Below are 113,264 nucleotides of genomic sequence, written 5' to 3'. Positions count from 1 at the left end.
TTCCCATGCGCCGGTACCCGACGCCGGATAGATGATCACCGGCTGCGTGGTCTTGAAGATCTTCTTGATGCCGGCCAGCACCTCGAGGCCGAGCGCGCCGAATTCGGGGCCACGGTGGTCGATGGTCGGATAGCTCATCGCCCTCAGGATCCGGTCGGGCACCGGGCTCGGCCCCGGAATCTGCAGGAAATGGCGGCCGGACGGGTGGAAGTCGAGTTGCAGCATGGTCGTTCTGTCTCCTTGGTTGCATTTTGAATTTTGCATGCAAAATACTTTAGCAGAGCCGTCGTGGCAAAACCAAGCGCTGATTTCGCCGAAAATGCCGGTGTTTACCCGGAATTGGCGGGGAGATATTCGGGTCGGGCGAGTTGCAGTAGAATCGCGGGAAGCAAGAAGGAAGGATTTTGCATGCAAGATTTGAATGATCTGGAGCAGGGCGGCGGCGCGCCGGTACTGCCGAAACTGGAGCGGCAGCGGCTGCACGACACGGTCGTCGAGCACCTGCGCAAATTCATCGTCGAAGGTGTGCTCACGCCGGGCATGCGGCTGAACGAGCGCGAGCTGTGCGAGACGCTCGGCATCTCGCGCACGCCGCTGCGCGAGGCGTTCAAGGTGCTGGCGGCCGAGGGGCTGCTGGTGCTGTCGCCGAATCGCGGCGCGAGCGTGTACCGGATGAGCGAATCGGAGATCCGCGAGACCTTCGAGCTGATGTCGGGGCTGGAGGCGTTTTCAGGTGAACTGGCGTGCGAGCGCATCACGCCCGCGGAGCTCGCGGAGATCAAGGCGCTGCATTACTCGATGCTCGCGTGCCGGATGCAGAACGACCTGCCCGGCTACTACAGCCGCAACCAGGAAATCCACGACCGCATCAACGAGGCCGCGCGCAATTCGGCGCTGCGCGCCACGTACCAGTCGATCAACCGCCGGATCATGTCGATGCGGTTCCGCTCGAACCAGCACGTCGAGAAGTGGGATCGCGCGGTGCACGATCACGAGGAGATGATCAAGGCGCTGGAGGCGCGCGACGGCAAGGCGCTCGCGGCGATCCTGCGGCGGCATCTTCTGGAAAAGCGCGACGCGGTGTTGCTGCTGCACGCGGAAGTGGACGCGTAGTCACACGCCGCGTGCGCACCGTCATGGCGCGTTGATGGCGCATGTTCAGAACGCCGTGCGCAGGCCGAGCCCGGCCGAATCGCCATTGCCATTGCCGTAGCCGCTTGCGCGGTCGCGCATGTAGGCCACGTAGACGTCGGTCCGTTTCGACAGCCGGTAGTCGTAGCCGAGCGCCCAGGTCGTTCGTGAAGGGCGATCGCGGCCGTGGCTTTTCGCGGCCATCACCGATGCGAGCACCGTGCCGAAGCCGAGCGGCACCGCCGCACCCACTTGCCCGCTATGCGGGCCGAGCCTGCCGCCGTCGATCGCGTCGTGCACGTACTGGTAGAACGCGGTGAACTTCACGAACTTCAGGTCGTAGCCGACGCCGGCCAGCACGGTGTCCTGCTGCGTGAAGCCGGCGATGGATGCGTTCAGGTCGCCGGGCATCCGGTCGAATTTCGCCTGCTGGAACGCGAGCGTCGCGCTGAACGCGCGGTGCCCGTCATAGGTGACGCTGCCACCCCACTGGTTCGCGCCGGCGTGGCCCGGCTCGTTGCCGGTCGCATAGATCAGGCTCGCCTGCAGCGCGTGCTCGCCGGGTGTCGAATACAACACCGAATTGCTCCAGCTGTTGTCGCCGATGAGGCCTTGCCCCGCTACGCCCTTGTACATCTGGTTCAGCGCCGGCGAAAAGCCGAACGACGTCGAGAACGGGTTGAAGCGCACGGCGGAGATGTAATACGGCGTCGTGTTGCGTCCTGCGCGCAGCACGCCGTACGGCGTCGCGACGCCGACATATGCGTTGCGTCCGAAGAACGTATCGCCGCTGAAGCGGCCGGCGCCGCCGTTCGACGGGCGCATGAATGCTTCGAGCGCGAACTGCAGCGCGTAGCCGCCGCCGAGATCCTCGCGGCCGCCGATGCCCCAGAAGCTCGTCGTGAAGCCGCCCGAATTCATCGCGTACGCGCGCGGCTTGCCGAGACTCTTTTGCGTGCCGACGTAGACGTCGGCCAGCCCGTACAGCGACACGGAGGACTGGGCCGCTGCGTCGTCGGCAATCGTGCAGGCGATCAGCGATGCGCCGACGGCCGACAGCAGCCGGCGGTTGACCGCCGGTGTGAACCGGTGGCGTCGCCTGTTTTTTCTTCGGTTCGAATGAGTAGGCATGCTGATCAAATGGTCTGAAGGAAGCGAATGGAAAGCGGCCGCGCACAAATGCTTCGCGGCGTTTGCCGAACGACTGACGGCAGGCGCCACGCCTGACCGTCAGCCATCGCGAACGTCAGAACGCGTGGCGGATACCCGCGCGGCCCACCGCCTGCTTCTGGTTGCCCGACGGATTGAAACCCGCGATCTGCGCGACCGGTGCGTCACCGGCCGCCTTCTGGAATGCTCCCATCACGTAGACGCTCGTGCGCTTGGACAGCGCGTATTCGACGCTCAGGTTGAACTGGTGATACTTCGGCTCCGCGTTCGTCGCGTGGTCGCGGCCCGTCGTGTACGTATAGCCGGCGCCCACCGTCACGGCCGGCGTCGGCGTGACCAGTGTCGACAGCTCGTAGTTCTGGAACGTCGCGTCGTGCCCCGCGCTGCCCTGCTGGAAGTTCGTGTTCGTGAAGTCGGCCAGCACCTTGAGCCACTGCACGACCTGGTACGACGCGCCCACGCCGAACACCTTCTGCGCGCGCGCCGCATCGAGGTAGTTGCCGTAGATCGCGTTCGTGAAGCCCGGATAGTTCTGGTAGCCCTGCGTCGACACGCCCGGGTTGTTGATTCGCAGATAGCCGATGCCGAAGCCGACCGGGCCCGCCGCGTAGCTCGCACCGACGCTGAACGTCGCGTTGTCCGAGAAGCGGCCCGGTTGCCCGCCGAATGCATAGAGGCCGCCGAACGTGATGCCCGCGATCGTCGGGCTGCGGTACTTCACCGCGTTCGAGATCGGGAAGCCGTTGTCGGTGTTGTCCATGTCGTTCGGGTGCGCGAAGTAATAGCCGCCGATGTTGCCGTTCAGCGTGAACGGCTCGACGTAGTCGACGATCGAATCCCACTGGCGGCCGAGCGTGAGCGTGCCGAGCTTCGTATCGTTCAGGCCGACGTACGCGTTGCGCGAGAACGCGAGCCCGCTGCCGAGGCGGCCGGAGTTGAGGTCGAAGCCGCTTTCGAGGCGGAAGATCGCGCTCAGGCCGCCGCCGAGATCCTCGGTGCCGCGCACGCCCCAGCGGCTGCCGGCCGTTACGCCTGACGCGAGCTGCACGAGGTGCTTGCCCTGCACGTTCGACACGTAGTCGACGCCGTCTTCGACGATGCCGTACAGCGTGACGCTGCTTTGCGCGTGGGCGGTGGCGGCCGCGGCGAGCGGCAGCGCGAACAGGAGTTTTTTCATGATGGTGTTCCGGTGCGGGGTGGTTGAAAGGCGGCGAGCGGTGGTGCGATGCGGTTGCGTGAAAACGTCCGGACGTGCGTGTCCGCCGTCGCGATCGAACGACGATCGCGGCGGCGGGTGCGGCGGCGGGTGCGGCAGCTAACGGGTGTAACGAAGGAAGGGCGGTGCGCCGCTCAGTCGCGATACGCACGCAGCAGCGTATCGGCGGCGCGGAAGTCGGGCGTGAGCGGGCGGTCGCGCTGGAGGAACGCGACCTTCGCGCGCAGTGCGCGGTACAGCGGCTGCGTGGCCGGCGCGAGCGTGAACGACGGCTGCTTGCGCTGACGCAGGTCGATCGCCTGCGCCGCCTCGATCAGTTCGAGGCCGAGCAGCGTGTAGCTCGCGTCGATCTGCTTCTGCACGCGCTGCACGACATCGGGCGCGTTCGTCGCGACGTCCTCGATGCCGCCGGCGACCGGCAGGTAGTCGAGCGACACGGGCATCGCGAGCGACTTCACCGTCATCGCGAGCGCGGTCGGCGGCTTCTCCATCGCGCCGAACGCGTGCACGGTGTCCTCGGTGCCGAGGAAGCGCGAGAGGCCGGTGAGGTGCGGGTCGTTCAGCTTGACGATGCGCTGCGCGGAGGCCAGCGCGTTGTGGCCGAGCGCGAGCCCGAGCTGTTCGAACGCGAGCACCCACGGCAACGGCTCGAAGTTCGCGCTCGGCAGCACCGCGCCACCGCCGTCGACATAGCCGGCCGCATCCTGCGCGCGGTTCGACTTCGGCGTGACGCCGACCGCGACGCCCGGGTTGTCGTCGCTCGAATTCAGCTGCACCTGCAGCAGCGCGCGCGCTTCGTCGTAGGTGCGATCCTCTTCGCCGAGCAGGTAGACGCCGGAACGGAAGCTGAGCGGATCCTGCAGCGGCCGGTCCGGATCGCGATTCCACAGGCTGCTGCCCGCGAGCAGCGTGCGCAGTGCAGCGCCCGCGCGCAGCGTCGCCGGGAACGGCCGCAGCGCGAGCGTGTCCTCGCGGAACGGCGACACGTTGCCGTTCAGCCCCTGCAGGCTCAGCGCGAACACGACCTTCGACACCTGCGCGAGACGCGCCATGTCGGTGAGCGCCAGCGCGCCCATGCCGGCCGAGTACGCGTTGGAACTGAGGATCGCGAGCGCGTCCTTGCCGTACGGGCGGATCGCCGTGATGCCGGCCGACTTCAGCGCATCGGCGGCCGCGACCTTGCGGCCCTGGTAGTACACGTCGCCTTCGCCGAGCATCGCGAGGCCGACGTGGCTGAGGATCGTGATGTCGGCTTCGCCGATCGAGCCATCCGCCGGCATCGCGGGCGTGACGCCGCGATTGAGGAACTGCGCGTACGCATCGACGATCGCGGGCTGCACGCCGGCGCCGCCGTCGAGCATCGCGTTCAGGCGCGCGGCCATCGCGGCGCGGGCCACGCGCACGCTCATGTCGGGACCGACGCTGCCCGAGTGCGCGTGGATCAGCCCGATGTTGAAGCGCGTCGACGCATCGATGACCTCCTGGCTCAGCTTGCCGTGCGCATCGACCATCTCGCGGTCTTTATTGAGGCCGACGCCGACCGTCAGCCCGTAGATCTGCTGGCCCGCCGCGGCGGCCTTCAGCAGCACGTCGTGCGCGGCGACGACCCGCTGGCGGGCGGCCGGCGCGATCGACACGGCTTCGCCGTCGGCGATGCGTGCGATCGATTCGGGCGTGACGGACCGGCCGTCGAGCGTGACGTCCGCGAAGGCCGGGACGGCGGCGAAAAGCGCGAGCGCGATCGCGCTCCGCATGAGGAAGCGTTGCATGAAGCGTTTCTCCGATTTCAGGCGTGACGTGACGTGGAAGACAGCGCGGCGATCGACGCGAGCGCGATGACGCTCGCGACCATCACATACCAGGCGGGCGCGAACGGATTGCCGGACCGTTGCGTGAGCCACGCGAGGATCGCGGGTGCGAAGCCGCCGAAGATCGTCGTGGCGATGTTGTAGGACAGCGACATGCCGGTCGCGCGCACCTTGGTCGGGAACAGCTCCGACAGCGCGGCGGGCGCGACGCCCGTGAAGATCGCGACCATCACGCAGAACGTGCTCTGCACGATGATCAGCGCGGCGAGCGTGTGCACGTCGGCGAGCCAGTGCAGCAGCGGATACACCGATACGAGCATCAGCACGGCGCCGGCCGTCAGCACCTTGCGCCGGCCGAAGCGGTCGGACCAGCTCCCGGCGCACACGCAGGTGACGGCCATCAGGCAGTTGCCGACCAGCGACGCGACGAACGCGTCGCGCCCGTCGAAATGCAGCGCGCGCTGCACGTGCGTCGGCATGTAGATCACCAGCGCATACACGCACACCGCCCACAACACCGAGAACCCGGTGCCGACCACGAGCGCGCGCGGATAGTCGCGCACGACCTGCAGCAGCGGCGCCTTGCGTTCGGCCGGTGCATGCGCGGCACGCGCCATCTCCGCGCGAAAATGCGGGGTTTCGTCGAGCGTCTTGCGCAGCCACAGGCCGACCGGCGCGATCGCGAGGCCGAGGATGAACGGGATCCGCCAGCCCCAGTCGCCGATCTGTTCGCGCGACAGCGTGAGCGTCACGCCGGTCGCGACCAGCGCGCCGAGGATGTTCGACGCGGCCATGCTCGCCTGCAGCCACGACGCGTAGCGGCCCTTCTTGTCCGCCGGCGCATGCTCGATCAGGAACGCCGCCGCGCCGCCCACTTCGCCGCCGGCCGAGAAGCCCTGCAGCAGGCGGCCGCACAGGATCAGCAGCGGCGCGCCGACGCCGATCGCCGTGTACGGCGGCGCGAACGCGATGATGCCGGTGCCGGCCGCCATTACGAGGATGGTCAGCGTCAGCGCGGCCTTGCGCCCCGCGCGATCGCCGTACACGCCGATCGCGAGCGCGCCGAGCGGCCGCGCGATGAAGCCGATCCCGAACGCCATGAACGCCTCGACCAGCTCGGTGCCCGTGTCGCCGCGATGGAAGAAGTTCTGCGCGATATACACGGCAAAGAACGCGTAGACGGAAAAGTCGTACCACTCCAGCGCGTTGCCGATCGACGCCGCGGCGATCGCGCGCCCGGCACTCGAGGTAGGGGGCGACACGGCGTCGGCCGTGTCGAGGGGAACCGCGGTTTGCTTCACTTCGATCTCCTGTCCTGTCGTCGTGCGAGCCGGCCGTTACAGCCGGATATGCGGAATCTGCTTGCGCTGCGCTTCGTCGAGCGCTTCTTCGTAACCGGCGTCCGCGTAGCGGATCACGCCGAGCGCGGTGTCGTTGGTCATCGACAGCGTCAGCCGCTCGTTTGCGGCTGCGCTGCCGTCGGCGACGACGGTGACGCCCGCGCTCGTCATGTAGCCGCTGTAGCCGCCGCCGCCCGAATGAATCGCGACGAGATCGGCCATCGACGAACAGCTCATCATCGCGTTCAGCAGCGGCCAGTCGGCCACCGCGTCGGAGCCGTCGCGCAGGTTCTCGGTCATGATGTTCGGGTGTGCCATCGCGCCGGCGTCGAGGTGGTCGCGCGTGAACGCGACCGGCCCGGCCAGCACGCCGTCGCGCACCATCGCGTTGACCGCCAGCGCGAGCCGCGTGCGCTCGCCGTGGCCGAGCCACGCGATGCGTGCCGGCAGCCCTTCGAACGGCACGCATTCGCGTGCCTTGCGGATCCAGTTCGTGACGATCCGGTTGTCCGGGAAGTGTTCGAGCAGGTAGTCGTCGATGACGCGGATGTCGTTCGGGTCGTTCGACAGCGCGATCCAGCGGAACGGGCCGATCGCGCGGCAGAACAGCGGGCGCAGGAACGCTTCGGTGAACACCGGGATCTCGAACGCGCGTGCAACGCCGCCGTCTTTCGCATGCGTGCGGATCAGGTTGCCGTTGTCGAACACGATCGCGCCGCGATCCTTGAAGCCGAGCATTGCTTCGACGTGCCGCACGATCGACGCGCGGCTCGCGTCCATCAGCTTCGTGCGGTCGCTGTCGCGCAGCGCACGCACTTCGTCGAGCGTGTAGCCCGACGGCACGTAGCCGTACACGAGATCGTGCGCGGCCGTCTGGTCGGTGACGATGTCGGGGACGACGCCGCGCGCGAGGATCGCCGGGAACACGTCGGCCGCGTTGCCGAGCAGGCCGACCGAGATCGGTTCGCGCCGGGCCTGCGCGTCGCGGATCAGCGCGAGCGCCTCGTCGAGATCGCGCGCCTGCCGCTCGAGGAAGCCGATCTGCAGCCGCTTGTCGATGCGTGTCTGATCGATCTCGACGACGAGCGTCGCCGCGTTCGCCATCCGGCCCGCGAGCGGCTGCGCGCCGCCCATCCCGCCGAGGCCGGCCGTCAGGATGAAGCGCCCGCGCAGGTCGTTGTCGAAATGGCGCTCGGCGATCCGCGAGAAGATCTCGTAGGTGCCCTGGATCACGCCCTGCGAGCCGATGTACTGCCAGTCGCCGGCCGTGAGGCCGCCCCAGCAGATCAGGTTGCGCCGTTCCAGTTCGTAGAAGTGCTCGGCTTTCGCCCACTGGCCGATCAGGTTGCAGTTCGCCATCACGACGAGCGGCGCGCTCGCATGCGTGCGCAGCAGCGCGACGGGCTTGCCGGACTGCACGACGAGCGTCTCGTTCTCGTCCATCGTCTTCAGCGCGTGCACGATCGCGTCGTGCGACGGCCAGTCGCGCGCCGCGCGGCCGAGCGCCGCGTAGACGATCAGCTGGTCGGGATCCTCGCCGACGGCGAGCACGTTCTCGAGCAGGCGCAGCAGCGCTTCCTGGCGCCAGCCCTTGCAGCGCAGCGTGGTGCCCGAGGTCACTTCGAAGGTGCGGTTCGTCATCGTGCCCTCCGGTCAGCGCGCGAGTGCATAGTCAGCGATCGAGATGCCAAGCGCGGCTTCGACCGGCGGATACACCGCGGGATCGAACACCGACGACGACAGCGGAATGTGCGCCTTCGCCACCCGCAGCACGTGGATCTCCATCCCTTCCTTCAACTGGCCCGCGCTGACGGGGCGGCCTTCGGCATCGAGCGTCGTGATCACGTCGGGGTAGGTCGCGATCCGGTCGCCGTGCGCATCGTCCACCGCCATGTGTTCGTTCATCACATGAATGACCGCGCGCTGTGCGCCGCTGCCGAGGTAGACGAGGCCGACGTCGAATGCTTCGCGTGTGTATTCGAGCGTATTGCGCTCGACCTTGCCGCTCGCGATGATCTCGCCGTGCGTGGCCGCGCAGATCGCGTCGATCACCGCGCTGCCGCCGCGCCGCTCGGCGTCGATGATCGCTTCGCCGAGCGCGAGCGCGCGGCTGATGCCGCCGAGCGCCGCATGCTGGCGCACGTACGATGCGCGAATCGGATTGCGGCAGCTCGCGATGAAGCCGCCGGCCATGTCGGCCGCCTTGCGCAGCACCGGCGACACTTTCGCGGTCGCGCCGCGCACGACCACTTCCATGTACGCATGGTGTTCGCGGTTGCCGCCGGCCGCCGCCTGGATCATCGGCGCCGTGCTCGACGCGAGGCCGAGCGAGCCCATGTCGCCGGTCGGATGCGCGCGAATGTCGCCCACCGCGTCGACCACCTTGGTGCCGAGCAGCGCGGACGGCAGCCACGCGTTCAGCGTGCTCGACATCCCGTTCTGCCCGATGATGAGCCCCGCGAGCGGCGCGCCGAGCGCGTCCTGCACGAGCTGTGCGGCCTTCACGTAATCGGCGCCGAGCATCTGCCAGTCGGTGAGGCCGCCCGGTGCGCCGATCGCGGCGGCCGTGGCGATCCACGCGTCGTCCGGCAACTCGTCGATGCTCACCAGTTCGGGGCGGCCGATCGTGACCGCGAGCGTGCCGAGTTCACGGCCGTGGTCGGCCCAGCCGCCGCCGCCGCATGCGAAAACCGAACCGCCCTTGACGGCGGCTTCGACGTCCTTCGAAGACAGAATGCGTCCCATGTGTCGTTTGTCCTGAGAGGGAAAAAGGGCTGTACGCGCCGGCCGGAAAGCCTTGTGTGGCGGTACTGTCCAAACGATTCTAGGGACGCCGAATATTGAGCGTTATTGCTATTTTATGGAGACTTCATAACGCGATGTTAAGCGTAGGGTAATCCCGGTGACGCTTGAGCAGCGGATGGCGAGCGGGGTGATCCGTCGCCGTCTGTACGACGATGAAACGCAGGCTGGACAACGGTTTCAGCCTGTTCGGGCAACGAAATTCACGCGGAGGCGGAGAGCGCGTGCAGCGTGTCGATGAACTCGTGCGCGAGGCGCGACAGCGGTGCGAGCACGGGGTGCAGCACGCTGACCGGCGCGGCGATGGTCGGCACGATCGGCTTCACGACGATCTGCGGCCACACCGGGCCCGCGACCGTCAGCTCGTCGATCAGCGCGATGCCGGTGCCGGCCTGCGCGAGCGCGCACGCGACGTGCGCCTGCTGCACCTCGATCTTGACCTGCGGCACGAGCCCTTCGTCGCTGAACAGCCGCCGCACCAGTTGCCCGAGCGGGATGTCGCTGCCATAGCCGATCAGCGGCTGGTCCGCGAGATCGCGCACGGCCAGCGTCTTGCGGCGCGCGAACGGGTGCGATGCGGGCACGGCCGCGACCATCCGGTTTTCATAGAGGCGCTGGCTTTCGACGTTCGGGTGCGTGTCCTGCAGGAACGCGATGCCGAGCTCGACCTGCTGCGTGAGCACCGCCTGCAGCAGCACGCTCGGGATCATCGTGTGCAGGATGATCCGCACGTCGGGAAAGCGTTCGTAGAACGCGGCGATCGCGCGCGGCAGCAGCGATTGCCCGAGATTGGGGCTGCACGCGATGCGCAGGTGGCCCATCCGGTTCTCGATCAGGTCTTCCGCGATTTCGTTGACGCGCTGCACGCCCTGGTACACCGCATTCACTTCGACGAACAGCCGCTGCGCTTCCGGCGTCGGGTAGAGCCGCCCCTTGATGCGCTCGAACAGCGCGAGGCCGAGCCGCTGCTCGGCATACGAAATGAGCCGCGAGACGGCCGGCTGCGATACGTGCAGCAGCTTCGCGGCGCCGCTGATCGAGCCGGTCAGCATGATGGCGCGAAACACCTCGATCTGGCGCAAGTTCAGACGCACAGCCTTAACTCCATGTTATGTGGGGGTGATAAATCGGCATGAGACATTCTGGCAGAGCGCTGCCTAAACTGCTCGTGATCAAAAAAGCAGGAGGCGCAGATGAGCGAATTCGAACAGGTGGTGCGCGGCCGGTTGGTCGATGCGCGCGAGGTGGTCGACGACGGCTGGCTCGCGATCAGGAACGGGCGGATTGCCGCGCGGGGCACGGGCGCGCCGCCGGCGGCGCGCGACACGATCGATGCGCGCGGGCAGTGGGTGCTGCCGGGCGTCGTCGACGGGCAGGTGCATGCGGCCAGCCAGGCGAACCAGGAGGGGCTCGGTCACGCGTCGCGTGCGGCTGCTGCCGGGGGCGTGACGGTGATGGTCGACATGCCGTACGACGATCCGGAGCCGGTCGCGTCGCGTGCGCAGCTCGATCGCAAGATCGCGGAAGCCGAGCGCGATTGCCACGTCGACGTCGCGCTGTACGGCACGCTCAACGCGAAGCACGGCCTCGAAGCGGCGGCCGGTCTGATCGACGGCGGCGTGTGCGCGTTCAAGTTCTCGACGTTCGAGGCGACGCCCGGCCGGTTCCCGCGCGTCGAGGAGGACGTGCTGTACGACGCGTTCCGGCTGATCGCGCCGTCGGGCCTCGCGTGCGGCGTGCACAACCAGATGCAGGACATGACGCGCAAGAACATCGCGCGGATGATCGAGGCCGGCGACACGGGCTGGGACGCCTTCCTGCGCGCGCATCCGCCGCTGATCGAAAACCTCGCGACTGCGCTGATCTACGAGATCGGCGCGGAGACGGGCGCCCGCGCGCACGCGGTGCACGTGTCGACGTCGCGGGGCTTCGAGTTGTGCAACATGTTCCGGCAGGCCGGCCATCGCGCAAGCATCGAAACCTGCGTGCAGTACCTGATGCTCGACCACGAAACGCACACGAAGCGCTTCGGCGCGAAAACCAAGCACTACCCGCCGATTCGGCCGCGCGCGGAGCAGGAACTGCTGTGGACGCACATCGCGCGCGGCGAATGCACGTTCGTGTCGTCGGATCACGTGAGCTGGGGGCTCGAACGCAAGGGCGACCCGAACGTGTTCCGCAACGCGTCGGGTGGCCCGGGGCTCGAAACGCTGCTGCCAGCGTTCTGGACCGGCTGCGAACAGCATGGCATCGCGCCGACGCGGGTGGCCGAACTGCTCGCGACGAACCCGGCGCGGCATTTCCTGCTCGACGACCGCAAAGGGTCGCTCGATATCGGCGCCGATGCGGATTTCGTGATCCTCACGCCGGAGCGTTACGCATTCGATCCGTCGCGCAGCCTGTCGGCCGTGCAGTGGAGCGCGTTCGAAGGGATGGAATTCACGGTGCGGATTGCCGCTACCTACTGCCGCGGTGCGCTCGTGTACGACGGCGAGCGCATCGTCAATCCGGCAGGCTCGGGCCGCTTCCTGAAGCCGCACGGCAGCCGGTCGATCGCCACCGAACAGGAGCACGCATGAATCCGACGCCTTTCCCGCCGCTGAACGCCGAACGCCTGAATGCGCGCGTCGAGCAACTGGCGCGCTTTACGCGGCCCGACGTCCCGTGGACGCGCCGCGCGTTCTCGCCGCTCTTCACCGAAGCGCGCGCATGGCTCGCCGCGCAGTTCGCCGAAGCCGGGCTCGCCGTATCGATGGACGCGGGCGGCAACCTGATCGGCCGCCGCGAAGGCAGCGGCCGTTGCACGAAACCGCTCGTCACGGGGTCGCATTGCGACACGGTGGTCGGCGGCGGCCGCTTCGACGGGATCATCGGCGTGCTCGCGGGCATCGAGGTCGCGCATACGCTGAACGAGCAGGGGATCGTGCTCGACCATCCGTTCGAGGTGATCGACTTCCTGTCCGAAGAACCGAGCGACTACGGCATCTCGTGCGTCGGCAGCCGTGCGCTGTCGGGCGTGCTCGACGCCGGCATGCTGCGTGCGACGAATGCCGAAGGCGAAACGCTCGCCGAAGCGCTGCGCCGCATCGGCGGCAATCCGGATGCGCTGCGCGAACCGCTGCGCGCGCCGGGCAGCACGGCCGCGTTCGTCGAACTGCATATCGAACAGGGCCCGGTACTCGAGACGCGCGGCCTGCCGATCGGCGTCGTGACCAACATCGTCGGCATCCGGCGTGTGCTGATCACCGTGACCGGGCAGCCCGACCATGCGGGCACGACGCCGATGGACATCCGTCGCGACGCGCTCGTCGGCGCCGCGCACCTGATCGAGGCCGCGCATGCGCGTGCGTCGGCGCTGTCGGGCAATCCGCACTACGTCGTCGCGACGATCGGACGGATCGCGATGACGCCGAACGTGCCGAACGCGGTGCCGGGGCAGGTCGAGCTGATGCTCGAAGTGCGCAGCGACAGCGACGCGGTGCTCGACGCTTTCCCCGAGGCGCTGCTGGCCGGCGCGGCCGCGCGGCTCGATGCGTTGCGGTTGAGCGCGCGCGCGGAGCACGTGAGCCGCGCACGGCCGACCGATTGCCAGCCGCTCGTGATGGACGCGGTCGAACAGGCGGCCACGCAGCTCGGCTATCCGAGCATGCGGCTGCCGAGCGGCGCGGGGCACGATGCCGTGTACGTCGCGCCGACCGGGCCGATCGGGATGATCTTCATACCGTGCCTGGGCGGCCGCAGCCATTGCCCGGAAGAATGGATCGAGCCGCAGCAGCTGCTCGACGGCACGCGCGTGCTGTATCAAACGCTCGTCGGGCTCGATCGTTCGCTCGCGGGCGCGGCGTAACGTAATGGCAGGCGCCCGGCGACGCAATTACGCCGGCCGCTGCCCTTCACGCGGCCCGTGCCCGGTCCACCGCTTGAACGCGCGCCGGAAGTTGTGTGCGTCGCTGAACCCGACTTCGTGCGCGACGTCCTCGATCGACAGCCGCGGGTTGCTCAGCAGCGTGAACGCGCGCTTGCGGCGGATCGTGTCGATCACCGTCTGATACGACACGCCTTGATCGGCCAGCCGTCGCCGCAGCGTGCGCTCGCTCATGCACAGCTGCGCGGCGATCTCGGCGAGCGATGGCGCATGGCGCAGGTCTCGCCGCATGATCCGTTCGATCGACTCAAGAAACTCGGTGCCTTCGGGTTCAGGCGGCAGCGCGTCCTGCAGGAATTCGAGCGCCTGCCGATGCGCGAGCGGATCGTGGGTCGCGATCGGGCGGTTGCCGAGCGCGGCGTCGCATGAGAACAGGTTCTGCTCCTGTTCGAACCGCACCGGGCACGGAAACACGCGCGCGTATTGCTCCGCGTAGGGCGGCGGCGGGTAGCTGAGATCGACGACCTTCGGCTGGAACGCGGGGCCGACGAGCGAGCGCCCGATCTTCATGAAGCTGCCGAACGCTTCCTCGACGAGGAACGCCTCGATGTCGGGTTCGAGGAAGACGTTGGTCGCGCGGATCGACAGCGTGCGTGCATCCGACGTCACGTCGAAGCGCAACAGCGGCCCCGTATGGCGCTGCAGTTCCATCCCGACCGAGATCGCGTCCTTCAGCGTCGGGCTCGTCAGCATCGCATAGCCGACCAGCCCGATCGACGCGATCGTCTCGCTCGTGCCGAGTTCGAGGCCGAGCGCCCGCCCCGGCGCCATCTCGAGCGCGCGGCGGATCATCGTGCTCGCCTGGCGCAACGAAATCCGGCACGACGGATTCGACAGGTCCGCGACGTCGAAGCCGAGCCCGAGGCACAGCCGCGCGGGGTCGATGCCCAGCTCCTTGCTTGTCTCCGCGAGGCACCGCAACAGATGGACCGGCAGATTCGCCGTCGTATAACGGTCGGTATCGTCCATGGATGCTCCGTATTTTTTTCCATGGATTGTACTCGTCCCGCCCGGCCGGAAACCCGGTGCCGCCCCGGCCACGATTGCCCACATCCTGCGCGGCCCCGCTTCAGAAGTAGTGGCGCAGGCCGACCGTCGCGCCGAGCTGCGTGGTGCTCGTGCTCGGCGCCTGCCCGTTGATGCCGACCAGCTGCGCGCCGATCAGGCCGCCGCGATAGATCGCGTAGTCGACTTCCGCGTAGAGCATGCTGCGCTTCGACAGGCTGTAGCCGGCGATCACCTGGAACTGGCGCGCGCGGCCGTCGAAGTCGGGCGTGTAGCCCGACTGCGTGGTCCACCATGCGTTGACGGCGGCCGTGAACGCCGGCGTGAACCTGTAGGTCAGCCCCGCGAGCGCCATCTTGCGGCGCCGGAACCCGCCGGGCACCGACGGATCGACCACCTGCGCGGGCGAGATGATGCCGAGCGCGGCGAGATCGGTCGAACTGAACGGGCCGTTCGTGAACGACGTGAAGTCGTTGTCGCGCGCGTTCTCGATATAGCCGGCGTTGACGGTCGCGTTGCCGAGCGTCACCGAGCCGCCGCCGCCATAGATGTCGAATTTCGCGTGCGTGACGTCGTCCCAGCTGCGCATGAACGACGCGCCGACCGTGAACGGCCCCTTGTCCGGCGCATACGCGACCGCCGCGCCGGCCTGGCTGCCGAGCGCGCCGCCGCCCGCATGGCCGCCGGGCGCGTACTGTGCGAGCAGGTACAGGCTGCCGATTTGCGCGCAGTACTGGATCATGTTGCTGGTGCGCGAGCCGGCGAGCATCGTCTGCTCCGGCTTGAACAGGTTGAAGTACGGATCCTGCGGGCCGGCCCACAGGTTCGAGCCGTAGGTCAGCGACACCATTTCGAACGGCACGTTGTACTGGCGGCCGAGCGCGAGCTGGCCGAGCGACGTCGACGTCAGCCCCACGTACGCGACCTGGAAGAAGTTCGGCGAGCCGGCCGGCACGATCGCGCCGCTGTTCGGGCCGAAGTGGCTTTCGACGTTGAACTGCGCGGACAGCCCGCCGCCGAGATCCTCCTGCCCCTTGAGGCCCCAGTAGCTTTCCGTCAGGCCGCCGCCGTCAGCCATCGAGATCTTGCGGCCGGTCGACACCGGCGAGCCGTCGGCGCCGTAGGACACGCCGTGCGTTTCGTAGCGGATGCCCGCATCGATCACGCCGTACAGCGTCACGTTGCTTTGCGCGTGCGCGCCGGTCACTGCCAGGGCCATCATCGCGCAGCACGCGGCGCGAACGGTATCGTGACGATTCATTCTTATGGACTCCGCATCGACATGGGGGGCGGCTCGTACCGCCGGAAACGAATGTAGAAAGCCAAATTTGCGCGGGCCAAGGCCGCGGCGGCCATTCTCGCGGTGCGTCGCGGCCACGGCATGGCGCACTGCGGTCAGGGCGACGCGCTGGCCACCGCACCGGGCGCCGCGCGGCGCAGCGCGAGCCGCACGAACGGGGCGGCGGCCAGCACGGCCACGCACAGCACGTGGGCGACGCGCATGCCGCCGAAACGGCCGAGCAGTGCGCCCGACAGCGCGGTGCCGATGCCGGCCGCGAAGAACGTGACGACCAGCGTGCGCGCGACCAGCGAGCCGTCCGGGTCGACGTCGGACAGCATGCCGGTGAGGAACGGCACGATCACGAAGAACGCGCTGTTCAGCACGAACTGGCTCAGGAAGTACGCGCTGCCGCTGCGCGCGCTGAAGAACCATTCGATCGACGCGATCATCGCGAGCTGCGCGGCCCAGATCAGCGCGAGGCGGTGCGGGTGGCTGGCCGGATGCGACGGAATCGCCGCGCCGACGAAGCCGAGCAGCGACGACACCGACAGCAGTACGCCGATCGTCGTGGGCGACAGCCCGGCACGCTCGCCGACGAAGCCGGCGATCGCCCATTGCGACGCCTGCACGCCGTAGACGAGCGCGGTCACGACCCAGATCGCGATCACCGGCCGCCACGGCAGCGTGCCGGCACGCACGTGGGTTTGCGCGGGCGCGCTCGCGAACGCGTCGATGCCGCGGATCGCGGGCGCCAGCACGGCGACGACGGCCGCCAGCAGCGCGAACACCCAGCGGCCGAGCCAGGCGGCCGGCAATGCGGAGATCAGCACGAGGATGCCGCCGTTGATGATGCCCGCGAGCAGGTTGATTTGCCCCCACAGGCGGTCGGTCGATGCGCGCTGCGACACGCCGGACGCGACGACGACGAACAGCATCCCTTCGAACAGCCCCGTCATCCCGCGCGCGACCGCCGCGGACACGATCCCGGGCGCGACCGCGCTGAGCGCCTGGCCGGCGATCGTGCCGACCAGGCCGGCCAGCGTGAACGGCCGCGCGGCGCGTGCGATCCGGTGCGACAGCAGTGCGCAACTGATCGCGATGCCGAGGATCTCGGCGCTGACGAGCGCGGTCGCGGTGCCTTCGTCGAGTCGAAAGCGTGTCATCACGGCCGCGACGAGGAACGGCGACAGGATCAGGCCGTTGGTGGCCGCCGCGAACGCGAGCGCGAGGCGGACGACGGCACCGGTCGACGGATCGGGGCGCGACTGTGCGGCGGCATGCAGGGTGGCTGTGCTCATGAGGCCTCCTGGTTGGATCGCGGCCGATCTTGTGCGATGCCGGCCGTTTCGTGCATCGGGTGTGTCCCTCGTCGGGCTGGCGCGGCGCGGGCGGCTGCGCTTGCGCCTGCGTGTTGCGGCAGGCCGAACAGCGTGCGCAGGTACGGCGTCAGGAAGCGGCCATGCGGGTCCATCCGTTCACGCAACGCGAGGAAATCGTCCCAGTGCGGGTAGCACGCCGCCAGTTCGGCGGCCTTCATCGCATGCACCTTGCCCCAGTGCGGCCGCCCGCCGTGATTGCGGCAGATCGCCTGCACGCCCGAGAAGTACGCGTCGAACGGCATCCCGCGATACTGGTGCACCGAGATGCGCACGCTGTCGCGCCCGTAGTCGGGGCTCAGCCAGATGTCGTCGCCGCGCACCCAGCGGTATTCGATCGGGAACATCAGCGGGAAGCTGCGGCGCGCGATGAATGCGCGGATTTCGCGCAGCGCGTCGGCGCCGCGTTCGGCCGGCACCGACCATTCCATTTCGTTGAAGCGCACGCGGCGCACCGTCGACAGCATCGCGTAGCTCGCATCGACGTGCCGGCCGGCCGACACCGTCGATGCGCACAGCCGGCTCAGCGCCGGGCACAGCGACGGCATGTGCTTGCCGAGCCCGCACAGCGCGCCGAACACCGTGTTCTCGAGGAACGACTCGGATGCACGGCTCGCCCAGTGCACCGAGTCGGCCGGCTCGTCGGTCATGTCCCACGCCTTGGTCAGCACGGCGTCCGTATGCGGGAACCAGTAGAACTCGAACGAGCGATGCTTCGCGATCAGCGCGTCTGCTTGCGCGAGGCAGTCGTCGAGCTGCATGCCGCCGCGCTCGAGGCGCAGCTTGAACGCGGGCACGAGGCGCAGGCCGATCTCGGTCAGCACGCCGAGTGCGCCGAGCCCGATCCGGCCGCCCGCGAACAAATCGGGATGCGTGTCGGCGCTCGCGCGGATCTCGCTGCCGTCCGCGCACATGAAGGTCAGGCTGTCGATCTGCGTCGACAGGTTGCCGAGCGTGATGCCGGTGCCGTGCGTGCCGGTGCTGGTCGCACCGGCGATCGACTGCACGTTGATGTCGCCGAGGTTCTCCATCGCGAGGCCGTGCGCGGCGAGTGCCGGGCCGAGCGCCCACAGCCGCGTGCCGGCATGCACGCGCGCGACGCGCCGGTCGCGGTCGACATCGATCACGCCCTGCATCGCGTCGAGCGACAGGATCACGTCGTCGGTCTGCACGAGCGGCGAGAACGAGTGACCGGCGCCGGCCGCGCGCACGGTGGCGCCGGCTGCCGCCGCGTCGCGCAGCACGGCCGCGAGCCCGGCGTGCGACGCAGGCGTCGACACGATTGCATCAGGACTGCAGACATATCCCGACCAGTTGCGCCACATGGCATTGTCTCCGTGGTTGTCGTTTGAATGAGTTGAATGGGGTGACCGGTTTGAACGACGGGCGGCGCGGCCCGCTAGAAAAAGCTCTTGCCTTCGCCGCGATAGGTGGGCGCTTCGCCGACCACGCGGCCGCCGCGGATCAGCAGCAGCGTGTTGAAGCGTTCGCACAGCTCGCCGGCCTTCGCGTGGCGGAACAGGATCGGGTCGCCGATCGCCGGTGCGATGCCGTGAGGCACGCGCAGGGGCGTCTGTACCTCGCCTGCGCCTTCGTTGTCGATCAGCGTGCAGCCGGCCGGCAGCCACGGCCGGGGCAGACGGCTCTTGCCGGCCGGGCCCGACGCGATATAGCCGCCGCCCGAGCAGGTCACGATGCCCGGCTGCGGAATCCGCACGACCGGCAGTGCGAAGCCGGCGGCCGGCTGCGCATGAAACGCCGCGTAGTGATCGAACAGCGCGGGCGCGTAGAGGCCGGAGCCGGCCGCGAGCTCGGTGACCGACGTATCGCCGAGCGTGCTTTCGATACTGCCGGTGCCGCCTCCGTTCACGAAGCGCAACCGATGGCCCGCCGCCGCGAGCGCCTGCACGGCCGCCTGGCGGCGCGCGTTGATCTCGCGCGCCGAGCGGCGCTTCAGGTGACGCACCAGCGCGTTGCGCGCGCCGTTGCCCGGCTCCGTGTCCGCCACGCCGGCGATCTGTCCTTCGTAGCCCATCAACCCGTCGAGCCGCACGTGCTGCCGCTCGTCGATGCGGCTCGCGAGCGCGAGTACGCCGGCTACGTCGCGCACCGGCGAGCGGTACATGCCGAAGTACAGGCCCGGATACGCGGACGACATGTCGAGATCGATCGCGAGCGGGATCGTCACCCGTTCCTCGTGTGCGACGCGGTCGATCGCGTCGACCTGCGCGGCGTCGTCGACCATCAGCGTGATCGAGCGACCCCGCCTGAGTTGCGCGGCCATCGCGCGCAGGTCGTCGGGCTCGACGGTCGGATACGCGACGACGATGTCGTCGAACCCGCCGTCCGCGAGCCACGCGGCTTCCGCGGCCGAGTAGCACAGCAGCCCCTGCATGAACGGGCCGGCGGCAAGCACTGCGCCGATCAGTTCGCGCGAGCGCACCGACTTCGTCGCGAGCCGGATCGGCAGGCCGCGTGCGCGGCGCTTCAGGTCGGCGAGGTTCGCGTCGAGGCAGTCGAGGTCGACGAAGGCGGCGGGTAGCCGGCGGCCGGCGAGCGCGTCGCGATAGGTCGGATAGTCGTGGACGGCGGCGGGTGCGCGAAGGGGAAGGTCTGCACGGCTCATGGAACGGGCTCGGCTGGGTGGGGTGTGCGTCGCGCCGACCGTTCGGCGCGTGTCGGAAACCAGCATAGGGCTGGCCAAAATGACGACCAAGCGCTCAGCGGGTCGTTCGACGGGTCTTATCCGGCCATCCGTATCGGCCACGTCCATGCGTGACCATCGCGCGCCGTGCGGCTGGATCGCCGCTTGCTTGGTGTTGAGGCGCATACGGCGCGTATCGGCCCGAACCACCGCCGGACGGGCGTGACGTGCGACATAGTGCGCTTGCCGATCCGACAACGAAATGCGTTTCAAACGTTGTGCCGGACGTGGCCGACGCGAGCAGGTTTAGTGCCTGCGTTCTAGCGCCGCTTTTGACTGCATGCCGGATTCGACCTAGAACCTACTCGCGGATGCACCGGCGAAGAACGGCATGACGTGACGAGGAGGCGACGTGAAGAAGAACAGGGCACTCTGGCGGCGCACGGGCGCGATCGCGGCGATCGGCGTGGCCGTCGTTGCAGTCTGGCGATATGAAGCGACGACACCGGCGCAAGCCGCGTCATCCGGTACGCCGGCCGCGACGGCGAGCGCACAGCCAGGCGCGGCCGATACGTTCGGCACCGGCGCCGCGACACCCGGCCCCGAGGAGCGGCGGCTAGACGTCGACGCGCTGCGTCGCAGCCTTGCGGGGCGCCCCGATGCGGACGCCGAAGTGAAGCGTATCGTCGCGTTCGCGCGCTTTCGCGACGAGGTTGCCGCGTATGGGGATCGCCGCAACAGCATGCCGCAAGACGAGCGCGCCGCACTTGCGCGCCGGATTCTCGACGAACTTCCCGACCATGTCGCGCGCAACGAGATCGTTCCCGTGCAGGCCGAAGCGCTGAGCGCGGCACTGCTGACCGATACCGAAGCCGACCCCGCGACGCGCAGCGCGGCGATACGGTCGATGCGCGCGCAATGGGACACCTATGCGCAGCAGACGGTCGGCCCGTCGCCGGCTCAGGACCCGCGCTATCTCTCGTACGAACAGCAGAGCCGCGACGTCGTCCGGCAGGTTCAGGCGAGCATTCCCGATCCCGACCAGCAACAAGCCGTCATCGCGCAACGCCTGCAGGCGCTGCGCGTCCAGCTGTTCGACGGCGCTTCACCGTCCGGCGTGCACTGAGCGCCGAATCCGCGACGCCGGGGCGGTGCCCGGCGGCCGCGTCATGTCCATCGACAAGGAGGGGAGATGTCCACAGCACGAAGCCTGCTGCGCGCGGCCGTTGCCGCGCTGCTCGGTTGCGCGGCACTGAACGGCCACGCGGCCGATACGACGATGCCGGATCCGTCGATTCCATATTATTCGTGGTACGAAGTGACGTTGCCGGAGAGCACCGGTGCATCGTGCGGCAACGGCACGCCGATGCGCTTCTACATCAATCGCGCGCAGTCGGACAACCTGCTGTACATGGTGGAGCCGGGCGGCGCGTGCTGGGACTACGGCACCTGCACGCAGACGTCGACCGGCGCTGAGGCCGGCCTCGGCGGCTTCAACCCGGACGGCATCCCGCACAACTACATGAACGGCACCGCGAACGAGGCGCTGCTGTCATCGTTCCTGTCGCCGCTGCTCACGCGGATGGATCTCGCGCACATTCTCGTCGGCGAACCGAAGGTCGAGACGCAGCAGTGGACACAGGTTTTCGTGCCCTATTGCACCGGAGATATCCACATGGGCAGCGCGGTGCGCAACTACACGTCGCCGAGCGGCGACTGGCGGCTGCAGCACTACAGCGGGCTGAAGAACATCCAGGCCGTCGCGCAGTGGCTGACGTCGCACGGCTTCGGCAAGCCGAACCGGCTGCTCGTGTACGGGATGAGCGCGGGCGGCTACGGCACGCTCGCGAACTACGCGACGCTGCGCAACACGCTGCAGCCGCAGGCGCATAGTTCGCTGCTCGACGATGCGGGCACGGTGTTCAACACGCCGTTCGATGCGGATGCGGCCATGCATCCGTCGGTCGGCCTGTACGACCGGGTGCGCACCGAGTGGGGGATGACCGGCCCCGACGGGATGATCACCGTGAACAGCCGGCTGACCAGCCATTTCGATCCCGGCAACATGGGGAGCGCGTACGCGGCGCTGTCGGCGACATTCCCGCACGACCGCTTCGGCTTCTCGAGCTATCAGCGCGACAAGATCATCGCCGCGTATCACTATCGCGCGTTCGTGCCGGCCGTGATCGCGGCGCCCGACGACGCGACGAAGGATGCGCTGTCGCTCGCGATGTTCGACCAGGAACTGGACGGGCTGAAGCAGACGCTGAACCCGCTGCCGAACTTCGGCTACTTCATGCCGTGGGCGCGCAACGACTTCATCGCCAACCATCAGGTGACGGCGGTCAGCTTCACCGGGTCGGGAATCCACGAGAACGGCATCGACGCGGATATCGGCACGTTCGTCGACAACCTGCTGAACCAGCAGGACCCGGCCGATACGCCGGTGATGAAGGCGTTCCGCACGCAGCAGTGGTCGGATTTCACGTTCTCGACGTTTCTTGCGTGGATCGACAGCATCTTCAACCTGACCGGCGAAGCGGGGCCGATCTCGGGGCACCGGGCGTGACGGGGGCGGTTCGCGTGAGCGGGTGACCGCGACGCAGCGCGGCGGCCGGGTGGCGTGGCCGCTCGCCTGCGTCGATGCGGGGCCGTGCGTCGCGTGATTGCGTCCGGTGTTACGGCTTCACCACCGCAACCGCCGGCGCACCCGAATCCGTGCCGGGCGCACCGTTCGACCCATAGGCCGCTTCGGCGTTCTTGCGTTCGGCGAGCCGCTTGGCCGCCAGGCGCTCCTGCGCGGCGACGATGTCGCCCGGATAGTTGTCGCCGTCGCCGGCGATCGGCTCGTAGCCGACCGACTCGAGGTCGAGCAGCTCCTGGCGCACCTGCGCACGCGTGAGCGTCGAGTGCGACGACTGCGCGTACGACGCGGCCGGTGCGGCGAGGAGAGCGGTGGCGGTAGCGGCGACAGTGGCGATGGTGACGATGATGGATTTCACGGTTTCCTCAGACGGTTTCGTTGCGGTTCGGCGCGATTGCGGCTGGCTGAACCAACGAGACAAGTTTAGGAACCCGGATCGGCCGGATAAATGACGATTCCTGTCCAGCTGTGTTCCTGAATCCGTGACAGTGGGTGACGCACGGAGTTCGGAGTGGCCGGTTTCTGCTTGTATTTTTCGCCCGGAATGCCGATCGATGAGGGGCGCACAGTCATTCCATCGGGCTGGCTGCGCATTCGATGTTCGGCGGGCAGGCGCGGGCCCGCCCGGCACGGCTAGTCGTCGAAACGCGGGAAAGCCTGTTGGCGCTTCATGTCCTTCAGCCATTCCTTGACGTTCGCCGGATCGTCGAACTCGCGCAGCGTCAGGTTCAGGTCATGGATGCTGCGCTGCGTGCCCGCGATGTCGCGCGTGAGCATGCGCATGATGGTATCGGGCGCGACCTTGACCGACGGCGCGATCCCGTAAGTGCGCCGGAATCCGGTCTCGACGTCCTGGATCTCCTGATCCAGCTCGCGCAGCTGATCTTCCAGGATGCCGTTGTAGCGCGCGAGCCGATCCTCGCCGAGCCCGTTGATTGCGTGCCGGTCGATCTGTTCGATCTCCAGCTGCAGCTCCAGCAGTTGCAGGAGCTTGCCGTTCGCATAAGCGTGGTTGACCCGCTGCATCAGCACGGTCTTGCGTGCCTGTTCCTGGGGATCGGTCTCGCGATCGGGGTGCAGCGCGCTCGCCAGCTTCCGATAGACCTCGCGGATCGAGCGGCTCGATTCGGCCTGCTCGGCTTCGCGCTTCGCCAGCGCGGCCGATTGCCGGGGTGCTTTCTTGCGCTTGGCGCGCTGTGCCTCGCGGGCCGCGTGCTCGGCCATGTCGCGCTCGAACTGTTCGTCCAGTTCGGCCTGCATGCGCGCCATGAGTTCTTCGGGCGACAGCGCGTCGAGATCGTCTTCCGCGGCCACGTCGGGCGTCGATTCCGGTTCCGGCGCCGGCTTGGTCTGCCGGGGCTCGGCCGCCGCGTCGCTGCCATGATCGGCCGCGCTGTGCCGGTCGTGGATGGCCTTCAACTGCGCATCGTCGCTGAAGTCGAGCAAGTCGCGCGCCATGTTGGCGATCATCCCGGAAAGGGTGCGCTGCTCGGCCTTGCTTAGTCCCTTTTGCAGGTACGCGTCGTCGAGCTGATTGAGCAAGCGGATCCGCAGCGCGGTCGACGTCTGTTCGAGCGGCAACAGCTCGTCGACGAATTTCTTCTGGAAGACCGGCATCACGGCTTCCCACTCGCCGAGACGCTCGCGCCGCTTCTCGATCTGCTGGACGAGCGCATTGAATGCTTTCTGGGCTTTCGACAGGCTGGCTGTCTCGTGGCCGGGCGCGATGGCGACCGCTGTTCCGCGACGTGCGGTCATGATGAATCTCCTTCGGCTGCGGCAGGACGCGCAGCAGCGCGGTATTTTAACCGGCCCGACGTTTCTCCCGTGCCCGATATGGCGCGGCTACTCCTGAAACAACTGCCCCTGCCCGGAGATCACGCGTTCGAAATCGTCGCGCAGGAAAGGCAGGATCGCGTCCGCGACGGGCTGCAGCTGGCGGCTCAGGTAGAACGCGTAGTCGATCGGCGAGCGCATGGTTTCGAGCGGCTCGGGGCCGGCTGTCGTCATCACGTAGCTGATCCAGCCGCCGCGCTGATACTGCAGCGGCCGGCCCTGCGCGTGGTTGAACTCGTCGGCGATCCGTGCCGCGCGCACGTGCGGCGGCACGTTGCGCTCGTACTCGCGCAGCGGCCGGCGCACGCGCTTGCGGTAGACGAGCTGGTCGTCGAATTCGCCGGCCAGCGTGCGCCGCACGGTGTCGCGGATGAAATCCTGGTACGGCTCGCGGCTGAACACGCGCCGGTACAACTCGCGCTGGAACTGCTGCGCGAGCGGCGTCCAGTCGGTGCGCACCGTTTCGAGCCCCTTGAACACGAGATCCTCGCCGCCGTCGGCCGCCGCCGCGAGACCTGCGTAACGCTTCTTGCTGCCTTCTTCCGCACCGCGCACGGTCGGCATCAGGAAGCGGCGGTAGTGCCGCTCGTACTGCAGCTCCAGCGCGCTCTCGAGCCCGAAGTGGTCGCGCAGGTGCGCCTGCCACCAGCGGTTCACGTGCTCGACGAGCGCGCGGCCCTTGGCGCCGGCTTCGTCGTCGTCGTGCGCGCGGCCGAGCCACACGAACGTCGAATCGGTATCGCCGTAGATCACTTCGTAACCCTGCGCTTCGATCAGCTCGCGCGTGCGGTGCATGATTTCGTGCCCGCGCATCGTGATCGACGACGCGAGGCGCGGGTCGAAGAAGCGGCAGCCCGTCGAGCCGAGCACGCCGTAGAACGAATTCATGATGATCTTCAGCGCCTGCGACAGCGGCGCGTTGCGCTGCCGCTTCGCATCGTCGCGGCCTTCCCAGACGCGGCGCACGATATCGGGCAGGCAATGATCGGTACGCGAGAAGCGGGCGCCGAGAAAGCCGGGCACCGATGCGTCGTCGCCGGGATTCGCGAGCCCTTCGATCAGCCCGACCGGATCGATCAGGAACGTGCGGATGATCGACGGATAGAGGCTCTTGTAGTCGAACACGAGTACCGAGTCGTACAGCCCGGGGCGCGAATCCATCACGAAGCCGCCGGGGCTGTTCTGCCCCGTCACGTCGCCGAGGTTCGGCGCGACATAGCCGAGCCGGTGCATGCGCGGCAGGTACAGGTGCGTGAAGGCCGCGACCGACCCGCCGGTGCGATCGGCCGCGAGGCCCGTCACGCTCGCGCGTTCGAGCGCGAAGGACAGCAGGTCGGCCTTGTCGAAGATGCGTGTGACGAGCTCGCAGTCCTTCAGGTTGTAGCGCGCGAGCGCCGGTTTGTCGTGATCGAAGCGGCGCTGGATCTCGTCCATCCGCTGGTACGGATTGTCGATCGACTTGCCTTCGCCGAGCAGCGCCTGCGACACGTATTCGAGACTGAATGACGGGAACGTCCACGTCGCCGATTTCAGCATGTCGATGCCATCGAGAATCAGCCGGCCGGCCGCGCCCGCGAAGAAGTGGTCGGGCTGCTGGCCGTGCGCGCGCCAGTCGAGCACGCTGCCGCCGCGCCCGAGCTTCAGCGGCACGCCGTACTGCTCCGCGTGCGCGTGCAGGATGCGCAGGTCGAACTGCACGAGATTCCAGCCGATCACCGCATCGGGATCGTGTTCGTCGAACCATTCGTTGAGCCGCGCGAGCATCGCGGGCCGGCTGTCGCAGTAGTCGAGGCGGAAGTCGATGGCGCCCGCTTCATCACTGTCGTCGCCATTCGGCGGGCCGAGCATGTAGACCTGCCGTTGCCCGCAGCCTTCGAGCGCGATCGAATACATTTCGCCGTGTACGCTGGTTTCGATGTCGAGCGACACGCAGCGCAGCGCCGGGCGATAGCCGGTCGCGGTTTTCAGTTCGGCGCCGGTCAGCGTGCCGTCACGGCCGGGCTGCCCGCGAAACTCCACGCAGGCTGTGATGAAGCGCTCCATCGCGTAGCGGTCGGGCGGCTGCACGTCGGCTTCGTAGACGTCGACGCCGGCTGCCGCGAGGCGCTTCTGCAGCCCGGACAGATGGCGATAGCGCTTGCAATAGAGGCCGACGACCGGGCGCTGCCGGAAGTCGCGCAGCGCGAGCGGGCGCAACTCGGCCTCGCGCTCGCCGGCCAGCGCGTGTTCGGCGAGCGTCTGCTGTTCGGCCGGAATGAACGCGACGGCTTCCTGCGGGCGCAACCGCACGCGGCGCGGACCGTGTTCGGTTGCCAGCCAGAACTCGATCTCGATGCCGGATGCGGTGTCCCGCCAGTGGCGGGTGAGGATGAAACCCTGCTCGAACGCCGTCAAAACGCTTGCTCGTTGTGGATGCCCAGGCGGCGGATTTTAGCGCTTGGGCGGGTGGCATGCCGGAATGGCGTGCGAGATGTCGCGCCCGGCATGGCGAACAATGATCGTAAGATTCGGGGTCGATTCAACCAGACAGGCGTCTTTTAATGAAAATCACGATGGATCGTGTCGCACGTGGTGCCGTGCATGCCGTTGTCGCGGCTTGTTTGTGTGGGAGCGGGAGCACGATATTCGCCGCTCCGAAACTGAAGATACTGCCGGCGGCCACGGAAGCCGACTGGATACAGGCAGTCAAGCGACACCGGACAAAAGATGGCGCAACCGTTGCCGAAGTGCTGGCCTATGCGGAGAAAATGAGGCCGCGTGTTTTCAAGGTCGAGCGAATCGAAGTCGGCTACAACGGTGCGACCGGTATTGCAGAGGCAGTGACGATTGGCTACTGGATCGGATCGAAGCGCGCACCGGGTGATGTGTTCGTCGATCTCGGATATTCGATGTCGCCTGATGGCCGCGTGATGCCCGTACCGCCGGGCGAGCAAACTGCAACGGCATTGGAGAGCGGGCGGAATGCATTTCTGCGCGCTGTCGACGACACGTATCGGGACACCTGCCGGTCCGATCCCGATTATCCACCGGCTTGTTGACCATCCTCATTCACCACGGTCGCGGCGCGACTCGGGCGCCTGATATCCATCGGATAACGCACCATGACATCGGCATCTCGTTCGCCTCGAGTGTGTGTTGGCGAGCGTCTACTGTTCGGTACGCAATTAGGCAACGTCGAGTCGTTGCGCGACACGCCATTCGGTGTGTGTTGTACGGGAAGGCTTGAGCAGCCAGCGTCGCGCGGCAACCGCGTGCCGCTTTTGCGTCACGTATGCGTCGACGGAGAGTTCGAGCGCATCGTCGTCGATGCGGACGAGCATCGCAGCCGCGCCTGATCCGTCGGCGAATTCGATCACGGCCGGGTGCGGCTTCGCGGCGCGAGGTGCGTCATCTCCGAGCGTCACGATGCTGCCGGGATACAGGTGCGAATGGGCTGTACGTAGCAGCAGGGCGATGGGCATCGAAGGCGCTCCGGACGTCGTAGTGCCGCAGTGGCGTGTGATTGCCGGCGGCATTCATGCGAATGAGCAGCAAATTCCGGCTTTCAATGATTTGAATTCCGCCCGATTGACGCCACGGAATCATCATTCGTAGAATCGCCGATCAAGAACAACATCATTCTGAGAGAGGCGCCATGAATGCGCACAGCGTGGTCGAAGCAATTGCGGAAGGGCTGGCTCGGCGGGAACTGCTTTTCAAGTTTAATACCCGGCTTGGCAGTCATGCTCTGATTCCCGACCGAAGGGCCGGGCAGTCTCGTATCGGCCGCGACGACGCGCCAACACATCGAGCAAGCTGCGTGAGCGTTCATGAAGGATCTCGACCTGACCTGGTCGGCTTCGTATCCGATCACCACGCGTCAAAGCCTTCATTCCGCAGTCGACAGGCATGTCGCTCGACATGAGCGAAGGCAATCGACCGAAAAACGTCACGCATCCACTGATCCCGATTGAATTCGGCTGGCCGGTCTATTGCAGCAGGGATGGCATGGCTGTCCAGTTGCCTGGAAGTCCGCCGCCGCGCTAATTGCTGATGAACTTGTTAACCCCGGACGCCCCATGACCTCACAATCCAGGCAATTCTCATTACCCGGTGCCGCCGCGCTCATCGCGGCGGTCATTACCACGGCCCAGTTTCTGCTCGGCCTCTACGTGTGGTCGACGAAGTCATCGCTGTCCGTGACGATGCTGGCCGTGCAACTGTCCAGTTTCATCGCGAGCTTGGTGTTTCGAACCGGCCTGGTCTACCTGATCGTCCGATGGCACGGCGAGCGTCGCGATCAGCTTGCATTCCGTCGCCCCGCGTTGCCGCTGACCGCCTATGCGTTATGCCTGCTGGTCTGGCAGGCCGCACAGATACTGGTAATCCAGGCGCTGGTGGGAATGTTGCGCGGCGGAGCCCTCAGCCTGACGCATATCGGGACGATCATCGCCCCGCTGAATGCCGTCCTCTATGTGTTCGTGGCCTGGCTCGCGTGGTGGCTCGTCACCCACTTGTTCCGAAACGATGCGTTGCCCGGGGCGCCGCGCGGTCATGCACGACGACGCATTGCGGGTCTCGCGGCCTGGCTGTTTGTCAGCGCATTGCAGTTCTTTATGCCGCAAGCCTTGATGATATTGCTCGACTACCATGACGACGATCTGAAGCTCGTGATGTTGAACTACGTCGGAGGCGTTGTCCTTTGCGCCGCGGTAGTCTTCGCGGGAGCGAGGTTCGGCCTGCCGCGCGATCTCGGTCGACTGCACATCCGGCGTATGCTGGGGGCGTCGCTTGCGTCGGTGGTATCTGTGTTACTGCTGGCCTATGGGGTGTTACGCGTGCTGAGCGACGTGCTCGGGATGGTCAGTTTGATGTCCGGAATGATGCCGATTGTCGTTCTCGCCGGAACCGGCGCGGCCTACTGGGTGTGGTTCCGCGTGTTCTATGCCGGCGCGAGTCGCGTGACTGCTGAAGCGTCATAAGGCATACCGTCATCATGAATGCCGCAAGCGGACACGACGTGATCCGCTTGCACGACAGGACGGCCTGCGGCGATTCGGCAGCGTGCGCGTCGGTCGCAACCCCCCTACGCCGACACCCACGCAACCCCCTCCTTCAAATGCTCCACCCGCTGCGGCCGTTGATACAGATAGCCCTGCGCATACTGAATCCCGACCGCATGCAGCGCTCGATGCTGCACTTCGGTCTCCACACCTTCCGCGATGATCTTCAGGTCGTAGTGGTGAGCAACGGACGCGATCCCTTCGATCAACCCCGCGCTGCCGTCGTTCAGTTGCGAGACGAACTGGCGATCGATCTTCACGTAGTCGAACGGAAAGCGAGACAGCATGTCGAGATTGCTGTGATGCGTGCCGAAATCGTCGATCGCGAACTTCGCGCCTTTCGCTCTCAGAGCATGGAAGATCGCGGTGGTTCGCGCGTTCTTTTCGAGCAGGATGCGCTCGGTGACTTCGAGCACCAGCGTAAAGCCGGGCGGCAGCGCGCGGATCGCCTCCTCGACGATGGACACGAACCGCGTGCGTTCGAGATCCTTCGGCGCGATGTTGATGGCGATGCGCAGCGGCACGGATGACGCCAGCGCGGACAGTTCCGACACGGCTGTCCTCAGCACGAATTCGGTCACTTTCGGCAGCACGGCGCTCGATTCCACCTGCGGGATGAACACGGCCGGGCTGATGGCCCCCCACTTGGGATGCTGCCAGCGCAGCAGCGCCTCGACGCCGACGGTCCTGCGCGTCTCGACATCGACGATCGGCTGGTACACGACATGGAGCTCGTCGCGCCTGAGCGCGTTGCGCACGGCCTTCAGCAGCAACCGGCGCGGCGCCATCGCCAGCAGGTAGGCGGCCATCACGAGGCCGTCCGCCAGCAGCACGATCGTGATGCCGATCAGCCGATAGCGGTGCCGTATTTGCGACGCATAGTGCGCGGATGCCGCAACCCGCACCGTGAACGGCCAGCGGGGCGACAAGATCGTGCTTCCACCTGCGGGTTCCGTGGCCGACTCCGGCGAATACTTCCCGTTTTGATCGAGATGGCCCGAACCCGCGATCGACAGCGTCGCGGTTTCCGTCCCGTAGCGCGCACCGTGCGCGAGCGCGTCGGCCACGTAGTCACCTTCGATCAGGTAGAGCACGCCCGCGCCGGGCGCGGTGGCGTAGAACACGGGCAGCACCGGGATACCTTGCTGGAACGGCGTCTGGCGCAGCAGCGTGACGAGCGTCGAGCCCGGTTCCGGCTCATGTGTGTACGCGCCGAGCGGCAAGTCGATCGCCCCCAGCGCCGACGAGCACATGACGCGGCCGTCGTGCACCAGCGCCACGGCGCGCAGGTAGCGCAGGCGCGTGCCGATCTCGGCGAGCGTCCGGAATACCGTTGCACATGGCCGCCCGACGAGCGCGGTCAGTTCGTCCACATGTCGCAGGCGTGCACCGTCGAGGATGCGGTCCACCGATGCCACGATGTCGTTCGCGATGACGCGTTCATGCTGGGTGACGGTTTCGCGTGCGTAGCGGTCGGCCAGTGCGATCGCGAAGGCCGGCACGAGCACGCAAACGATTACCGCGACGAAAAAGGCGACCCGCGGCCATGCACCGCTGTGCTGGAAAACTGGCTTCGAGCCTGGCGTGAACGCCGACATTCCCGCGGTCGCCTTTGGTGTTGTGTGTTTGGAGAGGCAAGTCGAACCGGTCGATACGCCAACGGCGCGCATGCGTCATGCCGGGTTCGGGCAATGCGCCGTACGCGCCGGGATCGCGATGCGATCGATTCTACGATCGCGGCGGGCACTGCGACAGCCCTGTCGCAATCGACCATTCATTCCGGAGGCTTGCCGCGATAAACATGTGCATATGGCGCATGTATATTGGCGTAGCGCACTAAAAAAAAACCCCCGGCCGCATGGTCTTGCGGCCGGGACGAAAAACACCGTCTCTTGGCACGAGGATGGTGCGCGGCAAGTATAAGATGTGACGAGAGATTGCGAAATATTGTTATTCAACAATTGGTGTAGTTTTGTCATTGTGTCTCGACAGGAAACATTCTTTCGTGATGCTGTCTTCGTCGACCAGCCGGCGGCCTGCGATCGATCGCCGCGCGATACGGTCGCACGTCTCGCCGGAGCTTCGGGATGGAAGAAAATACCGTGCACACGGTCATCGTGACCGATGGTGCATCCGCAGCCGACGGCGGCTCGCTGTGGATCCGGATCGACGTAAACGGGCAGGCCCGCAACTACCTGCTCGATCGCGCACTCGCATCGCGCGGTACGCCGCGCTACAACACCATCAGCGGCGAACATGGGTCGCTTTCGAAAGGTGAACGAAAGGAATTGCGCATGCTGCTGCGCAGCATTGCCGACCCCGGGATGTGGGCCGGCATCGTCGGCACGTTCGTGCAGGTGCTACGGGAGTCTGACGGTGAATGAACGATGCGGTGCCGGTGCGTCGTGCGGGCCGCGATTCAGAAATCGTTGCGCATCTTGCGAAGCAGGTCGCCGCCCGACTGGTGCGTGTCCACCGCGGTGAGGACATCGGTCAGGAACCACGGCAGGTTCAGTTGCGTATTGGAATCGCTGACGCATACGCGGATCGGCGGCGCCTTCGACGACGGGCGGGCGTCGGGCGTGGCATCGCGGGACGGCACGCAGTTTTTCGCGTGCGCCTGAACGGGAGCCGGCTCGGCGCTGCCGGATGTCGTACCGGCGGCGGCCGGGAAGCTGACGGCGGCAAGCAGGGTCAGGATAGCGGCAGTGGCAACGCGTTTCATGGGATTCTCCGGCGATGCTCGTTCGACCGCGCGAGCGGACGCGAGTTCGTCGGCGCCACGCTCAGCCGCGTGCGACGTTCGCTGCCCGCGCAGGCTGCCGGCTGCGCCACTGCTGCGGCGATTCACCGGTCCAGCGCCGAAAGGCGCGCGTAAATGCGCTGTGTTCCGAATAGCCGAGCAGCCACGCGACTTCCGCGAGCGTCAGCCGCGGATCGTTCAGGTGGTCGATCGCGAGCCGCCGCCGCGTGTCCTCGCGCAGTATCCGGAAGTTGAGCCCGAGTTCGGCAAGCCGCCGATGCAGCGTGCGCGACGACACATGAAGGTCCGACGCGATCTGTTCGATGCTCGCTTCGCCGTGCGTCAGCAGGCGCGCGACGGCTTCGCGCACCGACTGTTCGAGATCGTCCGTCTGCCGCAATTCGGCAAGCAGCGCGCTCGCCTGGCGCTCCATCATCTGCAACAGCGCGTCGTCCGGTTGGCGCAGCGGCTGCGTGAGCAGGTGCAGCGGGAACGCGAGGCGGTTCACCGGCTGGCCGAACCGCACCGGGCAGCCGAAATACGCGACGTACGGGCGTTCGTCGGCGGGCGACGGGTGCACGAAGCAGACCTCGTCGGGCCCGTGACGCGTGCCGGTGATATTGCGTGCGAACTGGACGATGGCCGTCAGCGCGACTTCGTCGACGAGCGGGCCGAGCGGCTCGGGCGCGTCGTGCCATTCGATCGCGACCGACGTCGCTTCGACCCGCACTTCCATGCGCGCGACGTTCGCGATCAGGTGTTCGTATTGCTGCCAGCGCGCGAGTGCGGCGCCGGCATCGCGGCACGCATGCAGCGCATAGCCGAGCGCACCGAGATGAGCGGGTGTGATCCGCTGGCCGACGTGCAGGCCGAGCAGCGGATCGTCGAGCGCGCGGACGGCGCATTCGAGCAGGCGCCGCCAATGCGCGCTCGCGTAGAGCGTGAGCCCGCGATCGTCCTCGGGCGGCCGTGCCTCGCCGAGTACGCGCGCGGCATCCTTGCCCTGCTCGGACAGATAGTCGAACAGCAGCCGCACATAGGTGCTCGAGTAGTAGACGCGCTGCGTCGATAGCGGGGAGGCGGCGGGCATGGCGGAAAGTGTCAAGTAATCGTCGGCAAGTGTCAACGCGGAGCGACCCGCGCGCGACCATACTGACGGTCAGTTCTTGATCGAGGCCGCGAACATGCCGACCGAGTTGATGACGTGGCTCCATGCGTTCCTGGGTAACGACGTGGACTGGAAGCAGGTGCTGCTGATCGGCATGACGCCGGTCTTCCTGATCGCGTTCGCGATCGAATACGCGGTGATGACCGGGCGCGGCCGCCGCGAGCCGTTTCGCTGGAAGGAGATCGTCGCGAACCTGTCGCTCGGCGCCGGCTATCAGGTGGCCGAGACCGTGATGGGGCTGCTGTTCACGGGCGCGATCTTCGCGTGGGTCTACCGGCACCGCTGGTTCGACGTGCCGGTGAACGGCTTCACGATCGTGCCGATCTTCGTCGGCGTGGAGTTCTGCTACTACTGGTTCCATCGCACGTCGCACCGCGTGCGCTGGTTCTGGGCCGCGCACGTGCCGCATCACAGCGGCGAAGTGATGAACTTCACGACGGCGATGCGGCAGTCGCTGCTGAACGCGTTCGTCGGCGTGTTCGTGTTCTACCTGCCGCCGGTGTGGCTCGGCATCCCGCCTGCGGTCGTGCTGTTCCTGCTCGCGGTCGATCTCGCGTACCAGTACTTCGTGCATACCGAGGCGATCGGGCGGCTGCCGCGCTGGTTCGAGTACGTGTTCGACACGCCGTCGAATCATCGCGCGCATCACGGCCGCAATCCGCGTTACATCGACAGGAACTATGGTGGCGTGCTGATCATCTTCGATCGCATGTTCGGCACGTATGTCGAGGAAACGGAGCCGGTCGACTACGGGATCACGCAGCAGATTCGTTCGTACAACTTCCTGGTGCTGAACCTGCACGAGTTCGTCGACATGTGGCGCGACGTGTTCGCGCCGGGGCCCGTCCTGCAGCGATTGAAACACCTGTGGATGCCGCCCGAGTGGGAGCGGCCGGGGCATCGGCCGATCCATACATGGAGTGTCGAGCGCAAGGGCGAGGATGCGATTGTGACGGCGTCGCACGCCATGCCTGACGAGGATGCGCCGGCGCAAGGGCGCAAGATCGTACAAGCCACGGGGACTCGCTCCGGCTAACCTGCGCGCTTTCCTCGGCGAAAGGTGCGGCGGGCAATGACGAAGAAAGTATTCTGGGACGATCCCTACCGGACCACGCTGGATACCGTCGTCAGCCACGTCGACGGCGATCGCGTGCGGGTGGACGCGACCATCTTCTTTGCGTTTTCGGGCGGGCAGGAAAGCGACGCGGGGTCGCTTGGCGGCTATCCGGTCATCCAGGCCGAAAAGCAGGGCCTCGACATCGTCTATACGCTGCCGCACGATCATTCGCTGACGGGCGGCGATCACGTCACCTGGCGTATCGACTGGACGCGCCGGTACCGGCTGATGCGTCTGCACTTCGCGGCAGAAATGGTGCTGCAGCTGGTCTATCGGCTCAGGCCCGGCATCGAGCGCATCGGTGCGCATATCGGGCAGGACAAGGCGCGCATCGACTTCGCGAGTGACGCGAGCCTGGCGCCGCTGTTTCCCGAGATTGAATCGGCCGCGGCCGACCTGTCGAAGCGCGACCTGCGCATCGTGACCGACTTCAGCGACGTCGACGCGCAACGCAGGTTCTGGACGGTCGACGGCTTCGCGACGATGGCGTGCGGCGGCACGCATCCGGCGTCGACCGGCGAGATCGGCATGCTGACGCTCAAGCGCAGGAATACCGGGAAGGGCAAGGAACGGATCGAGGTCATGCTGGTCGAGCCGGAGAGGGCCGGTGGGTAGCGGGGCGAGCGGGTTTTGTGACCCGCTGCCCGCGTCACCTCACTGATACCCGTAACACTGCTTCAACCCCGCGTAGTCGTAGAAGTGGCTGCCCGGTGCGATCTTCGCGCCGTCGCACGCGGCCTGGAAATCCGTTTCGCGCTCGTTGTACAGCATCTTCACGATGAGCCGCGAGCCGTTCCGATAGACATCCCACTGCATGTTCGCGGCCATCGGCGACACCTGGTCGCCGCGCCACGGGTTGTTCGCGTACGTGTACGTCTGCGCCTGAGGCGTCGGCACGAACACGTTCTTCAGGTTCATGATCGACGCGAACGGAATCACGATCTCCGCATGCGTGAAGCGCAGCTTCGCGGCGCGGGTCAGGTCGCCGCGCGCGATCGCATCGACTTCGCCGAAGAAATCGTCCTGCAGCACCTTCGCCATCCGGTACGTGACGGGGTTCGCTTCCTGGATGCCGGGCCCCTTCTGGTAGTAGTCCTCGGCATCCTGCAGATACGCGAGATACTGCGCCTGCTCCGCGCCGATGTACTTCTCCATCGTGACGCCGCCGGTTTCCGCCGTCATCGCGGGCGCGACCTGCAGCAGGTTGTACAGCACGTTCACCGCATCGACGGCCGTCGCGATCTTCGTCTTGCCGTCGCCCTTCAGCGTGTTGGTGAACTTGCCGTCCGTCGACGTGAACGCATAGGTGCCCGTGTTCGCGAACGTGTAGCCGCTGGTGCCGAGCTTCGCGATGAATGCCTGCGACACGAGCGCGGACAGCACCGTTTGCGCGACGTCGGCCGCCTGCGGCGCGGCCTTGATCGTGTTGAGCTTCGCGGCCACCGTCGTGTCGTTCGCATAGGCCTGGTATGCCTGGCTCGCCTGGTAGGTCGCGTAGTACGGATTGCCCGCATCGGTCACGAGATCGGTGGCCGGCTTCAGCGAGTGGAAGTACAGCAGGAAACGGTTGGTGCCGGCCGGCTGCGCGACTGGTGCGTTCGCGGGATAGCCGGACGGCGCAGCCGGCAGCGTGATCGCGGCGGCCAGCGCCGGTTGCGCGGCCACGAGCGACGCGGAGAAATACGTCGAGCTGTCGACCGCGCGATCCTGGCCCGAGTTGACGACGACGATCTGCCGGTTGCCGGCCGCGAACAGCGCGGGCAGCCGCTGCGCGAGACGCGTGGCGAGCTGCTGGTGTTCGCGGATGCCGGTTTGCGTGAGGTTGCCGTACCCCGGCGTCGAGATGCCCGCCACGCCATAGCCGAGCAGCGCATTGGCCTTCATCATCGCGTACGTGTCGGCCTTGAGCTGCGCGCCGAGCGCGGTCAGCGCGCCGTCGGCCTCGGCCTTGACCAGCATCGTGTAGATCGCACCGTCGTACTTGAAGCCGGACAGCCCGCGCGAGCCGTGGCGCGCGACGAGTTCGGCATAGACGGGCGCGTAGCCGGCGGGCGGTGCTTCGTACGTCGCGGCGTCCTGCTGCGGGCGGTACGGCGTCTTCGTCTGGTAGTAAGTCGCGGGTGTCGGCTTGGGCTGAGGCTGCGGCTGCGGTACGGGCGTCGAGCCGCTGTTGTCGGCAGAGGCCGCTTGCGGTGTCGAGTCTTCGCCGCCGCAAGCGGCGAGCAGCAGGCAGGTAATCGCGAGGGCGGTGGCGGTGCGGATCGGGCGTGTCATCGTGGCGTGCAACGGGCAGGACGATGCAGGTTCGCGTCGTCCCGTCTCCGGGAGGGATCGGTCAAGCCCGGAAGTGTTGCAAGCGACTTTGACAGCAGAATGTCAGAATTCGGTCGGGCAATCGTCGGATTGCCGCCGGATCGTTCATGGCCGGCCGCCGCCGGCCCGTGTGCCGGCGTTCAGTGCAGGCCGGCCGATGCGATCGAGCGCACGATGTCGGTGACGTTCACACAGCGCGACAGGCCGAAGTGTTCGGCTTCGCGGCGCTCCGGTTCGCTGCTCGCAATCGCCAGCGCGCGTTCGGGCGGCACGCCGAGTGCCTGCAGTGCGACGTCGAAAGGATGCTGGTTTGATCTGGAGTCCTGCTGATTGGCATCCGTGACGACGACCGAGAAGCGGTCGAGGTTCGCGCGGCCGAACTGGCCTTCGAACATATCGCTGAGCCGTGCGGCCGGCAGCGTCGTGACGAGACCGAGTCGATATCCTTCTTCCGATGCTCGGTCGAGCCACTGGATGATCGCGTCGCGTTGATGGCGCGATTCGTGCGAATCCGGTGTTGCTTCGATTTGCGCGAATGCAGCGTCGAGACGGGTGACGATGGCTTCAATAACCACGGTGATTCCTCTTCAGAGACGTGATGATCCGTTCGCCGACGGGAATGCCACACACCTTAGCGTCGATCCGGAAATTGCGACCAATTAATATTTATATCAGACTCATACGATCTGACTTATGAATACGGTTGCGAGCCAATGTGGGCGCGGGATGCGTGTCGCACGACCTATTCCGCGCGAATGGCATCGTATCGACGGCCTTCGATGTGATGCACCAGATTCGCGCACGCGGTGAATGCACCGCACATGTGCATATGAAAAAACGGCATATCGAGCGAAGCACGCCCGATATGCCGTCTTGCGATACCGCGTGTGAACAGGCGCAATCAGTGCAGCTTGATCGACGGCTGGTTGCGGCTTTGCAGCCAGTGGCTCAGCGACTGGAACAGCGCACGCTTCACGCCGACCACGCTGAACAGGTGCTTGCGATACAGGAACTTGTACAGCCCGATCGCGGCGAGCCCGTCGACGATCAGCGAGCGCGAACGCACGCTGATGTCGGCCTGGTACACGGCGCCTGCATGCCCGAGCGACACGACGGTGCCCGCATCGCGGAACGTGAAGCCGGCCACCGGCTTGCCGGCGACGCGACGCGCGAACGCGTTGACCAGATACACGGCCTGCTGGTACGCGACCTGCGCGCGCGGCGGCAGAAAGCCGCTCGCGCCGGCCGTCGGGCAAGCGGCGCAGTCGCCGAACGCATACACGTGCGGATCGTCCGGCGTCTGCAGCGTATCGGTCACGATCACCTGGTTCGAACGATTGAGCGCGATGTTGCCGATCTCCCGCAGGAACGCGGGGCCTGCCACGCCGGCCGCCCAGATCGTGATGTCGCTCGCGAGCCGTTCGCCCGTCGAGGTCGTCACGGCATCCGCGCCGACTTCCGCCACGCGGGTATCGGTCAGCACGTCGACGTTCAGCGCGCGAAGCTGCGCGTGCATCTTGCCGGACAGCCGCTCGTCGAGCGCCGGCAGGATGCGCGGGCCGCCTTCGATCAGCCGGATGTGCACATCGCGCGCGGACACCAGCGCCTTGAAGCGGTACGTCGTCAGTTGCTGGATCGCATGCCGCAATGCCGCTGCCAGCTCGACGCCCGTCGCGCCCGCACCGATCACGTTGATGCAGATCGGCGCCGCGCGCCGCGCGGGCTGCTGCTCGGCCAGGTGATTCGCCTTCGTGCAGGCCGCGAGGAACTTCCGGCGGAAATCCTCGGCCTGGTCGAGGTTTTCGAGCGGCAGCGCGTGGCGTGCCGCACCCGGCACATTGAAGAAGTTCGTCACGCTGCCGACGGCGAGCACGAGGTCGTCATAGCCGAGCTCGCGCTGCGGCAGGATTTCCGTGCCGTCCGCGTCCTGTACGGCCGCGATCGTCGCCGTACGTGCCGCGCGGTCGACCTGTTGCAGCGCGCCCTGAACGAAGCGGAAGCCGTGGCGCTTCGCTTGCGCCGCGTATTCGATCGTGTGCGATGCCGGGTCGCGATGGCCCGATGCGGCTTCGTGCAGCAGCGGCTTCCAGAAGTGCGTGGGGTAGCGGTCGACGAGCACGATTTCGGCCTGCCCGCGGCGTCCGACCGTATCGCCGAGACGCGTGGCGAGGTGCAGGCCGCCGGCGCCGCCGCCGACGATCACGATGCGCGGCAGGCGCGGTGCGCGGTCCGTTGCAAGGTTGGGCGTGGTGTTGTCCATGTTGGGCTCCCGCTTTAATGACGATTCGGATGACATTGCTCAAGAACCGACGATATAGTTTCGAACCCACTCGAACAATTTAATGTTTATAAGCGACTCATATGTATTCACTTATAGGAAAGACCGCGACGTTCCGGCAGCTGAAGGCGCTGGACATGATTGCGCGGCTCGGCAGCGTGTCGCGGGCGGCCGAGGAGCTGAACCTGACGCAGCCGGCCGTGTCGCTGCAGGTTCGCCTGCTCGAGGAGGCGGTGGGCGCCGCGTTGCTGCAGCGGGTGGGGCGCGGCGTGCAGCTGACCGCGGCCGGCGAGATCGTGTCGCGTTACGCGCGCGAGATCCTGCATCTGTGGAGCGAGGCCGGCGACGAAGTGGCCGCGCTGACGGGCGACCTCGGCGGCACGCTGCGGATCGGCGCGATCACGACGGCCGAGTACCTGATCCCGCCGCTGCTCGTCAAATTCACCGCGACGCGTCCGCATGTGAAGACGTACTTCAAGGTCGGTAACCGCGACGACATCATCCGCATGCTCGCGACGCATGAAATCGATCTCGCGGTGATGGGCAGCGCGCCGAAGGAGCTGCGCACGCATGCGGTCGAGTTCGCGAAGCATCCGATGGTGTTCGTCGCGGCGCCCGGCCATCCGCTGATGCAGCGCAAGCGCGTCGCGCTGAAGGATCTCGAATCCGCGCACCTGCTCGTGCGCGAACGGGGCGCAGGTACGCGCTCGACCGTCGAGAGCCTGTTCAAGAACGCGGGTTACCGGTTCCATGTGGGCTCCGAACTGTCGAGCAACGAGGCCATCAAGCAGATGGCGGAAGCGGGGCTCGGCGTTGCGTTCCTGTCGTTGCACGCGTGTGCACTCGAACTGCGCACCGGGCTGCTCGGGCAACTGCCGTTCCCCGGCAACCCGATCGAGCGCGAATGGTATGTGGTCACGCTCGCCGACCGGCGCATTTCGCAGGTCACGGGACTGTTCCGCGACTTCCTGATCAAGCAGGGCGCACCGGTGATCGACGGCGCGACGGTCGCGCCGCACGAGCGGCGGCGCAAGTAGGTGGACGACGCTGGCCGCGCGGCCGGTCAGACGAGCCCGAAGTCGTCGTTGCTGTCGGGGATCGACGCGAGCAGCCGTTCGAGCCGGTACCAGCCGACGATGCGCAGGCACCAGGTCGCGATTGTGGCGCGGTCGTTGCGGGCGCGGGGGCCGGATGAAGGGCGGGTGGCGGCGGACGGCGAGCGCGCGGCGAACGCTGCGCGTTGAACAAGGCACTGATGGGGCATGACGGTCTCCGTAGGTGTCGGATGAGGCCATCGTAAGCGGCGCGGCGCCCGCAGGCGCGCACGCAAGGATGGCCCCGAGCAGAAACGGATGATCTTTTTCTGCTCAACCGGGGCGCGCCGCCGGCAGGCCCGGCAGGCGGCCCGAAAACGCGTCACAATGCGCGTTCGACATCCCCATCCACTGGAGGAAGGCCATGAGCGATGCGATTCTCGCGGCGCCGACGGACAACGGCGTCCCGGTCAGCCTGCGCTCCAGCCGCGGGCTCGGCTGGCACGGCTTCGGTGCGTCGCTGCTGCAGATCCGCGCGGGCACCTACCGGATTCCGGCGGCCGAGCATCACCGGATCGGCGTGCATATCGGGTCGCCCGTTCGCGCGGATTGCGTGTGCGACGGCGAGCGCGTGTCACGCATCCAGGCGCATGGCGACGTCGACGTGATTCCGGCCGGCCTGCCCGGGCAGTGGACCGACAGCGCCGACTGCCAGATCCTCCATATCGCGCTCAGCGACACGTTCGTGCGACGGACCGTCGAGCAGCTCGAGCTGAAGCCGTCGCAGGGGCAGATCCGCCGCCGGCTGCAGGTGCGCGATCCGCGCCTGCAGCACATCGCATGGGCGATGGCCGCCGAACTCGAAGCGGAAGACGCGTCGGATCCGCTCTATGCGGAAAGCCTGTGCACGGCGCTCGTCGCGCGGCTGGTCGACGGCCAGCCGGCGTTCCGCGAGCGCCGCCGCACGCTGGCGCCGAAGGCGGCCGCGCGCGTGATCGACTATGTCGAAGCGAACCTCGACCGGCGCATGACGCTCGCCGAACTCGCGGCGCTCGTGTCGATCAGCGTGCCGCATTTCAAGGTGCTGTTCCGCGAAACGCTCGGGATGCCCGTGCACCAGTACGTCGTGCGGCGCCGGGTCGAGCGCGCGAAGGTGCTGTTGCTCGAAGGCCGGCTCAGCATCAGCCAGATCGCGCTCGAAGCCGGGTTTGCACACCAGAGCCACATGGCGAACTGGATGAATCGCGTGCTGGGGGCGACGCCGACCGAGATTGCGCGATCGGGGGCACGGGGCGGGCTGCGGCTCGCGTATGACGGCGAGGGCAGCGGGAGCGGGGCGTAACGGAGCGATGGCACCGCGCCGGATATGAGGTGTCGTGTTGTATCCCGGGGAAATTCTCCAACAGGCTGTTGGACAATTTCCGCGTGCGCCTTCGGCAAGAGGCAGACCGTACGATTCGAAGCGACGGGCAAGGCCGTGGGCAACTCGCATGGCAACTGCCACCCAATCCGTCATCCTTTCCTGCTGTATTCATCCCTCCGTGCGCGCCGTTCCCTTCGCGCAACCCGACAATCACCACACCATCATCTCCCCCAGGAGCGAATCGTGTTCGTGATCTTCGGTGCATCCGGCAACGTCGGCCAGTCGACCGTGACGGCCTTGCGCAATGCCGGCCATCCCGTGCGCGCGGTGTTGCGCGACGCACGCCATCGTGAACGTTTCGCGCAGCTCGGCTGCGACGTCGTGATCGCCGAGTTGACGGACGCGAACGCGATCGCGTCGGCAATCGACGGCGCACAGGCCGTGCAGATACTGTGCCCGGTGCCGGTCGCGGACCCCGATCCGGCCGCGACGATGACGCGGACGATCGACGTCGCGACCGCCGCGCTCGCCGCCAACCCACCGCCGGTGCTGCTCGCGCTGTCGGACTACGGCGCGGAGCGCGACGGCAATACGGGCATCACCCGGCTGTTTCATCACTTCGAGGAACGGCTGCGGACGATCCCGACGCACGTGACGCTGCTGCGTTCGGCCGAGCATCTGCAGAACTGGACGCGCATCCTGCCGGTCGCGCTCGGCACCGGCGTGCTGCCGAGCTTTCACCATCCGGTCGGCAAGGTGTTCCCGACAGTCTGGGCGCCCGATGTGGGCGTCGTTTCGGCTCGGCTGCTGCTCGATGCACCGGAAGGCGGCAACGGGCCGCGCATCGTCAGTGTCGAAGGGCCGCGGCGGGTGAGCGTGACGGCGATCGCCGATACGCTCGGCGCGGCGGCCGGCCGGGCCATCGTCGCGCATGAACTGCCGCGCGAGACGTGGGCCGCGACGCTGCTGCGTGCGGGCCTCAGCGAGCGCCATGCGCAGTTGATCGTCGATCTCTACGACGTGCACAACGCCGGGCAGATCGACGTCGAGGCGGGTGTATCGGAGCGGCTTTACGGGACGACGACGCTGACCGATGCGCTCGCCCAACTGGTGCGCCAGTACGCGCGATAACAGCGGTGGCGGCACGCGTTGCCCATCACGCCTGTCGCCGCACCTTGTTCAGTACCGCATACGAAAGCGACCCGATCACGATCCCCCAGAACGCGGAGCCGAGCCCGAGCCACGTCATGCCCGACGCGGTCGCGAGGAACGTGATCAGCGATGCCTCGCGGTGGTTCTCGTCCGCGAAGATCCCGTGCACGTTCGCGCCGATCGCGCCGATCAGCGCGAGCCCCGCGAGGATCGCGACGAACGCCTTCGGCAGCGCGAGGAACACCGCGACGATCGTGCCCGCGAACAGCCCGCCGACCAGGTAGATCGCCCCGTTCGCCAGCCCCGCGATGTAGCGCCGGTCCGGGTCTTCGTGCGCGTCCTTGCCGGTGCAGAGCGCGGCCGTGATCGCCGCGACGACGATCGTGATCCCGCCGAAGCACGCAACCACGAGCGACATCACGCTGGTCGCGGTGATGATCGGCCGCGCGGGGGTGTGATAACCGGACACGCGCAGGATCGTCATGCCCGGCAGGAACTGGCCGGTGAGGCTGACGACGACGAGCGGCAGCGCGAGGCTGAGCGTCGTGCCGAGCGTCCATTCGGGCGCGATGAAGATCGGGTGCGCGATGCTCGCCGATACGTTGCCGAGATGCGTCATCCCGAGCAGCGTCGCGAGCGCGGCGCCCGTCAGCAACACGAGCACGATGCTGTAGCGCGGCAACAGGCGCCTGAAGATCACGTAGGCCGCGATCATCCCGAACGCGAGCGCGGGCTGCTCCGACGCGGCGGCGAACGCGTGCGTGCCGAACGGCAGCAGGATGCCGGCCATCATCCCGCACGCGATGCCGTGCGGAATGTGGCGCACGAGCCGGTCGAAATAGCCGGTCACGCCGATCAGCAGGATGATCAGCGCGGCCGTGATGTACGCGCCGACGGCCTGGTTGAGCGTCAGTTGCGGAAACAGGCCGACGAGCAGCGCGGTGCCGGGCGCCGACCACGCGGTGATGACCGGCACCTTCAGCTTCCAGCTCGCGAACAGGCCCGATACGCCCGCGCCGATCGAGATTGCCCAGACCCATGACGACACCATCGCGTTCGACGCATGCGCCGCCTGCGCGGCCTGGAAGAAGATCGCGAGCGGGCCCGCGTACGAAATCAGTACCGCGAGAAAGCCCGCGGTAATCGCGGAAACGGACCAGTCGTTGCCGATCGCGCGGATCGCGCCGGGCGGGGTGTTCGGTTGCATCGTCGTGGGGGAGTGCGGCGCGCGGCCGGGGGCAGAGCCGGGGCGAATGATTGTTGGAAGCCCCGGACGAGCCGTCATTCTGGGCATTGCCGGCGCAATTGGCAATGCGCGGGTGCGAGCGATGCTGTCGGCTTTCCGTAAGGAAGGTGCAACGGGGCGGATGAATCGATGGCCGTGCGGCCTGTCACCCCGTTTGCTGAATCCGGCGCCTTCGCCGCATGTCACGTACTGATCTGCAACACCTTGTCGACCACCGCCACCTTCACGCCGCTCCCGGTCGACAACGACGCCGTGCCCTGGTCGAACGGATGCACGGGCGTATCGGTCGGCGTCCACGCATGGCGCGCCAGCAGTTCGCGATACCCGCCGCGAATCACGAAGCCACCGCACTTTCGCGCATACGCGTCGCGGCGCATCCGGTACGCGCGCGGCAGGTCGTACCACGGCAGTTTCGGCAGGTCGTGATGGACGAGGTGATAGTTGTTGTTCAGGTACAGCAGCCGCATTGCGAAGCCTGCTTCATTGATCGCGATGCGCGCCTTCGGATGCGGTGCGGCGCGGTGCTCGTACAGCGAGCGAATCATCGCGATCGACAACGCGGGCCACGTGACCGCGAGCAGGTAATACCACCACGGCACGCCGATCGCCCATTGCAGCCACGCGAGCAGCGCGACCACGCAGGCGACGTGCGTCGCCCACATCGGCAGATAGCGGAAATCGCCGCGACGAAACGAGGCGAATGCGTCGACGCCCATCGCGGCGATGCTCAACGGCGGCCCGGCGACGAAGCGTCCGACGAAGGTCTTGCGTGCGACCGTCAGCACGCGGCGCCAGCGCGGCAGCTGTGCCCAGCGCTCGCGCGTGACGTAGTTCGTTTCGGGATCGACGCCCGGCACGGTCAGGTCTTCGTCGCGGTGATGGTCGAGATGCGTGTCGCGATACAGCGTGTACGGATACCAGACCGTCAGCGGCGGATAGCCGAGCAGCTTGTTCACGCGCGCGGAGCGCGTCGGATGGCCGTGCAGCAGCTCGTGTTGCAGCGACAGGTGCCACGCGCCGAGCAGGATCAGCGGCGGCGTCGCGGCCGCGAGCGACAGGGTTCCGTCGCGCACGAGCAGCAGCACGGCGAGCCAGCCGCCGTAGATCACGACGACCAGCAGCCAGGTCGGCCACTCGGTGCGCGCGATGAAGCGGGTGTCGAGCGCGGCGATCGCACGCGCGTGGTCGACGTCGAAGTATTCGGCCATGGCGTTGAGGCGGGATTGAACGGGCAGCGCGGGGAACGAGCGGTTGAACCGGTGCGCTCGGCCCTGGTGCGCAGGTGTCTCGCGGATCACGGTCGGCCTGTCCGGGATCACGCGCGGTGGCGAGGCTCGGGCAGGCATCACGACGGTACCGGGATCGCACCACGCGGCCAACCAATCGATTCGCATTTGCTTATCGTCGCGCGGCCGATAAGCTTCGGGCGCGCTGCGTCACGTTCGGCCCCCGTTTTGCCGGGATTGAATCAGGTTCCGCTGCGCGAGCGTCACTGCGTAGAATGCCCGCATGAGCCCATGGATCGCCACCCTGCCGATGTACAACGTGACGCCGCGCCACGACGCGCTGTGGCGCGCGCTGCTGCGCGATGCACTCGATGCGTTCGCGAACGCGGGCGGGCCCGCCGATGTCGCGCTTCCCGATGAACCCTTCGACGATCTGCACGCGCTGTGGCGGCGCGACGATCTGCTGCTGTCGCAGACCTGCGGCTACCCGTACCGGATGCTGGGCCTGCGCGATGTCGTGCGACTGATCGCGACCCCCGTGTTCGATGCGGACGGCTGCCACGGCGCGCACTACAGCAGCGTGCTCGCCGTGTCGGCACGCGCGCATGCGGGCGGCGCGACGACGCTCGCCGCATGCCGCGGGCTGCGTGCCGCATTCAACGGTCGAGATTCGCACAGCGGGATGAACGCGCTCCGGCATGCGGTTGCGCCGTATGCGCGCGACGGACGATTCTTCGGATCGGTAGCAGCGCTCGGCTCGCACCTGAACGTGCTGCGTGCGCTGGCTTCAGCGGAAGCCGATTGCGCGGCGATCGACTGTGTGACGTTCGCGTACGTGCGCGACGCGCTGCCCGAATTGCTGGAGGACATCCGGATCATCGGTACGACAGCCTCTGCGCCGGGGTTGCCGTTCATCGCATCGCGCGCGCTGCCGGAAACGCAGGTCGCCGCGTTGCGGGACGCGCTCGATCGCGTGGTCGTCGCCGATGCTGAACGGGCGCGCGTGCTGCGGCTGAAGGGATTCGAACGGTTGTCGCCAGGCGACTACGACACGATTGCGCGGTTCGAGCACGAGGCGGCCGCGCACGGGTATCCCGCGCTGGCCTGAGTGGCGCGAGCGTCGCCGTTTCCAGCTAGAACGGCAACGTACCGGGCGGCGCGTTGCGCACGACGGCGAGCGTCGTGCCGATATGGTCTTCGAGCGCGAGTGCCGCGCGTGCATCGGCGCGCCGCATCGCGGCTTCGAACAGGCACGCATGTTCCGCGTGCACGTCGCGCTTCGAATCGCCGAGCCCGATGCACACGCGCCGGTACCGTTCGCTTTGCTGCGACAGCATGCGCAGGATCAGGTAGGTCCACGGCGTCGCGGCCGCCGAGATCAGCGCTTCGTGAAAGCGCCGGTTGCACGCTTCCCACGCGGTCCGGTGCTCGATCGATACCGGCTGCTCCCACGCCGACAGCATCTCGAAGCTCTGCCGCACTCTTTGTTCCCACGCATCGTCGCCGCGCCGCACGGATTCGCGCAGCGCATCGACCTCGATATGGATGCGCAGCCGCGTGATCGCTTCGAGATCGTCGACCGACATCGGCGTGACGCGAAACCCGCGCTGCCCTTCGGCGACGACCAGCGCATCGCTGACGAGCCGCGTGAGCGCCTCGCGCAGCGTGCCCGCTCCGACGCCGTACACGTTCTTCAGGTGCTCGACGCGCAGCTTCGCGCCGGGCGGGTAGTGCCCCTCGATGATGTGCTGGCGAAGCTGGTGGTACGCATGCTCGCTGAGCGTGCGTGCATGCGGCTCGACCGCGTCGTCGGCGGTCGGCTCGATCGCGGGCGGCGTGTCGTCGGGCAGTGCGTCGGCAAACGGGTGGGCGGGCAGGATGGTGTTCATGTCAGGCGTCCTCCTGATCCTGTTTGCGGTTGAGGCGATAGCTGAGCTGCGCGCGCGTCAGCCCGAGCAGGCGGGCGGCGGCCGACAGGTTGCCGTTCGCGCGATCGACGGCCTCGTGCAGCAGCGCGCGCTCGAGGCCGTCGAGCCCGCCGCCGCCCTGCAACTGGTCGAGGATCGTCGCGCAGTCGATCGACAGCGCGGCGGCCGGCTTGATCTGCCCCGCACGGTCGACGGTCGAGCCGCCCGGCAGACCGACGCCGGGGAACAGGTCCTTCGCGTCCACCGGCCGGTTGGGGCGCGACAGGATCACCGCGCGCTCGATCAGGTTCTCGAGCTCGCGCACGTTGCCGGGCCACCGGTAGCCGCGCAGCGCGTCGTACGCATAGTCGGTCAGCGTGGGCGCCGGCTTGCCGTGCAGCGACGCGAAGCGTTCCAGCATTGCGTCGGCGAGCAGCGCGATGTCGTCCTGCCGGTCGCGCAGCGCCGGGATCAGCACCGGGTAGACGTTGATCCGGTAATAGAGGTCGGCGCGGAAGGTGCCGTCGCGCACGGCCTGTTCGAGATCGCGATTGGTCGCCGCGACGACGCGCACATCCACCTTCCTGCCGTCGGTCGCGCCGAGCCGTTCGACCTCGCCTTCCTGAAGCACGCGCAGCAGCTTGGCCTGCACGTCGAGCGGCAATTCGCCGATCTCGTCCAGGAACAGCGTGCCGCCATTCGCACGCTCGAAGCGCCCGGCACGCGCGACCTGCGAGCCCGTGAATGCGCCTTTCTCCGCGCCGAACAGTTCCGATTCGATCAGCGCGTGCGGAATGGCCGCGCAGTTGATCGCGACGAACGGCTTCGCGGCGCGCGGGCTCAGGCTGTGCAGCGCGCGGGCGAAGCGCTCCTTGCCGACGCCCGTCTCGCCCGTGAGCAGCACGGCCACCTTGGTCGGCGCGGCCGTCTCGAGCAGCGCATAGGCGGCGCGAAACGCGTCGGAGCGCCCGACGAGCCGCGTGCGGCCATCGTCGGGCGCGATCTCGAGGCGCAGCGATTCGACCTCGGTCTGCAGGTCGCGGATCGTGTTGATCAGCGAATTGGCCTTGAACCACGACGAGATTTCCTCGGCGTCGGGCCATTCCTCGGCTGGCTTGCCGACGATCGTGCAGTGCGGGTCGTGCATGCCGACGCAGCTCGTTTCCTTGAACAGGATCGTCCGGCCGATGAAGGCGCTCGTATAGCCGGTCGCATAGCCGATCAGCATCCAGCACACCGGCTCGGGCTGCGGCCCGAACGTGCGGCGGTGGACGTCGGCTTCCCATGAATGTTCCCAGCGGTATTCGCAATAGAACGCGCCCGTCGCGGGATCGGCCTCGAAGCGCAACGGCGTGACCTGCACGGCGCCTTCAAGCATGTGCAGCTGCGGGCCGACATGGAACATGTCGAACAGCGACGCGCCGCTGCGGATCTCGCGGGCGAGCGCGGCGTCCCGTTCGCCGGCGGCGAAGCCGACGCGCGTGAAGAAACGCCGCGTCTGCGCCGGCCCGACGCTTTCCATCAGCTCCTGGCGCAGTGTTGCCAGCGCGCCGGCATGGAGCAGCACCATCCGCTGTCCGGCGAGCCAGATGCGGCCGTCGCTCGCCGAAAAATGGATCAGCTTGCGCAGGTCGGTGTCCGGCGGCAAGGGGGGCAGGCTGGGCCGCGTCATGTCTCCTCCGTCGAGATTTCTCGTGATTTTCGAAATTTCCGCTGGCGGCGCCCCAACCCGGGCAGCCATTTGATCATTTCATCAAATGCGTGCCGCCGGGTTGCTCAAATGATGAAGAGGGCCGCCGAATCTGGGGTTCGGCGCAATCGCCCGGGCGCGCTTTCCATTCTGGTTAACCGCCATTGTGGATCGCGAATTCAAACTTCGCGTCAGGGCTTTCCCTGAATTATCGAGATTTTTTGCCGAGCCGGCCGCGCGTGGCACGGATGCTGCATTGAAGGACGGCATGGAGGCGACACCGGACATGAATCCAACCGACACCGATCTTTCCCCGCTCGACCCGGGTCGCAAGTGCGTCCGCGTCACCGGTACGAACACACGCGGCTTCGTCGAATTCGAGTTGTCGATCGGCGGCGCGCCGGAGCTGTGCGTCGAACTGACGTTGCCTCCTGCCGCCTTCGACGCGTTCTGCCGCGAACAGCAGGTCACGCGGCTGGACATCGAAGCGAACCCATGACCTTGAGGAGCAAGAAGTGACCATCGAGCTGAAGACAGTCGACATCAAGCCGCTCCGGCACACCTTTGCGCACGTCGCGCAGAACATCGGCGGCGACAAGACGGCGACGCGCTACCAGGAAGGCATGATGGGCGCGCAGCCCCAGGCGAACTTCCATTACCGGCCGACGTGGGATCCCGATTACGAGATCTTCGATGCGTCGCGCTCGGCGATCCGGATGGCGAACTGGTACGCGCTGAAGGACCCGCGCCAGTTCTACTACGCGTCGTGGGCGACCACGCGGGCGCGCCAGCAGGACACGATGGAAGCGAACTTCGAGTTCGTCGAGTCGCGCCGGATGATCGCCCTGATGCGCGACGACGTCGCCGCGCATGCGCTCGACGTGCTGGTGCCGCTGCGCCACGCGGCCTGGGGCGCGAACATGAACAACGCGCAGGTCTGCGCGCTCGGCTACGGCACCGCGTTCACGGCGCCCGCGATGTTTCACGCGATGGACAACCTCGGGGTTGCGCAATACCTCACACGGCTCGCGCTCGCGATGGCCGAGCCCGACGTGCTCGACACCGCCAAGGCGGCTTGGACCACCGGCGCCGCGTGGCAGCCGCTGCGGCGTTACGTCGAGGACACGCTGGTGGTCGCCGATCCGGTCGAGCTGATCGTCGCGCAGAACCTTGCGCTCGACGGGCTGCTTTACCCGCTCGTGTACGACCGCTTCGTCGATGAACGAATCGCGCTCGCGGGCGGCTCGGCGGTGGCGATGCTGACCGCGTTCATGCCCGAATGGCACACCGAATCGAACCGCTGGATCGATGCCGACGTGAAGACGATGGCTGCCGAATCCGACGACAACCGCGCGCTGCTGGCACGCTGGACGCGCGACTGGTCCGCGCGGGCTGAAGCTGCGCTCGCGCCGGTGGCCGCGCTGGCGCTGCAGGACGACGGCCGCGCGGCGCTCGACGAAGCGCGGGAACAGTTCCATACGCGTGTCGCGAAGCTCGGCATCGCGCTCTGAGCCCGAGCCGCCCATCTTTCATCCAGGAAACCAGCATGTCCAACGTATTCATCGCCTTCCAGGCCAATGAGGAGTCCAGACCGATCGTCGAGGCGATCGTCGCCGACAACCCGCTCGCGGTGGTGGTCGAGTCGCCCGGCATGGTCAAGATCGATTCGCCCGACCGGCTGACGATCCGCCGCGAAACGATCGAGGAACTGACCGGCACGCGCTTCGACCTGCAGCAGCTTCAGGTGAACCTGATCACGCTGTCCGGCCACATCGACGAGGACGACGACCAGTTCACGCTGAGCTGGACGCACTGAACGACGCGCCACGCGCACCGACAACACCGGAGACACGAATGGACACGCCAACGCTCAAGAAAAAACTCGGCCTGAAGGACCGCTACGCGGCGATGACGCGCGGCCTCGGCTGGGAGACGACCTACCAGCCGATGGACAAGGTCTTCCCGTACGACCGCTACGAGGGCATCAAGATCCACGACTGGGACAAGTGGGTCGACCCGTTCCGTTTGACGATGGACGCGTACTGGAAATACCAGGGCGAGAAGGAAAAGAAGCTGTACGCGGTGATCGACGCGTTCACGCAGAACAACGCGTTCCTCGGCGTGACCGATGCGCGCTACATCAACGCGCTGAAGCTGTTCATCCAGGGCGTGACGCCGCTCGAATACCTCGCGCATCGCGGTTTCGCGCACGTCGGCCGGCATTTCACCGGCGAGGGCGCGCGCATCGCGTGCCAGATGCAGTCGATCGACGAATTGCGGCACTACCAGACCGAAACGCACGCGATGTCGACGTACAACAAGTTTTTCAACGGGTTCCATCACTCGAACCACTGGTTCGATCGCGTCTGGTACCTGTCGGTGCCGAAGTCGTTCTTCGAGGATGCGTACTCGTCGGGGCCGTTCGAATTCCTGACCGCCGTGAGCTTCTCGTTCGAATACGTGCTGACGAACCTGCTGTTCGTGCCGTTCATGTCGGGCGCGGCGTACAACGGCGACATGTCGACTGTCACGTTCGGCTTCTCCGCGCAGTCGGACGAATCGCGCCACATGACGCTCGGCATCGAGTGCATCAAGTTCCTGCTCGAGCAGGACCCGGGCAACGTGCCGATCGTGCAGCGCTGGATCGACAAGTGGTTCTGGCGTGGCTACCGGCTGCTGACGCTCGTCGCGATGATGATGGACTACATGCAGCCGAAGCGCGTGATGAGCTGGCGCGAATCGTGGGAGATGTACGCGGAGCAAAACGGCGGCGCGCTGTTCAAGGATCTCGCGCGCTACGGCATTCGCGAGCCGAAGGGCTGGCAGGACGCGTGCGAAGGCAAGGACCACATCAGCCACCAGGCATGGTCGACGTTCTACGGCTTCAACGCGGCGTCCGCATTCCACACGTGGGTGCCGGCCGAGGACGAGATGGCGTGGTTGGCGGCGAAGTACCCCGATTCGTTCGACCGCTACTACCGCCCGCGCTTCGAATACTGGGGCGAGCAGGCGAAGGAAGGCAACCGCTTCTACATGAAGACGCTGCCGATGCTGTGCCAGACCTGCCAGATCCCGATGCTGTTCACCGAGCCCGGCAACCCGCGGAAGATCGGCGCGCGCGAATCGGACTATCTCGGCAACAAGTTCCATTTCTGCAGCGACCACTGCAAGGAAATCTTCGATCACGAGCCGCAGAAGTACGTGCAGGCGTGGCTGCCCGTGCACCAGATCCACCAGGGCAACTGCTTCCCGCCGGGCACGGACCCGAGCGCCGAAGGCTTCGATCCGCTCGCCGCGGTGCTCGACTACTACGCGGTGGGCATGGGCCGCGACAACCTCGATTTCGAAGGCTCGGAAGACCAGAAGAACTTCGCGGCATGGCGTGGCCAGGCCACGAGCAACTGATTGATACGCAACACCTACGCAACCTTGAACGAGACCGGCGCACGCGCACATGCGCGAACGCCGGCCGAAAGGAGACAAGCATGGCCGTCATCGCGCTCAAACCCTACGACTTCCCGATCAAGGACGCGGTCGGGCAGTTTCCGGCACCGCTGCTCTACGTGTGCTGGGAAGACCACCTGATGTTTCCGGCGCCGTTCTGCCTGCCGCTGCCGCCGGACCTGCCGTTCGGCGCGCTCGCGCGCGACGTGCTGCCGCCCGTCTACGGCTACCACCCCGACTTCGCGAAGATCGACTGGGATCGCGTCGAGTGGTTCCGCTCCGGCGAGCCGTGGGCGCCGGACGCGGCGAAGAGCCTGGCCGGCAACGGCCTCGGGCACAAGGACCTGATCAGCTTCCGCACGCCGGGCCTCGACGGCCTCGGCGGCGCGAGCTTCTGACCGCGACGCGGACGGGCGAACCATCATGAGCCACCAACTAACCATCGAGCCGCTGGGCGTCACGATCGAGGTCGAGGAAGGACAGACGATGCTCGACGCGGCGTTGCGCCAGGGCATCTACATTCCGCACGCGTGCTGTCACGGGCTGTGCGGCACCTGCAAGGTTGCGGTGCTCGACGGCGAGACCGACCTCGGCGACGCGAACCCGTTCGCGCTGATGGACTTCGAGCGCGAGGAAGGCAAGGCGCTCGCGTGCTGCGCGACGCTGCAGGCCGACACCGTGATCGAGGCCGATGTCGACGAGGAACCGGACGCCGAGATCATCCCGGTCAAGGATTTCGCGGCGGATGTCACGCGCATCGAGCAACTCACGCCGACCATCAAGTCGATCCGTCTGAAGCTGTCGCAGCCGATCCATTTCCAGGCCGGCCAGTACGTGCAGCTCGAGATTCCGGGGCTCGGGCAGAGCCGCGCGTTCTCGATCGCGAATTCGCCGGCCGACGTGGCCGCGACCGGCGAGATCGAGCTGAACGTGCGGCAGGTGCCGGGCGGGCTCGGCACCGGCTACCTGCACGAGCAGCTGGCGACGGGCGACCGCGTGCGGCTGTCGGGCCCGTACGGCCGCTTCTTCGTGCGCCGCTCGGCCGCGTTGCCGATGATCTTCATGGCCGGCGGATCGGGCCTGTCGAGCCCGCGCTCGATGATCGCGGACCTGCTCGACGGCGGCGTCACCGCGCCGATCACGCTGGTCTACGGCCAGCGCAACGCGAAGGAACTCTATTACCACGACGAATTCCGCGCGCTCGCCGATCGTTACCCGAACTTCACGTACGTGCCGGCGCTGTCAGAAGGCGCGGCGGATGCCGGCGGCGGGGTCGCGCAGGGGTTCGTGCACGACGTCGCGAACGCGCATTTCGACGGCGACTTCTCGGGCCACCAGGCGTACCTGTGTGGGCCGCCCGCGATGATCGACGCGTGCATCACCGCGCTGATGAAGGGCCGCCTGTTCGAGCGCGACATCTATCACGAGAAGTTCATCTCGGCGGCCGACGCGCAACAGACGCGCAGCCCGCTGTTCCGGCGGGTGTGACATGGACGCGGGCCGCGTGTGCGCCACGGTGACGATCGTGCAGACCGACGAGCGCTATGCGTGCGCGTCCGGCGAATCGTTGCTGGCCGGAATGGCGAAGCTCGGTCGGCGCGGCATACCGGTCGGCTGCCTGAACGGCGGGTGCGGCGTGTGCAAGGTGCGCGTGCTGCGTGGCGCCGTGCATCGGCTCGGGCCGGTGAGCCGCGCGCACGTGAGCGCCGACGAGGAGCGCGACGGCTATGCGCTCGCGTGCCGCGTCACGCCGGACGGCGACGTCGAGCTGGAAGTGGCGGGCCGGCTGAAAAAGCCGTTTTTCTGCGGCTCGGCCTGTGCCGGGGCGCCGGTATTCAACAAGTAACCAGGAGGAGACTCACCATGGGTGTGATGCGTATTGGTCATGTCAATCTGAAGGTGATGGACATGGAAGCGGCGCTGCGTCACTACGTGCGCGTGCTCGGCATGCAGGAGACGATGCGCGACGCGGCCGGCAACGTCTACCTGAAATGCTGGGACGAATGGGACCGCTATTCGCTGATCCTGTCGCCGTCCGATCAGGCGGGGCTCAAGCATGCGGCCTACAAGGTCGAGCACGACGCCGATCTCGACGCGTTGCAGCAGCGCATCGAGGCGTACGGCATCCGGACGGAGATGCTGCCCGAAGGCGCGCTGCCGGCGGTGGGCCGCCAGTTGCGCTTCCTGCTGCCGAGCGGGCACGAGCTGCGCCTGTTCGCGAAGAAGGAGCTGGTCGGCACCGCGGTCGGCTCGCTGAATCCTGATCCGTGGCCCGACGACATTCCGGGCTCGGCCGTGCACTGGCTCGACCACTGCCTGCTGATGTGCGAGCTGAACCCGGAAGCCGGCGTGAACCGCGTCGAGGAGAACACGCGCTTCATGGCCGAGTGCCTAGGCTTCCATCTGGCCGAGCAGGTCATGGTCGGCCCGGGCAACACGATCCAGGCCGCGACGTGGATGTTCCGCAGCTCGACGCCGCACGACATCGCGTTCGTCGGCGGCCTGCGCAACGGGCTGCATCACATCGCGTTCTTCCTCGACGACTGGGCCGACGTGCTGAAGTCGGCCGACGTGATGGCGAAGAACAAGGTGAAGATCGACGTCGCGCCGACGCGGCACGGCATCACGCGCGGCACGACCATCTATTTCTTCGATCCGAGCGGCAACCGCAACGAAACCTTCGCGGGGCTCGGCTATCTCGCGCAGCCCGACCGCCCGGTCACGACGTGGACCGAGGAAGAGCTCGGGCGCGGGATCTTCTTCCATTCCGGTGAACTGAACGAAGCGTTCACGACCGTCTACACCTGACCCGCACGGGAGCACAGCGTCATGGCTAGCAACGATTCGACCCGCAGCGTCGTCACACGCACGATCGACTGGCCCGCCGCGTCGCGCGCTGCGCAGGCGGCGGCTGAGGCCGCCGAGCGGCTCGGCGTGCGCGTGAACGTCGCGGTCGTCGATGTGGCCGGCCTGCTCGCGGCATTCGTGCGGATGCCTGGCGCGCCGCTGCATTCGATCGATATCGCGATCGACAAGGCGTACACGGCCGCGAGCTTCGGCTTGCCGACCGGTGCGTGGCACGACGCGCTGGCCGCGCATTCGGCGGCCGTGCGGCAGGGGCTCGTCTTGCGGCCGCGCTTCGTCGCGTTCGGCGGCGGGCTGCCGATCGTCGACGACGGCGCGCTGATCGGCGGCATCGGCGTATCGGGCGGCAGCGAGGCGCAGGACGAAAGCTGTGCCCGCGCGGGCCTCGACGCGGCCGGCTTCGGCGGCGGGTGACGGGCGGCACACGCAACACGGCATGCGGCTCGCGAACGTACTTTGCGAACGTCTCTCGCGAACGTCTTTCGCGGCCGCACCGGATCACGGATTCACGACTATCGGCAACCACATCATGTACGACACGGAACCTCTCGCCGCGACACGCGGCCCCGCCGGCGGGCAGCCGGAACCGCGGCACGTCCGCAACTTCATCGACGGCGACTATCGCGCGGGCGATCGCTGGTTCGACAAGCGCTCGCCGCTCGACAACGCCGTGATCGCGCGCGTGGCGGAAGCGAGCCGCGCGGATGTCGACGCGGCCGTCCACGCGGCGCGCGCAGCGCTGTCAGGGCCGTGGGGCGGCCTGACCGTCGCGCGGCGCGTCGAGATCCTGTATGCGGTGGCCGACGGCATCACGCGCCGCTTCGACGATTTCCTCGAAGCCGAAGTGGCCGACACCGGCAAGCCGGTGAGCCTCGCGAGCCATATCGACATCCCGCGCGGCGCGGCGAACTTCAAGGTGTTCGCCGACGTCGTGAAGAACGTGCCGGGCGAAACCTTCGAGATGGCGACGCCGGACGGCGCGGGCGCACTCAACTACGCGATCCGCCGCCCGGTTGGCGTGGTCGGCGTGATCTGCCCGTGGAACCTGCCGCTGCTGTTGATGACGTGGAAGGTCGGCCCCGCGCTCGCCTGCGGCAACACGGTGGTCGTGAAGCCGTCGGAGGAAACGCCGCAGACGGCCGCGCTGCTCGGCGACGTGATGAACGCGGCCGGTGTGCCGCGCGGCGTCTACAACGTCGTGCACGGCTTCGGGCCCGGCTCGGCCGGCGAATTCCTGACGACCCATCCCGGCGTGAACGCGATCACGTTCACCGGCGAGACGCGCACCGGCGCGGCGATCATGAAGGCGGCGGCCGACGGCGCACGGCCCGTCAGCCTCGAGATGGGCGGCAAGAACGCGGCGATCGTGTTTGCCGACTGCGATTTCGATGCAGCCGTCGAAGGCACGCTGCGCTCGTGCTTCGCGAACGCGGGGCAGGTGTGCCTCGGCACCGAGCGCGTGTATGTCGAGCGTCCGCTGTTCGAGCGCTTCGTCGCCGCGCTGAAGGCCGGCGCCGAACGGCTGCGGCCGGGCCGCCCGGAAGCGGACACGACGGGCATCGGCCCGCTGATCAGCCAGGAGCACCGCGACAAGGTGCTGTCGTACTACCGCCAGGCCGTCGAGCTCGGCGCGACGGTCGTGACGGGCGGCGGCGTGCCCGACATGCCGGACGACCTGTGCGGCGGCGCTTGGGTGCAGCCGACGATCTGGACGGGCCTCGGCGACGATTCGCCGCTCGCGCGCGACGAGATCTTCGGGCCGTGCACGCTCGTGATGCCGTTCGATTCGGAAGCCGAGGTGATCGGCCGAGCGAATGCGAACGTGTACGGGCTGTCGACCGCGATCTGGACCACCAACCTGTCCCGCGCGCATCGCGTCGCCGCGTCGATCGACGTCGGCATCGCATGGGTCAATTCCTGGTTCCTGCGCGACCTGCGCACCGCGTTCGGCGGCGCGAAGCAATCGGGCATCGGCCGCGAAGGCGGCGTGCATTCGCTCGAGTTCTATACGGAACTCCGCAACGTCTGCATCAAGCTCTGACCCACCCCGTTACTGATCGGAAGACTCTTATGGACTCCACGTTGATTACCGCGCTGGGCGACCGGCTGTACGACGCGATGACCTCGCGCACGCCTGTCGCACCGCTGACGTCGCAGCACGAGGACCTGTCGGTCGACGACGCATACCGGATCCAGCAACGCTTCGTGCAGCGCCGCCTGGACGCCGGGGAAACCGTGATCGGCAAGAAGATCGGCGTCACGTCGAAGGCCGTGATGGACATGCTCGGCGTGTACCAGCCCGATTTCGGCTACCTGCTGTCGGGGATGGTGTACGGCGATGGTGCCTGCATCGCGCTCGACACGCTGATCCAGCCGAAGGCGGAAGGCGAGATCGCGTTCGTGCTGAAGCGCGACCTGCTCGGGCCCGGCGTGACGAACGCAATGGTGCTGGCCGCGACCGAATGCCTGATGCCGTGCTTCGAGATCGTCGATTCGCGGATTCGCGACTGGAAGATCCGGATCGGCGACACCGTGGCCGACAACGCATCGTGCGGCGCGTTCGTGCTCGGCGACCAGGCCGTGAGCACGCGCCGCGTCGATCTCGCGACCTGTGGGATGGTGCTCGAGAAAAACGGCGACGTGATCGGCACCGGTGCCGGCGCGGCCGCGCTCGGCTCTCCGGTCAACGCCGTCGCGTGGCTCGCCAATACGCTCGGCCGGCTCGGCATTCCGCTGAAGGCCGGCGAAGTGATCCTGTCCGGCGCGCTCGCCGCGATGGCGCCGGCCGGGCCTGGCGACAACTTCCGCGTGTCGATCGGCGGGATCGGCGCGTGTTCGGTGCGGTTCGCGTGAGCGGCGCCGTTCCCCTTCACTGGCAAACAAGGAATTCCCCATGACCCGAAAGATCCGCTGCGCGCTGATCGGCCCCGGCAACATCGGCACCGACCTGCTCGCCAAACTCATGCGCAGCCCTGTACTCGAACCCGTCTGGATGGTCGGCATCGATCCCGATTCCGACGGCCTGAAGCGCGCGCGCGAACTCGGCCTGAAGACGACTGCAGAGGGCGTCGACGGCCTGCTGCCGCACGTGCAGGGCGACGGCGTGCAGATCGCGTTCGACGCGACGAGCGCGTATGTGCATGCCGAGAACAGCCGCAAGCTCAACGCGCTCGGCGTGCTGATGATCGACCTGACGCCGGCCGCGATCGGCCCGTACTGCGTGCCGCCCGTCAACCTGATGGACCACATCGGCTCCGGCGAGATGAACGTGAACATGGTCACGTGCGGCGGCCAGGCGACGATCCCGATGGTGCGCGCGGTGTCCCGCGTGCAGCCGGTCGCCTACGGCGAGATCGTCGCGACCGTGTCGTCGCGCTCGGTCGGCCCCGGCACGCGCAAGAACATCGACGAATTCACGCGCACGACGGCGGCGGCGGTCGCGCAGGTCGGCGGCGCGAAGGCGGGCAAGGCGATCATCGTGATCAACCCGGCCGATCCGCCGCTGATCATGCGCGACACCGTGCACTGCCTGACCGAGACCGCGCCGGACGAGGCGCGCATCGTCGAATCGGTGCACGCGATGATCGCCGACGTGCAGCGCTACGTGCCCGGCTACCGGCTCGTCAACGGGCCCGTGTTCGACGGCAACCGCGTGTCGATCTACCTCGAAGTCGAAGGCCTCGGCGACTACCTGCCGAAGTACGCGGGCAACCTCGACATCATGACGGCCGCCGCCGCGCGCACCGCAGAGATGTTCGCCGAGGAGCTGCTGGCCGGCCGCCTCGCGCTCCAGCCGGCCGCGCAGGCAGCCTGACGCGCGCTCATCCCACGACCGGACGAACAAGGAAACGGCAATGAACCTCAAAGGCAAGCGAATCACCGTCCACGACATGACGCTGCGTGACGGCATGCACCCGAAGCGTCACCAGATGACGCTCGACCAGATGCGCGCGGTAGCGACCGGGCTCGACGCGGCCGGCGTGCCGCTGATCGAAGTCACGCACGGCGACGGGCTCGGCGGCTCGTCGGTCAACTACGGCTTTCCCGCGCACACCGACGCCGAATACCTCGGCGCGGTGATCCCGCTGCTCAAGCGCGCGAAGGTATCGGCGCTGCTGCTGCCGGGTATCGGCACCGTCGACCATCTGAAGGAGGCGCACGCGCTCGGCGTGCATACGATCCGCGTCGCGACGCACTGCACCGAGGCGGATGTCTCCGAGCAGCACATCGCGATGGCGCGCAAGCTCGACATGGATACCGTCGGCTTCCTGATGATGAGCCACATGAACAGCCCGGAGGGGCTCGTGAAGCAGGCGAAGCTGATGGAGTCGTACGGCGCGAACTGCATCTACATCACCGATTCCGCCGGCTACATGCTGCCCGACGACGTGAAGGCGCGCCTCGGCGCGGTGCGCGACGCGCTGCAGCCCGATACGGAGCTCGGTTTTCACGGCCACCACAACCTCGCGATGGGCGTCGCGAACTCGATCGCCGCGATCGAGGCCGGCGCGAACCGGATCGACGGCGCGGCGGCCGGGCTCGGCGCGGGCGCGGGCAATACGCCGCTCGAAGTGTTCGTCGCCGTGTGCGAGCGGATGGGCATCGAGACGGGGGTCGACGTGTGGAAGATCCAGGACGTCGCGGAGGATCTCGTCGTGCCGATGATGGACTTCCCGATCCGCATCGACCGCGACGCGCTGACGCTCGGCTACGCCGGCGTGTACGGCTCGTTCCTGCTGTTCGCGAAGCGCGCGGGCGACAAGTACGGGATTCCGGCGCGCGACCTGCTCGTCGAGCTCGGCCGGCGCGGGATGGTCGGCGGGCAGGAGGACATGATCGAGGACACCGCGCTGACGCTCGCGAAGGCGCGCGCGGCGCAAGCCAAGCGGGAGGCCGCATGAACCTGACCACCGACATCGTCGAAGCGCTCGCCGAGCATCTCGACGGCTGCATGCGCGACGCGCGCGACACGCCGAAGATCACCGACCGTCATCCGGAGATGGACTGGGACGATGCCTACGCGGTGCAGGACGCGATCCGCCGCCGGCAACTCGGGCGCGGCGCGCGGATCGTCGGCTACAAGGCCGGCCTGACGTCGCACGCGAAGATGCGCCAGATGGGCGTCGATACGCCCGTGTTCGGGTTCCTCACGGATCTCTACGACCTGCCCGACGGCGGCGAGTGCGACACGTCGGCACTGATCCATCCGAAGGTGGAGCCCGAAATCGTGTTCGTGACCAAGGCCGAGCTGAAAGGGCCGGGCTGCCATATCGGCGCGGTGCTTGCCGCGACCGATTTCGTCATCGCCGGCATCGAGGTGATCGACAGCCGCTACCGCGACTTCAAGTTCGACCTGAAGAGCGTGGTGGCCGACAACACGTCGGCCGCGCGCTTCGTCACGGGCGGGCGGCCGCTCGCGGTAGAGGGCGTCGACCTGCGCACGCTCGGCGTCGTGCTCGAGAAGAACGGCCTGCCGGTGGCGTTCGGCGCCGGCGCGGCGGTGCTCGGGCATCCGGCCGCCGCGGTCGCGATGCTCGCGAACCACCTGGGCGCGCGCGGCGAATCGATTCCCGCGGGCAGCGTGATCCTGTCGGGCGGCATCACCGAGGCGGTGGCCGTCGCGGCCGGCGACAGCGTGACGCTGCGCGTGCAGGACGTCGGCTCGATCGGCCTGCGCTTCATCTGAACGGAAAGGAGGCCATCGTGCCGGTTGCTCATCTCTACATCCTCGAAGGCCGCGACGACGACAAGAAGGAACGCCTGATCGCCGAGGTCACGCAGGCCATTCATCGCTCGCTCGAGGCGCCGGTCGAATCGGTGCGCGTGATCATCACCGAGATGCCGAAGGCGCATTTCGGCATCGGCGGGCAGAGCGCGAAACAGCGCGGGCGGTAACACGCAACGTCCCCATGAATCGACTGAAGGAGCGTCATGTCATCCAATCCTGAAATCGGCCGCCGGATCGTCGCCGGCGGTATCGACACGAACTATCACGACGCCGGCGACGGGCCGCCCGTGCTGCTGATCCACGGCTCGGGGCCGGGTGTCACGGCCTATGCGAACTGGCGGCTCACGATGCCCGCGCTCGCACGGCAGTTTCGCGTGATCGCGCCGGACATGGCGGGATTCGGCGAGACCGAGCGTCCGGCCGGGTACCGCTATTCGATGGACCACTGGGTCGATCACGCGCTCGGCCTGCTCGACGCGCTCGACATCGAGCGCGCGCACGTGGTCGGTAATTCGTTCGGCGGCGCGCTGGCGCTGGCACTCGCGATCCGCGCGCCCGGGCGGGTCGGCCGGCTCGTGCTGATGGGCGCGGCCGGTACGCGCTTCACGCTGACCGAAGGGCTCGACGCGGTGTGGGGCTACACGCCGTCGATCGCGAACATGCGCGCGCTGCTGGATATCTTCGCGTTCGATCGCACGCTCGTGAACGACGAACTCGCGAAGCTGCGCTACGACGCGAGCGTGCGGCCCGGTTACCAGGAGGCGTTCGCGAACATGTTTCCGGCGCCGCGCCAGCGCTGGGTCGACGCGCTGGCGAGCGATGAAGCGAAACTGCGCGCGCTGACGCACGACACGCTGATCGTGCATGGGCGCGAGGATCGCGTGATTCCGCTCGACAGTTCGCTGAAGCTGCTCGAGTTGTTGCCGAATGCCCAGCTTCATGTGTTCGGCCGGTGCGGGCACTGGACGCAGATCGAGCACGCAGCACGCTTCAACCAGCTCGTCATCGAACATTTCAGCGCGTAGCCGTAGCAAATCGGCAGGACGTGTTGCCGCCGTGTAGCAAGTGGCGGCAACACAGGTGCTCATGAAAGCACCCATGAAAAAAATCAATTCAGTAGAACGAATATTGGAGACGTCGATGAAACGGAAGTCTGCATTCGGGTTGCGCGCGCTCGCCGCGTGCGCGGGCATCGCATTGAGCACGGGCGCATGGGCGACGGAGGGCGGCGGCGACACGATCGGCGAGGGCGCGGAAGCGTTCTTTGCCGGCGCGCTGCCGCCGGCCGGGTTGTACGCGCTGCTGTACTACACGCATTACCACGCGTCGCGCTTCAACGATTCGCATGGCAACGGCTCGGTGCCCGGCTTCAAGCTCGATGCGGACGTGCTGATTCCGCGCGTGGTCTGGATGTCGAACCTGTCGGTGCTCGGCGGGCGCTACGGCGCGTATGCGGTGCTGCCGATGCAGCACCTCTCGCTCGATGCGGGCGGCGCGTCGTTCGACCGCACCAACCTCGGCGACCTGATCGTCAGCCCCGCGCTGATCGCGTGGGGTTCGGGCGCGTTGCGCACGGTGGCGGCGATCGAGTTCGTGTTCCCGACCGGGCAGTACGACGCGCATTCGGCGCTGAACACCGGCAAGAACTACTACACCGCGCGGCCGGTCTTCGGCGTGTCGTGGTTGCCGAACGACAAGGTCGAGGTGTCCGCGAAGATCACGTACAGCTTCAACTCGCCGAACAACGACACGCACTATCACTCGGGGAACCTGTTTCACGTCGACTATTCGGCCAGCTACGCGGTCACGCCGAAGGCGCGGGTCGGGTTGTCGGGCTATTTCGTCAAGCAGACCACGGACGACATGCAGAACGGGCAGCCGGTCGCGGGCGACGGCTTTCGCGGCCAGACGTTCGCGATCGGGCCGGGGTTTCGCTATCAGTTCAGCAAGATCAGCGTGGAAGCGCGCGTCGTGAAGGAGTTCTTCGTGCGCAACCGGCCGGCCGGGGAGGCCGTGTGGGCGAAGGCCGTCATTCCGTTCTGACCTGACGGCGCGACTCCGGTTGCGCGCGTGACGCCGCCATTGCGGGGCGTCACGCTTTACTGCGTCCTACGTTACCGCGCGAGCGCAGCGAGACGCGGGAACAGCGGCAATGCGTTCGCATGGTTGATCGCGGCGTGCCGATCGGCGCCCAGTGCCGCATACGCATCCTGCGCGTGGGTGAACGACGTGCTGACGGCGGGCGGCGCGTACGGGAAGTCGCTTCCGTACAGCACGCGATCGGGTTGCGCGAACGCGGTGAGGCTCGGCAGCGCGGACGGCGCCGACAGCGCGGTATCGAAGTAGAACGTTCGCAGCAGGTCGAGCAGCCCGTCGCGGTTCGGCACGTCGTTGCGCACGCCCGGCGCGAGTTCGGCAAAGCGGTACGCGGTGTACGGCAGGAAGCCGCCCGCGTGCGACAGGATGATCCGCACGTTCGGGTGCCGCGCGATCACGCCGTTGAGCACGAGCTGGACGGCCGTGCGCGTCGTATCGAACGGGTAGTCGAGCAGCGGGCCGGGCATCCCGGGTATCGCATCGATCGCGGGCTTCGCCGGGTGGATGAACACGACCGCGCGGCGGCGGTCGAGTTCTGCCCAGACGGATTCGAAGGCCGGATCGCCAAGATAGACGCCGCCGTAGTTGCTCAGCAGCACGACGCCGTCGGCTTTCAGCGTGTCGAACGCGTGGTCGATTTCGGCGAGCGTGCCGTCGACGTCGGGCAGCGGCAGCGTCGCAAAGTTGCCGAAGCGGGTCGGCCACTTTGCGACGAGTCCGGCCACGTATTCGTTGACCTGGCGCGCCATGTCGCGCTTGGCCTGGCCGGTCCAGCCCTGGACGCCGGGCGCTGTCAGCGACAGCACGCCGGTCTGGATCTCCAGTGAATCCATGAACGCGATCGCGCTTTCCGGGCTCCAGGTCGGGCTGCTCCAGCCGGACGGGTCGCCGCCGTGGGCGGGCAGCGCGTCGGCCCAGAACGGCGGGACGACATGCTGGTGGACATCGATGCGGTTGCGGTCGGACATGATTCGGCTCCTGTGGAAGTGGGCTGCGGTGCAGCGTCTGACCGTCAGGATGCGCGTGGTTGATTTTTCAATCCAATAGATTAAATTTCAGGATTGATTGTTTTGAGTGATGAATCGACCGTATGGACCTTCGCCATTTGCGCTACTTTCTCGCGGTTGCCGAAGAGGGGCATTTCGGCCGTGCGGCGGAGCGGCTGCATATCGTGCAGCCCGCGCTGAGCATGCAGATTCGCGCGCTCGAGGACGAACTCGGCACCGCGCTGTTCGAGCGCAGCACGCGCAAGGTGGCGCTAACGGACGCCGGCCGGCTGCTGGTGACCGAGGCGCGGCACACGCTCGAGCAGGCCGAGCGCGCGAAGGCGGTCGTGCAGCGCGCGGCACGCGGCGAGACGGGCGTGGTGCGGATCGGCTTCGTCGGCAATGCGGTCGCGACGGGGCGGCTGTCCGACGACCTGATTGCGTTTCATGCGGCGTGGCCGGCGGTGACGCTCGACCTGCACGAGATGGCGCCGGCCGCGCAGCAGGATGCGATCCTCGCGGGCCGGCTCGACATCGGCTATTGCCCGGCTTTCGGCACGGCGTTCGATCCGAAGCTGGCCGTGCGGACGGTCGGCAGCTGGGCGTGGAACGTGATGATGAACGACCGGCACGCGCTCGCGAAGCAGCGCTCGGTGAGCGTCGCGGCACTCGCGGACGAGCCGTTCATTTTCTATGCGGCGGACGGTGACGACGAAGGGCAGCTTGCGATCCTGCGGCAGGTGCTCGGCAAGACGCCGCGCATCGCACACAAGGTGAGCAGCACGCTGTCGGTGCTGGCGTTGACGGGGGCTGGCCTCGGGGTGGCGCTGGTTCCGTCGCCGTTGAGCCGGATCGCGGCGCCGAACATCGTGTACCGGAAACTCGCCGGCGGCGTGCCGGGCTCCGAACTCGTCGCGATCAGCCGGGTCGGCGCGGAATGGGGGGCAGTACGGCAGTATCTGGTGATGCTGGGTGAGCGCGCCGCGTAAGTGTCGCGGCGCGCGTCGGCATCACTCCTCGTCCATCAACCGGACCTTGACCCGCTTGCCCTTGATCTTCCCTGCATTGAGCTTGCGCAGCGCGTCGTGCGCCACGCCGCGCTCGATCGCGACATAGGTCGAGAACTCGGTCACGTTGATCTTGCCGATCTGCTTGCCGTCGAACCCGGCGTCGCCGGTCAGCGCGCCGAGCACGTCGCCCGGACGGATCTTGTCCTTGCGCCCGCCGAGGATCTGCAGCGTTTCCATCGGCGGCGTCAGCACGCCGTCGTCGGCCGGCTTCAGTTCCGCGAGCGGATGCCATTCGACGTCGCGCTTCTGCGCCTGCTCGATCCCGCCGACGCGGCCCATCTCGTCCATGCTCGCGAGACTCAGCGCCCAGCCGTCCTGGTCCGCGCGGCCCGTGCGGCCGATGCGGTGCACGTGCACTTCGGGGTCGGGCGTCACGTCGACGTTGATCACCGCTTCGAGCTGCGCGATGTCGAGCCCGCGCGCGGCCACGTCGGTTGCCACCAGCACCGAGCAGCTGCGGTTCGCGAACTGGATCAGCACCTGGTCGCGTTCGCGCTGGTCGAGCTCGCCGTGCAGCGCGAGTGCGTGGAAGCCTTGTGCATGCAGCACGTCGAGCAGGTCGCGGCACTGCTGCTTCGTGTTGCAGAACGCGATCGTGCTCACCGGCCGGTAGTGGTTCAGCAACTGGCCCACCGCGTGCAGCCGCTCGTCTTCCGTCACTTCATAGAAGCGCTGGCGGATCTTGCTGTTGTCGTGGCGCTCTTCGAGCTTCACTTCCTTCGGGTTGCGCAGGAATTGCTGGCTCAGCTTCACGATGCCGTCCGGATAGGTCGCGGAGAACAGCAGCGTCTGGCGCGTGGTCGGGCACATCCGCGCGACCTTCGCGATGTCGTCGAAGAAGCCCATGTCGAGCATCCGGTCGGCTTCGTCGAGCACCAGCGTGTTCAGCGCGTCGAGCTTCAGGTTGCCGCGATCGAGGTGATCCATGATGCGGCCCGGCGTGCCGACGACGATGTGCGCGCCGTGCTCGAGGCTCTGCGCCTGCGGGCGCATCGGCGTGCCGCCGCACAGCGTCAGCACCTTCACGTTCTCCTCGGCGCGCGCGAGGCGGCGCACTTCCTGCGCAACCTGGTCGGCGAGTTCGCGCGTCGGGCACAGGATCATCGCCTGCACGTCGAAGCTGCGCGCATCGAGGCGCGCCAGCAGCGCGAGCGAGAACGCGGCGGTCTTGCCGCTGCCCGTCTTCGCCTGCGCGATCAGGTCCTGGCCGGCCAGCGCGATCGGCAGGCTCGCGGCCTGGATCGGCGTCATGTCGACATAGCCGAGCTGCGCGAGGTTCGCGAGCGTGGCGGGCGTCAGCGGCAGCGCGCTGAACGGCGTGGCGGTCGGTTGCGTCAAGACAGGTCTCCGAGGTAGGGGCGGCCTTCCATCTGCTCGTAGACGACCGTGCCTTCGTCGTCTTCGAAGCGTTCGAGGTAGTTGCGCGCGCCGCACAGCGGGCAGCGGAACAGCAGCCCCTGGCCTTCGTCCTTGATGACGACGTCGGACTGCTCCCACTGCGTGCCGCAGCTCTGGTTTCGGCAGGTAAACACGGTCTTTCTCCAGCTGAATTCGGTTGATGGCGCGCCCGGGCGGGCGCGGCAACGGCGTGCGGCGCTCGCGCGGCTCGGGCGCGGGCCGCATCGGGCGTCGCTTGGATTGCGTCGATGCGGATGATGGATCGGGCGGCGACGGGGTCGCGCGTGCCGCAATTCTAGCGGAAGCGGGCGGCCGGTTGCGGACGATCGGCTGCGGACGACCGGCAGCGGGCGACGCTTTCGGGGAGGGCGGGCATTCAGGGCCTGTTATTTGCGAAAACAGGCCCTGATCGCCGCCGCCAAGAAAAAACGGCCGCCCCGGAGGGCGGCCGTGTCATGCGGCGCAACGGTGTCGCGCGGCGCTCCGCGCGTTACAGCGCCATGTCGGCCGAGGCCTTCGCCGGGCGGGCCGGCGCGTTGCCGGCGGCCTGCGACGGCGTGTTGACGTCGATCTTCGGCGGCGGCGACAGCTGCAGCACGTCGCTCGTGTACGTCCACTCCTCGACGACCTTCGCCGGGCTGTCGTTCAGCTTCGTGCCGTAGCTCGGCACGATCTGGCGGATCTTCTGCTGCCACTCGGGCGTCGCGACCTTGTCCTTGAACACCTTCTTCATCAGGTTCAGCATGATCGGCGCGGCCGTCGACGCGCCCGGCGACGCGCCGAGCAGGCCCGCGATGCTGCCGTCCTGCGACGCGACGATCTCGGTGCCGAGCTTCAGCACGCCACCCTTCACCGGGTCGCGCTTGATGATCTGCACGCGCTGGCCGGCCTGCCACAGGCGCCAGTCTTCCTTCTTCGCGTTCGGGAAGTATTCCTTCAGCGCGTTGAAGCGGTCGTCGTCGGACAGCATCAGCTGGCCGGCGAGGTACTGGACCAGCGGGAATTCGTCCACACCCACGCGCATCATCGGTGCGACGTTGTGCGTGTTGGTGCTCTTGAGCAGGTCGAAGTACGAACCGTTCTTCAGGAACTTGGTCGAGAACGTCGCGAACGGCCCGAACAGGATGATCTTCTTGCCGTCGATGATTCGCGTGTCGAGGTGCGGCACCGACATCGGCGGCGAGCCGACCGACGCCTTGCCGTATGCCTTCGCCAAGTGCTGCTTCACGACTTCGGGGTTGTCCGTCACGAGGAACGAGCCGCCGACCGGGAACGCGCCGTAGTCCTTCGCCTCGGGGATGCCCGACGCCTGCAGCAGGTGCAGCGCACCGCCGCCCGCGCCGATGAACACGAACTTCGCGTCGACCGATTGCGCCGGTTCATCCGAGTGCAGCTTGATCCAGCTCACGTGCCACGTGCCGTCGGCATTGCGCGAGATCTCGCGCACTTCGCTCGACAGCGACAGCGTGAAGTTCGGCTGCGTCTTCAGGTAGCCGACGAACTGGCGCGTGATCTCGCCGAAGTTCACGTCGGTGCCGATCGGCGTCCACGTCGCCGCGACCTTCTGGTTGCGGTCGCGGCCTTCCATCATCAGCGGCACCCACTGCTTGATCTGGTCGTAGTCTTCCGAATACTGCATCCCGCGGAACAGCGGGCTGGCCTGCAGCGCTTCGTAGCGCTTCTTCAGGAATCGGGCGTTGTCGTCGCCCCACACGAAGCTCATGTGCGGCGTCGAGTTGATGAACGAGTGCGGGTTCTTCAGCACGCCCTGCTTGACCTGCCACGCCCAGAACTGGCGCGAGATCTGGAACGACTCGTTGATCTCGATCGCCTTCGAGATGTCGATCTTGCCGTCCGCCTTCTCCGGCGTGTAGTTGAGCTCGGCGAGCGCCGAGTGGCCGGTGCCGGCGTTGTTCCAGCCGTTCGAGCTTTCCAGCGCGACGCCGTCGAGGCGTTCGACCATCGTCATCGACCAGTCAGGCTGAAGCTCGTGCAGCCAGACGCCGAGCGTCGAGCTCATGATGCCGCCGCCCACCAGCAGGACGTCGACCTTCTTCGTATCGGCGGCGTGCGCGGACGACGCGGCGACGCACAGCGCGAGCGCCGACAGTATTACCCGTAACGTTTTGATCACAGCAGATCCCTTTTTTCAACTTGGATGCATCGGTTTGCCAAGCCGCCCAGGCGCGTGTCGACCGCGGTGAAACACGGATCCGGAGATCCGGATCGCGAATCCGGAATTCCGGATCGACGCCGCGCGCCGTCGCATTTGCGCACGCGAAACCGTCGGGAAGGACACCTTCGGATCGGCTTCCCGTGGGCAGGCAAGCGCCTGCGTCACAGTGGCGCACAACGCGCCCGGGCCCTTGCGGCAAGCCTGAGCGGAAGGCGCTTCAGGCTGCGTGGAAAGAGGCCGCGCGCGACGCGTTTTGCGGGGGCGGGGTGGCAAGGGGCGCGTAATGTAACCGAACTCGTTTGCTGTGTCACAAACGAAAAATACCGTTGTTTTTGTGGGGTTTTTTGCGTGTCCGGGTTTCCGGAATGACGGTCGCGGGAACCGGGAAAGATGTGGATAACCGCGCGGGATCGGGGGTGTCGGACGCGGCGTTGCACCGCGTCCCGATCAGGTCATGTCACGTTGCGTCACTTCGCGACATTGTTCCGGCAGAACTGCTCGTACGCCAGCGCCGAATTTGCGAAACCCTTCTGCTTCGCGAGTTCCCACGGGCGCTCGCATTGCTGCGTTTGTTCGCACCACGAATAGCCGGCCGAGCCGATGCAGCCGTGCGCATCGCGATCGCCGCCGACCATCGGCGGTGTGGCGGGCGCCGGCGATTGAGCCGGCGGCGTGGATGGCGCGGCACAGGCGCTCAGTGCAAACACGCAGGCCAGCGTGGCGGCCAGCGACACGGAAGGGAGGAAACGCTTCATAAAGTAGTGCTCCATGGGATGAGTTTCGGAGAATCAGAGGACGGCCTGCACGTGCGCCGCATCGTTCAGTCGCCCGGCACCGGCACGCGCGACGAGAACTTCACTTCGCGCAACGCGAGGCTCGACTGGATCGACGACACCCCGGCCTGCTTCCGCAGTACGCGCTCGACGAATTCCGCATACGCATCGAGATCGGCCGCGACGACCTGCAGGATGTAGTCGGCCGCACCGGTGATCTTGTGGCAGGACGTCACTTCGTCGTGTTGCCGGATCACGTCCTCGAAGTGATCGGAATCCTGGTCGGAATGCATGTTGAACGTCACCTGCACGAACGCGAACACGTTCATGCCGAGCGCGCGCCGGTCGAGGTTTGCCTGGTAGCCGGTGATCACGCCTTCGTCTTCGAGCCGCTTGCGGCGCCGCCAGCAGGGCGTGACGCTCAGCGACAGCCTCTCGCCGAGCGTCGCGTTCGACAGCGCACCGTCGTCCTGCAGCAGGCGCAGCATGGCGCGGTCGACGCCATCCAGTTCGGCCGAAGCGCGATTTTTGCTCATTTCCGGAATTCCGTAGACGGTTTTCTCAAAATTGTACGAAAGGCGCGCGTCGAAAGCAAAGCTATTGCCTCTTGCCGTCAATAAACTGTTGCCACCCTCACCGCAACAGTCAACCATGCTCACGGTCTACAGCAGCGATCACCAACTGCATCGCGGCGTCGAATTGAAGGACGGCGCGATCACCGATTCGTTCGAAAACCCCCTTCGCGCCGAAACGGTGCTCGCGCAGGTGCGCGCCGCCGGCCTCGGCGACGTCATCGCGCCGAAGCCGTTCGACCGTGCCAGCTACGCGGCCGCGCACAGCACGCGCTACGTCGATTTCCTCGCCGGTGCGTGGGACGAGTGGACCGCGACAGGCCGCACCTGCCAGGCGCTGCCGCTCGTGTGGCCGGTGCGCGCGATGCCGGCCGCCGCGACGCCGCCCGCGTTCATCGACGGCAAGCTCGGCTTCTACGCGATGGACGCCGGCGCGCCGATCAACGCCGGCACATGGGATGCCGTGAGTGCGAGCGCGAACTCGGCGCTCACCGGCGCCGATCTGCTGTCGAGCGGCGCGGCGCGTGCGGCGTTCGCGCTGTGCCGCCCGCCCGGCCACCACGCGGGCCGCGAGTACATGGGCGGCTATTGCTACTTGAACAACGCGGCGATCGCCGCGCAGCACTGCGTCGCACAGGGCGCCGCGCGCGTCGCGGTGCTCGATGTCGATTTCCATCACGGCAACGGCACGCAGGACATCTTCTACGACCGCGCGGACGTGCTGTTCGCGTCGATCCACGGCGAGCCGCCGGTGTCGTACCCGTACTTCTCCGGCTATGCGGAAGAGCGCGGCATCGGCGCGGGCGAAGGCTTCAACCTGAACCTGCCGCTGCCGAAGGGCACGCTGTGGGACACCTATGCCGCCGCGCTCGACCAGGCGGTCGCCGCGATCGCCGCGCATACGCCCGACGCGCTCGTCGTGTCGCTCGGCGTCGACACCTTCGAGCACGACCCGATCAGCCATTTCCGGCTGCGCTCGCCCGACTACCTGCGCATCGGCGCGGCGCTCGCGCGCCTGAACGTGCCGACGCTGTTCGTGATGGAAGGCGGCTACATGGTCGACGAGATCGGCATCAATGCGGTCAACGTGCTGCTGGGATTCGAAGGGCGCGCGTAACGCGGCGCCGACCGTTTCAACGGCGGCCTTCGCGCCGCCGCAACCGTGGAGCAAGGGCATGACGCGATACCTGGATGTGACGAGCGTGTCGACGCTCGTGGCCGAAGTCGGGATGACGCAGATCCTGACGACGATGGCCTCGTATATCGAGCAGGACTACCGGCGCTGGGAGACGTTCGAGAAGACCGCACGCCTCGCCAGCCATTCGACCGATGGCGTGATCGAGCTGATGCCGACGTCGGACGCGCGGCTGTACGCGTTCAAGTACGTGAACGGCCATCCGAAGAACACCAAGGCTGATCTGCTGACGGTGATGGCGTTCGGCGTGCTGGCCGACGTCGATACCGGCTATCCGCTGCTGCTGAGCGAGATGACGCTGACGACGGCGATCCGCACCGCCGCGACCTCCGCCTTGGTCGCGCGCTTTCTCGCGCGCGCCGATGCGCGTTCGATGGCGCTGATCGGTAACGGTGCGCAGAGCGAGTTCCAGGCGATCGCGTTCCACGAGATGCTCGGCATCGACGAGCTGCGCGTGTTCGACATCGATCCGGCCGCGACCGACAAGCTGATCCGCAACCTCGCGCCGTTCACGGCGCTGCGCGTGATCCGCTGCGCGTCGGCGGCGGACGCCGTGCGCGGCGCGGACATCGTGACGACGGTCACCGCCGACAAGACCAACGCGACGATCCTGACGCCGGACATGATCGAGGACGGGATGCACGTGAATGCCGTCGGCGGCGATTGCCCGGGCAAGACCGAGCTGCATGCGGACGTGCTGCGGCGCGCGCGCGTCGTCGTCGAATACGAGCCGCAAACGCGCATCGAAGGCGACATCCAGCAGATGCCGGGTGATTTCCCGGTGATCGAGTTCGCGCGGATCGTGTCGGGCGCCGAGCCGGGCCGCGAATCGGATGCGCAGGTGACGGTGTTCGATTCGGTCGGCTTCGCGCTCGAGGATTTCTCGGCGCTGCGCTACCTGAACGCGGCGGCACGCGAGCGCGACATCGGGATCGAGCTCGACCTGATTCCCGCGCCGCGCGATCCGAAGGACCTGTACGGCGTCGCGACGCGCGGCGAGACCGGCGTGCTGCCGGCTGGGATGGGGCGCGCGGTGCAGGAAGCGCTGCACCATTGATCGCCTACGCTTCGTCATCCGAACCACAACACGTCCCGCATTGAACGGGACCCACAAGACTGACCAGGAGACAGACATGCTTCGACATCCCATGACGGCACTGGCTGCGGCGGCGGCGCTCACGTGCGCGCTGCCCGCACACGCGGACGAAATCGTGCGCATCGGCCACGTTGCACCGCTGACCGGCGCGATCGCGCACCTCGGCAAGGACAGCGAGAACGGCGCGCGCCTCGCGGTCGAGGAAATCAATGCGAAGGGCCTGACGATCGGCGGCAAGAAGGTCACGCTGCAGCTCGACGCGCAGGACGATGCGGGCGATCCGCGCACCGCGACGCAGGTCGCGCAACGGCTCGTCGACGACAAGGTCATCGGCGTCGTCGGCCATCACAACTCGGGCACGTCGATCCCGGCATCGCGCGTCTATCGTGACGGCGGCGTCGTGCAGATCTCGCAGGCCGCGACCAACCCGACCTACACGCAGCAGGGCTTCAAGACGACCTATCGCGTCGTCGCGACCGACGCGCAGCAGGGGCCGGCGCTCGCGATGTACGCGGCGAAGAACATGGGCATCAAGACGGTGGCCGTGGTCGACGATTCGACCGCGTACGGGCAGGGCCTCGCGACCGAGTTCGAGAAGGCCGCGAAGGCGGCCGGGATGCAGGTCGTGTCGCGCGACGCGACCAACGACAAGGCGATCGACTTCCGCGCGATCCTCACGAAGATCAAGGGCGCGAATCCGGACGCGATCATGTACGGCGGCATGGATGCAACGGGCGGTCCGCTCGCCAAGCAGGCGCGCCAGCTCGGCATGCGCGCGAAGATCCTCGCCGGCGACGGCGTGTGCTCGACCGACCTGCCGAAGCTCGCGGGCCCGGCGTCCGACAACGTCGTGTGCTCCGAAGCGGGCATCGCGCTCGAGAAGATGCCGGGCGGCGCGGCGTTCGCGAAACGCTACGAAGCGCGTTACCACCAGCCGATGCAGGTGTATGCGCCGTTCTCGTACGACGCCGTCAATATCATCGTCGACGCGATGAAGCGCGCGAACTCGACCGACCCGGCGAAGGTGCTGGCCGCGATGCCGGCCACCGACTACCGCGGTGTGATCGGCGAAACCAGCTTCACGCCGCAGGGCGACCTGAAGCACGGCGCGATCTCGGTGTTCACGTACAAGAGCGGCAAGAAGGCGCTGCTCGATATCGTGAAGATGTGATGTGTCGGTGACGTCGCGCTGACGTCGCAGGGGTCGCGAAGCGGGATGGGCTTCGCGGCCTTCGCCGTTTACAGCGCGCGCGTTTGTGCGCGGTCGGCGCGACGCTCCGCGTCGTGCACGATGTGCAGCTCGCGCGTGCGGATCGGCAGCGTGCAGCTCGCGTCGGCGAGCGTCTTGCGGATCTGGCGTGCGAGGCGCCAGCGCATCGCCCAGAACCTGTCGGTGTGCGTCCACACGCGCATGTTCGCGACGACCGTGCTGTCGTCGAAGCGCATCACCATCACGTCCGGCGCGGGATCCTGCAGCACGTCGGGATCGGCCGCGGCCAGCGCGCGCAGCGCGTCGAGCGCGCGATCGATATCGTCATGCACCGACACTTCCACTTCGAGATCGAGGCGGCGCGTCGGGTTGCGTGTGTAGTTGCGAATCGAGCTGCCCCACAGTGCGCTGTTCGGCACGTATTCGCAGATGCCGTCCGGCTTCGTCAGTCGCGTCATGAAGAGCCCGACCTCGTCGACGGTGCCCGCGACACCCGAGCCGCCGTCGATATAGTCGCCGACCTTGAACGGCCGCAGCAGCAGAAGCATGATGCCGGCCGCGATGTTCTGCATCGTGCCCTGCAGCGCGAGGCCGATCGCGAGGCCGGCCGCGCCAAGCACCGCGACGATGCTCGCGGTTTCGATGCCGAGCTGCGACAGCGCGCCGACGATCGCGACGATGCGCACACCCCACACGGCGACGTCGCAGAGGATCGGCCGCAGCGTGTCGTCGACGCGCTCCTTGTTCGAGAGCAGGCGGTTCAGCCAGTTGCCGATGCGTTTCGACAGCCACCAGCCGGCGACGAGCAGTGCCAGGCCGGCGCACAGCTTGAGGGAGAGGGTGGACAGCGCGCTCCACAGGAACGTCCAGCGTTCCGGATGTAGTTGATCGAGAAACATGACGGGATTCCGGGTTGAAGAAACAGTGCGCGACGCGTAGCGTGCCGGCGGCTAGTCGCGGCAGGCTTGCGCTCACACGCGGGCAGCGTTCGACCGTACACGGCGCACGATGGTTCGCGCGAACGGGCGGGGTCGAATGCCGCACAGCCGTGCCGCCAGGCCGCGAAATCGCAATTTCGACTTAGTACGAAGCGGCTTTTCGATCAAATGAGACGAGTCCTATTCAGCCGCTTTGATCTCGCCGATACACTCGTATTCACGTTGCCGGGTCGCGACGATCGTTCCTCCGCGATACCCGGCTCTTTTCCGTTTTTTCACTGACAGACAGCGAGTGACGACGTCATGCGGTTAGACCTGCGTTTCCGTCTCGCACGCGAACAAGGTCAACCCTCACAACGCGGCGTTTGCGGTTTCCCGATGCGCCGCGGGTTGCTGCGCGGTGTCATCGCGGCGGCCTGTGTGGCCGGCGCACCGGGTGCGGTGGCACACGCGTCTCACGACGCCGCGCCGCTTTCGCCCGTGACGGCCGACCTTGTCGACGTGCCTTTTTTCAATGCCGCGCGCACGACGTGGGGCGGCTTGCACGCATCGACGGCCGCGCCGCTCGACGTTGCCTATGCGTCGCATGCGTTGTCCGCGCCGACGGCCGGCGAACGTGACGACCCCGTTGCGCGCTTCGGTGCCTGCGTGGCTTACCGCGTGCTGTGCGATGCGGCGCGCGGTGCGGTCGAACGTGCGTACGCGTCGAGGTTCGAGTACGGTCTTGCGTCGGCGTTGCCCGCGATCGGCGAGCAGGCCGCGTTCGAACGGCGTCCGGTCGACCTCGCCGCCGCCGAGCCGTTCGAGCTTGCGGAAGCCGAGCATGGCGCGCGGGCCGGTGCGATCGTCGGCAGCCTGCACGCGTCGCTGGCGCGCGCCGATCTGCCGGCCGGCGTTGCCGCGCAGATCACCCGCATGCTTGCCGGGCGCGTCGACCTGAAACAGCACGGAGCGCTTGGCGACACCTTCCGCGTTGCATACGAACCCGACGCCAACGCGACACTGCCTGGTGGCGTACGCGTGACGGCGCTCGAGCTCCGCTTTCGCGGCCAGCAGGTCGCAGGCGTGTGGTTTGCGCCCGATGCCGGCTCGCCGGGCGCCTATTACGACCTCGACGGCGTGCCGCTCGCCGGTTCGCAGTTTGCGATGCCGGTCAGCGCAAACCGGATCAGCTCGCATTTCGGTGCGCGCGTACATCCGGTGACCGGCACGCGTCATGTGCATTCCGGCGTCGATCTCGCGGCGCCGGCCGGGCGCGCGGTTCATGCGTCGGAGCGCGGCGTCGTGACGTTCATCGGCACCGAGCCGCGAGGCTACGGCAAGTACGTGGTGATCCGCCATGACGGCGGCTATGCGTCGTACTACGCGCACCTGTCGGCATTCGAGCTGGCGCTGCGAACCGGCACGCGGGTCGCGCGCGGCCAGCGGGTCGGCGCGGTCGGCAGCACGGGCACGGCCACGGGGCCGCATCTGCACTTCGAGGTCCGGCGGCATGACCGTCTCGTCGACCCGATTGCGTTGGTACAAGCGGGCAAGGCGGCGAAGCTGAAGGGTGAGCGGCGCATGGCGTTCAACCGCGTGGTGCTCGATGCGCGCACGCGCCTGGCGTCGGTTGAGTGGTCGCAGCCGGTTGCGATGTCGAAGCCCGCTGGATCGCGGGCCGGGTGACGATTGGCGAGGTGCCGGTCGCGGCGAGCCACGTCGCGGCCGATCGACGCAAACCGCTTACACAGCGGGTTCGACCGGTAACCAGATTTCAAGCACGCCGGCGCCCGTCACCGGATCGTAGTCCGCGCTGTAGCGCTCGAATTCGGGCGCGTCGGCCGCCTTGAACCCTGACGTCGGCAGCCAGCCGTTCCAGATGCTGTAGAACGTCTGGTGCAGCGTCGAGATGTGCCCGCCGTGTTCGAAGACCGCATATCGCTGCGGTGCGAGTTCGACGCATCGAAATGGCGCGGGCAACCGGTCGCGGCTGGTGACTTCCACGCCCGCGATGTATTCGAAGCTGCCATCCGCATCCGGGTTGCAGCACACGCCGTAGGTCACGTCGTCGACCTGGCCGGGAATGGTACCGATGTATGGGATGAACGCTTGCCATAGCGCCGGAATGCCTTCGTTGGTTTCGAACGTGTACCGGTCGCTCATGCCGGCGATCAGCCGCTTTCCGGCGGTTTCGAAGCGTGATGGTGCGACGTCGATGAGTTTCAGTTCTTTCATGCGTAGCGGCTCCACAAGAGACAATCCGTCGAGAGTGCGCCGTGCCCGCACGTCCTCGGGCGTGATGCCGAAGAGATCGCGGAAGGCGCGCGTGAACGCCTCATGGGAGCCATAGCCGGCATCGAGCGCCACCTGCAGGATGTCCGGCGCGCCTTCCGCCAACGTACGTGCCGCACGCGTCAGCCGCCTCGACCGGACATAGCGCATCACCGGCCAGCCGGTATTCATCGAGAACAGGCGCAAGAGGCCGAAGCGCGTCATGTCGCAATTGGCGGAAATCCTGTCGAGCGTCAGTTCGCGGTCCAGTTTGGTTTCGATAAACCAGAGTGCTTGTCCAATCGGATTCATGGCGTGCCATTGAGGGTGTCGAGCGGACTATATGGTATCGGCGGCGGGGGCATTTGATCGTTCTTGCAGGGCTGGCGAATGCAAGCAATCATCGCTGCCGAAAACGGGACGGATGGCGCGACGGGTGACATTGTCGCCGCACTGCGCTACGCTCCCAACTCCGATACCACGAGTCGCAATAGCATGTCGTTCATCAGCACCGGCGTCGAGTATGGCCTGCATTGCCTGCTCTATCTCGCCGACACTTCCACGGGCGTTCGCGATGCGAGCGTGCGCGACCTGGCCGAGATGCAGGGCGTCTCCGTCGATTACGCGGCCAAGCTTTTCACGCGTCTCGCGAAGGCCGGGATCGTCGTGTCCAGCGAAGGCATTCGCGGCGGCTTCGCGTTGGCGAGGCCCGCGCGCGACATCTCCGTGCAGGACGTCGTCGAAGCGATCGACGGCGACAAACGGTTGTTCGACTGCCGTGAAGTGCGCGGCCAGTGCGCGGTGTTCGAAGGCGAGCCGCCCGCGTGGGCCACGCGCGGCACTTGTTCGATTCACGCGGTGATGCAGGCGGCGGAACGGGCGATGCGGGAGGAACTCAGGAAGCAGTCGCTCGCCGATCTCGCCGGGCAGGCCTGGTCGAAAGCGCCTGCGGGCTACGGCCCCAAGGTGGTCGGCTGGTTTGCCGACCGCGCGGCCAGCCGCGGCGGCGAGCGCTGATTCGCGTCGCGCCGCCGAGCCGCGGCGGCGTGGCACGACGACACGCGGGATGCAGCCACTGCACCCCGCGCATCGTGCGGGCAAACGCGTTGCTCAGGCCACGACGATCCGCAGCGGATCCGCGGCCGCCAGCGCTTCCGCGCGATCCGCGCGCGGCGGATAGATCCATTCGGAATTGATCTGGTGCTTGAGCTTCTTCGCCTCCGCACCCGTCAGCTTCACTTCACGATCCCAACCTTCCGTATAGACCGCGCCCCACGGGCCGAGATCCAGGCACGTCACGTACTTCGGCTGGCTGTACGGGATCTGTTCCAGCTCCAGCAGATCGGCTGCCACGTTGTACCCTGCCGACCGGCCCAGGTTCATCGCGTGCTGGCATGACATCATCGTGTGGTTGCCTTCGTCGTCGGTGGCCGCATACGCGACGTCCCCCGTCGCGTAGACACCCGGCACGCCTTCGACCGCCAGGTTGCGATCGACGTGCAGGCGCCCCGTCGCGTCGCGGCGGCCCGGAATCTGTTCCGTCAGCGTGCTGGCCCGCAGGCCGGCCGTCCAGATCACCGTGCTCGACTCGATCCGCTCGCCGTCCGCCGTCGTGATGCCGCCCGCGTCGACCGATGCGACGCCGGACCCGAGCTTCCACGTCACGCCGAGCGTGCGCAGCGCCTCCTCGATGACGGGGCGCGGGCCCGCGCCCAGGTCGGGGCCGATTGCGCCGTTGCGCTCGACGATCACGACCCTCACGTTCGCGTGCTCGCCCAGCGCGGTGCGCAGGCGGGCCGGCATTTCCGCTGCCGTCTCGATGCCCGTAAAGCCGCCGCCAGCTACCACGACCGTATCGCGGGCCGTGGAGGCCGGCTGCAACGCCAGATCGCGAATGTGCGCTTCGAGTTCGACGGCTTCGTCGGTTTGATCGACGCTGAACGTATGCTCGGCCAGGCCGGGAATCGCGGGGCGGAACAGGCGGCTGCCGGTCGCCAGCACGAGGCGGTCGTAGTCGAGCGTCGTCGCTTCACCGTCCGTGCGCAGCACGTCGGCGGCCCGGCGCGCCACGTCGATGCGCTCGACCGTGCCCTGCACGAACGTCACGCCCACCGCGTCGAAGATCTCGCCGAGCGGCGCCCGGAAGTTTGCCGGGCCTTCTTCGTAGAGGCGCGGACGGACGTGCAGATGGGCATCCGGCGCCACCACGGTGATTTCCACGTCGGTTCGACCGTGCGCGTCCAGCACGCGCGCCGCGCTCAGCGCGCTCCACATGCCGGCGAAGCCGGCCCCGATAACAAGAATTCGCTTTGCCACTGATTGACTCCGGTTGATTGATGCATGAGGTCGGTAGAACACCGACGTTGCCTGCCGCATCGATGCGCTCGATAACTACGATTCTATGAGTCGTAGTTATCGAGCGCAAGTCCTGTGTGTGGAATGGCGCGTGGATCAATCAGGGAGCGACCCGACGAAAGGTGGTGTCGAGAAGGGGAAATCGCTTCGATGCAAAGGCGATCGATGCGTGGTCGCATCAGTACCGCGACCTGACGCAATCGATTAGGACAGGCCGATTGGTCAGGGAGGCGGGACGCATTCGCAGCGTCAGATCTGGTGTGCTGAAGCAAATCGCCACGCCGGGCGGCGTGGCGATGAGGGCCAGGATTGCGCGGCTTAGCCGAGCGGCCAGTTCAGGATGGCGATACCGTCGTTGTAGTCACCGTCCGTCCCGTCTTCCGATCCGACCAGGCCGAAGTAGGTCTTCTTGAAGATGTCGACCTGACGTGAGCCGATCTTCGACGGCTTGCCGTTCACCGTCACGACCACGCGTACCTTCCCCTTGCCGGAGTTCACGATCTGCGTGTTCAGGTTCGTGTCCTGCACGCCGGCGCCCTGGAACGTCGCGGCCGGTTTTGCGTTGTCGTCGACGAAGACCTCGATCGTCTGCGGCGCCGACGAATTGACCAGCGCGGTCACGCCGAACGCGATGTTCGGCGGCAGGTTGAAGATGCCGTCGCGTTCGCCGCCGCCGGTCGTCGTGGTATCCGGCTGCGTGGGCTGCGGCGTCGCCTTCGAGAAGTAATTGACCACCGCACCGACGCCGAACTTCGCCGCGGCCCCGGGCAGCACGCCGGGCGCGCCGGCCCACGTCACCGTGCAGGCGACCACCTGCCCGGCTGCATCGGCCTTCACCTTGTTTTGCCAGCTGCCGACGTCGAAGCTGTACGGGATGGTCGCGATGTCGACGAACACATCGTATTGCGGCAGCTTTTCCACGAGCTGCGCGGTCATGAACTGGCGCATCCGGTCGAGCACCGCCTGGTCGCCGTTCGCCTGTACGGTGGTTGCATCGTTGCCGGCGAGTTGCAGCAGGGCGTACAGATCGTCATGGGTAAACGGTTGTGACATGTCGTCCTCGTCTCGATGAAAGGTCTCGCGTTGCGCGGCCGGTGAATGGATTTCGCCGCTGTCGCGCACGGAGTACAGCGTGGAACTGCAACGGACTGCTCGAATGAATTGATTCGCAACGTGGGGTTGACCCCATCGCCATTGCGGGTGCGACAACGGCGCGGCACTCTGCCGCGCCGTGAGTCATCGTGTTCAGCCCAGCGGCCAGTTCAGGAACACGATGCCGTCGTTGTAGTCGTCGTCGGCGCCGTCTTCCGAGCCGACGATCCCGAAGTACGACTTCTTGAAGAGATCGACCTGCCGCGAGCCGAGCCGCGACGGCTTGCCGTTCGCCATCACGATCACGCGCACGCGCCCCTTGCCGGAGTCCAGCACCTTGGTGCCGTGGTTCTGGTCCTGCACGCCGGCGCCCTTGAACGTGGCGGCCGGTTTCGGGTTGTCGTCGATGTAGATGTCGATCGTCTGGTCGTTCGCCGCGTTGGTGAGCGCAGTGACGCCGAACTTGATGTTCGGCGGCAGGTTGAACGTACCGTCGCGCTCGCCGCCGCCGCCGATCGTGCCGCTACCCGTGCCGCCCGGGTTGCCGCCCGCTCCGGTTTCGCCGCTTCCGCTGCCGTGCGACGACGATTGCGCGGCCGTGTCCCCGATCGCGGACAGGCTCGCGTACGAATCGATATGCATCGCGCTGCCGCGCACGCTTTTCCACTGGCCCTTCACGAACGTGACGCCGGTGCCGGCGTCGATCGTCGCGACGAGCGTGAACGGCATGCGACCGGTGCTTTCGGGCACCTTCGACGAATAGGTGAAGCAACCATCCGCGACGACGCCCTTGTCGGTCGCGATCGCGAAATAGATGCCGGGGAAGTTGTTGCCGGTCGCGTATGGCGTCGGCACGTTGAGGATGACCTGCAGTTTCCCGTCTCGAATCTCTGCCTTGGCGATGTCGATGTACAGGCCCGGGATGTCGACGTAGGTTTCCGATGTCGCCACGGGTGCGCTGATGATCGAAGCCGAAAGGAGTGGCATGGATGTCTCCGTTGGTAGGGCGGGTTTCGATGCAAAAGGGGGGAGGTGCCGCTGAATGCGGCGCGCAACCGCCGGCCGGCCCGGAGGCGGCCGGCGGTGGTGAGTCGTCAGGTGCGCGTCAGGCGTGCCTCAGGTCAGCCAATCGGCCACTGGAGCACGACGATGCCGTCGTTGTAGTCGCTGTCGTGGCCGTCTTCCGACACGACGATCCCGAAGTTGACCGTGTACGGCGAGCCGTCCGATTTCTTGCCGTTGATCGGCGCGAGGCGCGCATCGGTGGCCGACGGCTTGCCATTTACCGACACCTCGAAGCGGATCTTGCCGTTACCGGAATTCAGCGTCGCTTCACGCGTGCCGTCGCGCGTCGTCAGCTTGTGATATGCGGCGGGTTCCTTGCTGTCGCCGATAAACAGCTTGATGTGTTGCTGCTCGGCGGCATTCGCGAAGAAAATCGCGCGGAATTCGGTATTCGGCGGAATCGAAAACTCGCCGGCGCGATTGGAAGACGTTTGAGAATCGGCCATGCTTTCCTCCTGAGGAATGATGGGTAAGGCTTCAAGCTTTGTCGCGCAAACGTTTGCAGTTTGAAATGCGACGTACCGAGCATGCCGAAAAATAAATAAGAAAATATTCGTCAGGGGAATGGCTATTGTTCAGTAAACCGAAAACTGGGGTTAATCGATTTAATGAAGTGTGTTTAATTGAGGCTATTTCGATATATCCGGGAAATTATATCGGCGTGCGTGTCGCTTTTCTGAATGATGCGTGGTTGCGCAGGCGGAGCGGGCCGGGAGGCGGGGGCAATCGGGCTTCGGCGCGGACGCTCGGCGTTCGCATATGGCAGCGTTGGTTTCAACATCAACATCTCGGTCGTGGCCGCGCCCACCGGCCACCACCGAACGCCCACACCGAAACCCGATCGCAACAGGAAGGGCGTGCGGCAACCGGCGGAGTACGTAGACCAACTCACTCCGAACGTGAACAGGGGCCCCACCGGCGCCGCACCCATGAAGCATATCGACGGGGCGGTACGCCGCCTATCGGACAGGACTGATTCTGAGCGATCAAATTCGGCGCCATTTGCGCTCAGCCCGTTGACAGCCCCCATCGCCCTGTGATTTGATTTCGGCCATGCAAGCCGCCCAGCCCCTCTTCTCGCTACGACTACTAGCCCGTTTCTCCGGGCTGGGTCTGCGGCTGCGCGCTTTCCATCTGCTTCTTTCCTGAAGCGCCAGATTTCCCCCGCATCACCGACCTGGCCCCGGTTGTCGACCGGCGCCTGAGTTCGTCCTTCTTCCGAATCGTTCCGCTCCGTCCCGGTCGCTCAACCGCCAAGGCTGTCGCTTGCCGTACCGCTTTGCCGTTGTGCCGTTTTCTACCGTTTTCATCGCTGCGCGCGCAGCCTGCCACCACGACTGATGGCCAGCGCGCGGCGGTTTCCCGACAAACCGACCGAGGACCGAACATCATGATGCTGAAGAACCCCGCGACGAAGTACCGACCGTTCACGCCCGTCAACCTGCCGAACCGCATGTGGCCGACGCGCACGATCACGCAGGCGCCGATCTGGATGAGTACCGACCTGCGCGACGGCAACCAGTCGCTGTTCGAGCCGATGGACGCGGCGCGCAAGATGCGGATGTTCAAGATGCTGGTCGCGATTGGCTTCAAGGAGATCGAGGTCGCGTTCCCGTCGGCGTCCGAGACCGATTTCAACTTCGTGCGTGAGCTGATCGAAGGCGGCCACATTCCCGACGACGTGACGATCGAGGTGCTCACGCAGGCGCGCGACGACCTGATCGAGCGCACCTTCGACGCGGTGCGCGGCGCGAAGCGCGCGATCGTGCACCTGTACAACGCGACCGCGCCGGAATTTCGCAAGATCGTGTTCGGCCTCGACCGCGATGGCGTGAAGGAACTCGCGGTGAACGCCGCGCGCACGATCAAGCGCTTCGCCGACGCCTCGACCGACACGCATTTCACGCTGCAATACAGCCCGGAAACCTTCACGGCGACCGAGCTCGATTTCGCGAAGGAAGTCTGCGACGCCGTGTTCGACGTGTGGCAGCCGACGCCGGAGCACAAAGCGATCGTGAACCTGCCGGCCACCGTCGAAGTCGGCACGCCGAACTTCTACGCGGACCAGATCGAATGGATGCACCGCAACCTCGCACGCCGCGATGCGCTGATCGTGTCCGTGCATCCGCACAACGACCGGGGCACCGCGGTTGCGGCGGCCGAGCTCGCGGTGATGGCCGGCGCGGACCGGATCGAGGGCTGCCTGTTCGGCAACGGCGAGCGCACCGGTAACGTCGATCTCGTCACGCTCGCGCTGAACCTGTACTCGCAGGGCGTCGATCCGGGCCTCGATTTCTCGCAGATCAACGAAGTCGCGCGCACGGCCGAGGAATGCACGCAGTTGCCGATCCATCCGCGCCATCCGTATGTCGGCGACCTGGTGTTCACCGCGTTCTCCGGCTCGCACCAGGATGCGATCAAGAAGGGCTTCGCAGTGCAGCGCCCCGATGCCGTGTGGGAAATGCCGTACCTGCCGATCGATCCGAGCGATGTCGGCCGCACGTACGACTCGATCATTCGCGTGAACAGCCAGTCCGGCAAGGGCGGTATCGCGTACCTGCTCGAGCAGAGCTACGGTGTCGCGCTGCCGCGCCGCCTGCAGGTCGACTTCAGCGCGGCCGTGCAGCGCCTGACCGATGACAGCGGGCTCGAAGTGACGAGCGCGCAGATCTGGTCGCTGTTTCAGCAGGAATACGTGGAAGGCGATGCACCGCTGCGTTATGTCGGCCATGAACTGACCGAGCGCGACGGCCGCGAGACGATCGTGCTGACCGCCGACGTGCACGGCGAGCGCCGCGTGCTGCGCGGTGAAGGCAATGGCCCGCTCGACGCGCTGATGCACGCGTTGCGTACGCCGCTGCGGATCCAGCACTACGAGGAACGCGCGTTGTCGCAAGGCGCCGATGCGAAGGCGATCGCGATCGCGGAACTGGCCGGCACGGGCGTGCGCGGAAGCGCGTTCGGCGTCGGCATCGACGCGAACCTGACGACCGCGTCGATCCGCGCGGTGATCAGCGGCATCAACCGCGCGTATGCGCGTGCGGATGAAGCGGCGCAGGCGACGTTTTTTTGCGCGCAGCCGGCGGTGAAGGCCGTCGCGTAAGCGGGGAGCGTGGGGCCGCGCCGGTGGTGGTCGGCGCGGTCGTGTATTGGACGTCGTGATGTTGGGGACAGACGCTGATATCGAGGCCTGACATTGCTGACAGGCGACGATTTTCCACAATGAGCGTATCGTTCATGCGGCCCGAGCGGGCCGTCCGCATGATGTCGATATCGTGCGGACTCGTTCCCAAGTCATGCCGGCGCGTGTCGCCGGCATGTCATTTGTAGGGGCCGCGAACGTCGGGGGGTGAACCGCCCGTAGTTCGGGCTGCTACGCGCTCCGTGGTCCTTCTCCATTCAACCGGCCCATTGCCGGGCTCATCGCGAGGAAAGCGTCATGACGAAACCCGACTCTCTTAAAGGCGACATCAAGGGGCAGGCCCAGGAAGCCGACCGCCACAACCTGGCGCGGCCCGCCGCGAACGGCGCACTGTGGGCGCGCGGCCTGACCACGCAGCGGGTGGCCGACCTGTTCAGGACGCCCGGGGGCCTGCGGGGGCACTGGATGCAGATTCAGAACGAGGTCAACGCCGGGAACCGCTATTTCTATGGCGTCCAGAACGGCAACCAGACGACCGACGAAGGCAAGGAACTGATCCGCTGGATCGCCGATTCGGTGATCAGCGCCGCGCAGCGCGCGGACTTCGATTTTCCGTTGTATCAGCTTCAGTTCACCGCAGATACGGGATGGCTGAAGGTGCAGCGCGTGTCGGGGCGCGTGATGGTGCTGTCGCGGCCTTGAGCGTCCGTTCCAGGGCGTCGTTGAAACCCGCGGCGATCAGTACGTTGCCGGTGTATCGAGGATGATCGTGGAGCGCCGGCACGTTGCTTCCGCTCGTTTGTGACGGGCTTTCGGCGGCGGCCGGGCCAGGCCGCCACACACGCTACGTTTCGTTCATTCCGCCGGCAGTCAGACCGACACCGTGATGCCTGCCGAACGCGGCGGCCCCGCAGGCCGCACCACGATTTCCACATGCTGGCCCAATGACGCCAGCGTCTGCATCAACAGTTCCAGTGAAACGTTCCGGAGCCGTTCGCGTTGCTCGGGCGTGACGACCGGCCGCGCCATCTCCGTGAGCGCCGCAGCCTCGTCTTCGCTCAGGCCGCGCGAGACGATCAAAGCATTGAGTTTCAGTACGAGCGCAGACTTGGCCGAAAGGGCTCCCGCATCATCGAGGCCGAAGTCAGCCGGCAAGGTGTCGCCGCGTTGGCGCGAGTCGTTTCGATTCATTGCGCATCTCCCGTGATCACCGAAAACTTCCGACGCGGCAGTCCTGTTGCGCGATCGACATCCTTCCCGGAATCGTCGCAGTGCCCGTCTTCGATCGGCGTGATCACCAGCCGCTTGTGCGTCACCTCGATCCGCAAGCGCTGCTCGGGTTCGAAACCTGCCGCCTCGATCCAGCGGCCGGACAGCTTCATCCACAGATGGAGGACCGGCGGCGCCATGTCGGTGAGCCTGAGATGCGGAACGATGCGGCGAGTCTGAAAAGACGTTCGAGGGGGCACGAAACAGTCGTGGAAATGAAGCGGTGCGTTATGATTCGCGTCAGCCATGACTGACTCCCATGATGAGTGAGTTGTGGTCAGCGGCCCGCTGGTGCTCTAACACCAGCGGGCCGCGCTCGTTTACGCAGCGGATTTCGGTCGGCGTCCCGTCACTTGATTGGCAGGACGAAATGACCTGATATTCCCCGCGAAAACGTGCAACCACTCTAGCCGAGATCGATCGTTGTCAGGTGCCGGTCTGGCGTGTCTTCATCGACACCGACGGCGCCACCGATGTCTTGCATGCTTGCTGCGCAACGATTCCACGGCGATTGCGCTGGCGGAACGCATCACCACTTCATTGGGGATATGTCAGAAAGCGTGTCGGTCGAATGCTTCGATCCGACAGCCGCACGTTGCGCGAGGATGTCATTCGCACCGTGCAGGTAACGCCCGACCTTGCGCGGGAACGCCGCCGTGCTTTCCGCCACGCCGGCCACGACTCACGCGTGCAGCGCATCCATCTGCCGGCGTGCGTCCGCCAGCCCCGCCTCGAAGCCGTGCGGCTTCATGTCGAGTCCTTCCGCATAGACGAATTCCACATCGGAGATACCCATCAGGCCGAGCACGGCACGCAGGTACGGCGTGACCGCATCCGTCTCCTGGCCGACGTGCACACCGCCGCGAGAACTGAACACGATCGCGCTGATGCCTTCGACGAGCCCCACCGGATAGGTCTCCGTGTACCGGAACGTCACGCGGGCGCGTGCAACGAGGTCGAACCAGTTCTTCAACTGGGTCGGCACGTTGAGGTTGTACATCGGCGCGCCGATCAGCAGCAGGTCGCTGCCTTTGAGCTCGGCAATCAGTTCGTCGGACAGCACGATCGCACGTTGCGCGCGCTCGCTTGGATTGGCCGCGCCGCGCAGCGCGTGAAACAGCTCGCTGTCGAGCATCGGCAGGTCGGCGTCGACGAGATTGCGCACGATCACGTCGTCGGCATGGCCGTTGGCCTGACGCTCGGCCAGGAACGTGTCGATCAGCGCACCGGTTTGCGACTGGCTGCCGTTGATGCTGGATTTGAGGGCGAGGATCCGGGCCATGCGGGGTACTCCGTTACGAATGTGAGGACTGGAATCGATCGTAGCATCCACTTTTTATCGCCAAAAGCGATAAGATCGACGCACTGTGTAGCCTATTTATCCCCAATCGCATGCGAAACAACCTGAAGGGCATCGACGTCTTCGTCGCCGCGGCGGAAGCGAGCAGCTTCGCGCAGGCCGCGGAGAAGCTGCACATCACGCGGTCTGCGGTCGGCAAGAGCATCGCGCGCCTCGAGGAGCGGCTGGGCGTCGTGCTGTTTCAGCGGACGACGCGCAGCCAGAGCCTGACCGACGAAGGTGCGTTGTTCTACGACCATTGTTTGCGCGCGATGGAGCAGATCCAGGCTGGCGAGGCGCTGCTGGAAACCGGAAAATGGCAGATGACGGGGCGCCTGCGCGTGTCGATGCCGACGCTATTCGGTCATCTTTGCGTGGCGCCGATCCTGATCGAACTGGCGAAGGCGCATCCCGAGCTCGATCTCGACCTGTCGTTCAGCGATCGTTCCGTCGACCTGGTCGAAGAGCGCTTCGATCTGGCGGTGCGCGTCGGCGCGTTGCCGAACAGCAGCGGCCTGGTGGCGCGTCCGCTGGGCGAGCACCGGATGGCGTTCTGTGCATCGCCGGCGTATCTGAGCCGCTGCGGCGAACCCGCGACCTATGAAGAACTCGAACGGCACAAGGCGCTGGCCTATACGCGTTTCGGCCAGGTGCATCGCTGGCGCGTTGTCGTCGATGGCCAGCGCGTGGAATTGCAGCCCGCCGTTCGTTTGCTGTCCGACGACTTGAGCGCGCTGATGGATGCGGCCGTCGCGGATCTGGGCGTCGCGTGGCTGCCGTACTGGCTGGTGCGCGACGCGTTGCGCGGCGGCGCGTTGCGGGAGTTGCTGCCCGATCGACCGGGCGTGATCTTTCCGATCCAGGCGGTGTGGCCGTATACGCTGCATCTTCCGCTGAAAGTCCGGGCCGCCGTCGATGCGCTGCTGGAACATCTGCCGGCCCGGCTGGCCGTGGTCGAGGCGCGGATGTGACGAAGCGCCGCCGCGGTTTTTCGATAGATGCGCGTTACTGGCCGAAGCGGTCCGCCACGGCATCCTTCAGCCGCGCGGCGGTGATCTCGCCCATGTGCGACTCGACGAGGTTGCCTTTCGCGTCGAAGAAGAGCGTCGTCGGCAGCCCGCGCGAACCGTAGGTTTTCATCGCGTGCAGCGTGCGATCGAGCAGCACGTGATCGAACCGCAGCCCTTTCTGTTCGAGGAACGCGCGCACCGCTTGCGCGTCTTCGCCCTGGTTGACCATCAGCACCGTCATCCCCGGATGGTCCTGCTGCGCTTGCGCGAGGATCGGCATTTCGCGCTGGCACGGCGGGCACCACGTGGCCCACAGGTTCACGACGACGGGTTTGCCCGCGAAGCGTTGCACCGGCACTGGCGTTGCATCGAGCGCTTCGATCTGCAACGCGGCAAGCGGCGGCGCGCTGTGCTGCAACGTGGCGAGCGTGCCCTGCGCGATGCCCCATGCGGCAACACCCGCGAGCATGCCGGCCATCACCGGGCGACGCAGCGCGGGCAGGCGGCGCAGGCGCCAGCCCGCGAACACGATTCCGGCCGCGAGGCCGATGCGCCAGTCGAAGCCGCCGTCGCCGAGCGAGATGATCGAGCGTGGCGCGGCGGCGTATTCGTGCCACCACTGCGCAACGTAGCCGATACGCGCGGCGAGCAGGCCGAACAGCAACGAATCGAGGATCAGGCTCGATGCGGTCTTGTGATGTCCGTCAGGCGGGCGGCGCTGGATGAAACGGGCGACGAGCCACGCGAGCAGCGCGGCGACGGCTACCGCGACGACGCGGATCGAAAAGGGACCAATGCTCAGCATGAAAGGGCGGGACGTGATCGAGCGGGGCTGGAGACGGGATTGTCCGCCACGGCGGCGAAGCCGGCGACGGTCGTGTGGCGATTCGACAGGTCGCCGCGTATGGGGGTTCCCGTCGAGAACGTAACGGCGCGTTGCTGATTCGACGGAGGAGGCAGGCTCAGGACTCCGTGATTTTCATGCAGGCAGGCTGCAAATCAGGCCGGTCTGATGGTCAGCGGAATAGTGTTCATCGGCGATACCCACGCCGTCCCGCTCGATACGCGCTTCGTCATCGCAGGGCGAGCGCGGCGTCTGATACCCGACGGGGCGCGAATGCGTGGCCCGTCGGGTAGCGGCGATTACAGCTTTTTCGACTTGGCTTGCGCTGCGTCCGCTTGTTGCGCGTCGGCCGCCGGATCGAGCGTCGCGAGCGTCTTCTCGGTGAATTTCTCGTACAGCCAGTCCATGCGCAGGCTGTCGATGCCGGCGATACCGCCGAGCGCATACGACGCCGACACCTTGAAGCGGTCGACCGGGTGATTGTCGGCGTCGGTGAGCGTCACCGTGCCGTCGACATGATCGTTGCCAGCCATGAAGCCGAACATCACTGCCGAGAAGCTCGAGCGCACGCGAATGCCGGTGACTTCCACGTTCAGGTGCATCGCATCGGTCGAACCAGCCGTTGCCAGCAGCTTGCGTGCGGCCAGTGCGCTTTCGATTTTCGCTTTCAGGTTTTCGGGGCTGAATTTCAGATTGTCTTTCAGCGCTTCCTGGGCGGCATTGTCGAGCGTGACTTGAACGATCACGGGCTTCGTGCCGAACTTGGGCGTCGATGCAGTTGCGATGGCCCCCGCCTGATTGCCGGCGTCGCGTGTCACGCTGCTGGCGCAGCCCGACAGGAAGCCGATCGTCACCAATGCCAGAGCGGCATGACGGAATACAGATTTCATGATTTGGTCTTTTTAGTTCGGGTTATTTGAGATGGCTCTGTGGCCGGGCGGGAATCTAGCACGGGACGATTCGATTCAAAAGGTCGAATAGACCGACAATCGATTCGGCATTTATCCATCGCGGTCTTGTACGCGGATGAAAAGCCGGTTGACCGCGTTGCGGGAGATTGGGGCGCTGGCGATCGGGCCTTGCAGTCGCGGGGCTGACTACTGCGGACGATCACTGTCCGTTGCCGGACACTGCGCCGCCGAGCCGATAAGCGGTGAAGAACTCATACCAAGGCGATCCTTCCGCAACCGGCACATTGAGCGCCACAGTCCTTCGCTTCAACGCACCGAACACGTCATTGATACGCGCCGTCTGCCCCGCATCGTTGAACGGATAGGGCCGCGCCCGGCCGGCCGCGAATGCGCCATATGCAATCGCAAGCAGCCGCGCACTGTCGTCGGTCGACGCGATCGCGCCGTTGATCATTTCAGCGAAGCGCGGCCGGTCGTCGGCGCGTGATCCGGCGAGGCACAGGAACACGATCGCCGACAGTTCGTGCAGATCCTTCACCCGCAGCAAGTCAGGCAGCCGCGCAACGATTCGCTCGACCGGTTCATCGCGCAATGCATCGCTGAAGTCGAGCACGGCGGTCATCGGATTCGTGTCCGCTTTCAGGCGATCGAGTGCCGACGATACGGCCGACGCGCTCGCTCCGTCCGGCGACGCTGCTGGAGCAGCCCGCAACGCATCGGCCACCTGCTGTGTCCATTCCGGAAAGATCATCCGCACGTTGCCGAACTGCTCGCCGCCTTCCGCGGCCGGATTCCATCGATACACGATCGTGCCGCCGCGAATGAACGGCGAATACAGGTGCTCGGGCGTTTGCGGCAGCGGTCGACGATTGATCGGCAGCCAGGCGAGCGTCAGCCAGTCGTAGCGGCCGGTGGCGGGCACGGAAGGGCTCGAACTCGCGATGACCTGCCACGTGCCGCGATTCGCATAGCGGCGTCGCGCGTCGGGCACCGGGACGGTCCGGCCTTTCGCGGTGTCGAAGTACGTCGTGCCGGTCACGTTCGTGCCGCTGTCCGCGGCCGGCGTGATGGTGGAGATGACCCACGACGCGCCGTCCGCAGAACGGTAGTCGGACGGCTTCAGCGTGGCTACGTCGTGCACCATGCGCGTTTCCGACGCGACGGGGCTCGGGGGGAGATTGGCGGGCGCGGCCAGGATGCTCGGCATGGGATTTCCTCGGAATCGGGTGCGCATCGTCGATGCCGGGACGACGCGCGGCGGCGCGGATTGTTCGGATTGTTTATGTCACTGTAGAACGTCGCCGCCGGAAACGGAAACCGGCAGCACGGCGCGCCCCGCTCACGCGTGCCGACGCTTCGGCTTACCATGCGCATCCTGAGCCAACGACGCACACCGGGCGGGAGCGTACATGACCGACACGAAAGCCATCACCGAACACTGGACACAGGTCGCCGACCAATGGATCGGCTGGGCCGGCAAGCCGGGGCACGATGCGTTCTGGAAATACCGTGCGGGGCTCGCGGCCTATATCGGCCGCGACACCGGCCGCGCGCTGGAGATCGGCTGCGGCGAAGGCCGCGTGAGCCGCGAGCTGAAGGCGCTCGGCTACGACGTGACCGCGACCGACGTGGTGCCCGCGATGCTCGATGCCGCGCGTCATGCGGATTCGGCACATCGCTACGAGCTGGCCGATGCGGCGTCGCTGCCGTTCGACGCGGCCAGCTTCGATCTCGTGATGGCGTACAACGTGCTGATGGATCTCGACGACATGCAGCGCGCGTTGAACGAAGCGCGCCGCGTGCTGAAGCCGGGCGGGACGCTGTTCATCTCGCTCGTGCATCCGTTCCGCGATCGCGGCGGCTTCGCGGGGCCGCAACCCGATGCGCCGTTCGTGCTGCAGGGCAGCTATTTCGGGCGCGAGCACTTCGACGGTGTGGAAACGCGCGATGGGCTGTCGATGCACTTCGCCGGCTGGTCGCTGCCGCTGCAGGCGTACATGGAAGCACTGGAAGCGGCCGGGTTCGCGATCGTGTCGCTGCGCGAGCCGCCGCCCGACCAGGCCGATACGGACCAGTTGAAGCAGTGGGCGCGCGTGCCGCTGTTTCTGTGGGTCAAGGCGCGGCCGGTAGATTGAATTGGTCGCCCCTAGGACACAAAAATCGACCGATAGGATGAACTTGTATCCCCGGGGCTACCAGGTTTGCCGAAGCGGCTGTTCCCGAAAGGGATCATGGCGTTCAATCGGGTGGGGCAATCCACGAGATGGCGCTTGCCCACGCTCCGCCATTCAGCTCAGCGCGACAGATCCTTCCGGTAGAGCACGGCCCCCGGCTTTTCCGCGACGGTGTCGTAGAGCCGCATCGCCGTGTGATTCGTTTCGTGTGTCTGCCAGTACACGCGTTCGGCGCGATGCGCACGCGCGGTGTCGTACACGGCTTCGATCAGCGCGCGGCCCACGCCCTTGCCGCGTTCGCTGTCGAGTGTGAACAGGTCCTGCAGATAGCAGGTCGGCCCGGCGAGCGTCGTGCTGCGGTGATACAGGAAATGCACGAGCCCGACGAGCCGGCCGGCGCGCTCGGCGACGAGCGCATGCACGGGTTCATAGACGTCGAAGAAGCGCGACCACGTGAGCTGCGTGATGCGCAGCGGCAGCGCCGTGTCGTCGAAGCGGCCGTAGAAGCGGTTATAGCCGTCCCATAGCGGCAGCCACTGGTCGTAGTCGTCTTCCGTGACCGCGCGTACGGTCAGTCCGGTGTCGTTGGCGTTCATGTCGGCGGACCTGTCGAGGAGAAGAGGGCGCGCCGCCGATCCGGCCGGCGCGTCGCAGGTCTCTACGATAGGAAGTTCGCGGCCCCATGGGTAGGCCCATGACGACGGCGTTTCTTGGTGCCACGATCCGCACAATTCTCGCGATGTCGACGGTCCGTCAGAACCCGCGGTGATCGCGCCGGCTACGCTTGGGGCTGACCGGTTCAGCCCCCGCGCAACCCTGATGCTTGCGGCGTACCGCGAATCACGCGCCACTCGCTACGGCCAACATACGAGAAAAAGATCACGCCTCTTGAGCACCGGCGACACGTTCGGGATAAGCCGACGGCTCGACCGCAATCGCGATTTTTCCTCGAACCCCGTTGTTGGGACTTTCCAGCCGCGCATGGGCGAGCGGAATATCGGCAAGGGAATAGACGGCGCCAACGTGTGGGCGAAGCTGACCGCGCGCAATCAACGCACTCAACTCGTCCAGCTTGCCGCGGTTTTGTCGCGTGAACACGAAGTGATAGCTCGCGTTCTTGCCCCAGGCCTGAATGAGGTTTTGCGGCTGCGCGATATCCACGATCGTGACGATGCGGCCGAGTTGCGCGAGCACGTCGGGGCTGCGCGACAAGGTGTTGCCGCCGATGGTGTCGAACACGACATCGACGCCGCGGCCATCCGTGTCCCGCATGACGGCATCGACGTAATCGTCCTTTTCGTAGTCGATGACCACATCGGCACCCAGGCTTCGGGCGAACTCGACGTTTGCTTCGCGCACGGTCGTGAACACCCTGGCACCAATGGCTTTGGCGAGCTGGATCGCCACATGGCCGACGCCTCCCGCGCCGCCGTGTACCAGAATGCTTTCCCCCACGCGCAGCGCCGCACGCACGACCAGGGCTTCCCACGCCGTCCCGCCAACCAGGGTCAGGCTTGCCGCCTCGAGGTGGCTCAGCGACGGAGGCTTCTTCCCGACGATGCTTTCGGCAGCCACGTGGTACTCGGCATAACTGCCGGGCCCGTCGAAGATTTGCGGGGTGTACCAGACTTCGTCTCCCGGCGAGAAGGCCGTTACACCCGGCCCGACGGCTTCGACCACGCCCGATACGTCATGTCCGGTAATGCCCGGAAGTGGCACCAGGTCCGGATAGTCGCCACGCCGAACCTGGTAATCCAGCGGATTGATGGACGTCGCATGTACCCGGACCAGCACTTGTCCCGTGTGCGGCACCGGCTTGGACACTTCGCCCAGTTCGAATGATTCCGGGCCGCCAAATGACTTGAGCAACAGCGCTTTCATTGCAGATCCTTATTTCGATAAAAAGGGATATCGGGAATTATCGATATCATGGGGCAAAAAATTACAGGTCTTTCCCGATGGTCTTGGCCAGCGCGCTGATGGCTGCTTCGTTGCGCTTGTAGTAGGTCCACTGGCCGATGCGCCTGACTTCCACCAGGCCTGCTCGTTGCAGCGTCGCAAGATAATCGGACACCGTCGACTGCGACAGCCCGACACCTTCCTGAATACTGCTGACGCAGACGCCCACCGTATGAACATCCCCTTCATCCTGCGGAGGGAAGTTCTTCACGGGATCCTTCAAACCCTGCAGGATTTCAAGGCGTGTCCGGTTCGAGAGGGCTTTGAAGATGTCGAGCAATTCCATGGGCAGCGAGTATATCGAGAATTACCGATATGTCAATGTGAGCGCTGGCCGCCGTTCTGGAGAGAGCCGGCCCGGTTCTGGCGCCGCGCTCAAAATCGCAAGCCTTCCTCGAAAAGGGGGCCGTCCAGGATGCTTCGTCCGCCGCGGTTTCGGCGGCGGCTGCAATGGGTCGATGCGTATTCGCAATGGGTGGTTGACGGTCGGCGCTTGCATGCGTCATGAGCCCGTTGTCATGACTGGCCGCCGGCCGGGGAGGTCGTGCGGCTCGGCGCGGCGATACGCGTGTGCCGGCGGAGGGCCGCACGACTGCGGCCACCGGCTCTGCCGGCCGCCGCCCTTACCCGCGCAGCGGCGGATTGAGTTGCGCGAACGCCTGCTGGCGGCGATACGGGAAGTACGGATACGGCGCTTCCACCGCGCTCGCCGCGTCGAGCTTCGCGACCTGCGCGTCGGTCAGTGCCCAGCCGACCGCGCCGAGGTTCTGCCGCAGCTGTTCCTCGTTGCGCGCGCCGATGATCACCGACGATACCGTCGGGCGCTGCAGCAGCCAGTTCAGCGCGATCTGCGGCACGGTCTTGCCGGTTTCCTCGGCGATCGCGTCGAGCGCATCGACCACGTCGTACAGGCGCGCGTCGTCGACCGGCGGCCCGAAGCTGGCCGTTTCATGCAGGCGGCTGCCTTCGGGCAGCGGCGCGTTGCGCCGGATCTTGCCGGTGAGCCGGCCCCAGCCGAGCGGGCTCCAGACGAGCGCGCCGAGCCCCTGGTCGGCGCCGAGCGGCATCAGATCCCACTCGTAGTCGCGGCCGACGAGCGAGTAGTAGACCTGGTTCGCCACGTAACGCGACCAGCCGTGCTGATCGGCCACCGCCAGCGATTTCATGATCTGCCACCCGGCGAAGTTCGACACGCCGATGTAGCGCAGCTTGCCCGCGCGCACGAGATCGTCGAGCGTCGACATCACTTCCTCGACCGGCGTGCTTGCGTCGAACGCGTGGAGTTGCAGCAGGTCGATGTAGTCGGTGTCGAGGCGGCGCAGCGCGTGGTCGACGGCGCGGACCAGCCGCGCGCGCGACGTGCCCGCGTCGTTCGGGCCGCTGCCGGTCGGCAGGCCCGTCTTCGTCGAGATCAGCACCTGGTCGCGACGCCCCTTGATCGCGGCGCCGAGCACGCGCTCGGATTCGCCGTCCGAATACACGTCGGCCGTGTCGAACAGGTTCACGCCGGCTTCGAGGCAGATGTCGATCAGGCGGCGCGCTTCGTCGACGCCCGTATTGCCCCATGCGCTGAACAGCGGGCCGGTGCCGCCGAACGTGCCGGCGCCGAAGCTCAGGACGGGAACCTTGAGGCCGGAGCGGCCGAGGGTGCGGTATTCCATGGCGGGTTTCCTTTGGGTGCTCGAAGTGTCGAGGGGCGGCCGCGGGGCCAGGTGTTGCCACACTGTATCGCTTGCGGATATTTCGGATAATTGGGCAGACTTCGAAAATATCGTTCGGAAGAGGCGAATAATGCTGCTCGACAATCTCGCGCTGTTCCTGCGCATCGTGGAGAAGGGCGGGCTGGCCGCGGCGGGCCGTGAATTCGGGCTGTCGCCGGCCACCGTGTCCGAACGGTTGACGGCGCTCGAGCGCCACTACGGCGCGGCGCTGCTCACGCGCACGACGCGCGCGCTCAGCCTGACCGACGAAGGCCGCACGCTCGTCGACGGCGCGCGGCGCTTGCTGGCCGAAGCCGACGAACTGGAAAGCCGCGTGCGGCTGGGTATGCAGACGCTGTCGGGCCCGGTGCGCCTGAGCGCGCCGGCCGATCTCGGCCGCGAGCGCGTGGTGCCCGTCGTCGACGCGTTCCTGGCCGAGCATCCGGGCGTCACGGTCGATCTGCATCTCGGCGACGGTTACGTCGATGTCGTCGGGCAGGGGCTCGATTTCGCGATCCGCCGCGGCGTGCTCGCCGACAGTTCGCTGCGCAGCCGTTTGCTCGGCCGTGCACGGCGCGTGGTGTGCGCGTCGCCCGCGTATCTCGCGGCGCACGGCACGCCGCGGCATCCGGACGATCTCGCCGCACACCACTGCATCGTGATGCGCTTCGGGCCGGACCTGTATGCCGAATGGCCATTCAGTATCGATGGCGAACTCCGGCGCGTGACGGTGCGCGGCCGGCGGGTGGCCAACGACGGCGCGCTCGTGCGCGCGTGGTGCGTCGCGGGGCATGGCGTCGCGCTGAAGTCGCTGGTCGACGTCGAGCAGGATCTGGCGTCCGGCGCGCTCGTCGAAGTCCTGCGCGCGTTCTCGCCGGGCGATGTCGATTTGCAGATCGTCTATCCGGGCAGCGCCGTGCAGCCGCGGCGCGTGCGCGCACTGATCGACAAGCTGGCGCAGGCGCTGGGCGGGGCGTAACGGGCAGGGTTCACGCGGTCCGTCGAGCGTTGCAGCGTCTGTCCAGACGCGATCGCATCGAAGACCGGCGTGATGATCCGCGACGCGACGTCGCGCGCTGAAACCGCCGCTCGATCGATTGCACACATTTCGTCATTTAGCTAATATTCGAAACGTTAAACGAACCCCGAATCCATGGACGACGTCACCCGCATCAGTGCACTGGCCAATGAAAGCCGCCTGGCCGTGATGCGCTGGCTCAAGCAGCCGCGCAAGCATTTCCCGCCGCAGCCGCACGGCGATTTCGACGAACTCGGCGTGTGCTGCACGTACATCACCGAGAAGCTCGGCATCGCGCCGGCCACGACCACGCGCCACATGCGCATCCTCGCGGATGCCGGGCTCGTGCAGGCGACCCGCGCCGGCAAGTTCACGTACTACAAGCGGATCGACGGCGCGCTGCAGCAGCTCGGCCGCGATCTTTTGCAACTCTGACTCCCACCGAGGCAACCGAGATGGACGAACTTGCACTGCTGGCCGACGCCGACCGGCGCGCGCACGCGTATCTGGCCGAAACGAACGAGCGGCGTGCGTTTCCCGACGCGGCCGCATTGGCCGGCCTTGCGGCGTTCGACGAGCCACTGCCCGATACGGGCCGCCCGGCCGACGACGTGCTGCGCCTGCTCGACGAGCGCGGCACGCCCGCGACCGTCGCGTCGAACGGCCCGAACTACTTCGGCTTCGTGATCGGTGCCACGCTGCCGGCCGCGGCGGCGGCCGAGCGGCTGATGCTCGCGTGGGACCAGTGTGCGTCGTCGTATGCGAATTCGCCGGTGGCCGCGACGATCGAGCGTCAGGCCGCGCGCTGGGTCGTCGACGTGCTCGGGTTGCCCGAAGGCAGCGCGGTCGGTTTCGGCACGAGTGCGACGGCCTGCACGCTCGTCGCGCTGGTGGCCGCGCGGCGCGCACTGCTCGCGCGCAAGGGCTGGGACGTCGACGAGGACGGCCTGACCGGCGCGCCTGAAGTGAAGGTCGTGATCTCCGAGCTTGCGCACATCACGGTGAAGAAGGCGCTGCGCGTGCTCGGTTTCGGGATGAAGCGTCTCATCGTCGCGCCGGTCGACACGCACGGTCGCATCGACCCGGCACAGCTGCCGCTGCTCGACGACATGACGATCCTCTGCGTGCAGGCCGGCGAAGTGAACACCGGTGAGTTCGATCCGTTCGCGGCGCTGATTCCGCCCGCGAAGGCGGCCGGCGCGTGGGTGCACGTCGACGGTGCGTTCGGCCTGTGGGTCCGCGCATCGTCGAAGCGCGCGCTGACGGACGGCATCGACGGCGCGGATAGCTGGACCACCGACGGCCACAAGTGGCTCAACACGCCGTACGACGGCGCGATGGTGATCTGCCGCGACGCGGCCGCGCTCGCGACCGCGATGAACAGCGACGCCGTCTATCTGAGCGGCGCGCAGGATGCGCAGAAGAACCTGAACCTCGAATTCTCGCGGCGCGCGCGCGGCATTCCCGTGTGGGCCGCGTTGCGCTCGCTCGGCCGCGCCGGCGTGGCCACGATGGTCGAGCAGCATTGCGCGCAGGCGGCGCGGGTCGCGGACGGGCTGCGTGCCGCCGGCTACGACGTGCTGAACCGCGTCGTGCTGAATCAGGTGCTCGTGCGCGCCGGCACCGATGATGAAACGGCGGCGATCCTCGCGGCCGCGCAGGCGTCGGGCGACGTGTGGTTCGGCGCGACGGTGTGGCAGGGGCGGCCGGCGTTCCGGATCAGCGTGTCGTCGTGGCGTACCGAAGACACGCACATCGATCGTCTCGTGGCATTGCTGACGGAACTGCGCGGCGTGCACGTGCGCTAAGCGGTGGCAGCGCGGCGGCGCGCGCGGAGGGTCACTCGCTCACGCGCGCCGCGTTCCGCGTATGCGCCGCATAGGCCGCATAGGCCGCATACGCCGCGTCGTCAGCGCACCGAGTCGGGAAACGCGTGCATCGAGAACTCGAACGCGGCTTCCGCCAGTGCGTCGATCTCCGCCTCGCCGCCTTCCAGATGCCCGTCGATCCACAGCACGGCGAAGCCATGCACGAAGCTGCGCACGCCGACGCTGAACGCGCGGATCTGCTGCTCGTCGATGGTGGTTCCCACCATCCTGCGGATCGCCTGCGTCGTCACCTCGCTGTTCTCGCGCCGGGCCTGGACGAGCTCGGCATCATCGCGGTGCTGGACCGCAAAGCCGCCGTACATGAGCCGGAACAACTCGGCATGCGCGTGCGCGAACTTCACGTGAGCCAGCCCGCCGGCCCGAAACGCGTCGCGTGCCGGCGCGCCGCGTGAAATCTCCGCGGCAAACGCGTCGACCTGCGCCTGTGTCAGGCGCCGGAAGCCTTCGACCACCAGCGCGACAAGCAGCGCCTCCTTGTTGACGAAGTGGCGATAGACGGCCGAATCCGACACGCCCAGCTGCGTCGCCAGATGGCGCACGCTCAATTCCCGCCCGTTCGCGTGCTCGAGCGCGGCAAAGGCCAGATCCAGCACGGCCTGTCGCAGGTTGCCGTGGTGGTAGCCCGCTTTCTGATTCCCGGGGTTTCTACTCATTTGACAGTATTCAATGTCACGTTCGACAATGTTTGCAACTCAAACATTGTCGGATCTGGCGATGACCGCCCTCGATTCGTTGACGAAGGATATCTGGACTGCATCGGTCCCTCATTCTTTCATGGGGCTGCATGTCGGTGCCCGCATGACCGTCGTCCGGCTGTCGTCGGGCCGGTTGCTGCTGCATTCGCCGGTGCCGCTGGATGGCGGCTTGCGCGCGGAAATCGATGCGCTCGGCGAGGTCGGCCACATCGTCTGCCCGAACCTGTTTCACCACCTCTATGCGGCCGGCGCCGTCGCCGCGTATCCGCGCGCGTTGCTGCACGGGCCGGCCGCGCTGCAGCGCAAGCGCAAGGATCTGCGCTTCGATGCGGTGCTGACGGAGGTGCCGCATCCGGACTGGCAAGACGACTTTGAACTGCTGACGATCGAAGGCTGCCTGCTGCGCGAGACGGTGTTCTATCACCCGGCCAGCCGCACGCTGATCGCCTGCGATCTCGTCGAGAACTTTCACGCGTCGCCGCACTGGCTGACGCGGCATTACCTGCGCCTGGGCGGCGTGCTCGGGCAGGTCGGCTGGCATCCGCTGCTGCGCGTGGTCTATCGGGACCGGCGCGTGGCCCGTGCATGCATCGACAGGCTGCTGGAATGGCCGTTCGAACGCGTGGCGCTCGCACACGGCGACCCGCTGACCGAGCACGCGCACGACGCGGTGCGACAGGGCATGGCGTGGCTTTGAATCCATCGATAACGACGCACGATCAGGGAGAGACGTGATGGCAGGATCGAATGACATCGGGCACCCGGCGGCGCAGGCTTCCGCCATCGCGGCGCGTGCCGGCGACGTGCCGGGCGGCCGCCTGCGGACGTGGGCCGTCGTGGTGTTCGTGGCGTTTGCCATCGTCACCGTCCTCTATGCGCTGACGGCCATCGCGACCGGGCAGGCGAATTTCGGCGCGGTATCGGGCGATGCGCTCCTGCATGCGCGCGAACAGCTTCGCGCGATGTCGATCGCCGGGGGAGATCCCGGCTGGGGGCAGGTGTTCGGCACCGACGATCCGTTCATCTGGATCGCGGCCAGGCTGACGTCGGCGCGGCTCATGTTCGGCGAGAACGGCTTCTACGACACCGTGCTGTATTACGCGCGGATGCCGAAGGCGAACATCGTCATCCTGTCGCTGCACAACATCATGGGAGGCACGTGCATGCTGCTGGGCGCGCTGCAGTTCTGGCCGGCGCTGCGCCGCAACTATCCGCGCTGGCATCGCGCGGCGGGCGTGGTCTACATGGTCTCGTCGCAGATCGCGATGATCGGTGCGATGACCTACATGGTGCGCACGCCGGTCGCGATGATGTACGACACGCTGACGTTCGCAACCGGCCTCTGGTTTCTCGCGCTGGGCGTCACGGCATCGCTGTGGATGTCGATCCATCACCTGATCCGCCGCGAGATTGCCCAGCATCAGGCCTATATGGCGATCAACTACGGCTTCCTGCTCACCGCGCCGTTTACGCGCATCGACTGGATCTGGGCCGCGATGGTCTATCCGGACGTCAACCAGAATACGTCCAATTTCTCGGCGGTCGCCGTGCTGATCGCGCAATGCATGCTGTTCGGCTACCTGCTGCTGTGCATGAATCGCTGGTTCCAGAAGTCTCGACCGGCCATGGGCCGGGCCGGCCCGGTGTTCCCGGCCGCGGTGACGGAGGCCGTTGCCAAGGTGGGTGTCGCGGTGCTGTCGGTGCTGAGCATCGCCGCGCTGGCCGCTGTCGTCGATCACTACCTGGTGACGCCCGGCCTCGACCAATTCCGGGCCGGCAAGGACTGGATTCCGGCCGGACTCGCCGCGTTCCAGGGCAACGTGCTGCGGGCGGCGCCCGGCTCGCGCTGGCTCTATGCCGTCAGTGCGATCGGCGTGTGCGCGCTCGCGCCGTTCCTGCTGCACGCCGCGTTCATCGGGAAGCCGCAGCCGGCGCGGACGATGCGGCTCGCGGCCGCGACTGGCGCGCTGACTGCCGCAAACGGCACCGTGTTGCTGTACTGGGGGCAGTTGCTGGGCGGCCCGACGGCGATCACGTCGTCCGGCGGCACGCCGTTCCAGATGAACGGTGCATTCGAACTGTTCTTCGCGGTGCTGCTGCTCTGGGGCGTGATGCGTGAGCGCCATGCGCTCGTCAAGGAGTGGAGCCTGTTCGCCGTTCTGTGCGTGATGGCGCTGCCGAGTCTGTATGCGCTCGTACCGCTGGTCGGGTGGATCTATCTTCAGATCGGCGTGCCGGATCTGCAGCATTACGTCGAGATCACCAGTGTCTATCGCGTCGCGATCAGCGTCGGCCTGATTCTCGCGATGCTGGCGGGTTTGCTTTACGCGGTCTACGGCAGCGCGACGCAGGAGAAATTCGCGCGCTAGCCGTGTTTGCGCGAAGCAGGCCGGAGCGGGGAGGGACGTGTGTGCAAACGGCGTATATCGTTCGCGGTCTCGCGTCGCCGATGTCCATCACCGACTGTCGGCGTTCCCCGTGATCGCCGCGGCCGCAACCTTCAGGCACTCGATGAAATGCAGCGCGGCCGGCGTCAGCAACGCATGCCGCCGCATCACGATCGCGACCGTCAACGCAGGCATCGGCTCGGCAAGATCCAGCGCGACGATCCCGCGTGACTTGCGTTCGACGTCGGCGAGCGGCCGCGCGAACACGCCGAGCGCATCCGTCTGCGACACGAGCCCGAGCGTCGCGGCAAACGACGGGCAGTGGACCACCCGCTTCGGCACGTCGACGCCGAACGGCATGAAGATCGAACGCACCAGATCGTCTCCCCCTTCGCCATAGCGCGGCACGCACCATTGCGCATCGACGAGCTCGCGCAGCGAGCGGGCGCGCGCAAGCCGATGCCGGCTTCTCGCGACGACCGCGAACGCCGTCCGGAACAACGGAATGCTCGCGAATTCGTCGGGGTCCGGCATCGCGTTCGACAACTGATGCGTGACGATGAAGTCGAGCGAGCCGTCGCGTAGCCGCGCGAGATCCGTCGCGTTCAGCGCATCGTCGACGTTCAGCGTCGCGCCGGGTAGGTCCCGCGAGAATGCGGCGAACGCGCGCGGCAGGAGCGTCAGCGCGACGGTCGGACTGACCGCGATCGATACCGAGCCGGTCGTGCCCAGCCGCAATTGCTCGATTTCGTCGCGCGTGCGCTGGATCTCCTCGACGATCAGCCGCGCGCGAATCGCAAACGCGCTGCCGTAATCGGTCAGCGCAATCCCCTTCACGCTGCGCACGACGAGCGGCACGCCGAGTTCCTGTTCGAGTTCGCGCACGATGCTGCTGATCGCCGGTTGCGTGACGCCGAGCGCGCGCGCCGCGCCGCGAATGGTGCGATGCTCGGCGACCGCGAGAAACGCATCGAGCTGCTTGAGCTTCATGAATGACCGATCCGGGTGCGAAGGAAGCGCGGGGTTCCGGACGGAACGCCGGGTGACAAGTAAAAGTTATCGTCCACAACGAAATCTTGGATTTTTCTTATTGGATCGAGTGTATATGCTCGGTGCTTTTCAGGAGCGGTCACGATGATTCTCGTTAACCAGCAACGGCTGTGGAATTCGCTGATGGAGATGGCGGCGATCGGCGCGACCGCGCACGGCGGCAGCTGCCGGCTCGCGCTGAGCGACGACGACGCGCTCGGCAGGCGCCGCTTCATCGCGTGGTGCGAAGCAGCCGGCTGCGAGATCCGCATCGATCCGATCGGCAACGTATTCGCTCGCCGGCCGGGCACGGAACCCGGCCTGCCGCCCGTGACGTGCGGCAGCCATCTCGACACGCAGCCGCTCGGCGGCCGCTTCGACGGCGTCTATGGCGTGCTGGCGGGCCTCGAGGCGATTCGTGCGCTGAACGAGCACGGCATCGCGACGCGGCATCCGATCGACGTCGTCGCGTGGACCAATGAAGAGGGTTCGCGCTTCACGCCGGGCATGATGGGCTCGGCTGTCTATGCTGGCGCGCTGGATCTCGACTACGCACTGGATCGCCCATGCATGCAGACGGGCGTGCTGCTCCGCGACGAACTCGAACGCACGGGCTTCGCCGGTCCCGCGCGCGAGCGGCAGATGCCGAAAGCGTATTTCGAAGCGCATATCGAGCAAGGGCCGGTGCTGGAGCAGGCCGGGTTGCCGATCGGCGTCGTGACGGGCGTGCAGGGCATCTACGAACTCGACGTCACGGTGACCGGCTTCGAATCGCATGCGGGCACGACGCCGATGAGCGTGCGCCGTGACGCGATGGGCGTGGCGGCCGCGATGATTGCCGCGATCGTCGAGCACGGCCATACGTTCGACGCCGATGCGCGCGTGACGGTCGGCCATGTCGCGTGCCAGCCGAACTCACCGAGCACGATTCCGGGTAAGGTCCGGTTCAGCGTCGATGTACGCCACCCGTCGCAGGCGGCGTTGCAGCAACTGGTCGCCGATATCGAAGCGATCTGCCAGCAGCGCACCGCGCTGCGCGGCACCAGCGTGCAGGTGCAGACGATCGCCGAATACGAGCCGGTGGTGTTCGATGCGGAATGCATCGAGCGCGTGCGGCAGGCCACGGCTGCCGTCGGCTATCCGTACATGGAGATGTGCAGCGGCGCAGGGCACGACGCGGTGAACCTGTCGTACGTCGCGCCTTCTGCGATGGTGTTCGTGCCGTGCAAGGCCGGCTTGAGCCACAACGAAGCGGAAGATGCCGACCCGGTGCACCTCGCGCAAGGCGCGTCGGTGCTGGCGAACCTGCTGGCCGATTGCGCGCGCTAGCTACGTGCGATGGCGGGGCTCGCGACACCTCTGCAAGCGTGAAAATGTCGGACAATGGCCGCTGCGCGCGCCACGCCGGCGCAGCGTTCAACCGAAGCATTCACGCTTGCGAGATCCCCATGTCGACCCCCTTTCCCCGGGAACTGCTGAAGGCCGCCGATATCGCGAAGATGGAACCGGCGCGCGCGGTGCATTCGCTGAACCCGAATGCCGTTCGTCTCAAGCGACAACTCAGCGACCTGACCGGCCTGACACAATTCGGTGTTCACCTGCTCACGCTGATGCCCGGTCACGAATCGGCCGAGTATCACCGTCACCTGTACGAAGAAGAGTTCGTGTACGTGCTGTCCGGTACGGGCGCGGTCACGATCGGCGAGCGCACCGATGCAATCGGGCCCGGCGATTTTCTGGGCTTTCCGCGCGGCGGCGAAGCGCATACGGTGCAGAACACCGGCGATACGCCGCTGGAGCTGCTCGTCGGCGGGCAGCGGCTCGAACACGATGTCTGCGAATACCCGCGACTCGGCAAGCGGCTTTATATCGCCGGCGAGCTTGAAGACTATGTCGAACTGCCGAAACAGCCTTGATGGCCAATCGTGCATTCAATGACCCATTCCACATAAAAAACGGAATCATTAACCTATTGTTTAGATAAACAAAATAAAAATTCGTAAAAACACGGGGTAGAGAAAACGCGTTTATTTGGGCACGCTTGTGCGCATTGTCCGTTCCTGGGCGCCGGTATCGCCATATGCCGGCGCGTCTCTTTCCAGGCACCCGAGTACGGAAATAAATACACGCGTCCGGCAGTTTCGACCGATTGACCGCGTACGCGACAAGTCACGAAAAGATTCCTGATTTAAAGATCAGTAGTTCGAACCAATGGCTTGATTCAAGAGCGAAACGGAGACAGGCGATGTCGAGGAACTGGGGGTTGGGAACGGCGCTGCTGGCGCTGAGCGTTGTCTTGGCTGCCTGTGGCGGTGACGGCGATTCGCCGTCGGTAGCGGCGTCGAATCTGTCGGCCGCGGCGCATTCGCAAGGCAACCAGGACGGCAACGGCGGCAACGATAACAGCAATGAAAACGACAACAGCAACGGCAACGAAGCGGCAAGGAAAAACGCCGACATCCGCGTCGCGCAATACGTCAATCCGCTGATCGGCACCGACTACGCGACCGACCAGCCGGCCGACCCGGTCGGCTCGGGCCTCGGTGGCGGCACGTTCCCGGGGCCGACGGTGCCGTTCGGGATGATGCAGTGGAGCCCGATGACACCGACCGCCCAATACGACAGCAGCAAAGGCGACGGCTCCGGCTTCTCAGGCGGCTACTGGTATGGCGACACGTCGATCAATGCGTTCAGCATCCTGCACCTGAGCGGCACCGGCTGCTGGGCGAACGGCGGCTACCTGAACGTGATGCCGCAGCTCGCGCCTGGCGACGCCGGCGCGCCGGCCAGCTTCAGCCACGCGAACGAAACCGCGCAGGCCGGTTATTACGGCGTCACGCTCGGCAACGGCATCAAGGCCGAACTGACGACGACGGTGCGCACCGGCTTCGCGCGCTTCACGTATCCGGCACTCGCGCAGGGCCAGCAGGCGACGATCGCGATCGATCCGACCGTGCTGAACAACCGCGCGCAAGGCTCGACGCGCGACACGATCAGCCAGGTCGGTGATCGCGCGTTGTCCGGCACGATCGCGGGCGGCGGGTTCTGCTGGGCCGGGCATGCGGTGCCCGTCTACTACTACGCGGAATTCAGCCAGCCGTTCGCGGCGAAGCCGGCGCTGTCGAACAACAGCCCGGTGACCGTGACGTTCAATGTCGACCGCAAGCATCCCGACGTGATGATGAAGCTCGGCATCTCGTTCGTCAGTGAAGCGAATGCGAAGGCGAACCTGCGCGCGGAGAATCCGGAATCGGATGGGCAGGGCAACCGCAACTGGCGTTTCGACAAGGTGCGCAGCGCGGCGAGCGCCGCGTGGAACGCGCGTCTGAACACGATCCAGGTCACGGGCGGCAGCGACGCCGACAAGACGAAGTTCTACACCGCGCTGTATCACGCGTCGCTGCACCCGAACGTGTTCAACGACGTGAACGGCCAGTATCCGGATTTCTATGCGTCGAACGGCGCACCGGCCGCGCCGACGCGTCAGGTCGAGAAAGGCCGCACGATGTACGCGAACTTCTCCGGCTGGGACATTGACCGCTCGTTCATCCAGTTGCAGGCGCTGCTCGACCCGGTGCGGACCAGCGACATCGTGCAGTCGCTCGTGCTCGATGCGAAGGCGTGCGGTGCGTTCCCGCGCTGGGCGTACTTCAACACCGAGACGGCCGTGATGCCCGGTGACGCGGGTTCGATCATCGTCGCGAACGCGCATGCGTTCGGCGCGACGAACTTCGACACGCAGGCCGCGCTGTCGATCATGAAGAGCAGCACGGCGCCGGGCGCCGCGTGCGCCGGCACGCCGGTGATGGGCAGCCGCGCGGACTACGGCCGGCTCGGCTACGTGCCGTCGTCGGGCTCGGGCGACAACCAGACCGCCTCGAACACGCTCGAATATGCGGTGCGCGACTTCGCGGTGTCGCGTTTCGCGACGGCACTCGGTGACACGGCGACAGCCGGCACGCTGCTGAAATCGAGCGGCAACTGGCAAAACCTGTTCGACCAGGGCGCGATCCAGCCGAAGACGTCGGCGGGCGCGTGGGTCACCGACGGCACGGGTTTCATGGAAGGCAATTCCGAGCAGTACACGTGGTACGTGCCGCACGATCTCGCCGGCGTGGTCACGCAGGCGGGCGGTGCCGCGCCGGTCGTCAAGCGGCTCGACACGTTCTTCTCGCACCTGAACATCGGCACCGTGCAGCCGTATTTCTACGTCGGCAACGAAGTGACGATGGCCGTGCCGTGGGTCTACGCGTGGGCCGGCGCGCCGTCGCATACGCAGCGCGTGCTGCACGCGTCGCTCGCAAACGAGTTCGGCACCGGTGCGGCCGGGCTGCCGGGCAACGACGATCTCGGCGCGATCTCGGGCTGGTACGTGTGGGCCGCGCTCGGTCTCTATCCGGTCGTGCCGGGCGTGAGCGGCGTCGCGCTGTCGAGCCCGCAGTTCGAGAAGATCACGGTGCGCGTCGGGCAGAAGGACGGCAGCTACCGTCTGCTGCACATCGTCGCGCCGGGTGCCGGCTCGGGCGACAGTGCGTCGTTCTATGTGAAGTCGCTGAAGCTGAACGGCGCACCTTACTCGACTGCGTGGCTGCCGTTCGAGCAGATCGCGAAGGGCGGGAAGCTGTCGTACTCGATGACGGCCGACGCGAGCGCCACGACTTGGGGCACCGACGCATCCGCGATGCCGTCGTTCCCGCAGGCGGCCGGCGCGCCGTAACGGTCACGAAGATCAACGAGCGGTTCTTGCCAACAGGATCGACGCAGAGAGAGAGGGAGGGACGAACGGATGAAGCTACGTCATGTGGTGGGTATCGGGTGCCTTGCCGTGTTGTCGGGGTGCGGGGGCGATCAGGCTTCGACGGATGCGAGCGTACTCGCGCAGATGTCGAACGCGCAGGGCAACCAGAACGATCAAGGCAACCAGAACGACCAGGGCGATCAGAACGACCAGGGCGATCAGAACGAGAGCGGCGGCGCGGCCAAACGGTCGGTGCTGCACAGCGTCGATCCGATGATCGGCACCGCGAATCTCGACATCAACGCGGACTGGAGCAGCGGCGTGCGCGGTCACGGCCACGTGTACCCGGGCGCGACCGTGCCGTTCGGTATGGTGCAGCTCGGGCCGGACACGACCGGCGGCGCGCACACGCTGCCGTGGAACTGGGATCGCACGTCGGGCTACCAGTACGACGATCCGTTCATCACCGGCTTCACGCATACGCACCTGTCGGGCACCGGCATCGGCTCGGGGGGCGAAGTGCGGTTCCTGCCGACGCTCGCGCCGGTCGATACCGCGACGCTGGCCAAGGTGGCGGCCGATGCGTCGATCACCTACAACGCGTCGTTCAGCCACGACGACGAAGCCGCGAGCCCCGGCTACTACCGCGTGAAGATGGCGCCGGTCGGCAGCGGCAACACGCCGTGGAACGTGCAGGGCGCGAAGATCCTCGCGGAGATGACGGCGACTTCGCATGCGGGCGTGCATCGCTACACATACTTCCCGAGCGCGGCCGCGCAGAAGCGCAGCATGATCGTCAGCATCGACAACCCGATCGGCGGCTCGACCGCGAGCGGCAAGATCCAGGTCATCGATGCGCAGACGATCGCCGGCTGGCAGTTCACGAACAACTGGGCGAACAACAAGCCGACGTATTTCGTCGCGCGTTTCTCGAAGCCGTTCGATACGAAGCACGTCGCGTTCAGCGCGGACGGCTTCAAGGCGTACCTGACGTTCGCCGACGGCAATGACAGCGGCGGCGCGGTCACGGTGAAGGTCGGCATCTCGCCGTCGAGCATTGCGGATGCGCAGGCCAATCTCGCATCGGAAGTCAGCGCGAAGTCGTTCGACCAGGTGCGCGGTGCGGCCGAGCGCGTGTGGAGCGCCGCGCTCGACCGGATCCGGATCAAGGGCGGCAGCGCCGACCAGCGGACGATGTTCTACACGTCGCTGTACCGCACGATGCTCGCGCCGACCGTCTACAACAATGCGGACGGCAGCTACGTCGGCACCGATTCGACCAACGACGGCACGACGTCGCCGCCGACCACGAGCAAGCATGCGAATCCGGGCTTCGACTATTCATCGACGTTCTCGCTGTGGGATACCTTCCGCGCCGAGTCGCCGCTGATGACGCTGGTGCAGCCCGAGCGCGTCGACGGCTGGGTGAAGTCGCTGCTCACGCAGTTCAAGCAGAACGGCAAGGGCGAGCTGCCGGTGTGGCCGCTGGCGCAGACGGAAACCTTCACGATGGCCGGCCACCCGTCGATCCCGCTGATCGCCGATGCGTACCTGAAGCACCTGACGAGCGCGGGCATCGACGACATCTGGACTGCGCTGACGACCACGCAGAGTGCGAGCGCGCACGGCTTCGACCAGTACCGGCAGAGCGGCTACGTGTACGCGGGCGACAACGCGTCGGTGTCGACGACGCAGGACTACGCGTTCGACGACTGGGCGACGGCCGCGGTCGGCAAGGCGGCGGGCAAGAACACGGCCGACTACCGGCCCTACCTGCAACGCAGCCAGAACTACCGGAACGTGTTCAACCCGGTGCCGAACAACGGCTGGAAGTTTGCGCAGCCGAAGGATTCGCAAGGCAACTGGGTGGCGGGCTTCGACCCGACAGCCGCGGAGAAGACGGACTTCTCCGAATCGAATTCGTGGGTCGATACGTGGAACATCTTCCACGACTTCCCGGGCCTCGTTGCATTGCTCGGCGGCAAGAGCCAGTTCATCGCGCAGCTCGATCGCACGTTCGATCCGGCCAACCCGCTGACCTTCCTCTACAACCAGGGCTTTCCGGACCTGACCGGCCGCAGCGGCCAGTTCTTCGCGGGGAACGAGCCGGCTAACCACCTGCCGTACCTGTACGACGTCGCGGGCATGCCGTCGAAGACGCAGGATCGCGTACGCACGGTGATGGACGACATGTACTCGCTGACGCTGACCGCCGGCGATCGCGCGCTCTTGAGCGGCGACAGCCTGAAGGCCGCGGTGGCCGACCCGCGCCGCGTGCGCGATTCGGCGATTCCCGGCAACGACGATTGCGGGCAGCTGTCCGCGTGGTACGTGCTGTCCGCGCTCGGCATCTATTCGCTGAATCCGGTGGGCGGCGTGTTCTACCTCGGCACGCCGCTGTTCGAGGAAGCGACGATCGACATCCCGGTTGCATCGGGAGGCGGGGACGGAAAGGGCCTGAAGTTCGGCGCGACGCGGCGTTTCAAGGTGACTGCGCACACGGCGAGTGGCGGCGCGCCGTCATCGGTGAATCGCTACGTCCAGTCGGTCAGCCTGAACGGCACGCCGCTGCATCGGCCGTACATCACGTACGACGAGATGAAGGCCGGCGGCACACTCGACTTCGTGATGGGGGCGACGCCGAACGATGCATGGGTCAGCACCTGGAACGGGCAGGATCCCAACAGCGCGCTCGCGCCGTCGCTCGCGTTGGCCGGCAAGTAGCAGCAGGCACCGGCAGGCACCAGCAAGCGGCCCGCATCGACGCGGGCCGCATTGTTTCATCCGGCGGCGCCCGTCTCGACCGCGAGGCCGGCCGCTTTCCACTCCGGAAACCCGTCCTCCAGCCGCGCGGCCTTGAAGCCGCGCGCGCGCAACGTGGCGACCGCCTCGACCGCAAACACGCAGTACGGGCCGCGGCAGTAGGCGACGATCTGCGTCCCGGCCGGCAACTCGCTCACGCGCGCATCGAGTTCGGACAGCGGGATGTTCAGCGCGCCCGGCAGGTGCCCTTGCGCGAATTCGTCGTGCGGACGTACGTCCAGCAGCGTGACGAGACCGTCCGCGAGCCGTGCGGTCAGTTCGTCGCGCGACACGGGCTCCAGCGCATCGCGCGCATGGAAGTAGTCGCCCATCACCTTGTTGACCTCGGCGACGTTGCGCTCGCCCACGCGGCCGAGCGCCTTCATCAGCACGACCACCTCGCTGTCGCCGGCGAGGCGATACACGATGTGCTTGCCGCGCCGCTCGGTATCGACGAGGCGCGCGCGCCGCAGGATCTGCAGGTGCCGCGACGTGTTCGCGAACGTCATCCCCGACAGTGCCGTCAGTTCCTCGACCGACCGTTCGCGCTGCGCGAGGTGCTCCAGCAATTCGAGCCGGTTCGGATGGCCGAGCGCCTGCGCGACCTCGGCGAGGCTCGCATAAATCGCTTGCTTGGGTCCCGTGCTTGACACGTGGCCTCTCCTCGATCAATCATTCATCAAATTGATTGAATGTTAACGCATTCACTGGACGGAGGCAATCCGATGATCGTCAGACCATTCCTGCATCCCGATACGGGAGGCATTTCATACCTGTTCGGTTGCGGCGGCAAGGCGACCGGCGCGGTGGTCGAACCGGTCGCCGATCGGGGGGCTTGTCCGCGCGTCGCGGCGCGCTAGCGCGATGGCAAACGTAGCGATAGCGCGCGGCGGGCGCGCAGTGGCGCTCGGCCTGCGCGAGAACTGGCGGCAATTTGCGCTGCTCGTGCTGGTCAACGCATTCGTCGGCGGGATGGTGGGCATCGAGCGCACCGTCGTGCCGCTGATCGGCGCCGAACAGTTTCATCTCGAATCGACCGCGCTGATCACGTCGTTCATCGTCAGCTTCGGGCTGGTCAAGGCGTTCGCGAACCTCGTGTCGGGCCAGCTCGCCGACACGTGGGGGCGCAAGCACGTGCTGATCGCCGGCTGGCTGCTCGGCCTGCCCGTACCGTTCATGATCATCGCGGCGCCGAACTGGGAATGGGTGATCGCCGCGAACGTGTTGCTCGGGCTGAGCCAGGGGTTCGCGTGGTCGATGACGGTGATCATGAAGGTCGACCTCGTCGGCCCGAAGAGCCGCGGCCTCGCGGTCGGACTGAACGAATTCGCCGGCTATTTCGCGGTGGGCGCGACCGCGTTCGCGACCGGCTATCTCGCGAGCCGCTATGGGCTGCGGCCGACGCCGATCTATCTCGGCGTGGTCTACGCGGTCGCGGGCCTGCTGCTGTCGATCCTTGTCGTGCGCGACACGCGCGACCATGTGCGGCTGGAAAGCGGCCGGCCGGCCGGCGCGTCCGCGCTGTCGTTCCGCGAAGTCTTCATGCTGACGTCGTTCCGCAACCGGAACCTGTTCGCGGCATCGCAGGCCGGCATGATCAACAACCTCAACGACGGGATGAGCTGGGGCATCTTCCCGCTGTTCTTCACGACGCTCGGGCTCTGCATCGAGCGGATCGGCATCCTGAAGGCCGTCTATCCGGTCGTGTGGGGCAGCTGTCAGATCGTCACCGGGCCGCTGAGCGACCGGTGGGGCCGCAAGGGGCTGATCGTCGCCGGGATGTGGGTACAGGCGGCCGGGCTGGCGTTGACCGCACTGACGGGGCAGTTCCGCTGGTGGCTCGTCGCGAGCGTGCTGCTCGGCCTCGGCACGGCGATGGTCTATCCGAGCCTGATCGCGGCCGTCTCCGATGCGTCCGAGCCCGGCTGGCGGGCGCGCTCGCTGAGCGTGTACCGCTTCTGGCGCGATCTCGGCTATGCGATCGGCGCGCTGTCGGCCGGCCTGATGGCCGACCGCTTCGGCTTTGCCGCCGCGATCCTCGTGGTGGCCGCCGTGACGTTCGCGTCCGGGGGCGTCGTCGCGATTATGATGCGGGAACGCCACTGACAGGGTTCCCCGATATGGACGCGCCGCTTCCGCCGATCTCTGCCCCGATTCCCGAAACGGAACCTGAAACCGAAGCCGTTGCCGAGCCGCGCGCGTCGCGTCTGCATCGGCCGGTCGCGCTCGTCACCGGATCGACGTCGGGAATCGGTGCGGCGATCGCGCGCCGCCTCGCGGCGGACGGCTATGCGGTGATCCTGCATTCGCGCAGCTCGGCCGACGTGGGGCGCGCGATGGCGCGCGAACTCGGCGCGGCCTACGTGCAGGCCGACCTCGCCGACGATGCCGAACGCGTGCGGCTGATCCGCGACGCACTGGCCGTGCACGGGCGGCTCGACGTGCTCGTCAACAACGCGGGTGTCAGCCGCGTGATTCCGCATGACGACCTCGCCGCGGCGACGCCCGACGTATGGCGCGAGATGCACGAGATCAACGTGATCGCACCGTTCCGGCTCGTCGCCGAGGCCGAGGCTGCATTGCGCGAGGCGGCATCGCACGGGCGGGCCGGGTGCGTGGTGAACGTCAGTTCGCATGCGGGCATGCGGCCGAAGGGCGCGTCGATTCCGTATGCGGCGGCGAAGGCCGCGCTCAATCACACGACGCGGCTGCTCGCGCGCACGCTCGCGCCGGCGATTCGTGTCAATGCGGTGGCGCCGGGGCTCGTCGATACACCGCTCACGGCCGACTGGACGGACGCGCAGCAGCTCTGGCGCGAACGCGCACCGATGCGCCGCGCGGCGACACCGGACGACATCGCGCAGACGGTCGCGATGCTCGTCGCGTCCGATTACGTGACGGGCGAGGTCGTGATGCTCGACGGGGGAATGAATCTGACGTGATGTGGCGACTCGGTCATTCGATGAAGCGATGAAGCGGTTAGGCGGTAATGCAGTGATGCAGTGATGCAGCCGGGCAACCGCGCGCAGGTACCACGCGCGATTGCCGCGACCGCTTGCTTGCCGGACTGCGCGATCAGCCGAGGCTCGACCGCAACCGCGCGAGCGCCTGATCGTGCGTGCGCTCGAACTTCAGCGGCGTGACGGCGACATACCCTTCACCCAGCGCGACCGTCTCCGAATCCGCATCGTCGTCGCGCGGCGCGCGGGCGAGCTTCAGCCAGTGATACTCGATGTCGCGCGGGTCGCGCCCCGACACGATCTCGACGCCCTGCAGCGTGCCGGCGCCCTGGTTCGTCACCTTGAGGCCTCGCACGTCCTGCGCGGGCCGCGGCGGGAAGTTCACGTTCAGGCACGCGTCGCTGTCCCAGCCGGCCGCAACGAGCCGGCGAATCACGTCCGGCGCAAGCGCGAGTGCCGTGTCCCACGGCACCGCATTGCGATCGGTGAAGGCCTGGCTCAGCGCGATGGCCGGCACGCCAACCAGCATGCTCGTCATCGCGGCGCCCACCGTGCCGGAAAACACCGTTTCGGTGCCGAGGTTCCCGCCGCGATTCACGCCGGACAGCACGATGTCGGGCCGTGCGT

109 protein-coding genes (2 of these 109 running past the window's edge) are annotated in these 113,264 nt (G+C 66.7%); 54 read left to right on the top strand and 55 right to left on the bottom strand.

Translation table 11 applies throughout. The features are described from left to right. Positions 1-225, bottom strand: partial view of a pyridoxal-phosphate-dependent aminotransferase family protein gene (locus BCO18175_RS35815; RefSeq protein ID WP_174988010.1) — the beginning only. 996 nt of this gene lie to the left of the window's left edge; 225 of the gene's 1,221 nt are visible here — the first part of the coding sequence; it begins with the start codon at positions 223-225; its stop codon lies beyond the left edge, outside the window. A gap of 183 nt (positions 226-408) precedes the next feature. Here BCO18175_RS35815 and BCO18175_RS35810 point away from each other — a divergent pair, with 183 nt between their 5' ends. Further along, positions 409-1,113, top strand: coding sequence for a GntR family transcriptional regulator (locus BCO18175_RS35810; protein WP_174914479.1), 705 nt, complete (start codon positions 409-411; stop codon positions 1,111-1,113). Positions 1,114-1,158: 45 nt separating this feature from the next. Here the strand turns inward: BCO18175_RS35810 and BCO18175_RS35805 are convergent, their stop codons facing one another. The 7 genes from BCO18175_RS35805 to BCO18175_RS35775 all read right to left on the bottom strand — a co-directional run bounded on the left by BCO18175_RS35805 (position 1,159) and on the right by BCO18175_RS35775 (position 10,561). Further along, on the bottom strand, positions 1,159-2,262 hold the full coding sequence (locus BCO18175_RS35805; RefSeq protein WP_174988007.1) for a porin: 1,104 nt from the start codon (positions 2,260-2,262) through the stop codon (positions 1,159-1,161). 115 nt (positions 2,263-2,377) lie between these two features. Beyond that, positions 2,378-3,478 (bottom strand): porin, encoded by a 1,101-nt coding sequence (locus BCO18175_RS35800; protein ID WP_174914475.1) that lies wholly within the window; start codon positions 3,476-3,478, stop codon positions 2,378-2,380. Positions 3,479-3,651: 173 nt separating this feature from the next. Then, positions 3,652-5,286, bottom strand: a complete 1,635-nt coding sequence (locus tag BCO18175_RS35795) for an HAL/PAL/TAL family ammonia-lyase (protein ID WP_174988004.1) — start codon at positions 5,284-5,286, stop codon at positions 3,652-3,654. Between the two features lie 17 nt (positions 5,287-5,303). Continuing rightward, positions 5,304-6,626 carry an MFS transporter gene (locus BCO18175_RS35790; protein ID WP_174988001.1) on the bottom strand — a complete coding sequence of 441 codons (1,323 nt, stop codon included), beginning with the start codon at positions 6,624-6,626 and terminating at the stop codon, positions 5,304-5,306. A gap of 36 nt (positions 6,627-6,662) precedes the next feature. After that, positions 6,663-8,306 (bottom strand): urocanate hydratase, encoded by a 1,644-nt coding sequence (locus tag BCO18175_RS35785; protein ID WP_174987998.1) that lies wholly within the window; start codon positions 8,304-8,306, stop codon positions 6,663-6,665. A 12-nt stretch (positions 8,307-8,318) separates the two neighbouring features. Continuing rightward, on the bottom strand, positions 8,319-9,410 hold the full coding sequence (locus tag BCO18175_RS35780; RefSeq protein WP_174987995.1) for a DUF917 domain-containing protein: 1,092 nt from the start codon (positions 9,408-9,410) through the stop codon (positions 8,319-8,321). A gap of 260 nt (positions 9,411-9,670) precedes the next feature. Further along, positions 9,671-10,561 (bottom strand): LysR family transcriptional regulator, encoded by an 891-nt coding sequence (locus BCO18175_RS35775; RefSeq protein WP_174967926.1) that lies wholly within the window; start codon positions 10,559-10,561, stop codon positions 9,671-9,673. Between the two features lie 99 nt (positions 10,562-10,660). Between BCO18175_RS35775 and BCO18175_RS35770 the strand changes: the two genes are divergently transcribed. Both BCO18175_RS35770 and BCO18175_RS35765 read left to right on the top strand, forming a co-directional pair. Further along, a complete protein-coding gene (locus BCO18175_RS35770; RefSeq protein WP_174987991.1) occupies positions 10,661-12,046 on the top strand; it encodes a dihydroorotase in 1,386 nt (461 codons plus the stop codon). After that, positions 12,043-13,314 carry a Zn-dependent hydrolase gene (locus tag BCO18175_RS35765; protein ID WP_174987988.1) on the top strand — a complete coding sequence of 424 codons (1,272 nt, stop codon included), beginning with the start codon at positions 12,043-12,045 and terminating at the stop codon, positions 13,312-13,314. The genes BCO18175_RS35770 and BCO18175_RS35765 overlap by 4 nt, the downstream gene beginning before the upstream one ends. A 27-nt stretch (positions 13,315-13,341) precedes the next feature. Here BCO18175_RS35765 and BCO18175_RS35760 read toward each other — a convergent pair whose 3' ends face one another. The 5 genes from BCO18175_RS35760 to BCO18175_RS35740 all read right to left on the bottom strand — a co-directional run bounded on the left by BCO18175_RS35760 (position 13,342) and on the right by BCO18175_RS35740 (position 19,681). Continuing rightward, a complete protein-coding gene (locus BCO18175_RS35760; protein WP_174987985.1) occupies positions 13,342-14,361 on the bottom strand; it encodes an AraC family transcriptional regulator in 1,020 nt (339 codons plus the stop codon). Positions 14,362-14,461: 100 nt separating this feature from the next. After that, entirely contained in the window at positions 14,462-15,658 is a 1,197-nt protein-coding gene (locus tag BCO18175_RS35755; protein WP_174987982.1) for a porin, read from the bottom strand. Positions 15,659-15,792: 134 nt separating this feature from the next. Next, positions 15,793-16,977, bottom strand: a complete 1,185-nt coding sequence (locus BCO18175_RS35750) for an MFS transporter (RefSeq protein WP_174987979.1) — start codon at positions 16,975-16,977, stop codon at positions 15,793-15,795. Next, positions 16,974-18,380, bottom strand: coding sequence for a D-arabinono-1,4-lactone oxidase (locus BCO18175_RS35745; protein ID WP_174987977.1), 1,407 nt, complete (start codon positions 18,378-18,380; stop codon positions 16,974-16,976). Before BCO18175_RS35745 ends, BCO18175_RS35750 begins: the two co-directional genes overlap by 4 nt. Before the next feature lie 74 nt (positions 18,381-18,454). After that, on the bottom strand, positions 18,455-19,681 hold the full coding sequence (locus tag BCO18175_RS35740) for an amino acid deaminase/aldolase (protein ID WP_174987974.1): 1,227 nt from the start codon (positions 19,679-19,681) through the stop codon (positions 18,455-18,457). 430 nt (positions 19,682-20,111) lie between these two features. On the opposite strand from BCO18175_RS35740, the gene plcR reads away from it, so the two are divergent. Together plcR and BCO18175_RS35730 are read left to right on the top strand one after the other, a co-directional pair. Then, complete coding sequence (gene plcR, locus BCO18175_RS35735; protein WP_174987971.1) at positions 20,112-20,825, top strand: phospholipase C accessory protein PlcR; 714 nt, start codon at positions 20,112-20,114, stop codon at positions 20,823-20,825. A gap of 66 nt (positions 20,826-20,891) precedes the next feature. Next, entirely contained in the window at positions 20,892-22,268 is a 1,377-nt protein-coding gene (locus tag BCO18175_RS35730; protein WP_174987968.1) for a pectin acetylesterase-family hydrolase, read from the top strand. Between the two features lie 109 nt (positions 22,269-22,377). On the opposite strand, the gene BCO18175_RS35725 is transcribed toward BCO18175_RS35730, so the two are convergent. The 3 genes from BCO18175_RS35725 to BCO18175_RS35715 all read right to left on the bottom strand — a co-directional run bounded on the left by BCO18175_RS35725 (position 22,378) and on the right by BCO18175_RS35715 (position 26,573). Further along, positions 22,378-22,701, bottom strand: a complete 324-nt coding sequence (locus BCO18175_RS35725; RefSeq protein ID WP_174987965.1) for a DUF4148 domain-containing protein — start codon at positions 22,699-22,701, stop codon at positions 22,378-22,380. 275 nt (positions 22,702-22,976) lie between these two features. Further along, a complete protein-coding gene (locus BCO18175_RS35720; RefSeq protein WP_174987962.1) occupies positions 22,977-24,101 on the bottom strand; it encodes a J domain-containing protein in 1,125 nt (374 codons plus the stop codon). Positions 24,102-24,188: 87 nt separating this feature from the next. Next, positions 24,189-26,573 (bottom strand): DNA polymerase II, encoded by a 2,385-nt coding sequence (locus BCO18175_RS35715; protein WP_174987959.1) that lies wholly within the window; start codon positions 26,571-26,573, stop codon positions 24,189-24,191. A 146-nt stretch (positions 26,574-26,719) separates the two neighbouring features. Between BCO18175_RS35715 and BCO18175_RS35710 the strand changes: the two genes are divergently transcribed. Then, complete coding sequence (locus BCO18175_RS35710; protein WP_174987956.1) at positions 26,720-27,217, top strand: hypothetical protein; 498 nt, start codon at positions 26,720-26,722, stop codon at positions 27,215-27,217. A gap of 126 nt (positions 27,218-27,343) precedes the next feature. Here BCO18175_RS35710 and BCO18175_RS35705 read toward each other — a convergent pair whose 3' ends face one another. Beyond that, positions 27,344-27,640 (bottom strand): hypothetical protein, encoded by a 297-nt coding sequence (locus tag BCO18175_RS35705; protein WP_174987953.1) that lies wholly within the window; start codon positions 27,638-27,640, stop codon positions 27,344-27,346. 83 nt (positions 27,641-27,723) lie between these two features. Then, positions 27,724-27,990, bottom strand: coding sequence for a hypothetical protein (locus BCO18175_RS35700; protein WP_174987950.1), 267 nt, complete (start codon positions 27,988-27,990; stop codon positions 27,724-27,726). A gap of 77 nt (positions 27,991-28,067) precedes the next feature. Between BCO18175_RS35700 and BCO18175_RS35695 the strand changes: the two genes are divergently transcribed. Continuing rightward, positions 28,068-28,205: a hypothetical protein gene (locus BCO18175_RS35695; RefSeq protein ID WP_174987947.1), complete on the top strand. Its 138-nt coding sequence runs from the start codon at positions 28,068-28,070 to the stop codon at positions 28,203-28,205. A 32-nt stretch (positions 28,206-28,237) separates the two neighbouring features. Continuing rightward, on the top strand, positions 28,238-29,140 hold the full coding sequence (locus BCO18175_RS35690) for a hypothetical protein (protein ID WP_174987944.1): 903 nt from the start codon (positions 28,238-28,240) through the stop codon (positions 29,138-29,140). 104 nt (positions 29,141-29,244) lie between these two features. Here the strand turns inward: BCO18175_RS35690 and BCO18175_RS35685 are convergent, their stop codons facing one another. Next, the gene (locus BCO18175_RS35685) at positions 29,245-30,819 is read right to left on the bottom strand and encodes an EAL domain-containing protein (protein WP_254608224.1); all 1,575 of its coding nucleotides are present in this window, start codon (positions 30,817-30,819) and stop codon (positions 29,245-29,247) included. Between the two features lie 489 nt (positions 30,820-31,308). Between BCO18175_RS35685 and BCO18175_RS35680 the strand changes: the two genes are divergently transcribed. Further along, positions 31,309-31,605, top strand: a complete 297-nt coding sequence (locus BCO18175_RS35680) for a hypothetical protein (protein ID WP_174987938.1) — start codon at positions 31,309-31,311, stop codon at positions 31,603-31,605. Between the two features lie 35 nt (positions 31,606-31,640). Here the strand turns inward: BCO18175_RS35680 and BCO18175_RS35675 are convergent, their stop codons facing one another. Beyond that, on the bottom strand, positions 31,641-31,946 hold the full coding sequence (locus tag BCO18175_RS35675) for a hypothetical protein (RefSeq protein ID WP_174987935.1): 306 nt from the start codon (positions 31,944-31,946) through the stop codon (positions 31,641-31,643). Positions 31,947-32,007: 61 nt separating this feature from the next. Next, positions 32,008-33,054 (bottom strand): AraC family transcriptional regulator, encoded by a 1,047-nt coding sequence (locus BCO18175_RS35670; protein ID WP_174987932.1) that lies wholly within the window; start codon positions 33,052-33,054, stop codon positions 32,008-32,010. Positions 33,055-33,148: 94 nt separating this feature from the next. Between BCO18175_RS35670 and BCO18175_RS35665 the strand changes: the two genes are divergently transcribed. Beyond that, entirely contained in the window at positions 33,149-34,168 is a 1,020-nt protein-coding gene (locus BCO18175_RS35665) for a sterol desaturase family protein (RefSeq protein ID WP_174987929.1), read from the top strand. A 36-nt stretch (positions 34,169-34,204) separates the two neighbouring features. After that, positions 34,205-34,864 (top strand): alanyl-tRNA editing protein, encoded by a 660-nt coding sequence (locus tag BCO18175_RS35660; protein WP_174987926.1) that lies wholly within the window; start codon positions 34,205-34,207, stop codon positions 34,862-34,864. Positions 34,865-34,903: 39 nt separating this feature from the next. Here BCO18175_RS35660 and BCO18175_RS35655 read toward each other — a convergent pair whose 3' ends face one another. The 3 genes from BCO18175_RS35655 to BCO18175_RS35645 form a co-directional block, all read right to left on the bottom strand. Then, on the bottom strand, positions 34,904-36,523 hold the full coding sequence (locus BCO18175_RS35655; protein ID WP_174987923.1) for a histidine-type phosphatase: 1,620 nt from the start codon (positions 36,521-36,523) through the stop codon (positions 34,904-34,906). A gap of 179 nt (positions 36,524-36,702) precedes the next feature. Then, positions 36,703-37,137, bottom strand: coding sequence for a phosphatase (locus BCO18175_RS35650; RefSeq protein WP_174987920.1), 435 nt, complete (start codon positions 37,135-37,137; stop codon positions 36,703-36,705). A 326-nt stretch (positions 37,138-37,463) separates the two neighbouring features. After that, complete coding sequence (locus BCO18175_RS35645; RefSeq protein WP_174967951.1) at positions 37,464-38,822, bottom strand: NAD(P)/FAD-dependent oxidoreductase; 1,359 nt, start codon at positions 38,820-38,822, stop codon at positions 37,464-37,466. 101 nt (positions 38,823-38,923) lie between these two features. Between BCO18175_RS35645 and BCO18175_RS35640 the strand changes: the two genes are divergently transcribed. Then, positions 38,924-39,877, top strand: coding sequence for a LysR family transcriptional regulator (locus BCO18175_RS35640; RefSeq protein WP_046548935.1), 954 nt, complete (start codon positions 38,924-38,926; stop codon positions 39,875-39,877). Between the two features lie 26 nt (positions 39,878-39,903). Here BCO18175_RS35640 and BCO18175_RS35635 read toward each other — a convergent pair whose 3' ends face one another. Beyond that, positions 39,904-40,104: a hypothetical protein gene (locus BCO18175_RS35635; RefSeq protein ID WP_174987917.1), complete on the bottom strand. Its 201-nt coding sequence runs from the start codon at positions 40,102-40,104 to the stop codon at positions 39,904-39,906. A 194-nt stretch (positions 40,105-40,298) separates the two neighbouring features. Here BCO18175_RS35635 and BCO18175_RS35630 point away from each other — a divergent pair, with 194 nt between their 5' ends. Both BCO18175_RS35630 and BCO18175_RS35625 read left to right on the top strand, forming a co-directional pair. Next, positions 40,299-41,216 carry an AraC family transcriptional regulator gene (locus BCO18175_RS35630; protein WP_174987914.1) on the top strand — a complete coding sequence of 306 codons (918 nt, stop codon included), beginning with the start codon at positions 40,299-40,301 and terminating at the stop codon, positions 41,214-41,216. 264 nt (positions 41,217-41,480) lie between these two features. Then, positions 41,481-42,368, top strand: a complete 888-nt coding sequence (locus BCO18175_RS35625; RefSeq protein WP_174987911.1) for an NmrA family NAD(P)-binding protein — start codon at positions 41,481-41,483, stop codon at positions 42,366-42,368. A gap of 25 nt (positions 42,369-42,393) precedes the next feature. Here the strand turns inward: BCO18175_RS35625 and BCO18175_RS35620 are convergent, their stop codons facing one another. Both BCO18175_RS35620 and BCO18175_RS35615 read right to left on the bottom strand, forming a co-directional pair. Beyond that, positions 42,394-43,596: a benzoate/H(+) symporter BenE family transporter gene (locus BCO18175_RS35620; protein ID WP_174987908.1), complete on the bottom strand. Its 1,203-nt coding sequence runs from the start codon at positions 43,594-43,596 to the stop codon at positions 42,394-42,396. Between the two features lie 221 nt (positions 43,597-43,817). Beyond that, a complete protein-coding gene (locus BCO18175_RS35615) occupies positions 43,818-44,843 on the bottom strand; it encodes a fatty acid desaturase (protein WP_174988089.1) in 1,026 nt (341 codons plus the stop codon). 301 nt (positions 44,844-45,144) lie between these two features. Here BCO18175_RS35615 and BCO18175_RS35610 point away from each other — a divergent pair, with 301 nt between their 5' ends. Then, on the top strand, positions 45,145-45,969 hold the full coding sequence (locus BCO18175_RS35610) for a phosphate/phosphite/phosphonate ABC transporter substrate-binding protein (RefSeq protein WP_174987905.1): 825 nt from the start codon (positions 45,145-45,147) through the stop codon (positions 45,967-45,969). A gap of 25 nt (positions 45,970-45,994) precedes the next feature. On the opposite strand, the gene BCO18175_RS35605 is transcribed toward BCO18175_RS35610, so the two are convergent. Together BCO18175_RS35605 and BCO18175_RS35600 are read right to left on the bottom strand one after the other, a co-directional pair. After that, a complete protein-coding gene (locus BCO18175_RS35605) occupies positions 45,995-46,750 on the bottom strand; it encodes a GntR family transcriptional regulator (RefSeq protein ID WP_174987902.1) in 756 nt (251 codons plus the stop codon). Between the two features lies 1 nt (position 46,751). Continuing rightward, the gene (locus tag BCO18175_RS35600) at positions 46,752-48,440 is read right to left on the bottom strand and encodes a sigma-54-dependent Fis family transcriptional regulator (protein ID WP_174987899.1); all 1,689 of its coding nucleotides are present in this window, start codon (positions 48,438-48,440) and stop codon (positions 46,752-46,754) included. A gap of 184 nt (positions 48,441-48,624) precedes the next feature. On the opposite strand from BCO18175_RS35600, the gene BCO18175_RS35595 reads away from it, so the two are divergent. The 17 genes from BCO18175_RS35595 (at position 48,625) to BCO18175_RS35515 (ending at position 62,538) form a co-directional block, all read left to right on the top strand. Next, positions 48,625-48,957 (top strand): phenol hydroxylase subunit, encoded by a 333-nt coding sequence (locus BCO18175_RS35595; protein ID WP_254608223.1) that lies wholly within the window; start codon positions 48,625-48,627, stop codon positions 48,955-48,957. 16 nt (positions 48,958-48,973) lie between these two features. Beyond that, entirely contained in the window at positions 48,974-49,969 is a 996-nt protein-coding gene (locus BCO18175_RS35590) for a phenol hydroxylase (protein ID WP_174987886.1), read from the top strand. 35 nt (positions 49,970-50,004) lie between these two features. Then, positions 50,005-50,274 carry an MmoB/DmpM family protein gene (locus BCO18175_RS35585; protein ID WP_034203030.1) on the top strand — a complete coding sequence of 90 codons (270 nt, stop codon included), beginning with the start codon at positions 50,005-50,007 and terminating at the stop codon, positions 50,272-50,274. A 38-nt stretch (positions 50,275-50,312) separates the two neighbouring features. Continuing rightward, on the top strand, positions 50,313-51,863 hold the full coding sequence (locus BCO18175_RS35580; RefSeq protein WP_174987884.1) for an aromatic/alkene/methane monooxygenase hydroxylase/oxygenase subunit alpha: 1,551 nt from the start codon (positions 50,313-50,315) through the stop codon (positions 51,861-51,863). An 80-nt stretch (positions 51,864-51,943) separates the two neighbouring features. Beyond that, entirely contained in the window at positions 51,944-52,300 is a 357-nt protein-coding gene (locus tag BCO18175_RS35575) for a phenol hydroxylase subunit P4 (RefSeq protein ID WP_174987882.1), read from the top strand. A gap of 25 nt (positions 52,301-52,325) precedes the next feature. Continuing rightward, positions 52,326-53,390, top strand: coding sequence for an NADH:ubiquinone reductase (Na(+)-transporting) subunit F (locus tag BCO18175_RS35570; protein WP_174987880.1), 1,065 nt, complete (start codon positions 52,326-52,328; stop codon positions 53,388-53,390). 1 nt (position 53,391) lies between these two features. Further along, positions 53,392-53,748: a 2Fe-2S iron-sulfur cluster-binding protein gene (locus BCO18175_RS35565; RefSeq protein WP_174987877.1), complete on the top strand. Its 357-nt coding sequence runs from the start codon at positions 53,392-53,394 to the stop codon at positions 53,746-53,748. Positions 53,749-53,765: 17 nt separating this feature from the next. Next, the gene (locus BCO18175_RS35560) at positions 53,766-54,710 is read left to right on the top strand and encodes a catechol 2,3-dioxygenase (RefSeq protein WP_174987874.1); all 945 of its coding nucleotides are present in this window, start codon (positions 53,766-53,768) and stop codon (positions 54,708-54,710) included. 21 nt (positions 54,711-54,731) lie between these two features. Continuing rightward, on the top strand, positions 54,732-55,181 hold the full coding sequence (locus tag BCO18175_RS35555; RefSeq protein WP_174987871.1) for a GlcG/HbpS family heme-binding protein: 450 nt from the start codon (positions 54,732-54,734) through the stop codon (positions 55,179-55,181). A 115-nt stretch (positions 55,182-55,296) separates the two neighbouring features. Beyond that, positions 55,297-56,808 carry a 2-hydroxymuconic semialdehyde dehydrogenase gene (locus BCO18175_RS35550; RefSeq protein ID WP_174987868.1) on the top strand — a complete coding sequence of 504 codons (1,512 nt, stop codon included), beginning with the start codon at positions 55,297-55,299 and terminating at the stop codon, positions 56,806-56,808. A gap of 29 nt (positions 56,809-56,837) precedes the next feature. Next, positions 56,838-57,620 carry a 2-oxopent-4-enoate hydratase gene (gene dmpE, locus BCO18175_RS35545; protein ID WP_174987865.1) on the top strand — a complete coding sequence of 261 codons (783 nt, stop codon included), beginning with the start codon at positions 56,838-56,840 and terminating at the stop codon, positions 57,618-57,620. A gap of 40 nt (positions 57,621-57,660) precedes the next feature. After that, positions 57,661-58,581, top strand: a complete 921-nt coding sequence (locus BCO18175_RS35540; protein WP_174987862.1) for an acetaldehyde dehydrogenase (acetylating) — start codon at positions 57,661-57,663, stop codon at positions 58,579-58,581. A gap of 40 nt (positions 58,582-58,621) precedes the next feature. After that, positions 58,622-59,668: a 4-hydroxy-2-oxovalerate aldolase gene (gene dmpG / locus BCO18175_RS35535; RefSeq protein ID WP_174987859.1), complete on the top strand. Its 1,047-nt coding sequence runs from the start codon at positions 58,622-58,624 to the stop codon at positions 59,666-59,668. Next, positions 59,665-60,453, top strand: a complete 789-nt coding sequence (gene dmpH / locus BCO18175_RS35530) for a 2-oxo-3-hexenedioate decarboxylase (RefSeq protein WP_174987856.1) — start codon at positions 59,665-59,667, stop codon at positions 60,451-60,453. Before dmpG ends, dmpH begins: the two co-directional genes overlap by 4 nt. A gap of 17 nt (positions 60,454-60,470) precedes the next feature. Then, the gene (locus BCO18175_RS35525) at positions 60,471-60,662 is read left to right on the top strand and encodes a 2-hydroxymuconate tautomerase (protein WP_174929897.1); all 192 of its coding nucleotides are present in this window, start codon (positions 60,471-60,473) and stop codon (positions 60,660-60,662) included. Between the two features lie 36 nt (positions 60,663-60,698). Beyond that, positions 60,699-61,520, top strand: a complete 822-nt coding sequence (locus tag BCO18175_RS35520) for an alpha/beta fold hydrolase (protein ID WP_174987853.1) — start codon at positions 60,699-60,701, stop codon at positions 61,518-61,520. Between the two features lie 115 nt (positions 61,521-61,635). After that, entirely contained in the window at positions 61,636-62,538 is a 903-nt protein-coding gene (locus BCO18175_RS35515; RefSeq protein ID WP_174987851.1) for a SphA family protein, read from the top strand. 71 nt (positions 62,539-62,609) lie between these two features. On the opposite strand, the gene hndA is transcribed toward BCO18175_RS35515, so the two are convergent. Beyond that, positions 62,610-63,560 (bottom strand): 2-hydroxy-1-naphthoic acid nonoxidative decarboxylase, encoded by a 951-nt coding sequence (gene hndA / locus BCO18175_RS35510; protein WP_174987848.1) that lies wholly within the window; start codon positions 63,558-63,560, stop codon positions 62,610-62,612. 122 nt (positions 63,561-63,682) lie between these two features. Here hndA and BCO18175_RS35505 point away from each other — a divergent pair, with 122 nt between their 5' ends. After that, the gene (locus BCO18175_RS35505; protein WP_174987845.1) at positions 63,683-64,567 is read left to right on the top strand and encodes a LysR substrate-binding domain-containing protein; all 885 of its coding nucleotides are present in this window, start codon (positions 63,683-63,685) and stop codon (positions 64,565-64,567) included. A gap of 21 nt (positions 64,568-64,588) precedes the next feature. Here the strand turns inward: BCO18175_RS35505 and dbpA are convergent, their stop codons facing one another. From dbpA to BCO18175_RS35480, 5 genes are all read right to left on the bottom strand, one after another. After that, positions 64,589-65,986: an ATP-dependent RNA helicase DbpA gene (dbpA, locus tag BCO18175_RS35500; protein ID WP_174914369.1), complete on the bottom strand. Its 1,398-nt coding sequence runs from the start codon at positions 65,984-65,986 to the stop codon at positions 64,589-64,591. Further along, the gene (locus tag BCO18175_RS35495) at positions 65,983-66,180 is read right to left on the bottom strand and encodes a hypothetical protein (RefSeq protein WP_124454371.1); all 198 of its coding nucleotides are present in this window, start codon (positions 66,178-66,180) and stop codon (positions 65,983-65,985) included. Before BCO18175_RS35495 ends, dbpA begins: the two co-directional genes overlap by 4 nt. 356 nt (positions 66,181-66,536) lie before the next feature. Then, on the bottom strand, positions 66,537-68,180 hold the full coding sequence (gene mqo / locus BCO18175_RS35490) for a malate dehydrogenase (quinone) (protein WP_174987842.1): 1,644 nt from the start codon (positions 68,178-68,180) through the stop codon (positions 66,537-66,539). Between the two features lie 509 nt (positions 68,181-68,689). Then, positions 68,690-68,977 (bottom strand): hypothetical protein, encoded by a 288-nt coding sequence (locus tag BCO18175_RS35485; protein ID WP_174988083.1) that lies wholly within the window; start codon positions 68,975-68,977, stop codon positions 68,690-68,692. 65 nt (positions 68,978-69,042) lie between these two features. Then, entirely contained in the window at positions 69,043-69,531 is a 489-nt protein-coding gene (locus BCO18175_RS35480) for an Lrp/AsnC family transcriptional regulator (RefSeq protein WP_174987839.1), read from the bottom strand. 115 nt (positions 69,532-69,646) lie between these two features. Here BCO18175_RS35480 and BCO18175_RS35475 point away from each other — a divergent pair, with 115 nt between their 5' ends. From BCO18175_RS35475 to BCO18175_RS35465, 3 genes are all read left to right on the top strand, one after another. Further along, a complete protein-coding gene (locus BCO18175_RS35475; RefSeq protein ID WP_174914361.1) occupies positions 69,647-70,684 on the top strand; it encodes a histone deacetylase family protein in 1,038 nt (345 codons plus the stop codon). Positions 70,685-70,742: 58 nt separating this feature from the next. Continuing rightward, a complete protein-coding gene (locus tag BCO18175_RS35470; RefSeq protein WP_174967961.1) occupies positions 70,743-71,819 on the top strand; it encodes an ornithine cyclodeaminase in 1,077 nt (358 codons plus the stop codon). A 76-nt stretch (positions 71,820-71,895) separates the two neighbouring features. Continuing rightward, complete coding sequence (locus BCO18175_RS35465) at positions 71,896-73,029, top strand: branched-chain amino acid ABC transporter substrate-binding protein (protein ID WP_174987836.1); 1,134 nt, start codon at positions 71,896-71,898, stop codon at positions 73,027-73,029. Between the two features lie 68 nt (positions 73,030-73,097). Here BCO18175_RS35465 and BCO18175_RS35460 read toward each other — a convergent pair whose 3' ends face one another. After that, positions 73,098-73,967: a mechanosensitive ion channel family protein gene (locus tag BCO18175_RS35460; RefSeq protein ID WP_174987833.1), complete on the bottom strand. Its 870-nt coding sequence runs from the start codon at positions 73,965-73,967 to the stop codon at positions 73,098-73,100. A 342-nt stretch (positions 73,968-74,309) separates the two neighbouring features. Between BCO18175_RS35460 and BCO18175_RS35455 the strand changes: the two genes are divergently transcribed. Continuing rightward, positions 74,310-75,674, top strand: a complete 1,365-nt coding sequence (locus tag BCO18175_RS35455; RefSeq protein WP_174987831.1) for a M23 family metallopeptidase — start codon at positions 74,310-74,312, stop codon at positions 75,672-75,674. Positions 75,675-75,731: 57 nt separating this feature from the next. Here BCO18175_RS35455 and BCO18175_RS35450 read toward each other — a convergent pair whose 3' ends face one another. Next, positions 75,732-76,571 (bottom strand): AraC family transcriptional regulator, encoded by an 840-nt coding sequence (locus BCO18175_RS35450; protein WP_174987828.1) that lies wholly within the window; start codon positions 76,569-76,571, stop codon positions 75,732-75,734. Between the two features lie 183 nt (positions 76,572-76,754). Here BCO18175_RS35450 and BCO18175_RS35445 point away from each other — a divergent pair, with 183 nt between their 5' ends. Then, positions 76,755-77,276, top strand: a complete 522-nt coding sequence (locus tag BCO18175_RS35445) for an RrF2 family transcriptional regulator (RefSeq protein WP_172209230.1) — start codon at positions 76,755-76,757, stop codon at positions 77,274-77,276. 93 nt (positions 77,277-77,369) lie between these two features. Here BCO18175_RS35445 and BCO18175_RS35440 read toward each other — a convergent pair whose 3' ends face one another. From BCO18175_RS35440 to BCO18175_RS35425, 4 genes are all read right to left on the bottom strand, one after another. Continuing rightward, complete coding sequence (locus BCO18175_RS35440) at positions 77,370-78,575, bottom strand: NAD(P)/FAD-dependent oxidoreductase (RefSeq protein WP_174987825.1); 1,206 nt, start codon at positions 78,573-78,575, stop codon at positions 77,370-77,372. Between the two features lie 357 nt (positions 78,576-78,932). Then, complete coding sequence (locus BCO18175_RS35435; protein WP_174987822.1) at positions 78,933-79,667, bottom strand: fucose-binding lectin II; 735 nt, start codon at positions 79,665-79,667, stop codon at positions 78,933-78,935. Between the two features lie 192 nt (positions 79,668-79,859). After that, positions 79,860-80,693, bottom strand: a complete 834-nt coding sequence (locus BCO18175_RS35430) for a fucose-binding lectin II (RefSeq protein ID WP_174914341.1) — start codon at positions 80,691-80,693, stop codon at positions 79,860-79,862. Between the two features lie 134 nt (positions 80,694-80,827). After that, a complete protein-coding gene (locus tag BCO18175_RS35425) occupies positions 80,828-81,217 on the bottom strand; it encodes a fucose-binding lectin II (RefSeq protein ID WP_011356523.1) in 390 nt (129 codons plus the stop codon). A gap of 947 nt (positions 81,218-82,164) precedes the next feature. On the opposite strand from BCO18175_RS35425, the gene leuA reads away from it, so the two are divergent. Continuing rightward, the gene (gene leuA, locus BCO18175_RS35420) at positions 82,165-83,874 is read left to right on the top strand and encodes a 2-isopropylmalate synthase (RefSeq protein ID WP_174988079.1); all 1,710 of its coding nucleotides are present in this window, start codon (positions 82,165-82,167) and stop codon (positions 83,872-83,874) included. 336 nt (positions 83,875-84,210) lie between these two features. Beyond that, positions 84,211-84,615 (top strand): peptide ABC transporter ATPase, encoded by a 405-nt coding sequence (locus tag BCO18175_RS35415; protein ID WP_174987818.1) that lies wholly within the window; start codon positions 84,211-84,213, stop codon positions 84,613-84,615. A gap of 168 nt (positions 84,616-84,783) precedes the next feature. Here the strand turns inward: BCO18175_RS35415 and BCO18175_RS35410 are convergent, their stop codons facing one another. The 3 genes from BCO18175_RS35410 to BCO18175_RS35400 all read right to left on the bottom strand — a co-directional run bounded on the left by BCO18175_RS35410 (position 84,784) and on the right by BCO18175_RS35400 (position 86,464). Further along, entirely contained in the window at positions 84,784-85,104 is a 321-nt protein-coding gene (locus BCO18175_RS35410) for a helix-turn-helix domain-containing protein (RefSeq protein ID WP_174987815.1), read from the bottom strand. Then, positions 85,101-85,430, bottom strand: coding sequence for a SymE family type I addiction module toxin (locus BCO18175_RS35405; RefSeq protein ID WP_174987812.1), 330 nt, complete (start codon positions 85,428-85,430; stop codon positions 85,101-85,103). Before BCO18175_RS35405 ends, BCO18175_RS35410 begins: the two co-directional genes overlap by 4 nt. A gap of 434 nt (positions 85,431-85,864) precedes the next feature. Next, the gene (locus BCO18175_RS35400; protein ID WP_174987809.1) at positions 85,865-86,464 is read right to left on the bottom strand and encodes an NAD(P)H-dependent oxidoreductase; all 600 of its coding nucleotides are present in this window, start codon (positions 86,462-86,464) and stop codon (positions 85,865-85,867) included. 110 nt (positions 86,465-86,574) lie between these two features. Here BCO18175_RS35400 and BCO18175_RS35395 point away from each other — a divergent pair, with 110 nt between their 5' ends. Beyond that, positions 86,575-87,492, top strand: coding sequence for a LysR family transcriptional regulator (locus tag BCO18175_RS35395; RefSeq protein WP_174987806.1), 918 nt, complete (start codon positions 86,575-86,577; stop codon positions 87,490-87,492). A gap of 34 nt (positions 87,493-87,526) precedes the next feature. On the opposite strand, the gene BCO18175_RS35390 is transcribed toward BCO18175_RS35395, so the two are convergent. The 3 genes from BCO18175_RS35390 to BCO18175_RS35380 all read right to left on the bottom strand — a co-directional run bounded on the left by BCO18175_RS35390 (position 87,527) and on the right by BCO18175_RS35380 (position 90,493). Next, positions 87,527-88,336, bottom strand: coding sequence for a TlpA disulfide reductase family protein (locus tag BCO18175_RS35390; protein ID WP_174987803.1), 810 nt, complete (start codon positions 88,334-88,336; stop codon positions 87,527-87,529). Between the two features lie 338 nt (positions 88,337-88,674). Further along, on the bottom strand, positions 88,675-89,265 hold the full coding sequence (locus BCO18175_RS35385) for a DUF4410 domain-containing protein (RefSeq protein WP_174987800.1): 591 nt from the start codon (positions 89,263-89,265) through the stop codon (positions 88,675-88,677). 220 nt (positions 89,266-89,485) lie between these two features. Beyond that, positions 89,486-90,493: a hypothetical protein gene (locus BCO18175_RS35380; RefSeq protein WP_174987797.1), complete on the bottom strand. Its 1,008-nt coding sequence runs from the start codon at positions 90,491-90,493 to the stop codon at positions 89,486-89,488. 202 nt (positions 90,494-90,695) lie between these two features. Here BCO18175_RS35380 and BCO18175_RS35375 point away from each other — a divergent pair, with 202 nt between their 5' ends. Then, positions 90,696-91,421 carry a class I SAM-dependent methyltransferase gene (locus tag BCO18175_RS35375; protein ID WP_174987795.1) on the top strand — a complete coding sequence of 242 codons (726 nt, stop codon included), beginning with the start codon at positions 90,696-90,698 and terminating at the stop codon, positions 91,419-91,421. A gap of 158 nt (positions 91,422-91,579) precedes the next feature. On the opposite strand, the gene BCO18175_RS35370 is transcribed toward BCO18175_RS35375, so the two are convergent. The 4 genes from BCO18175_RS35370 to BCO18175_RS35355 form a co-directional block, all read right to left on the bottom strand. Further along, positions 91,580-92,056 carry a GNAT family N-acetyltransferase gene (locus BCO18175_RS35370; RefSeq protein WP_174987792.1) on the bottom strand — a complete coding sequence of 159 codons (477 nt, stop codon included), beginning with the start codon at positions 92,054-92,056 and terminating at the stop codon, positions 91,580-91,582. 283 nt (positions 92,057-92,339) lie between these two features. Further along, the gene (locus BCO18175_RS35365; RefSeq protein ID WP_174987790.1) at positions 92,340-93,341 is read right to left on the bottom strand and encodes a zinc-dependent alcohol dehydrogenase family protein; all 1,002 of its coding nucleotides are present in this window, start codon (positions 93,339-93,341) and stop codon (positions 92,340-92,342) included. A 61-nt stretch (positions 93,342-93,402) separates the two neighbouring features. Continuing rightward, positions 93,403-93,705 carry an ArsR/SmtB family transcription factor gene (locus tag BCO18175_RS35360; protein WP_174914313.1) on the bottom strand — a complete coding sequence of 101 codons (303 nt, stop codon included), beginning with the start codon at positions 93,703-93,705 and terminating at the stop codon, positions 93,403-93,405. A gap of 337 nt (positions 93,706-94,042) precedes the next feature. Then, on the bottom strand, positions 94,043-95,080 hold the full coding sequence (locus BCO18175_RS35355) for an aldo/keto reductase (protein WP_174987787.1): 1,038 nt from the start codon (positions 95,078-95,080) through the stop codon (positions 94,043-94,045). A gap of 130 nt (positions 95,081-95,210) precedes the next feature. Between BCO18175_RS35355 and BCO18175_RS35350 the strand changes: the two genes are divergently transcribed. From BCO18175_RS35350 to BCO18175_RS35340, 3 genes are all read left to right on the top strand, one after another. After that, on the top strand, positions 95,211-96,098 hold the full coding sequence (locus BCO18175_RS35350; protein ID WP_174987784.1) for a LysR family transcriptional regulator: 888 nt from the start codon (positions 95,211-95,213) through the stop codon (positions 96,096-96,098). 174 nt (positions 96,099-96,272) lie between these two features. After that, complete coding sequence (locus BCO18175_RS35345; RefSeq protein WP_069250563.1) at positions 96,273-96,572, top strand: ArsR/SmtB family transcription factor; 300 nt, start codon at positions 96,273-96,275, stop codon at positions 96,570-96,572. A 20-nt stretch (positions 96,573-96,592) separates the two neighbouring features. After that, positions 96,593-97,945, top strand: a complete 1,353-nt coding sequence (locus BCO18175_RS35340) for a pyridoxal phosphate-dependent decarboxylase family protein (protein ID WP_174987781.1) — start codon at positions 96,593-96,595, stop codon at positions 97,943-97,945. Positions 97,946-98,046: 101 nt separating this feature from the next. Here BCO18175_RS35340 and BCO18175_RS35335 read toward each other — a convergent pair whose 3' ends face one another. Further along, positions 98,047-98,679: a TetR/AcrR family transcriptional regulator gene (locus BCO18175_RS35335; RefSeq protein WP_174987778.1), complete on the bottom strand. Its 633-nt coding sequence runs from the start codon at positions 98,677-98,679 to the stop codon at positions 98,047-98,049. A 61-nt stretch (positions 98,680-98,740) separates the two neighbouring features. Between BCO18175_RS35335 and BCO18175_RS35330 the strand changes: the two genes are divergently transcribed. Continuing rightward, entirely contained in the window at positions 98,741-99,418 is a 678-nt protein-coding gene (locus tag BCO18175_RS35330; protein ID WP_174987775.1) for a DUF4336 domain-containing protein, read from the top strand. Positions 99,419-99,455: 37 nt separating this feature from the next. After that, entirely contained in the window at positions 99,456-101,090 is a 1,635-nt protein-coding gene (locus tag BCO18175_RS35325; RefSeq protein WP_174987773.1) for a DUF2306 domain-containing protein, read from the top strand. A gap of 87 nt (positions 101,091-101,177) precedes the next feature. Here BCO18175_RS35325 and BCO18175_RS35320 read toward each other — a convergent pair whose 3' ends face one another. After that, on the bottom strand, positions 101,178-102,098 hold the full coding sequence (locus BCO18175_RS35320; RefSeq protein ID WP_174987770.1) for a LysR family transcriptional regulator: 921 nt from the start codon (positions 102,096-102,098) through the stop codon (positions 101,178-101,180). Between the two features lie 144 nt (positions 102,099-102,242). On the opposite strand from BCO18175_RS35320, the gene BCO18175_RS35315 reads away from it, so the two are divergent. The 4 genes from BCO18175_RS35315 to BCO18175_RS35300 all read left to right on the top strand — a co-directional run bounded on the left by BCO18175_RS35315 (position 102,243) and on the right by BCO18175_RS35300 (position 109,599). After that, the gene (locus tag BCO18175_RS35315) at positions 102,243-103,466 is read left to right on the top strand and encodes a Zn-dependent hydrolase (RefSeq protein ID WP_174987767.1); all 1,224 of its coding nucleotides are present in this window, start codon (positions 102,243-102,245) and stop codon (positions 103,464-103,466) included. 119 nt (positions 103,467-103,585) lie between these two features. Further along, a complete protein-coding gene (locus BCO18175_RS35310; protein ID WP_174987764.1) occupies positions 103,586-104,053 on the top strand; it encodes a cupin domain-containing protein in 468 nt (155 codons plus the stop codon). Positions 104,054-104,382: 329 nt separating this feature from the next. Then, positions 104,383-106,854 carry a GH92 family glycosyl hydrolase gene (locus tag BCO18175_RS35305; protein ID WP_174987761.1) on the top strand — a complete coding sequence of 824 codons (2,472 nt, stop codon included), beginning with the start codon at positions 104,383-104,385 and terminating at the stop codon, positions 106,852-106,854. A gap of 69 nt (positions 106,855-106,923) precedes the next feature. Then, the gene (locus BCO18175_RS35300) at positions 106,924-109,599 is read left to right on the top strand and encodes a GH92 family glycosyl hydrolase (protein ID WP_174987758.1); all 2,676 of its coding nucleotides are present in this window, start codon (positions 106,924-106,926) and stop codon (positions 109,597-109,599) included. Positions 109,600-109,655: 56 nt separating this feature from the next. Here BCO18175_RS35300 and BCO18175_RS35295 read toward each other — a convergent pair whose 3' ends face one another. Continuing rightward, positions 109,656-110,330, bottom strand: coding sequence for an ArsR/SmtB family transcription factor (locus BCO18175_RS35295; RefSeq protein ID WP_174987755.1), 675 nt, complete (start codon positions 110,328-110,330; stop codon positions 109,656-109,658). A gap of 72 nt (positions 110,331-110,402) precedes the next feature. On the opposite strand from BCO18175_RS35295, the gene BCO18175_RS40915 reads away from it, so the two are divergent. The 3 genes from BCO18175_RS40915 to BCO18175_RS35280 are packed head-to-tail and all read left to right on the top strand — an operon-like array spanning position 110,403 to position 112,619. Then, complete coding sequence (locus BCO18175_RS40915) at positions 110,403-110,537, top strand: hypothetical protein (RefSeq protein ID WP_302480664.1); 135 nt, start codon at positions 110,403-110,405, stop codon at positions 110,535-110,537. A 4-nt stretch (positions 110,538-110,541) separates the two neighbouring features. Beyond that, entirely contained in the window at positions 110,542-111,783 is a 1,242-nt protein-coding gene (locus tag BCO18175_RS35285; protein WP_174987752.1) for an MFS transporter, read from the top strand. A 14-nt stretch (positions 111,784-111,797) separates the two neighbouring features. Continuing rightward, positions 111,798-112,619, top strand: a complete 822-nt coding sequence (locus BCO18175_RS35280) for an SDR family NAD(P)-dependent oxidoreductase (protein WP_174987749.1) — start codon at positions 111,798-111,800, stop codon at positions 112,617-112,619. A 133-nt stretch (positions 112,620-112,752) separates the two neighbouring features. Here the strand turns inward: BCO18175_RS35280 and surE are convergent, their stop codons facing one another. Then, positions 112,753-113,264 carry the 3' portion of a 5'/3'-nucleotidase SurE gene (surE, locus tag BCO18175_RS35275; protein ID WP_174939532.1) on the bottom strand. Its footprint extends 268 nt past the window's final position, so only the last 512 of its 780 coding nucleotides appear in the window; its start codon lies off the right edge, out of view — the gene reads right to left on this strand; the stop codon is at positions 112,753-112,755.

The sequence above is a fragment of the Burkholderia lata genome (genome assembly GCF_902499335.1).
Classification (GTDB): Bacteria; Pseudomonadota; Gammaproteobacteria; order Burkholderiales; family Burkholderiaceae; genus Burkholderia; species Burkholderia lata_B.
Note: the sequence above shows the minus strand (reverse complement) of the source record. Positions and strands in the feature narration are given on the sequence as shown.

Coding starts and splice junctions, on each gene's coding strand:
- BCO18175_RS35685 (WP_254608224.1), bottom strand. CDS start 30,819: ATGTCGGCGTTCACGCCAGGCTCGAAGCCAGTTTTCCAGCACAGCGGT.
- dmpG (WP_174987859.1), top strand. CDS start 58,622: ATGAACCTCAAAGGCAAGCGAATCACCGTCCACGACATGACGCTGCGT.
- BCO18175_RS35745 (WP_174987977.1), bottom strand. CDS start 18,380: ATGTGGCGCAACTGGTCGGGATATGTCTGCAGTCCTGATGCAATCGTG.
- BCO18175_RS35475 (WP_174914361.1), top strand. CDS start 69,647: ATGCTCACGGTCTACAGCAGCGATCACCAACTGCATCGCGGCGTCGAA.
- BCO18175_RS35360 (WP_174914313.1), bottom strand. CDS start 93,705: ATGGAATTGCTCGACATCTTCAAAGCCCTCTCGAACCGGACACGCCTT.
- BCO18175_RS35660 (WP_174987926.1), top strand. CDS start 34,205: ATGACGAAGAAAGTATTCTGGGACGATCCCTACCGGACCACGCTGGAT.
- BCO18175_RS35405 (WP_174987812.1), bottom strand. CDS start 85,430: ATGGCTGACGCGAATCATAACGCACCGCTTCATTTCCACGACTGTTTC.
- BCO18175_RS35375 (WP_174987795.1), top strand. CDS start 90,696: ATGACCGACACGAAAGCCATCACCGAACACTGGACACAGGTCGCCGAC.
- BCO18175_RS35325 (WP_174987773.1), top strand. CDS start 99,456: ATGGCAGGATCGAATGACATCGGGCACCCGGCGGCGCAGGCTTCCGCC.
- BCO18175_RS35665 (WP_174987929.1), top strand. CDS start 33,149: ATGCCGACCGAGTTGATGACGTGGCTCCATGCGTTCCTGGGTAACGAC.
- BCO18175_RS35340 (WP_174987781.1), top strand. CDS start 96,593: ATGGACGAACTTGCACTGCTGGCCGACGCCGACCGGCGCGCGCACGCG.
- BCO18175_RS35605 (WP_174987902.1), bottom strand. CDS start 46,750: ATGAACACCATCCTGCCCGCCCACCCGTTTGCCGACGCACTGCCCGAC.
- BCO18175_RS35795 (WP_174988004.1), bottom strand. CDS start 5,286: ATGCAACGCTTCCTCATGCGGAGCGCGATCGCGCTCGCGCTTTTCGCC.
- BCO18175_RS35470 (WP_174967961.1), top strand. CDS start 70,743: ATGACGCGATACCTGGATGTGACGAGCGTGTCGACGCTCGTGGCCGAA.
- BCO18175_RS35705 (WP_174987953.1), bottom strand. CDS start 27,640: ATGCCCATCGCCCTGCTGCTACGTACAGCCCATTCGCACCTGTATCCC.
- BCO18175_RS35430 (WP_174914341.1), bottom strand. CDS start 80,693: ATGCCACTCCTTTCGGCTTCGATCATCAGCGCACCCGTGGCGACATCG.
- BCO18175_RS35320 (WP_174987770.1), bottom strand. CDS start 102,098: ATGAAGCTCAAGCAGCTCGATGCGTTTCTCGCGGTCGCCGAGCATCGC.
- BCO18175_RS35575 (WP_174987882.1), top strand. CDS start 51,944: ATGGCCGTCATCGCGCTCAAACCCTACGACTTCCCGATCAAGGACGCG.
- BCO18175_RS35515 (WP_174987851.1), top strand. CDS start 61,636: ATGAAACGGAAGTCTGCATTCGGGTTGCGCGCGCTCGCCGCGTGCGCG.
- BCO18175_RS35480 (WP_174987839.1), bottom strand. CDS start 69,531: ATGAGCAAAAATCGCGCTTCGGCCGAACTGGATGGCGTCGACCGCGCC.
- dmpH (WP_174987856.1), top strand. CDS start 59,665: ATGAACCTGACCACCGACATCGTCGAAGCGCTCGCCGAGCATCTCGAC.
- BCO18175_RS35670 (WP_174987932.1), bottom strand. CDS start 33,054: ATGCCCGCCGCCTCCCCGCTATCGACGCAGCGCGTCTACTACTCGAGC.
- BCO18175_RS35315 (WP_174987767.1), top strand. CDS start 102,243: ATGATTCTCGTTAACCAGCAACGGCTGTGGAATTCGCTGATGGAGATG.
- BCO18175_RS35520 (WP_174987853.1), top strand. CDS start 60,699: ATGTCATCCAATCCTGAAATCGGCCGCCGGATCGTCGCCGGCGGTATC.
- BCO18175_RS35800 (WP_174914475.1), bottom strand. CDS start 3,478: ATGAAAAAACTCCTGTTCGCGCTGCCGCTCGCCGCGGCCGCCACCGCC.
- BCO18175_RS35645 (WP_174967951.1), bottom strand. CDS start 38,822: ATGGACAACACCACGCCCAACCTTGCAACGGACCGCGCACCGCGCCTG.
- BCO18175_RS35280 (WP_174987749.1), top strand. CDS start 111,798: ATGGACGCGCCGCTTCCGCCGATCTCTGCCCCGATTCCCGAAACGGAA.
- BCO18175_RS35350 (WP_174987784.1), top strand. CDS start 95,211: ATGCTGCTCGACAATCTCGCGCTGTTCCTGCGCATCGTGGAGAAGGGC.
- BCO18175_RS35330 (WP_174987775.1), top strand. CDS start 98,741: ATGACCGCCCTCGATTCGTTGACGAAGGATATCTGGACTGCATCGGTC.
- hndA (WP_174987848.1), bottom strand. CDS start 63,560: ATGTCCGACCGCAACCGCATCGATGTCCACCAGCATGTCGTCCCGCCG.
- BCO18175_RS35765 (WP_174987988.1), top strand. CDS start 12,043: ATGAATCCGACGCCTTTCCCGCCGCTGAACGCCGAACGCCTGAATGCG.
- BCO18175_RS35415 (WP_174987818.1), top strand. CDS start 84,211: ATGACGAAACCCGACTCTCTTAAAGGCGACATCAAGGGGCAGGCCCAG.
- BCO18175_RS35485 (WP_174988083.1), bottom strand. CDS start 68,977: ATGAAGCGTTTCCTCCCTTCCGTGTCGCTGGCCGCCACGCTGGCCTGC.
- BCO18175_RS35755 (WP_174987982.1), bottom strand. CDS start 15,658: ATGAATCGTCACGATACCGTTCGCGCCGCGTGCTGCGCGATGATGGCC.
- dmpE (WP_174987865.1), top strand. CDS start 56,838: ATGGACTCCACGTTGATTACCGCGCTGGGCGACCGGCTGTACGACGCG.
- BCO18175_RS35690 (WP_174987944.1), top strand. CDS start 28,238: ATGACCTCACAATCCAGGCAATTCTCATTACCCGGTGCCGCCGCGCTC.
- BCO18175_RS35720 (WP_174987962.1), bottom strand. CDS start 24,101: ATGACCGCACGTCGCGGAACAGCGGTCGCCATCGCGCCCGGCCACGAG.
- BCO18175_RS35805 (WP_174988007.1), bottom strand. CDS start 2,262: ATGCCTACTCATTCGAACCGAAGAAAAAACAGGCGACGCCACCGGTTC.
- BCO18175_RS35710 (WP_174987956.1), top strand. CDS start 26,720: ATGAAAATCACGATGGATCGTGTCGCACGTGGTGCCGTGCATGCCGTT.
- BCO18175_RS35570 (WP_174987880.1), top strand. CDS start 52,326: ATGAGCCACCAACTAACCATCGAGCCGCTGGGCGTCACGATCGAGGTC.
- BCO18175_RS35700 (WP_174987950.1), bottom strand. CDS start 27,990: ATGAACGCTCACGCAGCTTGCTCGATGTGTTGGCGCGTCGTCGCGGCC.
- BCO18175_RS35610 (WP_174987905.1), top strand. CDS start 45,145: ATGAGCCCATGGATCGCCACCCTGCCGATGTACAACGTGACGCCGCGC.
- BCO18175_RS35390 (WP_174987803.1), bottom strand. CDS start 88,336: ATGCTGAGCATTGGTCCCTTTTCGATCCGCGTCGTCGCGGTAGCCGTC.
- BCO18175_RS35750 (WP_174987979.1), bottom strand. CDS start 16,977: ATGAGCACAGCCACCCTGCATGCCGCCGCACAGTCGCGCCCCGATCCG.
- BCO18175_RS35555 (WP_174987871.1), top strand. CDS start 54,732: ATGGCTAGCAACGATTCGACCCGCAGCGTCGTCACACGCACGATCGAC.
- BCO18175_RS35560 (WP_174987874.1), top strand. CDS start 53,766: ATGGGTGTGATGCGTATTGGTCATGTCAATCTGAAGGTGATGGACATG.
- BCO18175_RS35620 (WP_174987908.1), bottom strand. CDS start 43,596: ATGCAACCGAACACCCCGCCCGGCGCGATCCGCGCGATCGGCAACGAC.
- BCO18175_RS35370 (WP_174987792.1), bottom strand. CDS start 92,056: ATGAACGCCAACGACACCGGACTGACCGTACGCGCGGTCACGGAAGAC.
- BCO18175_RS35810 (WP_174914479.1), top strand. CDS start 409: ATGCAAGATTTGAATGATCTGGAGCAGGGCGGCGGCGCGCCGGTACTG.
- BCO18175_RS35395 (WP_174987806.1), top strand. CDS start 86,575: ATGCGAAACAACCTGAAGGGCATCGACGTCTTCGTCGCCGCGGCGGAA.
- BCO18175_RS35675 (WP_174987935.1), bottom strand. CDS start 31,946: ATGAAACGCGTTGCCACTGCCGCTATCCTGACCCTGCTTGCCGCCGTC.
- BCO18175_RS35445 (WP_172209230.1), top strand. CDS start 76,755: ATGTCGTTCATCAGCACCGGCGTCGAGTATGGCCTGCATTGCCTGCTC.
- BCO18175_RS35740 (WP_174987974.1), bottom strand. CDS start 19,681: ATGAGCCGTGCAGACCTTCCCCTTCGCGCACCCGCCGCCGTCCACGAC.
- BCO18175_RS35305 (WP_174987761.1), top strand. CDS start 104,383: ATGTCGAGGAACTGGGGGTTGGGAACGGCGCTGCTGGCGCTGAGCGTT.
- BCO18175_RS35655 (WP_174987923.1), bottom strand. CDS start 36,523: ATGACACGCCCGATCCGCACCGCCACCGCCCTCGCGATTACCTGCCTG.
- BCO18175_RS35400 (WP_174987809.1), bottom strand. CDS start 86,464: ATGGCCCGGATCCTCGCCCTCAAATCCAGCATCAACGGCAGCCAGTCG.
- BCO18175_RS35365 (WP_174987790.1), bottom strand. CDS start 93,341: ATGAAAGCGCTGTTGCTCAAGTCATTTGGCGGCCCGGAATCATTCGAA.
- BCO18175_RS35580 (WP_174987884.1), top strand. CDS start 50,313: ATGGACACGCCAACGCTCAAGAAAAAACTCGGCCTGAAGGACCGCTAC.
- BCO18175_RS35780 (WP_174987995.1), bottom strand. CDS start 9,410: ATGGGACGCATTCTGTCTTCGAAGGACGTCGAAGCCGCCGTCAAGGGC.
- BCO18175_RS35460 (WP_174987833.1), bottom strand. CDS start 73,967: ATGTTTCTCGATCAACTACATCCGGAACGCTGGACGTTCCTGTGGAGC.
- BCO18175_RS35785 (WP_174987998.1), bottom strand. CDS start 8,306: ATGACGAACCGCACCTTCGAAGTGACCTCGGGCACCACGCTGCGCTGC.
- BCO18175_RS35355 (WP_174987787.1), bottom strand. CDS start 95,080: ATGGAATACCGCACCCTCGGCCGCTCCGGCCTCAAGGTTCCCGTCCTG.
- BCO18175_RS35615 (WP_174988089.1), bottom strand. CDS start 44,843: ATGGCCGAATACTTCGACGTCGACCACGCGCGTGCGATCGCCGCGCTC.
- BCO18175_RS35760 (WP_174987985.1), bottom strand. CDS start 14,361: ATGGACGATACCGACCGTTATACGACGGCGAATCTGCCGGTCCATCTG.
- BCO18175_RS35565 (WP_174987877.1), top strand. CDS start 53,392: ATGGACGCGGGCCGCGTGTGCGCCACGGTGACGATCGTGCAGACCGAC.
- BCO18175_RS35600 (WP_174987899.1), bottom strand. CDS start 48,440: ATGACGCGGCCCAGCCTGCCCCCCTTGCCGCCGGACACCGACCTGCGC.
- BCO18175_RS35730 (WP_174987968.1), top strand. CDS start 20,892: ATGTCCACAGCACGAAGCCTGCTGCGCGCGGCCGTTGCCGCGCTGCTC.
- BCO18175_RS35505 (WP_174987845.1), top strand. CDS start 63,683: ATGGACCTTCGCCATTTGCGCTACTTTCTCGCGGTTGCCGAAGAGGGG.
- BCO18175_RS35695 (WP_174987947.1), top strand. CDS start 28,068: ATGTCGCTCGACATGAGCGAAGGCAATCGACCGAAAAACGTCACGCAT.
- BCO18175_RS40915 (WP_302480664.1), top strand. CDS start 110,403: ATGATCGTCAGACCATTCCTGCATCCCGATACGGGAGGCATTTCATAC.
- BCO18175_RS35300 (WP_174987758.1), top strand. CDS start 106,924: ATGAAGCTACGTCATGTGGTGGGTATCGGGTGCCTTGCCGTGTTGTCG.
- BCO18175_RS35635 (WP_174987917.1), bottom strand. CDS start 40,104: ATGCCCCATCAGTGCCTTGTTCAACGCGCAGCGTTCGCCGCGCGCTCG.
- BCO18175_RS35450 (WP_174987828.1), bottom strand. CDS start 76,571: ATGAATCCGATTGGACAAGCACTCTGGTTTATCGAAACCAAACTGGAC.
- BCO18175_RS35550 (WP_174987868.1), top strand. CDS start 55,297: ATGTACGACACGGAACCTCTCGCCGCGACACGCGGCCCCGCCGGCGGG.
- BCO18175_RS35385 (WP_174987800.1), bottom strand. CDS start 89,265: ATGAAATCTGTATTCCGTCATGCCGCTCTGGCATTGGTGACGATCGGC.
- BCO18175_RS35680 (WP_174987938.1), top strand. CDS start 31,309: ATGGAAGAAAATACCGTGCACACGGTCATCGTGACCGATGGTGCATCC.
- BCO18175_RS35345 (WP_069250563.1), top strand. CDS start 96,273: ATGGACGACGTCACCCGCATCAGTGCACTGGCCAATGAAAGCCGCCTG.
- leuA (WP_174988079.1), top strand. CDS start 82,165: ATGCTGAAGAACCCCGCGACGAAGTACCGACCGTTCACGCCCGTCAAC.
- BCO18175_RS35335 (WP_174987778.1), bottom strand. CDS start 98,679: ATGAGTAGAAACCCCGGGAATCAGAAAGCGGGCTACCACCACGGCAAC.
- BCO18175_RS35435 (WP_174987822.1), bottom strand. CDS start 79,667: ATGTCACAACCGTTTACCCATGACGATCTGTACGCCCTGCTGCAACTC.
- BCO18175_RS35425 (WP_011356523.1), bottom strand. CDS start 81,217: ATGGCCGATTCTCAAACGTCTTCCAATCGCGCCGGCGAGTTTTCGATT.
- BCO18175_RS35585 (WP_034203030.1), top strand. CDS start 50,005: ATGTCCAACGTATTCATCGCCTTCCAGGCCAATGAGGAGTCCAGACCG.
- BCO18175_RS35410 (WP_174987815.1), bottom strand. CDS start 85,104: ATGAATCGAAACGACTCGCGCCAACGCGGCGACACCTTGCCGGCTGAC.
- BCO18175_RS35770 (WP_174987991.1), top strand. CDS start 10,661: ATGAGCGAATTCGAACAGGTGGTGCGCGGCCGGTTGGTCGATGCGCGC.
- BCO18175_RS35455 (WP_174987831.1), top strand. CDS start 74,310: ATGCGGTTAGACCTGCGTTTCCGTCTCGCACGCGAACAAGGTCAACCC.
- BCO18175_RS35285 (WP_174987752.1), top strand. CDS start 110,542: ATGGCAAACGTAGCGATAGCGCGCGGCGGGCGCGCAGTGGCGCTCGGC.
- BCO18175_RS35640 (WP_046548935.1), top strand. CDS start 38,924: ATGTATTCACTTATAGGAAAGACCGCGACGTTCCGGCAGCTGAAGGCG.
- BCO18175_RS35540 (WP_174987862.1), top strand. CDS start 57,661: ATGACCCGAAAGATCCGCTGCGCGCTGATCGGCCCCGGCAACATCGGC.
- BCO18175_RS35465 (WP_174987836.1), top strand. CDS start 71,896: ATGCTTCGACATCCCATGACGGCACTGGCTGCGGCGGCGGCGCTCACG.
- BCO18175_RS35380 (WP_174987797.1), bottom strand. CDS start 90,493: ATGCCGAGCATCCTGGCCGCGCCCGCCAATCTCCCCCCGAGCCCCGTC.
- BCO18175_RS35310 (WP_174987764.1), top strand. CDS start 103,586: ATGTCGACCCCCTTTCCCCGGGAACTGCTGAAGGCCGCCGATATCGCG.
- BCO18175_RS35630 (WP_174987914.1), top strand. CDS start 40,299: ATGAGCGATGCGATTCTCGCGGCGCCGACGGACAACGGCGTCCCGGTC.